The sequence below is a fragment of the Pseudomonas sp. p21 genome (assembly GCF_001642705.1).
GTDB lineage: Bacteria > Pseudomonadota > Gammaproteobacteria > Pseudomonadales > Pseudomonadaceae > Aquipseudomonas.
On sequence record NZ_LWBV01000004.1, the window covers coordinates 340,887 to 453,895 of the forward strand.

Annotated in this window: 107 protein-coding genes and 3 pseudogenes (2 of these 110 cut by a window edge); 56 read left to right on the top strand and 54 right to left on the bottom strand. The window is 63.8% G+C overall.

The features are described 5' to 3' along the window. Positions 1–289 carry the 5' portion of an amino acid ABC transporter substrate-binding protein gene (locus tag A4C63_RS15000; RefSeq protein ID WP_013974141.1) on the bottom strand. Its footprint begins 740 nt before the window's first position, so 289 of the gene's 1,029 nt are visible here — the first part of the coding sequence; the start codon lies at positions 287–289; its stop codon lies beyond the left edge, outside the window. A gap of 332 nt (positions 290–621) precedes the next feature. Between A4C63_RS15000 and A4C63_RS15005 the strand changes: the two genes are divergently transcribed. Next, complete coding sequence (locus tag A4C63_RS15005; RefSeq protein WP_063913331.1) at positions 622–1,278, top strand: alpha/beta hydrolase; 657 nt, start codon at positions 622–624, stop codon at positions 1,276–1,278. A gap of 101 nt (positions 1,279–1,379) precedes the next feature. Further along, complete coding sequence (gene rhlB / locus A4C63_RS15010) at positions 1,380–2,843, top strand: ATP-dependent RNA helicase RhlB (RefSeq protein WP_063913332.1); 1,464 nt, start codon at positions 1,380–1,382, stop codon at positions 2,841–2,843. A gap of 130 nt (positions 2,844–2,973) precedes the next feature. Here rhlB and moaE read toward each other — a convergent pair whose 3' ends face one another. The 5 genes from moaE to A4C63_RS15035 form a co-directional block, all read right to left on the bottom strand. Continuing rightward, the gene (gene moaE, locus A4C63_RS15015) at positions 2,974–3,420 is read right to left on the bottom strand and encodes a molybdopterin synthase catalytic subunit MoaE (protein ID WP_063913333.1); all 447 of its coding nucleotides are present in this window, start codon (positions 3,418–3,420) and stop codon (positions 2,974–2,976) included. Between the two features lie 2 nt (positions 3,421–3,422). Then, positions 3,423–3,668 carry a molybdopterin converting factor subunit 1 gene (gene moaD, locus A4C63_RS15020; RefSeq protein WP_063913334.1) on the bottom strand — a complete coding sequence of 82 codons (246 nt, stop codon included), beginning with the start codon at positions 3,666–3,668 and terminating at the stop codon, positions 3,423–3,425. Beyond that, positions 3,668–4,138, bottom strand: a complete 471-nt coding sequence (gene moaC, locus A4C63_RS15025; RefSeq protein WP_003251775.1) for a cyclic pyranopterin monophosphate synthase MoaC — start codon at positions 4,136–4,138, stop codon at positions 3,668–3,670. Before moaC ends, moaD begins: the two co-directional genes overlap by 1 nt. Before the next feature lie 140 nt (positions 4,139–4,278). Further along, entirely contained in the window at positions 4,279–5,673 is a 1,395-nt protein-coding gene (locus A4C63_RS15030) for a PhoH family protein (protein WP_013974146.1), read from the bottom strand. 362 nt (positions 5,674–6,035) lie between these two features. Next, a complete protein-coding gene (locus tag A4C63_RS15035; protein ID WP_063913335.1) occupies positions 6,036–7,163 on the bottom strand; it encodes a polysaccharide deacetylase family protein in 1,128 nt (375 codons plus the stop codon). A gap of 136 nt (positions 7,164–7,299) precedes the next feature. Between A4C63_RS15035 and yaaA the strand changes: the two genes are divergently transcribed. The 15 genes from yaaA to A4C63_RS15110 all read left to right on the top strand — a co-directional run bounded on the left by yaaA (position 7,300) and on the right by A4C63_RS15110 (position 26,923). Continuing rightward, positions 7,300–8,079: a peroxide stress protein YaaA gene (yaaA, locus tag A4C63_RS15040; RefSeq protein WP_061552453.1), complete on the top strand. Its 780-nt coding sequence runs from the start codon at positions 7,300–7,302 to the stop codon at positions 8,077–8,079. 1,220 nt (positions 8,080–9,299) lie between these two features. Continuing rightward, entirely contained in the window at positions 9,300–10,616 is a 1,317-nt protein-coding gene (locus A4C63_RS15045) for a nucleotide sugar dehydrogenase (protein WP_063913336.1), read from the top strand. A 72-nt stretch (positions 10,617–10,688) separates the two neighbouring features. Further along, positions 10,689–12,170, top strand: coding sequence for a glycosyltransferase family 2 protein (locus A4C63_RS15050; protein ID WP_063913448.1), 1,482 nt, complete (start codon positions 10,689–10,691; stop codon positions 12,168–12,170). Between the two features lie 36 nt (positions 12,171–12,206). Then, positions 12,207–13,373 (top strand): alginate biosynthesis protein Alg44, encoded by a 1,167-nt coding sequence (locus A4C63_RS15055; protein ID WP_063913337.1) that lies wholly within the window; start codon positions 12,207–12,209, stop codon positions 13,371–13,373. Positions 13,374–13,385: 12 nt separating this feature from the next. Beyond that, entirely contained in the window at positions 13,386–14,813 is a 1,428-nt protein-coding gene (gene algK, locus A4C63_RS15060) for an alginate biosynthesis TPR repeat lipoprotein AlgK (RefSeq protein WP_063913338.1), read from the top strand. Further along, positions 14,810–16,288: an alginate export family protein gene (locus A4C63_RS15065; protein WP_063913339.1), complete on the top strand. Its 1,479-nt coding sequence runs from the start codon at positions 14,810–14,812 to the stop codon at positions 16,286–16,288. The genes algK and A4C63_RS15065 overlap by 4 nt, the downstream gene beginning before the upstream one ends. A gap of 22 nt (positions 16,289–16,310) precedes the next feature. Further along, positions 16,311–17,870 carry a mannuronan 5-epimerase AlgG gene (gene algG, locus A4C63_RS15070; protein ID WP_063913340.1) on the top strand — a complete coding sequence of 520 codons (1,560 nt, stop codon included), beginning with the start codon at positions 16,311–16,313 and terminating at the stop codon, positions 17,868–17,870. Between the two features lie 13 nt (positions 17,871–17,883). After that, positions 17,884–19,326: an alginate O-acetyltransferase gene (locus tag A4C63_RS15075; RefSeq protein ID WP_063913341.1), complete on the top strand. Its 1,443-nt coding sequence runs from the start codon at positions 17,884–17,886 to the stop codon at positions 19,324–19,326. Positions 19,327–19,333: 7 nt separating this feature from the next. Further along, positions 19,334–20,437, top strand: coding sequence for a mannuronate-specific alginate lyase (locus tag A4C63_RS15080; RefSeq protein ID WP_063913342.1), 1,104 nt, complete (start codon positions 19,334–19,336; stop codon positions 20,435–20,437). A 182-nt stretch (positions 20,438–20,619) separates the two neighbouring features. Further along, a complete protein-coding gene (locus tag A4C63_RS15085) occupies positions 20,620–22,077 on the top strand; it encodes an MBOAT family protein (RefSeq protein WP_063913343.1) in 1,458 nt (485 codons plus the stop codon). 10 nt (positions 22,078–22,087) lie between these two features. Next, positions 22,088–23,245: an alginate O-acetyltransferase gene (locus A4C63_RS15090; RefSeq protein WP_063913344.1), complete on the top strand. Its 1,158-nt coding sequence runs from the start codon at positions 22,088–22,090 to the stop codon at positions 23,243–23,245. Between the two features lie 14 nt (positions 23,246–23,259). After that, on the top strand, positions 23,260–23,907 hold the full coding sequence (locus A4C63_RS15095) for an alginate O-acetyltransferase AlgF (protein ID WP_063913345.1): 648 nt from the start codon (positions 23,260–23,262) through the stop codon (positions 23,905–23,907). Between the two features lie 35 nt (positions 23,908–23,942). Next, positions 23,943–25,397 carry a mannose-1-phosphate guanylyltransferase/mannose-6-phosphate isomerase gene (locus tag A4C63_RS15100; RefSeq protein ID WP_063913346.1) on the top strand — a complete coding sequence of 485 codons (1,455 nt, stop codon included), beginning with the start codon at positions 23,943–23,945 and terminating at the stop codon, positions 25,395–25,397. Positions 25,398–25,495: 98 nt separating this feature from the next. Further along, positions 25,496–25,960, top strand: coding sequence for a hypothetical protein (locus tag A4C63_RS15105; protein ID WP_015271749.1), 465 nt, complete (start codon positions 25,496–25,498; stop codon positions 25,958–25,960). Positions 25,961–26,110: 150 nt separating this feature from the next. Next, on the top strand, positions 26,111–26,923 hold the full coding sequence (locus tag A4C63_RS15110; protein ID WP_063913347.1) for an SDR family oxidoreductase: 813 nt from the start codon (positions 26,111–26,113) through the stop codon (positions 26,921–26,923). 129 nt (positions 26,924–27,052) lie between these two features. Here the strand turns inward: A4C63_RS15110 and A4C63_RS15115 are convergent, their stop codons facing one another. The 5 genes from A4C63_RS15115 to A4C63_RS15135 all read right to left on the bottom strand — a co-directional run bounded on the left by A4C63_RS15115 (position 27,053) and on the right by A4C63_RS15135 (position 33,201). Next, the gene (locus tag A4C63_RS15115; protein ID WP_063913348.1) at positions 27,053–27,847 is read right to left on the bottom strand and encodes an SDR family NAD(P)-dependent oxidoreductase; all 795 of its coding nucleotides are present in this window, start codon (positions 27,845–27,847) and stop codon (positions 27,053–27,055) included. A gap of 139 nt (positions 27,848–27,986) precedes the next feature. Then, a complete protein-coding gene (locus A4C63_RS15120) occupies positions 27,987–29,438 on the bottom strand; it encodes an efflux transporter outer membrane subunit (RefSeq protein WP_063913349.1) in 1,452 nt (483 codons plus the stop codon). Next, positions 29,435–30,496, bottom strand: a complete 1,062-nt coding sequence (locus tag A4C63_RS15125; protein WP_063913350.1) for an HlyD family secretion protein — start codon at positions 30,494–30,496, stop codon at positions 29,435–29,437. Before A4C63_RS15125 ends, A4C63_RS15120 begins: the two co-directional genes overlap by 4 nt. 28 nt (positions 30,497–30,524) lie before the next feature. Further along, a complete protein-coding gene (locus A4C63_RS15130; RefSeq protein WP_063913351.1) occupies positions 30,525–32,066 on the bottom strand; it encodes an MFS transporter in 1,542 nt (513 codons plus the stop codon). A gap of 226 nt (positions 32,067–32,292) precedes the next feature. Further along, positions 32,293–33,201, bottom strand: a complete 909-nt coding sequence (locus tag A4C63_RS15135; protein ID WP_063913352.1) for a LysR family transcriptional regulator — start codon at positions 33,199–33,201, stop codon at positions 32,293–32,295. 272 nt (positions 33,202–33,473) lie between these two features. Between A4C63_RS15135 and A4C63_RS15140 the strand changes: the two genes are divergently transcribed. After that, positions 33,474–33,923, top strand: a complete 450-nt coding sequence (locus tag A4C63_RS15140; protein ID WP_063913353.1) for a universal stress protein — start codon at positions 33,474–33,476, stop codon at positions 33,921–33,923. Positions 33,924–34,009: 86 nt separating this feature from the next. Here the strand turns inward: A4C63_RS15140 and A4C63_RS15145 are convergent, their stop codons facing one another. Genes A4C63_RS15145 through A4C63_RS15160 form a run of 4 tightly spaced genes read right to left on the bottom strand, consistent with a single transcriptional unit; the run spans position 34,010 to position 38,789 of the window. Beyond that, complete coding sequence (locus tag A4C63_RS15145) at positions 34,010–34,870, bottom strand: HlyD family secretion protein (RefSeq protein ID WP_063913354.1); 861 nt, start codon at positions 34,868–34,870, stop codon at positions 34,010–34,012. A 10-nt stretch (positions 34,871–34,880) separates the two neighbouring features. Continuing rightward, positions 34,881–35,081, bottom strand: a complete 201-nt coding sequence (locus A4C63_RS15150; protein ID WP_008097766.1) for a DUF1656 domain-containing protein — start codon at positions 35,079–35,081, stop codon at positions 34,881–34,883. Positions 35,082–35,085: 4 nt separating this feature from the next. Then, positions 35,086–37,263, bottom strand: coding sequence for an FUSC family protein (locus tag A4C63_RS15155; RefSeq protein ID WP_063913355.1), 2,178 nt, complete (start codon positions 37,261–37,263; stop codon positions 35,086–35,088). Then, a complete protein-coding gene (locus A4C63_RS15160) occupies positions 37,260–38,789 on the bottom strand; it encodes an efflux transporter outer membrane subunit (RefSeq protein WP_063913356.1) in 1,530 nt (509 codons plus the stop codon). The genes A4C63_RS15155 and A4C63_RS15160 overlap by 4 nt, the downstream gene beginning before the upstream one ends. Before the next feature lie 191 nt (positions 38,790–38,980). Between A4C63_RS15160 and A4C63_RS15165 the strand changes: the two genes are divergently transcribed. The 3 genes from A4C63_RS15165 to A4C63_RS26345 all read left to right on the top strand — a co-directional run bounded on the left by A4C63_RS15165 (position 38,981) and on the right by A4C63_RS26345 (position 41,923). Next, positions 38,981–39,928 (top strand): LysR family transcriptional regulator, encoded by a 948-nt coding sequence (locus A4C63_RS15165; protein WP_015271759.1) that lies wholly within the window; start codon positions 38,981–38,983, stop codon positions 39,926–39,928. A gap of 177 nt (positions 39,929–40,105) precedes the next feature. Beyond that, positions 40,106–41,080: a D-glycerate dehydrogenase gene (locus A4C63_RS15170; protein ID WP_063913357.1), complete on the top strand. Its 975-nt coding sequence runs from the start codon at positions 40,106–40,108 to the stop codon at positions 41,078–41,080. Positions 41,081–41,362: 282 nt separating this feature from the next. Beyond that, a complete protein-coding gene (locus A4C63_RS26345) occupies positions 41,363–41,923 on the top strand; it encodes a hypothetical protein (RefSeq protein WP_156510880.1) in 561 nt (186 codons plus the stop codon). 95 nt (positions 41,924–42,018) lie between these two features. On the opposite strand, the gene A4C63_RS15175 is transcribed toward A4C63_RS26345, so the two are convergent. Beyond that, positions 42,019–42,921 (bottom strand): DMT family transporter, encoded by a 903-nt coding sequence (locus tag A4C63_RS15175; protein ID WP_063913358.1) that lies wholly within the window; start codon positions 42,919–42,921, stop codon positions 42,019–42,021. Positions 42,922–43,121: 200 nt separating this feature from the next. Here A4C63_RS15175 and A4C63_RS15180 point away from each other — a divergent pair, with 200 nt between their 5' ends. Beyond that, the gene (locus tag A4C63_RS15180) at positions 43,122–43,997 is read left to right on the top strand and encodes a helix-turn-helix domain-containing protein (protein WP_063913359.1); all 876 of its coding nucleotides are present in this window, start codon (positions 43,122–43,124) and stop codon (positions 43,995–43,997) included. A gap of 127 nt (positions 43,998–44,124) precedes the next feature. Here A4C63_RS15180 and A4C63_RS15185 read toward each other — a convergent pair whose 3' ends face one another. From A4C63_RS15185 to A4C63_RS15210, 6 genes are all read right to left on the bottom strand, one after another. Next, complete coding sequence (locus A4C63_RS15185) at positions 44,125–46,527, bottom strand: TonB-dependent receptor (protein WP_063913360.1); 2,403 nt, start codon at positions 46,525–46,527, stop codon at positions 44,125–44,127. Between the two features lie 220 nt (positions 46,528–46,747). Next, a complete protein-coding gene (locus A4C63_RS15190) occupies positions 46,748–47,725 on the bottom strand; it encodes a FecR family protein (protein ID WP_063913361.1) in 978 nt (325 codons plus the stop codon). After that, positions 47,722–48,279 carry an RNA polymerase sigma factor gene (locus A4C63_RS15195; protein WP_172827532.1) on the bottom strand — a complete coding sequence of 186 codons (558 nt, stop codon included), beginning with the start codon at positions 48,277–48,279 and terminating at the stop codon, positions 47,722–47,724. The genes A4C63_RS15190 and A4C63_RS15195 overlap by 4 nt, the downstream gene beginning before the upstream one ends. A 22-nt stretch (positions 48,280–48,301) precedes the next feature. After that, a complete protein-coding gene (locus A4C63_RS15200) occupies positions 48,302–48,628 on the bottom strand; it encodes a DUF3325 domain-containing protein (RefSeq protein ID WP_063913363.1) in 327 nt (108 codons plus the stop codon). After that, positions 48,628–50,205, bottom strand: a complete 1,578-nt coding sequence (locus A4C63_RS15205; RefSeq protein ID WP_063913364.1) for a PepSY domain-containing protein — start codon at positions 50,203–50,205, stop codon at positions 48,628–48,630. The genes A4C63_RS15200 and A4C63_RS15205 overlap by 1 nt, the downstream gene beginning before the upstream one ends. Then, complete coding sequence (locus A4C63_RS15210) at positions 50,202–50,507, bottom strand: DUF3649 domain-containing protein (protein ID WP_063913365.1); 306 nt, start codon at positions 50,505–50,507, stop codon at positions 50,202–50,204. Before A4C63_RS15210 ends, A4C63_RS15205 begins: the two co-directional genes overlap by 4 nt. A 232-nt stretch (positions 50,508–50,739) precedes the next feature. Here A4C63_RS15210 and A4C63_RS15215 point away from each other — a divergent pair, with 232 nt between their 5' ends. Both A4C63_RS15215 and A4C63_RS15220 read left to right on the top strand, forming a co-directional pair. Then, positions 50,740–51,087: an HPF/RaiA family ribosome-associated protein gene (locus A4C63_RS15215; protein WP_063913366.1), complete on the top strand. Its 348-nt coding sequence runs from the start codon at positions 50,740–50,742 to the stop codon at positions 51,085–51,087. A gap of 121 nt (positions 51,088–51,208) precedes the next feature. Further along, positions 51,209–51,499: a DUF3509 domain-containing protein gene (locus tag A4C63_RS15220; RefSeq protein WP_063913367.1), complete on the top strand. Its 291-nt coding sequence runs from the start codon at positions 51,209–51,211 to the stop codon at positions 51,497–51,499. Positions 51,500–51,502: 3 nt separating this feature from the next. Here the strand turns inward: A4C63_RS15220 and A4C63_RS15225 are convergent, their stop codons facing one another. Continuing rightward, entirely contained in the window at positions 51,503–51,973 is a 471-nt protein-coding gene (locus tag A4C63_RS15225) for a phosphate-starvation-inducible protein PsiE (protein ID WP_063913368.1), read from the bottom strand. Positions 51,974–52,420: 447 nt separating this feature from the next. On the opposite strand from A4C63_RS15225, the pseudogene A4C63_RS26805 reads away from it, so the two are divergent. From A4C63_RS26805 to A4C63_RS15235, 3 genes and pseudogenes are all read left to right on the top strand, one after another. After that, positions 52,421–52,664: pseudogene (locus A4C63_RS26805) on the top strand (hypothetical protein). Between the two features lie 156 nt (positions 52,665–52,820). Next, positions 52,821–53,084, top strand: a complete 264-nt coding sequence (locus A4C63_RS15230; RefSeq protein WP_063913369.1) for a DUF3077 domain-containing protein — start codon at positions 52,821–52,823, stop codon at positions 53,082–53,084. A 102-nt stretch (positions 53,085–53,186) separates the two neighbouring features. Beyond that, positions 53,187–53,450 carry a YebG family protein gene (locus tag A4C63_RS15235; protein WP_063913370.1) on the top strand — a complete coding sequence of 88 codons (264 nt, stop codon included), beginning with the start codon at positions 53,187–53,189 and terminating at the stop codon, positions 53,448–53,450. Between the two features lie 227 nt (positions 53,451–53,677). Here the strand turns inward: A4C63_RS15235 and A4C63_RS15240 are convergent, their stop codons facing one another. Next, positions 53,678–54,697: a Glu/Leu/Phe/Val dehydrogenase dimerization domain-containing protein gene (locus tag A4C63_RS15240; RefSeq protein WP_063913371.1), complete on the bottom strand. Its 1,020-nt coding sequence runs from the start codon at positions 54,695–54,697 to the stop codon at positions 53,678–53,680. 124 nt (positions 54,698–54,821) lie between these two features. Between A4C63_RS15240 and A4C63_RS15245 the strand changes: the two genes are divergently transcribed. Then, the gene (locus A4C63_RS15245; protein ID WP_063913372.1) at positions 54,822–55,628 is read left to right on the top strand and encodes a SirB1 family protein; all 807 of its coding nucleotides are present in this window, start codon (positions 54,822–54,824) and stop codon (positions 55,626–55,628) included. On the opposite strand, the gene maiA is transcribed toward A4C63_RS15245, so the two are convergent. From maiA to hmgA, 3 genes are read right to left on the bottom strand one after another with little or no spacing between them, the layout of a single operon-like run. Further along, the gene (gene maiA, locus A4C63_RS15250) at positions 55,622–56,254 is read right to left on the bottom strand and encodes a maleylacetoacetate isomerase (RefSeq protein ID WP_063913373.1); all 633 of its coding nucleotides are present in this window, start codon (positions 56,252–56,254) and stop codon (positions 55,622–55,624) included. The genes A4C63_RS15245 and maiA overlap by 7 nt on opposite strands. Before the next feature lie 12 nt (positions 56,255–56,266). Then, the gene (fahA, locus tag A4C63_RS15255; protein ID WP_063913374.1) at positions 56,267–57,559 is read right to left on the bottom strand and encodes a fumarylacetoacetase; all 1,293 of its coding nucleotides are present in this window, start codon (positions 57,557–57,559) and stop codon (positions 56,267–56,269) included. Between the two features lie 3 nt (positions 57,560–57,562). Beyond that, positions 57,563–58,864 (bottom strand): homogentisate 1,2-dioxygenase, encoded by a 1,302-nt coding sequence (gene hmgA / locus A4C63_RS15260; RefSeq protein WP_063913375.1) that lies wholly within the window; start codon positions 58,862–58,864, stop codon positions 57,563–57,565. Positions 58,865–59,038: 174 nt separating this feature from the next. Here hmgA and A4C63_RS15265 point away from each other — a divergent pair, with 174 nt between their 5' ends. Next, the gene (locus A4C63_RS15265) at positions 59,039–59,821 is read left to right on the top strand and encodes an IclR family transcriptional regulator (protein ID WP_063913376.1); all 783 of its coding nucleotides are present in this window, start codon (positions 59,039–59,041) and stop codon (positions 59,819–59,821) included. Positions 59,822–60,173: 352 nt separating this feature from the next. On the opposite strand, the gene A4C63_RS15270 is transcribed toward A4C63_RS15265, so the two are convergent. The 4 genes from A4C63_RS15270 to A4C63_RS15285 all read right to left on the bottom strand — a co-directional run bounded on the left by A4C63_RS15270 (position 60,174) and on the right by A4C63_RS15285 (position 63,373). Beyond that, complete coding sequence (locus tag A4C63_RS15270; protein WP_063913377.1) at positions 60,174–61,088, bottom strand: SDR family oxidoreductase; 915 nt, start codon at positions 61,086–61,088, stop codon at positions 60,174–60,176. Between the two features lie 140 nt (positions 61,089–61,228). Beyond that, complete coding sequence (locus A4C63_RS15275; RefSeq protein WP_063913378.1) at positions 61,229–62,134, bottom strand: alpha/beta fold hydrolase; 906 nt, start codon at positions 62,132–62,134, stop codon at positions 61,229–61,231. 176 nt (positions 62,135–62,310) lie between these two features. Continuing rightward, the gene (locus A4C63_RS15280) at positions 62,311–62,997 is read right to left on the bottom strand and encodes an LrgB family protein (protein WP_063913379.1); all 687 of its coding nucleotides are present in this window, start codon (positions 62,995–62,997) and stop codon (positions 62,311–62,313) included. Next, positions 62,987–63,373: a CidA/LrgA family protein gene (locus A4C63_RS15285; RefSeq protein ID WP_063913380.1), complete on the bottom strand. Its 387-nt coding sequence runs from the start codon at positions 63,371–63,373 to the stop codon at positions 62,987–62,989. Before A4C63_RS15285 ends, A4C63_RS15280 begins: the two co-directional genes overlap by 11 nt. A 96-nt stretch (positions 63,374–63,469) precedes the next feature. Between A4C63_RS15285 and A4C63_RS15290 the strand changes: the two genes are divergently transcribed. Beyond that, positions 63,470–64,366: a LysR family transcriptional regulator gene (locus tag A4C63_RS15290; protein WP_063913381.1), complete on the top strand. Its 897-nt coding sequence runs from the start codon at positions 63,470–63,472 to the stop codon at positions 64,364–64,366. Between the two features lie 127 nt (positions 64,367–64,493). Here the strand turns inward: A4C63_RS15290 and A4C63_RS15295 are convergent, their stop codons facing one another. After that, on the bottom strand, positions 64,494–64,949 hold the full coding sequence (locus A4C63_RS15295; RefSeq protein ID WP_025340620.1) for a flavodoxin: 456 nt from the start codon (positions 64,947–64,949) through the stop codon (positions 64,494–64,496). Between the two features lie 127 nt (positions 64,950–65,076). Between A4C63_RS15295 and A4C63_RS15300 the strand changes: the two genes are divergently transcribed. Next, the gene (locus tag A4C63_RS15300; RefSeq protein ID WP_063913382.1) at positions 65,077–65,505 is read left to right on the top strand and encodes a PAS domain S-box protein; all 429 of its coding nucleotides are present in this window, start codon (positions 65,077–65,079) and stop codon (positions 65,503–65,505) included. Between the two features lie 59 nt (positions 65,506–65,564). After that, positions 65,565–66,182 carry a hypothetical protein gene (locus tag A4C63_RS15305; RefSeq protein ID WP_063913383.1) on the top strand — a complete coding sequence of 206 codons (618 nt, stop codon included), beginning with the start codon at positions 65,565–65,567 and terminating at the stop codon, positions 66,180–66,182. Here A4C63_RS15305 and A4C63_RS15310 read toward each other — a convergent pair. Then, a complete protein-coding gene (locus tag A4C63_RS15310; protein WP_063913384.1) occupies positions 66,167–67,102 on the bottom strand; it encodes a MerR family transcriptional regulator in 936 nt (311 codons plus the stop codon). The two genes, A4C63_RS15305 and A4C63_RS15310, sit on opposite strands and share 16 nt — an antisense overlap. Positions 67,103–67,321: 219 nt before the next feature. Here A4C63_RS15310 and A4C63_RS15315 point away from each other — a divergent pair, with 219 nt between their 5' ends. From A4C63_RS15315 to A4C63_RS15330, 4 genes are read left to right on the top strand one after another with little or no spacing between them, the layout of a single operon-like run. Continuing rightward, complete coding sequence (locus A4C63_RS15315) at positions 67,322–67,882, top strand: hypothetical protein (RefSeq protein WP_063913385.1); 561 nt, start codon at positions 67,322–67,324, stop codon at positions 67,880–67,882. 33 nt (positions 67,883–67,915) lie between these two features. Next, positions 67,916–68,653, top strand: coding sequence for a dihydromonapterin reductase (gene folM, locus A4C63_RS15320; protein ID WP_063913386.1), 738 nt, complete (start codon positions 67,916–67,918; stop codon positions 68,651–68,653). Between the two features lie 9 nt (positions 68,654–68,662). Further along, positions 68,663–68,959, top strand: coding sequence for a DUF1244 domain-containing protein (locus tag A4C63_RS15325; RefSeq protein ID WP_003260708.1), 297 nt, complete (start codon positions 68,663–68,665; stop codon positions 68,957–68,959). Beyond that, positions 68,952–69,293, top strand: coding sequence for a HopJ type III effector protein (locus A4C63_RS15330; RefSeq protein ID WP_063913387.1), 342 nt, complete (start codon positions 68,952–68,954; stop codon positions 69,291–69,293). The genes A4C63_RS15325 and A4C63_RS15330 overlap by 8 nt, the downstream gene beginning before the upstream one ends. 44 nt (positions 69,294–69,337) lie before the next feature. On the opposite strand, the gene A4C63_RS15335 is transcribed toward A4C63_RS15330, so the two are convergent. The 3 genes from A4C63_RS15335 to A4C63_RS15345 all read right to left on the bottom strand — a co-directional run bounded on the left by A4C63_RS15335 (position 69,338) and on the right by A4C63_RS15345 (position 72,737). Further along, complete coding sequence (locus A4C63_RS15335) at positions 69,338–70,246, bottom strand: alpha/beta fold hydrolase (RefSeq protein WP_063913388.1); 909 nt, start codon at positions 70,244–70,246, stop codon at positions 69,338–69,340. A gap of 167 nt (positions 70,247–70,413) precedes the next feature. Then, on the bottom strand, positions 70,414–71,625 hold the full coding sequence (fabV, locus tag A4C63_RS15340; protein WP_063913389.1) for an enoyl-ACP reductase FabV: 1,212 nt from the start codon (positions 71,623–71,625) through the stop codon (positions 70,414–70,416). A 251-nt stretch (positions 71,626–71,876) separates the two neighbouring features. After that, the gene (locus A4C63_RS15345; RefSeq protein ID WP_063913390.1) at positions 71,877–72,737 is read right to left on the bottom strand and encodes a LysR substrate-binding domain-containing protein; all 861 of its coding nucleotides are present in this window, start codon (positions 72,735–72,737) and stop codon (positions 71,877–71,879) included. 135 nt (positions 72,738–72,872) lie between these two features. On the opposite strand from A4C63_RS15345, the gene A4C63_RS15350 reads away from it, so the two are divergent. The 4 genes and pseudogenes from A4C63_RS15350 (at position 72,873) to A4C63_RS15365 (ending at position 76,994) form a co-directional block, all read left to right on the top strand. Further along, on the top strand, positions 72,873–73,913 hold the full coding sequence (locus A4C63_RS15350; RefSeq protein ID WP_063913391.1) for an agmatine/peptidylarginine deiminase: 1,041 nt from the start codon (positions 72,873–72,875) through the stop codon (positions 73,911–73,913). Then, positions 73,910–74,806, top strand: coding sequence for an N-carbamoylputrescine amidase (gene aguB, locus A4C63_RS15355; protein WP_063913392.1), 897 nt, complete (start codon positions 73,910–73,912; stop codon positions 74,804–74,806). Before A4C63_RS15350 ends, aguB begins: the two co-directional genes overlap by 4 nt. A gap of 2 nt (positions 74,807–74,808) precedes the next feature. Further along, positions 74,809–75,894, top strand: a complete 1,086-nt coding sequence (locus A4C63_RS15360; RefSeq protein WP_063913393.1) for an extracellular solute-binding protein — start codon at positions 74,809–74,811, stop codon at positions 75,892–75,894. 3 nt (positions 75,895–75,897) lie between these two features. Further along, positions 75,898–76,994: pseudogene (locus tag A4C63_RS15365) on the top strand (agmatine/peptidylarginine deiminase). Positions 76,995–77,111: 117 nt separating this feature from the next. Here A4C63_RS15365 and A4C63_RS15370 read toward each other — a convergent pair. Beyond that, complete coding sequence (locus tag A4C63_RS15370; RefSeq protein WP_063913394.1) at positions 77,112–77,648, bottom strand: cytochrome b/b6 domain-containing protein; 537 nt, start codon at positions 77,646–77,648, stop codon at positions 77,112–77,114. Beyond that, positions 77,645–77,911, bottom strand: a complete 267-nt coding sequence (locus A4C63_RS15375) for a PepSY domain-containing protein (protein ID WP_063913395.1) — start codon at positions 77,909–77,911, stop codon at positions 77,645–77,647. The genes A4C63_RS15370 and A4C63_RS15375 overlap by 4 nt, the downstream gene beginning before the upstream one ends. A 175-nt stretch (positions 77,912–78,086) precedes the next feature. Here A4C63_RS15375 and A4C63_RS15380 point away from each other — a divergent pair, with 175 nt between their 5' ends. After that, on the top strand, positions 78,087–79,265 hold the full coding sequence (locus tag A4C63_RS15380; RefSeq protein WP_063913396.1) for an acetyl-CoA C-acetyltransferase: 1,179 nt from the start codon (positions 78,087–78,089) through the stop codon (positions 79,263–79,265). Positions 79,266–79,411: 146 nt separating this feature from the next. Here the strand turns inward: A4C63_RS15380 and A4C63_RS15385 are convergent, their stop codons facing one another. Next, on the bottom strand, positions 79,412–80,131 hold the full coding sequence (locus A4C63_RS15385) for an SDR family oxidoreductase (RefSeq protein ID WP_063913397.1): 720 nt from the start codon (positions 80,129–80,131) through the stop codon (positions 79,412–79,414). Between the two features lie 75 nt (positions 80,132–80,206). Beyond that, a complete protein-coding gene (gene metE / locus A4C63_RS15390; RefSeq protein ID WP_063913398.1) occupies positions 80,207–82,498 on the bottom strand; it encodes a 5-methyltetrahydropteroyltriglutamate--homocysteine S-methyltransferase in 2,292 nt (763 codons plus the stop codon). Between the two features lie 315 nt (positions 82,499–82,813). Between metE and A4C63_RS15395 the strand changes: the two genes are divergently transcribed. Next, positions 82,814–84,301, top strand: coding sequence for a methylenetetrahydrofolate reductase C-terminal domain-containing protein (locus A4C63_RS15395; RefSeq protein ID WP_063913399.1), 1,488 nt, complete (start codon positions 82,814–82,816; stop codon positions 84,299–84,301). Here the strand turns inward: A4C63_RS15395 and yjiA are convergent. From yjiA to A4C63_RS15410, 3 genes are all read right to left on the bottom strand, one after another. Next, positions 84,261–85,238: a GTPase gene (gene yjiA, locus A4C63_RS15400; protein ID WP_063913449.1), complete on the bottom strand. Its 978-nt coding sequence runs from the start codon at positions 85,236–85,238 to the stop codon at positions 84,261–84,263. The genes A4C63_RS15395 and yjiA overlap by 41 nt on opposite strands. Before the next feature lie 201 nt (positions 85,239–85,439). Continuing rightward, positions 85,440–85,637, bottom strand: coding sequence for a YbdD/YjiX family protein (locus A4C63_RS15405; RefSeq protein WP_013974210.1), 198 nt, complete (start codon positions 85,635–85,637; stop codon positions 85,440–85,442). 13 nt (positions 85,638–85,650) lie between these two features. Continuing rightward, positions 85,651–87,717: a carbon starvation CstA family protein gene (locus A4C63_RS15410; RefSeq protein WP_063913400.1), complete on the bottom strand. Its 2,067-nt coding sequence runs from the start codon at positions 87,715–87,717 to the stop codon at positions 85,651–85,653. 178 nt (positions 87,718–87,895) lie between these two features. Here A4C63_RS15410 and A4C63_RS15415 point away from each other — a divergent pair, with 178 nt between their 5' ends. Continuing rightward, positions 87,896–88,258 carry a PilZ domain-containing protein gene (locus tag A4C63_RS15415; RefSeq protein WP_063913401.1) on the top strand — a complete coding sequence of 121 codons (363 nt, stop codon included), beginning with the start codon at positions 87,896–87,898 and terminating at the stop codon, positions 88,256–88,258. Positions 88,259–88,521: 263 nt separating this feature from the next. Beyond that, positions 88,522–90,039 (top strand): nucleobase:cation symporter-2 family protein, encoded by a 1,518-nt coding sequence (locus A4C63_RS15420; protein WP_063913402.1) that lies wholly within the window; start codon positions 88,522–88,524, stop codon positions 90,037–90,039. A 176-nt stretch (positions 90,040–90,215) separates the two neighbouring features. Here A4C63_RS15420 and radA read toward each other — a convergent pair whose 3' ends face one another. Beyond that, complete coding sequence (gene radA, locus A4C63_RS15425) at positions 90,216–91,586, bottom strand: DNA repair protein RadA (RefSeq protein ID WP_003251626.1); 1,371 nt, start codon at positions 91,584–91,586, stop codon at positions 90,216–90,218. A gap of 176 nt (positions 91,587–91,762) precedes the next feature. On the opposite strand from radA, the gene mscL reads away from it, so the two are divergent. Then, entirely contained in the window at positions 91,763–92,182 is a 420-nt protein-coding gene (gene mscL, locus A4C63_RS15430; protein ID WP_063913403.1) for a large-conductance mechanosensitive channel protein MscL, read from the top strand. Positions 92,183–92,314: 132 nt separating this feature from the next. Here the strand turns inward: mscL and A4C63_RS15435 are convergent, their stop codons facing one another. After that, a complete protein-coding gene (locus A4C63_RS15435) occupies positions 92,315–93,091 on the bottom strand; it encodes a ferredoxin--NADP reductase (RefSeq protein ID WP_063913404.1) in 777 nt (258 codons plus the stop codon). 213 nt (positions 93,092–93,304) lie between these two features. Between A4C63_RS15435 and A4C63_RS15440 the strand changes: the two genes are divergently transcribed. Beyond that, complete coding sequence (locus A4C63_RS15440) at positions 93,305–94,012, top strand: autoinducer binding domain-containing protein (RefSeq protein WP_063913405.1); 708 nt, start codon at positions 93,305–93,307, stop codon at positions 94,010–94,012. Positions 94,013–94,108: 96 nt separating this feature from the next. Then, positions 94,109–95,233 (top strand): methyltransferase, encoded by a 1,125-nt coding sequence (locus A4C63_RS15445; protein ID WP_063913406.1) that lies wholly within the window; start codon positions 94,109–94,111, stop codon positions 95,231–95,233. Between the two features lie 117 nt (positions 95,234–95,350). Here the strand turns inward: A4C63_RS15445 and A4C63_RS15450 are convergent, their stop codons facing one another. The 3 genes from A4C63_RS15450 to A4C63_RS15460 are packed head-to-tail and all read right to left on the bottom strand — an operon-like array spanning position 95,351 to position 97,963. Next, positions 95,351–95,506: a DUF2474 domain-containing protein gene (locus A4C63_RS15450; RefSeq protein ID WP_063913407.1), complete on the bottom strand. Its 156-nt coding sequence runs from the start codon at positions 95,504–95,506 to the stop codon at positions 95,351–95,353. A 9-nt stretch (positions 95,507–95,515) separates the two neighbouring features. After that, complete coding sequence (gene cydB / locus A4C63_RS15455; RefSeq protein WP_063913408.1) at positions 95,516–96,523, bottom strand: cytochrome d ubiquinol oxidase subunit II; 1,008 nt, start codon at positions 96,521–96,523, stop codon at positions 95,516–95,518. A gap of 3 nt (positions 96,524–96,526) precedes the next feature. Then, on the bottom strand, positions 96,527–97,963 hold the full coding sequence (locus A4C63_RS15460; RefSeq protein ID WP_063913409.1) for a cytochrome ubiquinol oxidase subunit I: 1,437 nt from the start codon (positions 97,961–97,963) through the stop codon (positions 96,527–96,529). Between the two features lie 344 nt (positions 97,964–98,307). Between A4C63_RS15460 and A4C63_RS15465 the strand changes: the two genes are divergently transcribed. The 3 genes from A4C63_RS15465 (at position 98,308) to trmA (ending at position 102,187) form a co-directional block, all read left to right on the top strand. Then, positions 98,308–99,528 (top strand): MFS transporter, encoded by a 1,221-nt coding sequence (locus tag A4C63_RS15465; RefSeq protein ID WP_063913410.1) that lies wholly within the window; start codon positions 98,308–98,310, stop codon positions 99,526–99,528. Between the two features lie 281 nt (positions 99,529–99,809). Further along, positions 99,810–101,105 (top strand): NCS2 family permease, encoded by a 1,296-nt coding sequence (locus A4C63_RS15470; RefSeq protein WP_063913411.1) that lies wholly within the window; start codon positions 99,810–99,812, stop codon positions 101,103–101,105. Beyond that, positions 101,102–102,187, top strand: coding sequence for a tRNA (uridine(54)-C5)-methyltransferase TrmA (gene trmA / locus A4C63_RS15475; protein WP_063913412.1), 1,086 nt, complete (start codon positions 101,102–101,104; stop codon positions 102,185–102,187). Before A4C63_RS15470 ends, trmA begins: the two co-directional genes overlap by 4 nt. A 133-nt stretch (positions 102,188–102,320) precedes the next feature. Here the strand turns inward: trmA and pcaG are convergent, their stop codons facing one another. Next, complete coding sequence (gene pcaG, locus A4C63_RS15480) at positions 102,321–102,926, bottom strand: protocatechuate 3,4-dioxygenase subunit alpha (RefSeq protein ID WP_046616363.1); 606 nt, start codon at positions 102,924–102,926, stop codon at positions 102,321–102,323. A 10-nt stretch (positions 102,927–102,936) separates the two neighbouring features. Next, positions 102,937–103,656, bottom strand: coding sequence for a protocatechuate 3,4-dioxygenase subunit beta (pcaH, locus tag A4C63_RS15485; protein ID WP_003251597.1), 720 nt, complete (start codon positions 103,654–103,656; stop codon positions 102,937–102,939). A gap of 227 nt (positions 103,657–103,883) precedes the next feature. Between pcaH and A4C63_RS15490 the strand changes: the two genes are divergently transcribed. From A4C63_RS15490 to A4C63_RS27050, 3 genes and pseudogenes are all read left to right on the top strand, one after another. Then, positions 103,884–104,771 carry a neutral zinc metallopeptidase gene (locus A4C63_RS15490; protein WP_063913413.1) on the top strand — a complete coding sequence of 296 codons (888 nt, stop codon included), beginning with the start codon at positions 103,884–103,886 and terminating at the stop codon, positions 104,769–104,771. A gap of 308 nt (positions 104,772–105,079) precedes the next feature. Continuing rightward, a pseudogene (locus tag A4C63_RS27045) lies at positions 105,080–106,009 on the top strand (methyl-accepting chemotaxis protein); the annotation flags it as partial. Continuing rightward, a complete protein-coding gene (locus tag A4C63_RS27050; RefSeq protein ID WP_370464321.1) occupies positions 106,001–106,864 on the top strand; it encodes a methyl-accepting chemotaxis protein in 864 nt (287 codons plus the stop codon). The pseudogene A4C63_RS27045 and the gene A4C63_RS27050, both read left to right, overlap by 9 nt. 136 nt (positions 106,865–107,000) lie before the next feature. On the opposite strand, the gene ggt is transcribed toward A4C63_RS27050, so the two are convergent. The 3 genes from ggt to A4C63_RS15510 form a co-directional block, all read right to left on the bottom strand. Next, a complete protein-coding gene (ggt, locus tag A4C63_RS15500) occupies positions 107,001–108,668 on the bottom strand; it encodes a gamma-glutamyltransferase (RefSeq protein WP_063913415.1) in 1,668 nt (555 codons plus the stop codon). Between the two features lie 117 nt (positions 108,669–108,785). Beyond that, a complete protein-coding gene (locus tag A4C63_RS15505; RefSeq protein WP_063913416.1) occupies positions 108,786–109,682 on the bottom strand; it encodes a LysR substrate-binding domain-containing protein in 897 nt (298 codons plus the stop codon). A 182-nt stretch (positions 109,683–109,864) separates the two neighbouring features. Then, positions 109,865–110,455 carry an NAD(P)H-dependent oxidoreductase gene (locus A4C63_RS15510; protein WP_063913417.1) on the bottom strand — a complete coding sequence of 197 codons (591 nt, stop codon included), beginning with the start codon at positions 110,453–110,455 and terminating at the stop codon, positions 109,865–109,867. A 154-nt stretch (positions 110,456–110,609) separates the two neighbouring features. Here A4C63_RS15510 and A4C63_RS15515 point away from each other — a divergent pair, with 154 nt between their 5' ends. Further along, positions 110,610–110,924 (top strand): putative quinol monooxygenase, encoded by a 315-nt coding sequence (locus A4C63_RS15515; protein WP_063913418.1) that lies wholly within the window; start codon positions 110,610–110,612, stop codon positions 110,922–110,924. Here the strand turns inward: A4C63_RS15515 and A4C63_RS15520 are convergent. Then, positions 110,914–111,678 (bottom strand): sulfite exporter TauE/SafE family protein, encoded by a 765-nt coding sequence (locus A4C63_RS15520; protein ID WP_063913419.1) that lies wholly within the window; start codon positions 111,676–111,678, stop codon positions 110,914–110,916. The genes A4C63_RS15515 and A4C63_RS15520 overlap by 11 nt on opposite strands. A gap of 77 nt (positions 111,679–111,755) precedes the next feature. On the opposite strand from A4C63_RS15520, the gene A4C63_RS15525 reads away from it, so the two are divergent. Beyond that, positions 111,756–112,637, top strand: a complete 882-nt coding sequence (locus tag A4C63_RS15525) for a LysR family transcriptional regulator (protein WP_063913420.1) — start codon at positions 111,756–111,758, stop codon at positions 112,635–112,637. Between the two features lie 161 nt (positions 112,638–112,798). Further along, positions 112,799–113,009 carry the 5' end (the start) of a CDP-alcohol phosphatidyltransferase family protein gene (locus A4C63_RS15530; protein ID WP_063913421.1) on the top strand. The gene runs 395 nt beyond the window's last position, so only the first 211 of its 606 coding nucleotides appear in the window; the start codon lies at positions 112,799–112,801; its stop codon lies beyond the right edge, outside the window.

Consider the following 113,009-nt stretch of genomic DNA (forward strand, 5'->3'; position numbering starts at 1 on the left):
CCGACTGCAGGGCGGTGAAGCGTTCCTTGGCGTTGAGCTGGCTGAACTTGACCTTGGTGGCGTCGCCGAACACGGCGGCGGCCACGGCGCGGCACACGTCGGCGTCGATACCAACGATCTTGCCCTGCGCATCAGGTACCGAGAAGCCTGGAAGACCGTCGCTCACGCCACACTGGACGAAGCCCTTCTTCTTTACCGCATCGAGGGTGGCGCCGGCCTGGGCGTTGCTCACGGCGCCCAGCGCGGCGGCAGCGGTCAGGACTGCCAGGGTGGTTTTCAACATCTTCATTCACAACCTCCAAATCGCTCTTGTTGTATCGAGCCGGAATTGCACCGCACCCTTTTGAGGCGTGTCCGACCCGTATTGGCTTGTTATTGGGTCAAATGGCGCAATGGACTGTTCTGTGACAGCCTTCGCGTGCAAAGGGTGTTACCGTCACGGCCTGCCCTTTGCATCACAGGTTGAATTGCAAAGCGCGTACCAAAATTTCTGGCTGTAGCGTTTAAGCGCTCGTCAAGTAGGGAAAGTTGTATCGTTGCGACATTCTTTTTCAGACAATCATTTCCAGCGCCTTCTTTTCACGCACGCCATAACAAGACCCGCACACTTTCGGAGCAGTCATGACCAACCCGCTGATTCTCGAACCGCAGAAAACCGCAGACGCCTGTGTGATCTGGTTGCACGGTCTGGGTGCCGACCGTTACGACTTCCTACCAGTGGCCGAATTCATGCAGGAACGCCTGCTCAGCACCCGCTTCGTCATGCCCCAGGCACCCACCCGCCCGGTAACCATCAACGGCGGCTATGCCATGCCCAGCTGGTATGACATCAAGGCCATGACCCCGGCCCGCGCCATCGACGAAGCGCAGCTGGAAGAATCGGCCGAGCAGCTCATTGCCCTGATCAAGGCCGAGCAGGCCAAGGGCATCAGCCTGTCGCGGATCTTCCTGGCCGGTTTCTCCCAAGGCGGTGCGGTAGTACTGCACACCGCCTATATAAAGTGGCAAGAAGCGCTGGGTGGCGTGATCGCCCTGTCCACCTACGCACCCACCTTCAACGACCAGCATCAGTTGAGCGCCTGTCAGCAACGCACCCCGGCCCTGTGCCTGCATGGCGTGCACGACCCGGTGGTGATCCCTTCCATGGGCCGCACCGCCTTCGAGTACCTGAATACCTGGGGCGTCGCCGCCCGCTGGCACGAATACCCGATGGAACATGAAGTGGTGGTGGAAGAGTTGAACGACATCCACGACTGGTTGGGCCAGCAATTGCAATAAGCCAAGGCAGCCTGTAGTTGTGAGGCTATTCCGCTACGCCGCGCCTGAATCTTGCATTACACTGCCCGGCGTACATTCCTTAACCAGTTGATGAGACGATCGTGCTCAAGGCACTCAAGAAAATATTCGGCAAGGGAGACGCCGCGCCACAGGCCGTCGCTCCTGCTGCCAGCGTGACGCCGCCTGCGCCCGCGCCTGCCAGCGAGGCCCGGCCCGCAACAAAGCCGGCCACCCCGCGCGCCAACCCCACTCCCGAGGCTGAACAGCCTGCCGCCGTTACGCCAGCCACCGACAAGCCGGCCAAGGACAAACCGCGTCGCGAGCGCAAGCCCAAGCCGCAGGCCAGCCTGTGGAAACCGGAAGACTTCGTGGTCGAGCCGCAAGAAGGCAAGACCCGCTTCCACGACTTCAAGCTGTCCAACGAGCTGATGCACGCCATCCACGACCTGGGCTTCCCATACTGCACGCCGATCCAGGCACAAGTGCTGGGTTACACCCTGCGTGGCCAGGACGCCATCGGCCGGGCCCAGACCGGTACCGGCAAGACTGCGGCGTTCCTGATCTCGATCATCTCCCAGCTGCAGCAGACGCCGCCGCCGAAGGAACGCTACATGGGCGAGCCACGCGCGCTGATCATCGCGCCCACCCGCGAGCTGGTGGTGCAGATCGCCAAGGATGCCATCGCCCTGACCAAGTACACCGGCCTGAACGTGATGAGCTTCGTCGGCGGCATGGACTTCGACAAGCAGCTCAAGGCCCTGGAAGCGCGCCATTGCGACATCCTGGTGGCCACTCCGGGCCGCCTGCTGGACTTCAACCAGCGCGGCGAAGTGCACCTGGACATGGTCGAGGTGATGGTGCTGGACGAAGCCGACCGCATGCTCGACATGGGTTTCATCCCCCAGGTGCGCCAGATCATTCGCCAGACGCCGCCGAAAAGCGAGCGCCAGACCCTGCTGTTCTCCGCCACCTTCACCGACGACGTGATGAACCTGGCCAAGCAGTGGACCACCAACCCGGCCATCGTCGAGATCGAGCCGGAAAACGTGGCCAGCGAAACGGTGGAGCAGCACGTGTATGCGGTGGCCGGCAGCGACAAGTACAAGCTGCTGTACAACCTGGTGACCCAGAACAAGTGGGAACGGGTGATGGTATTCGCCAACCGCAAGGACGAAGTGCGGCGCATCGAGGAAAAACTGGTGCGCGACGGCATCAATGCCGCGCAGTTGTCGGGCGACGTGCCGCAGCACAAGCGTATCCGTACCCTGGAAAACTTCCGCGAAGGGCGAATCACCGTGCTGGTGGCCACCGACGTGGCGGGGCGTGGGATTCACATCGATGGCATCAGCCACGTGATCAACTTCACCCTGCCGGAAGACCCGGACGACTACGTGCACCGCATTGGCCGGACCGGCCGTGCGGGTACCAGTGGCGTGTCGATCAGCTTTGCCGGCGAGGATGACTCTTACCAGTTGCCGGCGATCGAAACGCTGCTGGGGCGCAAGATCAAGTGTGAAATGCCGCCGGATGAGCTGCTGAAGCCGGTGCCGCGCAAGCACCATTGACCTGTGCCGGCCTCTTCGCGGGTAAACCCGCTCCCACAGAGGTACTCCACAGCTTTCGAAACCTGTGCAGTACCTGTGGGAGCGGGTTTACCCGCGAACCGGGGCTACGCCCCGGCCATCAAACAAGGATCTACCAGCGCCCAGCGGCATCCTGGTCACTCTGCTTCCCTTCCACCCACCTTGCCCCTTCCTGGGTATTTTCCTTCTTCCAGAACGGCGCCCGGGTCTTCAGGTAGTCCATGATGAAGTTGCAGGCATCGAACGCCGCCTGCCGATGGGCACTGGCCACGCCGACGAACACAATCGGTTCGCCCGGTTCCAGCGCACCGATGCGGTGCAGCACCTCCACCTTGAGCAACGGCCAGCGCTGCTCGGCCTCGACCACGATCTTGGCCAGGGCCTTTTCGGTCATGCCCGGATAGTGCTCGAGGAACATCCCCGCCACCTCGCGGCCATCGTTGAAGTCCCGCACATAGCCGACAAAACCGACCACCGCACCCACACCGACATTGGCCGCATGCATGGCATTGGTCTCGCCCCCCGGGTCGAACGCGCCTTCCTGTACTCGCACAGCCATGTTCAGCCTCCGGTCACCGGCGGGAAGAACGCCACTTCATCGCCCTCTTCCAGCGGTTCATCGAGCTTGCACAGCTCTTCGTTGCGCGCACACATCAGGTTCTGCTCGGCCAGCACTTCGTACTGCCCCCCCTTGGCCACCAAGGCCTGGCGAACATCATCGAGCACCTTGAACACGCCCTCCACCCGCTCGGCATCCACGCCCAACAGTTCGCGGTAACGGGCGAAGTACATCACCTTGACCTTCATTACGCCTCCACCTTGTAGTGGCCGCTCTTGCCGCCAAGTTTTTCCAGCAGGCGCACCTGCTCGATGACCATACCTTTATCCACAGCCTTGCACATGTCATAGATCGTCAGCGCGGCCACGCTGGCAGCGGTCAGCGCCTCCATCTCCACGCCGGTCTGCCCGGCCAGCTTGCAGCGGGCGACGATGCGCACGGCGTCCTGCCCCTCGGCACTGAGCTCGACCTTGACACTGGTCAGCATCAGCGGGTGGCACAGCGGGATCAGGTCGCTGGTCTTCTTGGCCGCCTGGATCCCGGCGATGCGCGCCACGGCGAACACGTCGCCCTTGGGGTGTTCACCGTCGACAATCATCTGCAAGGTCTGCGGCAACATGCGCACCCGCGCCTCGGCGGTGGCCTCGCGCTCGGTCACGGCCTTTTCAGTGACGTCGACCATGTTGGCCCGCCCCTGGGAATCAAGATGTGTCAGCACTGCTCTGCTCCTGTGAAGGGAACTCGCAGTGTAAACCTGTGAGTCAGGTTTGAGCAGAGGGATGCGTCAACTGATCAGGCCTCTTCGCGGGCACGTCGGACCGCCAAGAGGCCGGGCGGCGAACCGCCCGGCGCAGAGGGTTACAGATGCGACTCGGCGTACTCGGCCAGCACCGAGCGTGGCACGCCCTGCAGGGTGATGTGCACGCCATGGGGGAAGTCCTTGAAGCGCTCGGTCAGGTAGGTCAGGCCCGAGCTGGTCGCGGACAGGTAGGGGGTGTCGATCTGCGCCAGGTTGCCCAGGCAGACCACCTTGGACCCGGAGCCGGCACGGGTGATGATGGTTTTCATCTGGTGCGGCGTCAGGTTCTGGCACTCGTCGATCAGGATCAGGCTCTGCTGGAAGCTACGGCCACGAATGTAGTTCAGCGACTTGAACTGCAACGGCACGCGTTCGAGGATGTACTCGACGCTGCCATGGGTACTTTCGTCATCCATGTGCAAGGCTTCGAGGTTGTCAGTGATGGCGCCCAGCCAGGGCTCCATCTTCTCGGCCTCGGTGCCCGGCAGGAAGCCGATTTCCTGGTCCAGCCCCTGCACACTGCGGGTGGCGATGATGCGCCGGTAGCGCTTGCTGACCATGGTCTGCTCGATGGCCGCGGCCAGGGCCAGGATGGTCTTGCCGGAACCGGCGGCGCCGGTCAGGTTGACCAGGTGGATATCCGGGTCGAGCAGGGCGAACAGCGCCAGGCTCTGATGGATGTCCCGCGGCTTCAGGCCCCAGGCTTCCTGGTGCAGTAGCGGTTCCTGGTGCAGGTCGAGCAACAGCAACTCATCGTTGCGGATACCCTTGATCCAGCCGACGAAGCCCTGTTCATCGATGATGAACTCGTTGACATGCACCGCCGGCAGGTTGTCGATCAATTGCACGCGGTGCCAGGTACGGCCACGCTCCTGGCGGGTATCGACCTTGCTCACCCGATCCCAGAACGAGCCGGTGACCGAATGGTAGCCCTTGGACAGCAAGGACACGTCATCGACCAGCTGGTCGGTGCTGTAGTCCTCGGCCGCGATGCCACAGGCACGTGCCTTCAGGCGCATGTTGATGTCTTTGGTGACCAGCACAACGTCCAGGTCGGTGCGCCGGGCCCGTACTTCGAGCAACTGGTTGATGATGATGTTGTCGTTGAGGTTTTCCGGCAGCAGCTTGTTCGGCTCGTTGCGCGGGGTCATCAGGATGGACAGGAAGCCCTTGGGCCCGCTCTTGCCACGCTGGATCGGTACGCCCTGCTCGACATCGCTGGGCGAGGCGTCACCAAGGGTCTGGTCGATCAGGCGAATGGCCTGGCGGCATTCGGCGGCGATGGTCTGTTTGCCGGTCTTGAGCTTGTCGAGTTCCTCCAGCACCGTCATCGGGATGGCGACATGGTGCTCCTCGAAGTTCAGTAACGCGTTAGGGTCGTGAATCAGGACGTTGGTATCGAGCACATACAGGATAGGCTTGCTGGAGGAAGGGTTGCGTCCTTGGTCATCCATACTCGGTCACCTTATGTCGAAGCCACACGGCGTGGTCTGTTACGCCGCAGAGTGACTGCCGCTGTCCCCGTATCCGCGTTGTTACGGGCGGGAAGCGAACCTGGCTAGGTGGGCCTGGATGACGCCACCTGTGCTGCAGGAATCGGCTGTCTGGTTTCTTCATACCGCAAAAATGATGACTAAAAAAAGTCTTTTTACGTGTAGGTGAAGTTTATTTTTCCAAATGACGAACAGGGGTTGGCGAGGGGGCGCGTGAGGACTACAGTAAAAATTCAGGCTGGCCTTGCCGGGGCCATCGCCAGCAGCCCATGCACGGTACCTGTGGGAGCAGGCTTGCCGGCGATGGGCCGCAAAGCGGCCCCCTACTCACGCCAGGCATACGCCTGACAGTCCTCCCAACCAATCCCGCTCTGCGCGGTATTGCGCAACAACCACTCCACCGCCGGCTGCGCCTTGGGCAGGCTGTCATGGAACTGGATCACCCCTTTGCGCCACAGCAGCATCAAGGTCAGCACCCGCTGCGCCGAGTCCTCGGCGCTCAGTGCGCCATCATCCTGGGCATCGATGTCCCACAATGACACCCGCAACTGCTGGCTGGCCATGAATGCCTCGCCATCGGCCCGGCGCTGCCCATAAGGCGGCCGGAACAATGGCACATACTGCTCCGGCAGGTCGGCCTGCACCCGTGCCTGGCTACGCCGCAACGAGTCCTGCCAACCGTTCCACAGCGCATGGGAGCGGTACTCCCACCCCTGGATCCCCACGCACTGCCCGCCATAGAGCTGACGCAAGGCATTCGCCACCCCGGCGTCGCGGCGTTGCTGCAGGCGGTTGCCGAGCACGAAGAACGTGCCTTCAAGCTTTTGCCGGCGCAGGTAATCAGCCAGCAGGTCGGTGCTGCCGCCCTCCGGCCCGGGCCCGCCGACGAAGGTCAGCAGGAACATGCGGTCGTTCAGTCCATCCCCGTTGCGCTCGCGCGAGGACAGCCGCTCCAGCTCGCTACTGGTCTGTGGCAGCAACGCAGCCTTGCGCAGTTGCTCGTCCAGGTAGCGCACATGGAACTGGTGACTCGGCTCGACCCAGCCGGTGTAGAACGTGCCGACATCGGCAGCGAACGTCGCCGCTTGCGTACGCAACTCCGCCATCGACGTTACCGGGTAACAGAACGACGCATCCTGCTCGCAACTGCGCTGCGCCTGTTGATAACCTTCCCACAACCGCTGCCACATGCGCGCCCGCACCAGGCGCACCTTCTGCAGGTTGATTTGCCGCAGCCCCAAGCGTGACGCCAGCGCTGCGTCGTCCAACTGCTCGCTTTCGTGCAGCACCTGGGCGAACGATAGGATTTCGGCCCGCGAGGCCACATCGAACAGCGCCGGGCTGTCCAGCTTTTCGGGCCACAGGCTGCGGTCCAGGCTAACCTGGGGTGACGGGGCGGCTTGCACGGCCAGGCTCAGCAGAGCGGCCAGCAAGGCAGAGGCAATGCGCACGGTAAAGGCTCCGCAACGGCAAAACGCGCACTATAGCGTCTGTACCGGCCATGGTCTGTGACTATCGTCGCCATAGTTTGGACTTGCACCGTCCAGCCCGTAGAATTCCCGGCCAACGATGCCAGGAGCCGACCCGATGCTGACGGTGATTTCCCCCGCCAAGACCCTCGATTACGACACCCCGCCGGTGACCGAGCGTTTCACCCTGCCCCAGTACCTGGACGACTCCCAGGAACTGATCCAGCAACTGCGCGACCTGTCGCCGGCGCAGATCAGCGAACTGATGCACCTGTCCGACAAGCTCGCCGGCCTGAATGCCGCGCGCTTCGGCAGCTGGACTCCGGACTTCACCCCGGCCAATGCCAAGCAGGCGCTGCTGGCGTTCAAGGGTGACGTGTACACCGGCCTCGACGCCGAGAGCCTGGGCGAGGACGACTTCAGCTATGCCCAGCAGCATTTGCGCATGCTTTCGGGCCTGTACGGCCTGCTGCGCCCGCTCGACCTGATGCAACCCTACCGCCTGGAAATGGGCACCAAGCTGGCCAACGCCCGCGGCAAGGACCTGTACGCCTTCTGGGGCACGCGCATCAGCGAATGGCTGAACCAGGCCCTGGCCGAACAGGGCGATGACGTGCTGCTGAACCTGGCCAGCAACGAGTACTTCAGCGCGGTGAAACGCAGTGCGCTCAAGGCCCGGGTGATCAACGTCGACTTCAAGGACCTGAAGAACGGCCAGTACAAGATCATCAGCTTCTACGCCAAGAAAGCCCGCGGCATGATGAGCCGCTTCGTCATCCAGCAGCGCATCAGTGACCCGGAGCAGCTCAAGCAGTTCGATGTGCAGGGGTACTACTACAGTGCCGAGCAGTCGAAGCCGGACCACCTGGTGTTCCTGCGCGATCATCCTTCCGAGTAAGCCTTCGGTGAAGGAGGGGCTGCCCGGCAAGACGAAGGGCTCCCCCTCCTTCATTTTTCACTGCAAGCCCAGCAATTTCGGGGCCATCGCCCTGAGCAGCGAGCATTCCGAGTACAGATTTTTTCCTTTGGACACGCTTGGCGAAGTTCAGAGAATCAGGGTAAGTGATTGCTTGAATTATGCAGGCGAAGTCATAAGCCGAAAATTCTGAACTTCATGTTCTGAACCCCTTATTGATTCACTCGGCCCCCGCCTGATTTTTAAACGCTGCGCGGGCCCTGTAGGAGCGGCTTTAGCCGCGAACACCGGCAAAGCCGGTGCCATCCACCACGTTGCCTGCTTCGCGGGCATGCCCGCTCCCACATGGACCGCATTACACCTGCAGGAGCAGCTGTCCTGCTCAGCTTCAAAAGCTAGCGCGGTACCTGTGGGAGCGGGCGTGCCCGCGAAGAGGCCAGCAGCCGTGACACATCCCCTCTGCCCTGCAACAGGGCACGCTGCAAATCGCCACAGCACCATAAATTTGACGCCACAAAACCGTCACTCACTGATTTATAGCCAAACGCCATAAGACCGTCCGTAGCTTTTTTGACGAATTTTTCAAAATATTTTTCGATGCTGGCATAAAAATATCTCGCAACAGTTTCGCCCTTTATATATAGGGGCAAAACCCCCGTGTGCTATCAGATTGAAATTGTCCGCCACTGAAAAAATATTTAGAAATCTTTCATCCGCGCCGAACCCACCTCGGAACTTCTGCTACGACAAATCGCTCATAGTGCCGTAACGATTTTCCTGCCCCCGGGCTGTGAGAGATGACTTACAAGTGACAACGGCAGGTATCCACTACCAGCCCCAACAACTTCGACAGGTATGACAGGCACCCCCTGAAAACCCTGTCCACGCAGGAGAGACGCGTCCCTTACAATTCGTCCTAGTGGTTGATTTCAAAGGATTTTTCCACTTGAAAAAACAAGCACAGCAACGCGCCATGTAGCGCATTGCAATAAAGACGGCTGCATTCCAGGGCACGTTTTTTAATTAATGGCTTTTTACTGCCACATTTGAGTGCATAACTTTTTGCGCTCCGGATTTATTTTGCCTGCGCTCGGCGAAGTGTGCATTTCGCCATGGGTCCGTGCGCCCGAAAACTGTTGTTAATCAACCCAGCCCGGCTCTTCCCGGAGAGGCCGGCGTGATAAACACATGAGGTGATAGCGATGCGTATCAGCATCTTTGGTTTGGGTTATGTGGGTGCAGTCTGTGCAGGCTGCCTGACGGCGCGAGGCCATGAAGTGATCGGTGTGGACGTGTCCAGCACCAAGATCGACCTGATCAATCAGGGCAAGTCCCCCATCGTCGAACCTGGCCTGGAAGCACTGCTGCAACAGGGCATCGCCAACGGCCGCCTGCGCGGTACTACCGATTTCGCCGAAGCCATCCGTGCCAGCGACGTATCGATGATCTGCGTGGGTACCCCAAGCAAGAAGAACGGCGACCTGGGCCTTGAGTACATCGAGTCGGTGTGCCGCGAAATCGGCTACGTGCTGCGCGATAGCGAGCGCCGTCACACCATCGTGGTACGCAGCACCGTGCTGCCAGGCACCGTGAAGAACGTGGTGATCCCGATCCTCGAAGACTGCTCGGGCAAGAAAGCCGGCGTCGACTTCGGTGTCGCGGTCAACCCGGAATTCCTGCGTGAAAGCACCGCGATCAAGGACTACGACCAGCCACCGATGACCGTCATCGGCGAACTGGACAGCGCCAGCGGCGACATCCTGCAGGCCCTGTACGAAGAGCTCGACGCACCGATCATCCGCAAGCCGATCGAAGTGGCCGAGATGATCAAGTACACCTGCAACGTATGGCACGCCACCAAGGTCACCTTCGCCAACGAGATCGGCAACATCGCCAAAGCGGTCGGCGTGGATGGCCGTGAGGTGATGGACGTGGTCTGCCAGGACAAAGTACTGAACCTGTCCCAGTACTACATGCGCCCTGGCTTCGCCTTCGGCGGCTCGTGCCTGCCCAAGGACGTGCGCGCCCTCACCTATCGTGCCGCCAGCCTCGATGTACGCGCACCGCTGCTCGACTCGCTGATGCGCAGCAACGAATCGCAGGTGCAGAACGCCTTCGAGCTGATCGAAGCCCACGACAAGCGCAAGGTCGCCCTGCTCGGCCTGAGCTTCAAGGCCGGCACCGACGACCTGCGTGAAAGCCCGCTGGTGGAACTGGCCGAGCGCCTGATCGGCAAGGGCTACCAGCTGGACATCTACGACGAGAACGTCCAGTACGCCCGCGTCCACGGCGCCAACAAGGACTACATCGAATCGAAGATCCCGCACGTGTCGTCGCTGCTCAACGCCGACTTCCAGAAGGTGATCGACAACGCCGACATCATCGTCCTGGGCAACCGTGACGAGCAGTTCCGTGCACTGGCCCAGCAAGCGCCGGCCGGCAAGCACGTGATCGACCTGGTCGGCTTCATGAGCAAACCGACCTGCGCCACCAGCCGCACCGAAGGCATCTGCTGGTAAGTGCTGGCCGGGCAGCGGGGGCCTCCCCCCCCCGCTGCCCACCCTTTCCCGAATTCTCGACGGATGCTGAACATGCAAAGGCTCCAGACAGTGCTGTTGCAGTGCGCCGGTTGGCTGCTCTACATGAGTCTGCTCATGCTGATCGCCCTGGCCCTGCCAGCCGATATCTTCGACTCGCAGTCGAAGCACTTCATCTTCCTGGTCGGCGCAGTCGGCATCTGGCGCTATTCCATGGGCGCCACCCATTTCATCCGCGGCATGATCTTCCTCTACGGCGTGTATCCGTACCTGCGCCGCAAGGTGCAGAAGATGGGCAAGGACGCCGACCCGTCCCACGTGTACCTGATGGTGACCAGCTTCCGCATCGAAGCACTCACCACCGCCCAGGTGTACAGCTCGGTGATCCGCGAGGCGATCAACTGTGGCTTCCCCACCACCGTGGTCTGCTCGCTGGTGGAAATGTCGGACGAACTGCTGGTGAAAAGCCTGTGGGCCAAATACAACCCGCCAGCCCACGTGAAGCTGGACATCGTGCGCATCGCCGGTACCGGCAAGCGTGACGGCCTGGCCTACGGCTTCCGTGCCATCTCGCGCATGCTGCCGGACGACAACGCCGTGGTGGCGGTGATCGACGGCGACACCGTGCTGGGCGATGGCGTGGTACGCAAGACCGTGCCGTGGTTCAAGCTGTTCCCCAACGTCGGCGGCCTGACCACCAACGAGTTCTGCGAAGTGCGTGGCGGCTACATCATGAGCGAGTGGCACAAGCTGCGCTTCGCCCAGCGCCACATCAACATGTGCTCGATGGCCCTGTCCAAGCGCGTGCTGACCATGACCGGGCGCATGTCGATGTTCCGCGCCAGCGTGGTGACCAACCCCGAGTTCATCGCCGACGTCGAAAGCGACTCGCTGATGCACTGGCGCCTGGGCCGCTTCAAGTTCCTTACCGGTGACGACAAGTCCAGCTGGTTCAGCCTGATGCGCCTGGGCTACGACACTTTCTACGTACCGGACGCCGCCATCAACACGGTCGAGCACCCGCCGGAGAAGAGCTTCTTCAAGGCCAGCCGCAAGCTGATGTACCGCTGGTACGGCAACAACCTGCGGCAGAACTCCCGCGCGCTGGGCCTGGGCCTGCGCCGCCTGGGGCTGTTCACCAGCATCGTGCTGTTCGACCAGCGCGTGTCGATGTGGACCAGCCTGCTGGGCCTGACCGTGGCGGTGATCGCCAGCCTCAAGTTCGGCCTGGGCTTCCTGCTGGTGTACCTGCTGTGGATCGGCATCACCCGCCTGATCCTCACCATCATGCTGCTGTGCTCCGGCCACAACGTAGGCCCGGCCTACCCGCTGATTCTCTATTACAACCAGATCATCGGCGCGCTGATGAAGATCTACGTGTTCTTCCGCCTCGACAAGCAGTCCTGGACGCGTCAGCCCACTGCCCTCAAGCGTGACCTCGCCAGCTTTCAACAATGGTTCAACACCTGGTCCTCGCGGACCATGACCTTCTCGGCTGCCAGCATCTTCGTTGCTGTGCTGTTCATGGTCGTGTGAGCCCAACCCGGATCGGAACTAACAGGAACAAACCACATGAATACCGCCGTGAACGTCAACGTCGTGCATGAGTCCGAAGCCCAGCGCCAGCATGCCCGGGTACGCATCCCCGCCAAGCTGCGGTTCCTCGACCCTCAGCGCCAGGCCCACGATGTGAAGGTCGACGACCTCTCCGCCGGTGGCCTGAGCTTCCACACCAAGCAACAACTGACGGTTGGCGACGTACTACGCGGACGGCTGCAGTTCACGGTCGACAACCTCGGCCTGTCGATGGACATCGAGTTCCAGGTGCGCTCCTACCACCCGGACAGTGGCCGCACCGGCGCGCAGTTCCAGAACCTCGAGCCACGCGACATCGCCACCTTGCGCCACATCATCACCTCGCACCTGTCGGGTGAGCTGATCACCGCTGGCGACGTACTCAGCACCTTGCAGCGCGACAACTTCACCAAGGCACGCAAGCAGAAGGATGGCGGCAGTGGCCTGAGCGCCTTCGGCCGCCTCAAGGCGGTCACCGTCACCCTCGGCGTGTTCGTGGTCGGTGTCGCCGCCTTCGGCTTCATCGCCAAGTCGCTGTACGGCATGTACTTCGTCAGCCACGCCGAAGCCGGCGTAGTCGCAGTGCCCACCACCACCATCACCATGCCGCGCGACGGCACCGTGAACAGCCTGGTCGACAGCGGTGGGCAGATCGCCAAGGGCGCGCCACTGGCCAGCTTCACCACCAGCATGCTGGACATGCTCAAGGGCAACCTGGAAGACGCACAGCTGGAGCCGGCGAAGATCGAGGAACTGTTCGGCAAGCAGCTCTCCGGCACCCTCACCAGCCCGTGTGATTGCGTGGTCGCCCGCCAGCTGGTGGACAACGGCCAGTACGCCGCCAAGGGCCAGCCGATCTTCCAGCTGATCCCGCGCACCACCAACCCGATGATCGAGGCGCGCTTCACCTACCGCCAGTTCGACGAAGTCAAGCCAGGTACCCGGGTCAACTTCCAGGTAGCCGGCGAAGACGAAGTGCGCACCGGCCAGATCGTCAGCAGCGCCAGCCTCAACAGCGAAGACCTGGCCGCCGACATCCGCGTGCAGATCAAGCCCGACAGCGCCCTGCCCGCCGAACTCGCCGGCCGCCCGGCTTCGGTCAACAGCGACCGTGGCCCGTCGCTGAACTGGCTGATCGACAAAGCCATGGCCCGTGGGCTGTAAGAGGATCACAACATGATTCCCTACAAGAAAAGCGCCAGCCTGGGCCTGTGTGCCCTGGCTGCAGCCATCACCCTGGCTGGCTGTGCCGGCCTGCCCGACCAGCGCCTGGCCAACGAAGCCATGAAGCGCGGTGACACGGCACTGGCCGAGCGCAACTACAAGGCCCTGGCCGACCTGGGCTACAGCGAAGCGCAAGTGGGCCTGGCCGACATCAAGGTCGCCACCCGCGACCCCGCGAAAATCAAGGAAGCCGAGGCCACCTACCGCGCCGCGGCCGCCATTTCGCCGCGTGCCCAGGCGCGCCTGGGCCGCCTGCTGGTGGCCAAGCCCGACAGCACCCAGGCCGAGCGCGAAGAAGCCGAGACCCTGCTCAAGCAAGCCGCCAGGCAGGGCGAAAGCAACACCCTGATCCCGCTGGCGATGCTCTACCTGGGCTACCCGCAAAGCTTCCCCAAGGTCAACGCGCAGCAGCAGATCGACCAGTGGCGCGCCGCCGGCAACCCGGAAGCGGGCCTGGCCCAGGTGCTGCTGTACCGCACCCAGGGCACCTACGACCAGCACCTGGGCGACGTGGAAAAAATCTGCAAGGCCGCGCTGAACAGCACCGACATCTGCTACGTCGAGCTGGCCACCGTGTACCAGAAGCGTGGTCAGGCCGACCAGCAGGCCGCCCTGCTCGGCCAGCTCAAGGCTGCCTATGCCCGTGGCGCAGTACCGGCCACCCGGGTCGACAGCGTTGCCCGGGTACTGGCTGACCGCAGCCTCGGCCAGACCGACGAGAAAACCGCCAAGGACCTGCTCGAACAGGTAGCCCCGGCCAACCCGGCATCCTGGGTCAGCCTGGCGCAGCTGGTGTACGACTTCCCCGAGCTGGGCGATACCGACCAGCTGATGGCCTACATCGACAAGGGCCGCGAAGCCGAACAGCCACGCGCCGAACTGTTGCTGGGCCGCCTGTACTACGAAGGCAAGACCGTACCTGCGGATGCGGCCAAAGCCGAGCAACACCTGCAGGCTGCCGCCGACGCCGGCGAAGTCAGCGCCCATTACTACCTGGGCCAGCTGTACCGCCGCGGCTACCTGGGCAACGTCGAGCCACAAAAGGCCGTCGACCACCTGCTGGCCGCCGCCCGCGGTGGGCAGAACAGCGCCGACTATGCCCTGGCCCAGCTGTTCAGCGAAGGCCACGGCATTCGCCCGCAACCGGGTAACGCCTGGGTCTTCGCCCAACTGGCCCAGGTCAACCCGACGCCGCAGTCCGCTGAACTGCTGCAGCAGCTCGACCAGCAACTTACGCCTGACCAGCGCAGCCAGGCCCAGCAACTGCTGGCCCAAGAAAAGCAGGCGCGCGGCAGCATGAGCCAGGGCGCCAACAGCACCTTGGCCATCGAAGCCCTGCAAGACGACGAAAAAGAAGTTACCGGTGAGGACTCGCTATGACGCTCAATCCCCTCGTGAAAGCTGGCATCGGCCTGAGCTTCGCCCTGCTGTGGTCCTGCCCGACCCTGGCGGCAATGACCGCTGAAAAGAACTTCGGCCTGGATGTGAAAATCACCGGCCAGTCGGAAGACGACCGTGACCTGGGCACCCGCTCCGGCGGCGACGTCAACGGCCTCGGTCTCGATCTGCGCCCCTGGGTATATGGCGAGCGTGGCAACTGGAGCGCCTATGCCATGGGCCAGGCCGTCACCGCCACCGACACCATCGAAACCGACACCCTGCGCCAGAACGACGACGGCACCAGCACCGACACCGCCGCCGACGGCCGCGAGCAGGACAAGAGCTACCTGGCCATGCGCGAATTCTGGGTCGGCTACAGCGGCCTCACCGCCTACCCTGGCGAGCAACTGCGTTTCGGTCGCCAGCGCCTGCGCAGCGACGATGGCATGTGGCGTGACACCAACATCGAGGCGCTGAACTGGACCTTCGACACCACCCTGCTCAAGGCCGACCTGGGTGTGGCCCAGCGCTTCAGCGAATACCGCACCGACCTCACCGAGCTGGCCCCGGAAGACAAGGACCGCACACACCTCTACGGCAACGTCGCCACGCAGTGGACCCCAGGCCACTGGGTCGGCGTACGCGCCCACCACACCCACGACGGCGGCAGCCTGAAGAACCCGGGCGAAACCGTCGATGCGCTGGACAAGACCCGCACCGGCGACCTCACCTGGCTGGGCCTGGAAGCCAACAGCGACGCCTACAACTGGCGCAACGATCACACCGTCAACTACTGGGGCAGCGTCACCTGGCTGACCGGTGACCGCGACACCCTCAGCAGCCAGGTCGTCGGCGACCAGACCGTGGCCACCGGCAAGCAGAGCGGTGACGTCAACGCCTGGGCCACCGACTTCGGCGTCCGCCTGCGCCTCGACCCGCAATGGCAGGTTGGTGCGGCCTACGCCCGTGGCAGCGGCGGTGGTGGCGACGACGGTTCGAGCAACTACGAGCAGACCGGCCTGGAGAGCAACCGCTCCAACTACACCGGTACCCGTTCGCGCGTACACCGCTTTGGTGAAGCCTTCCGTGGCGAGCTGGGCAACCTGCAGGCGGCCACCCTGTTCGCCTCCTGGCAGCTGCGCGACGACTACGACGCCAGCTTCATCTACCACAAGTTCTGGCGTGTCGATGGCAACCAGAACATCGGTTCCAGCGGCATCAACGCGGTGGTCAACGACAACGGTGTGAACCGCCCACTGGTCGATGGCGAAAAAGACCTTGGCCAGGAAATGGACGTGGTCGTGACCAAGTACTTCAAGCAAGGCCTGCTGCCAGCTTCGATGAGCCAGGCCATCGACGAGCCATCTGCCCTGGTGCGTCTGCGTGCCGGTGTGTTCAAGCCGGGCGATGCCTACGGCAAGGAAGCGGACTCGTACATGCACCGCGCCTTCGTCGACGTGATCTGGCGCTTCTGAGGCCGGTAGAGGACTTACCGTTATGAACCTTCACCCGCACTTACGCCACAGCCTGTTGGCCAGCGCCTTGCTGCTGGCCAGTGGCCTGGTCGCTGCCGCAGAACCCCAGGTGATCGCCAAGGAACTGCAGCAAGCCAAGACCTACACGGTCTCCAGCGCACCGATCGAGCCGCTGCACATGGACCCGCCGAAGCTGCCTGACCTGACCGGCTACACCTTTGATGCGGTGCAGAAAAAAATCGACCGCCGCCACAAGGGCAAGGTCAGCCTGCGCCGCATGTTCCAGGAGGATACCCTCAAGGAATTCGTCGGTGGCGACAACAAGGCGGCCGAGTGGGTCCAGCGCCAGCATGGCATTCCGCAGGCGATCTTCGTCGATGACGGCCATGTCGACCTGGTCGAACTGAGCAAGAAGGTACCCAGGCAGTACCTCAGCGAAGTCGAGCCGGGCGTTTACCTGGCGCGCCTGCCGATCGTGGTCGGGCCGAAGGGCATCCTCGAGATCGACGGTAAGGTCAAGCAACTGCGCCTGTCCCAGGAAGGCGGTTCGTTCCTGGTCAACGACGGCAAGCTGTTCGTCACCGACACCCAGGTGACCGGCTGGCGGGAAAAGGACAACGGCCCGGCGACCTTCCGCTCACCCAAGGAATTCCGCCCGTTCCTGCTGTCGTGGGGCGGCACCGAGACCTACATCGTCAATACGAAAATGGCCAGCTTCGGCTATGCCAAGTCCAAGTCGTATGGCGTGAGCATCTCGCAGTACACGCCGAACATGGCCAAGCGCATGGGCCGCCCTGAACCCACCGGCTGGATCATCGGCTCGGAGTTCAGCGACATGTGGTACGGCTTCTACTGCTACGAGACCCAGGACTTCGTGGTCAAGGACAGCACCTACCGCGACAACATCGTCTACGGCATCGACCCGCACGACCGCTCGCACCGGCTGATCATCGCCGGCAACACGGTGTACGGCACCAAGAAGAAGCACGGCATCATCGTGTCGCGTGAGGTCAACGACAGCTGGATCATCAACAACAAGAGCTTCGACAACAAGCTCTCGGGCGTGGTGATCGACCGTAACAGCGTCAACAACCTGATCGCCTACAACGAGATCTACCGCAACCACACCGACGGTATCACCCTGTACGAAAGCGGCGACAACCTGATCTGGGGCAACAAGCTGATCAACAACCGCCGCCACGGCATCCGCGTGCGTAACAGCGTGAACATTCGCCTGTACGAAAACGTCGCCATGGCCAACGGCCTGGTGGGTGTGTACGGCCACATCAAGGACCTGTCCGATACCGACCGCGACATCGCCCTCGACCCGTTCGACACCAAGGTGTCGCTGATTCTGGTCGGTGGCGAACTGTCGGCCAACGGCTCCGGCCCACTGTCGATCGACTCGCCACTGTCGGTCGAACTGTACAAGGTGTCCATGCTCGCCCCGCGCAAGGCCAGCGGCATCAGCCTCAACGGCGTCCTCGGCGAACGCCAGGACGAAATCCTCGACCTGCTGGTACGCCAGCAAAAGGCTGTGCTGATCGACCCGGTCGAACGCCAGACCGAAATGATCGATTAAGGAAGCCCAGACCATGACGCCACATCTGATGAAACTGCTGGGCCTGTCCGCCGCCCTCCTGGCGATCAGCCAGGGCGTGCGCGCCGAAGACGTCAAGGCCCCCACCTTCAGCGCCGAGCCCTGCTGCCAGCTGTGCCCTGAAGCACATGACGCCAGCCGCTACACAACCCGCTACCAGCAGAACTTCACCACGCTGGTGCAGGCCCAGGGCGACTGGCTGTTCCGTACCCGCGAAGACCTGCGCACCGAGTTCAACACCACCCCTGCCGGCTACAAGCGTCTGCAGCAGGTGCACGACGCGTTCAAGAAGCGCGGCGTGGAACTGGTGGTGGTGTACCAGCCGACCCGTGGCCTGGTGAACCGCAACATGCTCAACCCGGCGGAAAAAGCCGCCTTCGACTACCAGAAGGCCCTGGGCAACTACCAGGCCATGCTCAAGCGCTTCGCCAGCATGGGCTACAACGTGCCCGACCTGTCGCCACTGACCAACGAACAGCTGGCCGCTGCCGACCAGGGCAAGGACTTCTACTTCCGTGGCGACCAGCACTGGACGCCATATGGCGCCGAGCGTGCAGCGAAGATCGTGGCCGACACCGTGCACAAGATGCCGGCCTTCGAAGGCATCCCGCGCAAGGAGTTCGAAACGAAGAAGTCCGGGCGCATGGGCAAGACCGGCACCTTGCATAACGTCGCCGGCCAGCTCTGTGGCACCAGTTACGCAGTTCAGTACATGGACCAGTTCGCCACCGAGCCGAAAGGCTCCGACGGTGGCGGTGACGACCTGTTCGGTGACGCCGGCAACGCGCAGATCACGTTGGTGGGTACCAGTCACAGCGGCAAGAACTACAACTTTGCGGGCTTCCTGCAACAGTACATTGGTGCCGATGTATTGAACGTGGCCTTCCCTGGCGGTGGCCTGGAAGGCTCGATGATCCAGTACCTGGGCAGCGAGGAATTCCAGAAGAACCCGCCGAAGATCCTGATCTGGGAATTCTCCCCGCTGTATCGCCTGGACCAGGAAACCATCTGGCGGCAAATCCTTGGCCTGCTCGACGACGGTTGTGATGACCGCCCGGCCCTGATGAGCGCCAGCGCCACCCTCAAGCCCGGCAAGAACGAGCTGATGGTCAACGGCAAGGGTGGCGTGCTCAAGGACCTGGTCAACCGCAACATACAAATGGACGTGAAGTTCGAAGACCCGTCGGTGAAGGTGCTGCAGGCCACCCTCTGGTACCTCAACGGCCGCCACGAGGACATCAAGCTGGAAAAACCGGAAACCTCCGACACCGACGGCCGCTTCGTCTTCCAGATGCGCGAAGACGAGGACTGGGCCAGCCAGAGCCTGTTGGCGTTCGAGGTGCAGGGGCCGGAAAGCGGTACCCAGAAGGTCGAAGCCAAGCTCTGCAAACGCAACAACTTCGCCGTGCCCGCGCAGACCGCGCAGGCCGGCCAGTGAGGCGACCATGATCCCGTTCAAGCGAATTTCCCGCCCCGCCCTGCTTGCCCTGGCGTTGTGCGGCGGTGCCGCGCACGCCGCGCTGGTACCACCCCAGGGTTACTACGAGGGGATCGAAAAGCTCAAGACCGGCGACGGCAACTTCCGCTGCGAGGCTGCCCCCAAGCCGTACACCAGCGCCCTGCAGTTCCGCAGCAAGTACGAAGGCTCGGACAAGGCGCGGGCCACGCTCAATGCCGCCTCGGAAAAGGCCTTTCGCAAGTCCACCGAAGACATCACCACCCTTGAGAAAGGTGTGAGCAAGATGATCGGCCAGTACATGCGTGACGGCCGCCCGGCACAGCTCGACTGCACCCTGGCCTGGCTGGGCAGCTGGGCCCGCGCCGATGCGCTGATGTCCACCGACTACAACCACACCGGCAAGTCGATGCGCAAATGGGCGCTGGGCAGCATGAGCGGTTCGTGGCTGCGCCTGAAGTTCTCCAGTTCGCAGCCGCTGGCCGCGCACCAGTCCGAGGCCGAGCTGATCGAGAAATGGTTTGCCCGGCTGGCCGAACAGACCGTGCGCGACTGGAGCGACCTGCCGCTGGAGAAGATCAACAACCACAGCTACTGGGCAGCCTGGGCGGTAATGGCCAGCGCCGTGGCTACCGACCGTCGCGACCTGTTCGACTGGGCCGTGAAGGAATACCGGGTTGGCGCCAACCAGGTCGACCAGCAGGGCTTCCTGCCCAACGAACTGAAACGCAAGCAACGCGCCCTGGCCTACCACAACTACGCCCTGCCGCCGCTGGCGATGATCGCCAGCTTCGCCCAGGTCAATGGCGTGGATGTGCGTGGCGAGAACAACAACGCCCTGCAGCGCCTGGCGCAGCGGGTACTGAACGGGTCGAAGGACCCCAGCGCGTTCAAGTCCCGCAATGGCGAGAAACAGGACATGAAAGACCTGAAGATCGACAGCAAGTACGCGTGGATGGAGCCCTACTGCAGCCTGTATGCGTGCAGTGGCGACACCCTGCAACGCAAGCGCGGCATGCAGCCGTTCAACAGCTTCCGGCTGGGTGGCGACCTGACCCGGGTCTACGACCCGAGCGCAGAATCGAAAAAGTAACGCAAAACCCCTGTGGGAGCGGGTTTACCCGCGAAAAGGCCAGACCTGCCATGTGCGGTGCCTGTGCCGGCCTCTTCGCGGGTAAACCCGCTCCCACAGGAATCTAGGTAGCCCGCCACGAACATGTGGGGGGTTTGGGGGGCGCTTTGCCCCGGATGCTGTGAACAAAAAGGAGAACCGGGATGGTCTTCTCGTCCAACGTGTTCCTGTTCCTGTTCTTGCCGATCTTCCTCGGCCTGTACTACTTGAGCGGGCAACGTTATCGCAACCTGCTGCTGCTGGTCGCCAGCTACATCTTCTACGCCTGGTGGCGGGTGGACTTCCTGGCCCTGTTCGCCGGGGTCACCCTGTGGAACTACTGGATCGGCCTGAAAGTCGGCGCCGCCGGTGTACGCACCAAGCCCGCGCAGCGCTGGCTGCTGCTCGGCGTCGGTGTCGACCTGGCGATCCTCGGCTACTTCAAGTACGCCAACTTCGGCGTCGACAGCCTCAACGCGATCATCTCCTCGTTCGGCCTGGAGCCGTTCATCCTTACCCATGTGCTGCTGCCGATCGGTATCTCGTTCTACATCTTCGAGTCGATCAGCTACATCATCGACGTGTACCGCGGCGATACCCCGGCTACCCGCAACCTGATCGACTTCGCGGCGTTCGTGGCGATCTTCCCGCACCTGATCGCCGGCCCCGTGCTGCGCTTCAAGGACCTGGTCGACCAGTTCAACAACCGCACCCACACCCTGGACAAGTTCTCCGAAGGCTGCACCCGCTTCATGCAGGGCTTCATCAAGAAAGTGTTCATCGCCGACACCCTGGCGGTAGTGGCCGACCACTGTTTCGCCCTGCAGAACCCGACCACCGGCGATGCCTGGCTCGGCGCCCTGGCCTACACCGCGCAGCTGTACTTCGACTTCAGCGGCTACAGCGACATGGCCATCGGCCTGGGCCTGATGATGGGCTTCCGCTTCATGGAAAACTTCAAGCAGCCGTACATCAGCCAGTCGATCACCGAGTTCTGGCGGCGCTGGCACATCAGCCTGTCGACCTGGCTGCGCGACTACCTGTACATCACCCTGGGCGGTAACCGCAAAGGCACCTTCAACACCTACCGCAACCTGTTCCTGACCATGCTGCTGGGCGGCCTGTGGCACGGCGCCAACTTCACCTACATCATCTGGGGCGCCTGGCACGGCATGTGGCTGGCCATCGAGCGCGCGCTGGGCATCGACACCAACCCGCAGCGTTTCAACCCGGTGAAGTGGGCGTTCACCTTCCTGCTGGTGGTGGTCGGCTGGGTGATCTTCCGCGCCGAGAACCTGGAGGTGGCCGGTCGCATGTACGGCGCCATGTTCAGCTTCGGCGACTGGCAGCTGTCGGAACTCAACCGTGCCCAGCTCACCGGCCTGCAGGTAGCCACCCTGGTGGTTGCCTACATCACCCTGGCGTTCTTCGGCCTGCGCGACTTCTACCGCAACGCCAGGCCAACGCCCAAGGCCACCCCGGTGGAGGTCAACAACGACGGTTCGATCGGCCTGGACTGGACCCGGGTGATGACCCGCGCCCTGGTGCTGCTGCTGTTCGTGGCCTCGATCCTCAAGCTTTCGGCGCAGAGCTACTCGCCGTTCCTTTACTTCCAGTTCTGAGGTTGATGACATGACCCGGACATTACGCATTACCTATTCGCTGTCGTTCCTCGGCCTGCTGGTGGGCATGGGCGTGTGGTCCACCGGTGGCCTGCAAAGCTTCCAGCGTACCGAGCAGATGACCCTGCTCAACGGCAAGCTGGCCAAGGCCGCCGAGACCCACTACGACGAGCAGTTCCCGATCAAGCGCCTGGGCACCAACCTGTGGGCGGCGATGGACTTCAAGCTGTTCAACGAAGGCCGCCCCGGCGTGGTTCTGGGCCGCGACCAGTGGCTGTTCAGTGACGAAGAGTTCAAGCCCACCGCCGGTGCCGAGCAGCTGATGCAGGAAAACCTGGCGTTGATCCGTGGCGTGCGCGACACCCTGCAGCAGCACGGCAGCCAGCTGGTGCTGGCGATCGTGCCGGCCAAGGCGCGGGTGTATGCCGAGTACCTGGGCAATGAGCTGCCGACCAGCCTGCATGACGACCTGTACAACCAGTTCCATGCCCAGGTGCGCCAGGCCAACGTGTTCGCCCCGGACCTGATGGCACCTATGGAGCAGGCCAAGGCCCGCGGCCAGGTGTTCCTGCGTACCGACACCCACTGGACGCCGATGGGCGCCGAAGTGGCGGCACAGGCACTGGCCGAAGCGGTAAGCCGCCAGAGCCTGCTCAATGGCGACCCACAGACGTTCATCACCGAAGCCGGCAGTACCGCGTCGTACAAGGGCGACCTGACCAACTTCCTGCCACTGGACCCACTGTTCAGCAACCTGCTGCCGGCCCCGGACAACCTGCAAAAGCGCACCACTCGCCCGGTCGAGGCCGAAGGTGAAACCGGTGACGCACTGTTTGCCGACACGCAGATCCCGGTTGCACTGGTGGGCACCAGCTACAGCGCCAACCCGCACTGGAACTTCCTCGGCGCGCTACAGCAGGCCCTGCGCAGCGACGTGGCCAACTACGCCGAAGACGGCCACGGCCCGCTACTGCCGATGCTCAAGTACCTGCAAAGCGATGCCTTTAAAAACGCCGCACCGCAAGTGGTGGTGTGGGAATTCCCCGAACGTTATCTGCCAATGAAGAACGACCTCAGCAGCTTCGATCCGCAGTGGATCGCCCAGCTGAAAAACACCCGTAAATCCGAAGAAAACCTGGCTTTGTCGTCCACCCGGACGAACCACTAATCAGAGGAACACACATGACTACCAAGACTTCCATTGCCAAAGCCCTCACCCTCGCTGCCGGCCTGTCCCTGGCTTCAATGCAGGCCTTCGCCGGCGCCGACGCCGCGCTGTATGGCCCGAGCGCACCGAAAGGCTCGACCTTCGTGCGCCTGTACAACGCTTCCAGCGCACCGGCTGCAGCCTCGGTCGGCAACACCCAGATCAAGCAGGTTGGCGCTCAGGCCAGCAGCGACTTCAGCTTCCTGCCAGGGGGTGACTACACCGCCCAGGTCGGCGGCAAGAGCGTGCCGGTCAAGCTGGCCTCGGACAAGTACTACACCCTGGTCAACAGCGCCAGCGGCAACCCGCAGCTGATCGAAGAGCCGCCGTTCAAGAACAAGCAGAAAGCCCTGGTTCGCGTGCAGAACCTGAGCGACCAGCAACTGACCCTGAAGACCGCCGACGGCAAGACCGAAGTGGTCAAGCCGGTGGCCGCCAACGGCCGTGGCGAACGCGAAATCAACCCGGTCAAGGTCAACCTGGCGCTGTACCAAGGAGACAAGAAAGTGGGTGACGTCAAACCCGTCGCCCTGGAGCGCGGCGAAGCCGCAGTGCTGTACGTAACGGGTTCCGGCAACGCCTTGTCGCCGGTGTGGGTAACTCGCCCCGTGGCTAGCAACTGATTCCCCTGCCTCTCAACGACTATTGGAGAAACATGATGATCCCGGTAATTCTTTCTGGTGGTAGCGGTTCCCGTCTGTGGCCTCTGTCGCGCAAGCAGTTCCCCAAACAGTTCCTGGCCCTGACCAGTGAACACACGCTGTTCCAGCAAACCCTCGAGCGCCTGGTGTTCGAAGGCATGGACACGCCGATCGTGGTCTGCAACAAGGACCACAAGTTCATCGTCCAGGAGCAACTGGCCGCGCTGAAGCTGGAAACCCAAGGCATCCTGATGGAACCGTTCGGCCGCAACACCGCGCCGGCCGTGGCCATGGCGGCCATGAAACTGGTCAACGAAGGCCGCGATGACCTGATGCTGGTGCTGCCCGCCGACCACGTGATCGAGGACCAGAAGGCCCTGCAACGCGCCCTGGCCCTGGCCACCGTGGCCGCCGAGCGTGGCGAGATGGTGCTGTTCGGCGTGCCGGCGACCAAGCCGGAAACCGGCTACGGCTACATCCGTTCCAGCCAGGACGCCCTGCTGCCTGAAGGCGTGGCGCGCGTAGCGCAGTTCGTCGAGAAGCCCGACGAAAAACGCGCCGCCGAGTTCGTCCAGGCCGGCGGCTACTACTGGAACAGCGGCATGTTCCTGTTCCGTGCCAGCCGCTTCCTCGAAGAGCTGAAGAAGCACGACGGCGACATCTACGACACCTGCGTACTGGCCCTGGAGCGCAGCCAGGAAGACGGTGATGTGCTGAGCATCGACGAGGCCACCTTCGCCTGCTGCCCGGACAACTCCATCGACTACGCGGTGATGGAAAAGACCCAGCGCGCTTGCGTGGTGCCGATGTCGGCAGGCTGGAGCGATGTAGGCTGCTGGTCGTCGCTGTGGGAGGTGCACGAGAAGGACGACAACGGCAACGTCACCAAGGGCGACGTGGTGGTGCAGGACAGCCGCAACTGCATGATCCACGGCAACGGCAAGCTGGTGTCGGTGATCGGCCTGGAGAACATCGTGGTGGTCGAGACCAAGGACGCCATGATGATTGCCCACAAGGACAAGGTCCAGGGCGTCAAGCAGATGGTCAAGACCCTCGACGAGCAGGGCCGCAGCGAAACCCAGAACCACCTGGAAGTGTATCGCCCGTGGGGCTCGTACGACTCGGTGGACATGGGCGGCCGCTTCCAGGTCAAGCACATCACCGTCAAGCCGGGCGCCAGCCTGTCGCTGCAGATGCACCACCACCGCGCCGAGCACTGGATCGTGGTGTCCGGCACCGCCGAGGTGACCTGTGACGAGAACGTGTTCCTGCTGACCGAGAACCAGTCGACCTACATCCCGATCGCCTCGGTGCACCGCCTGCGCAACCCGGGCAAGATTCCGCTGGAGATCATCGAGGTGCAGTCCGGCAGCTACCTGGGCGAGGATGACATCGAACGCTTCGAAGATGTGTATGGGCGTACCTCCACACCGGTCGAGCGTGGTATTTCGGTGAAGACCATCGCGCAGTAAGCAAGACCCTGGGGCCGCTTTGCGGCCCCGCTTTTTGAGCCACTCCCCATTTCGGGCTACGATGGTCAGACCCCGCGCAATCAAGGTCTGCCCGCCCCATGATCATCGGTGCCTTCCTCATCCTCACCTGGCTGGTGCTGCTGCTGCGCTACCCGGCCAAGGCCCTGCCGATCTCGCTGGCTGCCGTATGCGGCCTGGGCCTGGTGGCCCTGTTCGTCGTCTGGCAGGACACCCGCGAAACCTCGCAACTGGCCCGCCTGGACCTGCGCCTGACCTACGCCCCCGAACACTGCCCCGCCGACCGCGCTCTGCAGGTGCGCATGAAGAACGGCAACGACGTGCCGCTCACCGAACTGCGCTGGCGGGTGGCGGCCTATGCACCGGGCGATACCGTGAACCTGGCCGAGAATACCTACAACGCCCCGCGCTACCGTGGGCCGGGTGAACTGCAGCCAGGGGCCGAGTGGAAAGACTGCCTGCCGTTGCCGCCCCTGCGCTCCGGGTACCGGCCGCAGACCCTGGAATTTCGGGCAGAGCACCTGCAAGGTACGTTTGCCAATTGATTTATTGCCTGTGCCGGCCCTTTCGCGGGCTTGCCCGCTCCCACAAGCACTGCACAGTATTCAAGAGCTGTGGAGTACCTGTGGGAGCGGGCGAGCCCGCGAAGAGGCCAGCACAGTCAACATAACTTTCCCTGACAACAGGCCCCAACCATGCCCACCGTCCTGATCACCGGTTGTTCCAGCGGCATCGGCCGCGCCCTGGCCGACGCCTTCCGCGACGCCGGCCACCAAGTCTGGGCCACCGCCCGCAAACCAGAGGATGTCGCACAGCTGAGTGCCGCTGGCTACACCGCCCGGCAACTTGATGTAAACGACAGCGAGGCGCTGGCCCGCCTGGCCGAGGAACTGGAAAACCTCGATATCCTGATCAACAACGCCGGCTACGGCGCCATGGGCCCGCTGCTCGATGGCGGTGTGGATGCCCTGCGCCAGCAGTTCGAAACCAACGTCTTCGCCGTGGTTGGCGTTACCCGCGCATTGTTCCCACAGCTGCGCCGCTCACGGGGCCTGGTAGTGAACATCGGCAGCGTATCAGGCGTGCTGGTCACCCCGTTCGCCGGCGCCTACTGCGCCTCGAAAGCAGCCGTGCACGCCCTGAGCGATGCCTTGCGCCTGGAACTGGCACCGTTTGGGGTGCAGGTGATGGAAGTGCAACCAGGAGCGATTGCCTCGCAGTTCGCCAGCAATGCCCAGCGCCAGGCAGAGCAGGTGCTGGCGGCGGATTCGGCATGGTGGCCGTTGCGCGAGCAGGTGCAGGCTCGTGCACGGGCCTCGCAGGACAAACCTACTTCAGCGGCGGTGTTTGCCCAGGGCGTGCTGGCGGCGGTCGGGAAGTCGCCGGTGCCGGCGGTGGTGCGGTTGGGCAATGGCAGCATGGCGTTGCCGTTGATGGCCCGGTTACTGCCGCGGCGGTTGCTGGATTGGGCATTGCGCAGGCGCTTCGGATTGTTGCGCCCACTTTGAGCGATTGATTGCCTGTGCTGGCCTCTTCGCGGGCTTGCCCGCTCCCACAGGTATTGCGCCATCGTCGGAATCACTCTACCCCTGTGGGAGCGGGCGAGCCCGCGAAGAGGCCGGTACAGGCAAAACAGATCAGGCAATGGAACGCAGCACCCCGCCATCCACCCGCAAGGCAGCCCCGGTAGTAGCACTGGCCTGCATCGACGCCAGATACACCACCATGTTCGCCACCTCCTCCACCGTCGCCAGTCGCTTGATCAGCGAGGTCGGCCGGTGCTCAGCCAGGAAGTTGGCTTCCAGTTCTGCAGTCGACACCCCCTGCTCCTCGGCCAGCTTGGCAAAGAAGTCGCCCACCCCCTCCGAACGTGTAGGCCCCGGCAGCACCGAATTCACCGTCACCCCGGTACCAGCCAGCGTCTCGGCCAACCCACGCGACACCGCCAGCAACGCAGTCTTGGTCATGCCGTAATGAATCATCTCGGTCGGGATCTGTAGCGCCGACTCACTGGACAGGAACACCACCCGCCCCCATTTGCGCTCGGCCATGCCCTGGGCATAGTGGCGCGACAAGCGAACGGCACTGAGCACATTGACGTCGAAGAAACGCTGCCAGTCCTCATCCCCGATCTCGAAGAACGGCTTGGGCTCGAAGATACCCAGGTTGTTGACCAGGATGTCGGTGTGCGGCACCTGGTTGAACAGCTGCTGCGCACCGGCCTGGGTGGCCAGGTCGGCAGCGATGCCGATGATACGCGCCTGCGGCAGGCGTTCGCGCACAACGTTGAGGGCTTCGTCGACCCGGGCCTGGGTGCGACCGTTGAGGACCACTTCGGCCCCCGCCTCGGCCAGGCCGATGGCGATGGCCAGGCCAATGCCGGCGGTGGAGCCACTGACGATGGCGCGCTTGCCGTTCAGGGAAATGTGCATCTGAGCCTCCTCATCTGTCTGGGAAATCGCAGGGGCTGCTTTGCGGCCCTTCGCGGGCACGCCCGCTCCTACAGGTTCAACCTCCGGTCCCTGTGGGAGCGGGCATGCCCGCGAAGGGCCGCAGGGCGGCCCCCTGCCGCTATGCCTTCTTCACAGGCTGTTCATCGAATGCCTGCCAGCCACCACCCAGGGCCTTGTAAAGCCCCACCAGCGCCTGCGACACCGCCGCCGAACTGTCGATCCACTGCTCCTCGCTGGCCAGCAATGCACCCTGCACCGTCAGCACATTGAGAAAGTCCACTGCCCCTTCCACATACTGGCGCTGGGCAGTTTCCAGGGCGATGCGGTTCTGCCGCACTGCCTCGGCCAAGTGATCGCGGCGCAGCTGGCTGGCGTTGTACAGGCGTAGCACATCGTCGATTTCATGCCAGGCGCCCAACACCACCTTGCGGTAGTTCAGCGCCGCTTCCTGCTGTTGCGCCTCGCGCAGTTCCAGGGTGCCCGTGAGCCGGCCACCCTCGAAGATCGGCAGCGACAGCTGCGGCCCGAAGGCGAAACGGCGCGAATCCCAGGCGCCGAAATCGGACAGCTGCATGGCCTGGAACCCGACACTGCCCGACAGCCGGATACTGGGGTAGAAGTCGGCCTTGGCCACGCCAATGCTGGCGGTGGCGGCATGCAGGCGGGCTTCGGCCTGGCGAATGTCCGGGCGGCGCTCGGCCAGTTCGGACGGCAAGCCAATGGCGAACGTCTGCTGCGGCGCAGGCAGTTCGCCGCCCTGCAGCAACTCGGCCTGCAGGCTGCGCGGCGGTTCGGCGGCGAGCAGGCTGAGGGCGTTGATCAGGTCATCGCGCCGTGCTTCCAGGCTTGGCAGGCGCGACTCGATCGAGGCGACCTGGGCACTGGCCTGGGCCACATCCAGGCGCGTGGCGACACCTTCGGCCTGGCGGTTTTCAGACAACTTCAGGCTGTGCTGGGCAACTTTGAGGTTGTCGCGAGTCACATCGATGGTGTGCTGCACGGCGCGCAGCTGGATGTAGTTGCCGGCGGTTTCCGCAAGCAATGCCAGCAGCACACCGCGGCGGTCGTTCTCAGCCACTTCGACCGTGGCATCGGCAGCCTCGACCTGGCGCCGCACGCGGCCCCACAGGTCCACCTCCCAACCAGCCACCAGGTCGCCCTGCCAGAGGTTGAAGGCTTGCTTGCCCGCCTTGCCGGACGGGTCACTCAGGCCTTCGGCACTGTTGCGCGCGCGGCTGTAGCCGGCATTCACATCCACCGACGGTACTTCGTCGGCAGCCACGGTGCTGCGCAGGGCGCGGCTTTGCAGCAAGCGGGCGCTGGCCATCTGCAGGTCGAGGTTGCGCTCGGCAACGCGCTGGATCAAGGCACTCAGGCGGGCGTCGTGGAAGCTTTCCCACCAGCGCAGTTCCAGCGGTGCGGCCTGCGGCTGGCTGGCCGCCACCTCACCTTGCAGCGGCGCCCACTGCTGCGGTGCCTGGCTGTCAGGGCGCTGGAAGTCCGGGCCCAGCGTGCAGCCAGCCATCAACACGGCCAGCAGCAACGGGCTCAAGCGTAATGCCGGTTTCATCGTGCGCTTACCTCTTTGCCGTCGAGCTTGTCGCCACGGGTGTCGATGGTCGCTTCCACCGACATGCCCACGCGCAGGCGGGCAAGCAGCGGCTGGCCATCGTCGAAAACGATCTTCACCGGGATGCGCTGCACCACCTTGGTGAAGTTGCCGGTGGCGTTATCCGGCTTTACGGCGGCGAAGGTCACGCCGGTGGCCGGGGCGATGCTTTCCACATGGCCTTGCAGCTTCTCACCGGCAAAGGTGTCGACGCTGATGCTCACCGCCTGGCCGGGCTGCACGTGGGTCAGCTGGGTTTCCTGGAAGTTGCCGACCACGTAGGCATGCTGCAACGGCACCACCGACAGCAGGCGAGCGCCCGGGTTGACGTAGGCACCGACACGCAAGGCGCGCTCGCCGACCATGCCGTCCACTGGCGCGGTGATGCGGGTGTAGGACAAGTCGAGCTGAGCCTTTTCCAGCCCCGCTTCGGCCCGCTTCAGCTGGCCGTCGGCGCTGGCCACCTGGGCGGAAAGGATATCCACCTGCTTGCGCGCCGCGACCAGTGCCGCCTGGGCATTGGCCAGGCGCGCACGGGCCTGGTCGACCCCGCTGCGCGCCTGCTGGGCGTTCTGCACGGTGCCGGCACCCTGCTCGGCCAGGCGGCTGTAGCGGTTGACCTCATGGTCGGCGAACGCAGCTTCGGCCTGGGCCGCCTTCACCGCCGCCTCAGCCTGGGCAATCAGCGACGCCTGGCGCTCGAGGGTGGCGCGGGCATCGGCGCTTTGCGCCTGGGTCACCAGCAACTGCGCCTGTGCGGCATCCAGCGCGGCCTGGTAGTCACGGGCATCGATGGTCGCCAGCAACTGACCGGCCTTGACCTGCTGGTTGTCTTCCACCAGCACCTCCTTGATGAAGCCGGCGACCTTGGGCGCGACCACGGTGTAGTCGGCGATCACATAGGCGTCATTGGTGCTCTGGCGGTGGTCGCTGCCGAACATCCAGGGGCCGACGATGCCGGCCAGGACGGCCACGGCCAGCACCGAGCCGATGAACAGGGTTTTGCGGTTGTTGGTCATTTCAGTGGTTCTCGAATTCATCCAGGGTTCAGGCCACCGCACGCGGCGGATAGACCCGGGTAGGCACGAAAGGAATCAGGCAGATCAGGGCTACGGCAATGCAGGCCATGACCAGGTAGAGGTCGGCCGAGGTCAGCACCAGCGCCTGGTCGTGGATGCGCCTGGCCAGGCCGGCTGCGTTATCGTCGACCAGCGGGGCGTTGCCCAGGCTGTCCACCAGGTGGTTGGAATGGAAGTGCCGGCGCAGGGTGCCCAAGGCGTCCAGCAGGCCACCGGCAATCACTGCGGCCATGCCCTTGACGGTGTTGAACCAGCTGGAGGCGAACGGGCCTTCCTGCGGGGTCATGCCGTTGGTGGACAGCATCAGCAATGGCAGCACCGCCATCGGCTGGCCGAACACCTGCAGCAGGTAGAACGGGTAGAAATCGCCACGGATCCACTGGCTGGTCAACAGGCTGCTGCCCACGCAGGACACCGCCAGCATCGCCAGGCCGATACCCAGCACCCAGCGGCAGTCCACCGCACGGATGTTGCACAGCGCCGCCGTCAGCGGCAGGGCGATGAGCTGTGGCATGGCGACCAGCATCATCAGCGGGCTGGTCTGCGCCGGGCGGTAGCCCTGGATCTGCGCCAGGTAGGCCGACGGGATGCTGCCCACGCCCGAGAGCACGATCAGCACGCCAGCCAGGGTCACCAGGGCGAAACTCAGGTTGCGCCGCGACAGCATGCGCAACTGGAAGAACGGCAGCGGCTCGGACCATTCGTTGTACATGAACAGCACCAGCAACAGCAGGCCACCGCCGAGCAGCCAGCAGATCAGCGGCGAATCGAACCAGCCCCAGCGGTCGCCCAGCGACAGGCCCAGCACGGTGCAACTGATGGCCGGCAGGCCGAGCAGCACGCCGCGCCAGTCGAACTGCTTGAAGCGCTCCAGGCGCAGCGGGTCCTGCGGCAGGCCCCAACCGACGCAGGCAGCGGCCAGCGCCGAGGGCAGGATGATCTGCCAGAACGCCCATTGCCAGCCGACGTATTCGGTCCACAGCCCTGCCAGCGGCGTGCCGAGGTTGGGGCCGAAGGTAGCGGTGAGGGCATAGCAGGCCAGGCCATAGACCTTGATGCCCGGCGGCAGGAAGCGCAGCGCCACGCTCATCAGCATCGGTGGCAACGCGCCAGAGGCGAAGCCCTGGAGCACACGCAGCAGCATCAGGCTGTGCAGATTGGGGGCGAACGGTTGCAGCAGGCCGAGCACGGCGAACAGGCCGATGGCGCTCATGGTGAAGCGCCGCAGCGAGAACGTGGTGGCCAGCCATGGCGCGAAGGCCATGGCCGAGACCGAGGCGGCGCTGTAAACCGCCAGCAGCCAGGCGCCTTCGTCGGCACCGATGCCCATGGCCCCGCGGATATCGGCCAGGGAGATCTTGGTCACCGACTCGTTGAGGCCCGCGCACAGCACGGCCAGCAACACACCGAACAGCCCGACCACTACCTGCAGGCCAAACGCAGTCTGCGCAGGCGCGGCCGGCGCGGGGGCGGCGGCAAGCGCGGCAGACGGGGCGGACAGGGAACTCATGGGCAGACATCTCCAGCAACAAATTTGCGACTGGAGCAAGTCTAAGAAGGTCGAATGCTGACGAAAACTGACTTATCGGTAGGTTTATGTTGCGTTAGACGCAATTCACTTCAAAACCGAGTCGCCTGCTTCGCGGGCGCGCCCGCTCCCACAGGTACAGCACACCTCTCAAGACTTGTGATGTTCCTGTGGGAGCGGGCATGCCCGCGAAGAAGCCAACCCGGAATCAAGGGTCGACGCTGCAGCAAGCCTTCAGGGTCTGCCGCAACCACCGATGCGCCGGGTCATTGTGAAACCGCGGGTGCCAGGCCTGCAGCACGGTCACCCGCTCCAGCGGCACCGGGATCTGGAACGAGCGCAGCGGCAGCCCAAGCTTGTGCACGCTGTTGAGGATGTTCGCCGGCATCGGCAGGATCAGGTCGGAATCCGGTAGCGAGAACAGCGCCGAGTGAAAGCTCGGGGTAATCAGCGCCACCCGCCGCTGCACCTTGAAGTTGGCCAGCTCCACATCGATCGGCCCGTTGGCCCGACCACGGCGGGACACGCTGATCTGTGGATAACTGGCAAAGCTGGTCGGCGTGATCGGCTGCTCGAAGATTGGGTGGTCACGCCGCGCCAGGCCCACGTAGTAGGTCTGGAACAGGCTCTGCACCTTGATCTCCGGGCCCAGGTCCACGGTCGAGCTGATGATCAGGTCGGTACGGCCGTCGCGCAGCACGCTGTCGTCATCGCCGCCGGGGCTTTCCGGCACGAAGCGCAGCACCGTGCGCGGCGCCTGCTCGTGCATGCGCCGCAGCAACTGGGCGCCGTAAAGGGCGATGAACAGGTCATTGGTGCGAATGTTGAAGGCCCGGTCGAGCTTGGGCAGGTCGACCTCGTCGGCACTGCGGAACACCTCGCCAGCCTGCTCCACCAGTGCCGCCACCTGCTCGCGCAGGGCCAACGCCCGCGGCGTCGGCACCAGGCCACGGCCGGCGCGGACAAGAATCGGGTCACCCAATGCATCGCGGATACGCCCCAAGGTCCGGCTCATCGCCGCCGGGCTCAGGTTCATGCGCTGCGCCGCGCCAACCACGCTGCCCTCGTCGAGCAGGGCATCGAGGGCGACGAGCAGGTTCATGTCCGGGAGTTGCATGGCCGTTTTCCGTTACAGCTGTGAGCAATGGCGATGGTAGCAGGTTGGTGGAATGCACCAGACGCAATGCGCTCGTGCGTGGTAGGGCATTTATTCACTGGCAGTGTTCGGCCTTAAATGAAGCATTGGCAGGTCTGGCCTTTTCGCGGGCACGCCCGCTCCCACAGGAACCTCACAATGTCTGAGTGATGTGCGGTACCTGTGGGAGCGGGCATGCCCGCGAAAGGGCCGCCCCCGCAGATACATCAACCAGCTTTTGCCAAGGACCCCACATGCCCAGCCCCGTCCTGATCGCCATCGATGCCTCCCCTGCATCCACCGCCCTGCTCACCCTCGCCCGCCGCTACTGCCGCCCCGACGAGCACGAACTGCACGTGCTGCTGGCCATCGACTCTACCTTCGCCGTCCACGACCAACCCGCGCCCTACACCGCCGAGGAACTGGAAGAATACCCCGCCGCCTGCGAAGAGCAGCACCAGGCCGACCAGGCCGTGGCCAAGGCGGTGCGCGAGCTGCAGCAAGCCGGCTTCGCCAGCCAGGGCTGCATGGTAGCCGGGCAGCCGGTCGAGGCGATCGTGGCCAAGGCGCAGGAACTGAATTGTGAACTGATCATCATGGGCCACCGCCACCTGTCGCGGCTGGGGCGGTTGCTGGACCCGTCGATCAGCGCCAAGGTGATTGATCGGGTGAAGGTGCCAGTGTTGGTAGGAGCTGCGAGCTAACTGCTCTGCGAGAAGTGTTCATTGCTCCTGGCCTCTTCGCGGGCTAGCCCGCGAAGAGGCCAGGAGCCGCACTACCTCACCCCGGCTCATCCCTCGCTCGGCTTCACCACCACCGTACAAGTCGTCCCCGCCGCCAGCAAAAACCCGTCCGGCACTTCATCGATATGAATGCGCACCGGCACCCGCTGCGCCAGCCGTACCCAGTTGAAGGTCGGGTTCACATCGGCGATCAACTCGCGGCTCTGCGGGTTGTCGCGGTCGTAGATGCCGCGGGCGATGCTCTCCACATGGCCCTTGATGCGCTCGCCGCTCATCATCTGCAGCTCGGCCTGGTCACCCACCTTCACATGCGGCAGCTTGGTCTCCTCGAAAAACCCGTACACCCAGAACGAGTTTTCGTCGACCACCGCCATCACCGCTTCACCGGTGCGCGCATAGTCACCCTTGTGGATATTCAGGTTGGTCACGTAGCCGTCCACGGTGGCCACGATCTGCGTGCGCTTGAGGTTCAGCTCGGCCGCGGCCAGTTCGGCGAGGGCCTGCTGGTAGTCCGCCTGGGCGGAGTTGGCGATGTTGCTGGCGTCGTCGCGGTTCTCCTTGGAGATCACCAGGTTGTCCATGTCGGCACGGCGCTTGGCGTTGACCTTGCGCATCTCCCAGGTGGCCTTGCGCGATGCAACCTGCGCCTTGGCCTGGTCGACTGCCAGCTGGTAGTGCTCGGGGTCGATCTGGATCAGCAAGTCGCCCTTCTTCACCCGCTGGTTGTCCTTGACCGGCACGTCCACCACATAGCCGGGCACGTCGGCGGCGACGTTGATGATATCGGCGCGCACGCGGCCGTCGCGGGTCCATGGCGTGGTCATGTAATGCAGCCACAACTGGCGACCGATCACCACGGCAGCGGCCAGCACCAGCAGGGTGGCGATCAGGCTGAAGAACTTTTTCATCGAAGGATTCTCACCAGTAGAGCGACAGCGCCAAGGCGCCGAACAGGCAGACGAACAGGCTCAGGCGCAGCAGCGCCGGGTGCCAGAAGAAACGGTAGCCATCATGGCTGGCGATGAACCGGTCCAGGCCCCAGGCCAGGCCCAGGGCGAACAGGAACATCAAGGTCATGGTGGGCATGTACACGCCATGGAAGGCGATTTCACGGGGCATGGTTTCACGGAGCATCGTGCAGTCCTTTCGCCGGTGCCAACGGCGACTGTGGGTCGAGCAGGGAAGAACGGATGAAATGCAGGTAGCTTTGCGCGCGGCGCAGCACCGAGGTGTCGAAGTGGCGAGCGAAGGGCTCGTCGGTGGCCTGCACACGGGCAATGGCGTGGTCCACTGCCACCAGCGCGCGTTCGTGGTTGCTGGCGCTGGGCTGCAGGAACAGTCGGGCCAGGGCACGGCCCATCACGCGGATCGCTTGGCGCCAGGGCTGCGACTCGGCGTAGGCCGGGTGTACCGGCGCACGGGCCTGCTCCTTGCGCAGCTCGATGACCGCGTGGCCGATTTCCAGCACGGTGAACATCCAGCCCATCAACTGGCTTTGAACCTGTGGCTTGCCGGCTGCCAAGCCATAAGCCTGGTGCAGCAGGTCACGGGTGCGGCTTTCGAAGGCTGAACCCAGGCCGCGCAGGCGTCCGCTGATGGCAAACAGCACCTGCTCGCGCAGCTCCTGCTCCAGGCGGCTCCACAACCAACGGCTGTTGGGCGGCAGGATGATCGCCCCGGCCGCGGCACAGACGAACATGCCGATGACCATGCCGATGTAGTCGTTGATGAAGGTGTACGGGTCATACACGGTGAGGTTGTTCGGCACCGAACCGATGGCGAAGAACACCAGCAGGCCGATGCCGTAGCCGGCATAGGCCGGCCGTGACGAGAGGAACGCGCCCAGCACGAACACCGGCGCCAGGACCATGCACAGCAGTGGGAAACCGTCGATCCAGGGGAACACGAAGAAGGTTTCGAAGAAGCCGACGAAGGCACCGATCGCTGTGCCGCAAGCCATCTGGAACGACATGCGCTTGGGGTTCGGCGAGGCGGCCGAGAGGCCCACGGTGACGGTGGCGATCAGGGTCATCATGGCGCCGCTGGGCCAGTCGCTGAACAGCCAGTAGCTGCCCAGCAGCAACAGCACCGCCGAGGCGCGCACACCGGCGGCCAACGACACCAGCCAGCTGGTCTGCGCCACGTAGGGCTCATCCCACTGCTCGCGTTCGTGCCGGTGCGCGGCCAGCGAGGCGTGGGTTTCGGCGTAGCTGTACATCTCGTCGACGAAGCGGTAAAGCAGCTCGAAGGCGGTATGGAAGTCGAGCAGGTCGGACTCGCTCGGCTCGGTCGCCAGGTACTCGGCGCGCAGGCCGCGCACCTGGGCCTGCAGGCCTTCCTTGTAGGCGGCCAGCTCCAGGGTCAGGCGCAGCGCATCGGCGTCGGTCAGCGCCCGACCCACGTAAGGTTGCAACAGTTCCACCAGGGTGTTCAGGCCCGGTTCGATGGCGCCGACGATCTGCAGCGGGCCACGGGCGCGCAGGCGCTCCAGCAAACGGTGCAGGGCATTGAAGCGCGTGGTGATGGCCATGAATTCGCTGTTCATGCGCACCAGGCGACCAGAGCGCCGGCGCATATGCGGGTCCTCGAAGGCGGTGACGTTGCGCAGGCTCTCGAGGCCCACTGCTTCAGCGACGAAGCGCACGTTGCTGCTCTCGAAGCGGTCCCGCTGGCTATCGCCACGCAGGGCCTCGACCACCACCCCGGCGAACACGCCAAAGCGCTGGTACAGGGCGTTGCGCATGGCGGCACTGGCCGACTGTGGCAGGATCGCGGCGCTGACGAAGGTCGACACCAGAATGCCCAGGGCGATTTCCAGCACCCGCCATACCGCCGCCATGAACGCCTGGTCGGGGTGCTGCAGCACCGGCAGGCCGATCATCGCTGCGGTGTAGCCGGCCAGCACGAAGCCATAGGCGCGGAAGGTGCGGTAGCGCATGGCACCGGCCGAGCACAGGCCTACCCACAGGGCCAGGCTGGGCAGGAACAGCTCGGTGTTCTGCGGGAAAATGGCGATCAGCGCCACCATCATCGCCGAGCCGGCCAGGGTGCCGAGCACCCGGTAGAAGCTCTTGGCGAACACATGCCCGCTTTGCGGCTGCATGACGATGAACACGGTGATCATCGCCGTGCGCGGTTGCGGCAGCTCCAGGCGCATGGCCAGCCACAGGGTGATGAATGCAGCGGCCAGCACCTTGAAGATGTACACCCAGGTCACCCCGTCGGTGCGCGCCCAGGCAAAGAAGCCCCGGCGCCATTCCAGGCTCTGCAGCCAGCGCAAGGGCAAACTGGAAGTGCTCATTCGGCGTTTTCCGGCTTCTTGTCAAAAATGGCCAGGGTGGCCGGGGTTTTCGGTGCTGCCTGGCGCTCCTCTTCCGGCACGTCCTGACCGGCCTGCAAGCCGCCGCCCAGGGCGGTGACCAGCTCGGCATGGGCAATCAGGCGGGCGGCCTGCACCTGCTGTTGCACCTGCTGCTGGCGGAACAGCAAGGTCTGGGCGTTGAGCACGTTGAGGTAGTCGGTAAGGCCACGCTGGAAAGCGACCATGGCGATGTCGTAGGTTTTCTGCGCGGCCGCGACCGACTCGGCGGCGAAGTGCGACTGCTCCCTCATCGACTCGCGGCGGATCAGCTGGTCGGAGATATTCTTCAGCGCACCGACCACGGTCTGGTTGTAGCGCGCCACGGCCACGTCATAGCCCGCCGAGGCCACGCCCAGCTGCGAGCGCAGGCGGCCACCGTCGAAGATCGGCAGGCTGATGGCCGGGCCGACGTTGTAGTTGAACTTGCGCCCGGTGAGGAATTCCAGCGGGCCACCGCCGGTGGCCATGAAGCCAAGGCTGCCGACCAGGTCGACGTTGGGGAAGAAGCCGGCGTGGGCAACATCGATGCCACGCGCCTGAGCGGCTACCTGCCAACGGCTGGCAACCACGTCAGGGCGCTGGCCGACCAGTTCGGCCGGCAGGTTCGACGGCAGTTTCAGCGGCGCGGCCAGGGCCAGGCTCGGGCGCTGCAACTGCGCCCCCTCCCCCGGGCCCTTGCCGGCCAGGGCGGCCAGCTGGTTGCGGGCCAGGGCAATTTCTTCGTCGAGGCTGTCGAGCTGGCGGTGGGTTTCCGGCAACGGCGCTTCAGCCTGGCTGACTTCGAAGTGGGTGCCGATGCCGGCATCCAGACGGCGCTTGGCCAGGGCCAGGATCTGCTCCTGCTGTTCCAGCTCGGCCTTGACGATATCGCGCTGGGCGAAGTGCAGGCTCAGCTGAATGTAGGCGCGCACCACGTTGTTCTGCAGCTCCAGCTGCGCCTGGCGGGCTTCGGCCACGCTCATGTGCGCCTGGTCCACGGCCTGCTCGCTGGCATTGCGTTCGCGGCCCCACAGGTCGAGCGCGTAGCTGAAGCCAATCGCGGCGTTGTTGTCCCAGGTGTTGGCGCCGGACAGCGCGCCCGGGCCGTAGAACTGGTCTTCAGGCCAGTTGTGGCGCTTGAGCGTGGCCTGGCCATTGGCCTGGAGCTTTTCCGCCGACTCGACCACACCGGCCATGGCCCTGGCTTCGCGTACCCGCGCCGCAGCCATGGCCAGGCTCGGGCTGCCGGCCACGGCCAGGGCAACCCAGCGGTCCAGCTGTGGGTCGCCATAGGCGCGCCACCACTGCTGGTCGGGCCAATGGGCGTCGGTCGCGGCTTCACGTATGGCCGCGTCGGTGGTCAGGGTGTTGGCTTGCAGCGTCTTGCTTTGCGGGGCAATGCCCCAGGTTCCGATACAGCCGCTCAAGGTGAGGGCAAGGGCACAGGCACTGAACGCATTGAGCGTTCTGATGATGCGACGCGGCACAGCTGCGATTTCCCGAGGAAGAGGTGAAGAGGCCGGGCAATTCTAGGGGGCGTCAGCACTGGCGATAAGCGTGGATTCCTGCGAATCTTTGTTACCAAAACGGCGATAATCCGCCTTTGGTCGAAGGCAACTTTTCATCTCTTTTACGTTACTTCGTGACACAATTTTGTCCTCTACATCGAGAGTGACCCATGGACACCCTGCAAAACATGCGTGCTTTCAGTTGCGTAGCCCAACTCGGCAGCTTTACCGCTGCCGCCGGGCAACTGGATACGACCACCGCGAACGTGTCGCGGGCGGTCTCCAACCTGGAAGCCCATCTGCAAACAAGGCTGCTCAACCGTACCACCCGCCGCATTGCGCTGACCGAAGCCGGCAAGCGCTACCTGATGCGTTGCGAACAGATTCTTACCTATGTCGAAGAAGCCGAGGCCGAGGCCAGCGACGCCCATGCCCGCCCGGCCGGGATGTTGAAGGTGCACTCGATGACCGGGGTCGGTCAGCACTTCGTGGTCGACGCCATCGCCCGCTATCGCGAATCGCACCCGGACGTGACCTTCGACCTGACCATGGCCAACCGCGTGCCCGACCTGCTCGACGAGGGCTATGACGTGTCCATCGTGCTGGCCACCGAACTGCCCGACTCGGGGTTCGTGTCGCAGCGCCTGGGCATCACCTACAGCATTGTCTGCGCCTCGCCCGCCTACATCGCCCGCCACGGCGTGGCACACAAGCCTGCCGACCTGCTCAAGCACGCCTGCCTGCGCATGGTCAGCCCGGTGATCCCGCTGGAAAAGTGGCTGTTCGACGGGCCGGAAGGCCAGGAAATGGTCAACATCACCAGCTCGCCGTTCATGGTCAATACTGCCGATGCCATGAAGACTGCTATCCGCAGCGGCATGGGCGTGGGCGTGCTGCCGATCTATTCGGCCATCGACGGCCTGCGCGACGGCAGCCTGGTGCGGGTACTGCCCGAGTACCGGCTGCAGGAGCTCAACCTGTACGCCATCTACCCGTCGCGGCAGTACCTGGATGCCAAGATCAAGACCTGGGTCGAGTACCTGCGCAACTCGCTACCGGAGATTCTCGCGGCGCATGAGGCGGACCTGAAAACCCATCAGGTGATGATCGCCAACTAAAAAGCTGCTGCATTGCGGGGGCGGACAATGGTAGGTTGCTAACCAATGTCAGGCCATTCGCGGGCACGCCCGCTCCCACAGGTAATGCACAGGCCTTCAATCTGTGCGGTACCTGTGGGAGCGGGCGTGCCCGCGAAGAAGCCCCCACCGTCCCACGCCTTGCAGAGAAGTAGCCCGATGAAAAAGACCGTCCTGGCCTTCAGCCGTATCACCCCGGCCATGGCCGAACGCCTGCAGCAAGACTTCTACGTGATCATCCCGAACCCCAAGCTCGGCGATATCAACGCCCAGTTCAACGAAGCCCTGCCCGAGGCCCATGGCCTGATCGGCGTTGGCCGCAAGCTCGGCCGGGCGCAGCTTGAAGGCGCGGCCAGGCTGGAGGTGGTATCCAGCGTGTCGGTCGGCTACGACAACTACGATCTGGACTACTTCAACGAACGCGGCATCGCCCTGACCAATACCCCCGACGTGCTGACCGAAAGCACCGCCGACCTGGGCTTTTCGCTGATCATGGGCTGCGCCCGCCGCACCGCCGAGCTGGATGCCTGGACCAAGGCCGGCAACTGGCAGGCCACCGTGGGCCCGGCCCACTTCGGCAGCGATGTACATGGCAAGACCCTGGGCATCGTCGGCATGGGCAACATCGGTGCCGCCATTGCCCGTCGCGGCTGGTTCGGTTTCAACATGCCGGTCATCTATTCCGGCAATAGCCGCAAGACCGCGCTGGAGCAAGAGTTGGGGGCTCAGTTCCGCAGCCTGGAGCAACTGCTGGCTGAAGCCGATTTCGTCTGCATCGTGGTGCCGTTGTCCGATGCCACCCGCAAGCTGATCGGTGCGCGTGAGTTGCAACTGATGAAGCCGAGCGCGTTCCTGATCAACATCGCCCGCGGGCCGGTGGTAGATGAAGCTGCGCTGATCGATGCACTGCAGAACGGTACCATTCGTGGTGCGGGCCTGGACGTGTACGAGAAAGAGCCGCTGAGCGATTCGCCGCTGTTCAAGCTGCCCAATGCACTGACCTTGCCGCACGTTGGCTCGGCCACTGCCGAAACCCGGGAGGCCATGGCCAACCGGGCAATCGACAATCTGCGCGCAGCGCTGCTGGGTGAGCGGCCGCGGGACCTGGTGAACCCGCAGGTGTGGACACGATAAAGCAGTTACTTACCCAACTACGCTCGAGCCGGTAGAAAGAGTGTCACCACCTGCCCTCTGCCGGCCATATTACCCAATCGCAAAAAAACACGTGCAGTTGTATGTTTCCCTTGAGCCGATATAAGGGAGCAGCATGACAAATAAGTTTTGACATTCAGCATTTGACTTATTACTGCATCCATCAACAGCAGATTCAGCTCACTACGCAACTAGCAAATTTGCCAGTTCCCAAAGGAACCATTGCCACTGATACTAGCCACTCCAAAAACTGGAGGCACTGCAATGAGCAATAAAAATGAATCATCTGGCCTGAAAGATATTTATTTCCCCTATCCACGCCAGGAAGTCCCTCTAAATACATCCCTCCAAAATCCAGTTTGGACGCTTCAAGATCACCCACACGGACAGCTGGAAGGTAGTGGAAGCTCCGTCATATATATAGCCCCTGACTTCAGTAGCAATTCTCAGTCGAGAAATTCAAGCTCCGATATCTCAAGCCTTTTAGCAATCGACATTGTGACCGCTCTAGGAGGACGGCACTACCAGGCGGCAACAATGCTTACGTTTTCATTGGCGCCGCAACCCAACGCCAAACTTGAACTTAAGCCTGTAAATGGTCATGCGCCTCTAAAATTCTCTATAACAAACAAAGAGGGCAAATGGATCGATGTCCCTTTGGAAAACACCTCCTGGTATATTCTTGCTGGCAACGGCCACGTGGACAAGACAACTGGCAACTACTACGCTTCAGCTGACAACCCGTCACCGAACACTGTAGTTTTGGCAATCGATGAGCGCTACCAGTTTATGTGGATATTCGCACTAATCACGATTCCTGGTTAACGAAAATATTGTGCGGTCTTTTGTGGACAGGTCCGCTCTCGCAGGGTCTGCTTTGATCCTGTGAGAGCGGCCTTACTCGGCAAGGCTAAGTACCGCTATTTAGCAGCTACAGCTAGCCCAGCCAACTTGGCCTTGGGCTTGCGAAACACCAGCACATTCCCCGCCATCACCGCCACCAGCCCCAACAAGGCCGGCGCCGTCCACTGATACCCCTCGGCCACCGCCGACACATTCAACGCCACCAATGGGAACAGCACCGTGCAGTACGCTGCCCGCTCCGGCCCCATGCGCCCGACCAGGGTCAGGTAGGCGGTAAAGGCGATCACCGAGCCCGGCACCACCAGGTACAGCAGCGAGCCGATGTAGCGCACATTCCACTCCATGCTGAACGGCACGCCGCTGACCACGCAGAACACCGCCAGCATCGCTGCCCCGTAGACCATGCCCCAGGCATTGGTTGTCATGGGCTTGAGCCCGGCCTTCTGCTGCATGCTCGACAACATATTGCCGGCCGAGAAGCATAGCGTGCCGAGCAGGGCCAGGCCGAGGCCGTACAGGGTTTCGCGGCTGGCCGCCTGGTGCGACAGCTCCGGCCAGAACAGCAGGCCCAGGCCGAGCAAGCCCAAGGCGCCGCCGCCGAGCACATTGCTGGCGATCTTCTGGCCAAAGAAGATCCGTGCGTTCAGCGCGTTCCACAGGGTGGCGGTGGAGAACACCACGGCGATCAGGCCGCTGGCGATCCACTGGCTGGCACTGAGGAAGCAGATGAAGTTGACGCAGAACAGGCACAGGCCCTGGGCCAGGCAGATCTGGTGGCCACGCCGGTTCATCGGCTGCAGGCGCCGGGTGAGCAGCAGGAAGGCGAACAGGATCAGCCCGGCCAGGGCAAAGCGGTAAACGATCGAGACCGGAATGGCGACAACGCCTAGCTGGAGTTTCAGGGCGATCCAGGTGGTGCCCCAGATCAGGACGGTGAGCAGGTAGAGTGACAGGTTCATGGCGGCGGTTCCTTGGGCCTTTCAAGATCGGTGCCCGGCGCTTCGCGGCTTTAGCCGCGAATCGAGGGCGCAGCCCTCGCCGAGGCCTCCAGTTTCTTCCGGGTGCCCCTGAACGGCTTGCACAAACTTGCGCATTTGTCCTGCAGGTAGCTGTAAGCCTGCCCAAGGCGCAGTAGGATGGCTGGCAAGAGGAACCGCCCATGACCCCACTCACCCAGCTGCAAGTGTTCAACGCCATGCACGCCTCGCCCCACGCCCGGCTGGAGCTGAGCGCGCACCTGGGCGACGGGCTGGCAGCGGCGTTGTGGAGCAACCGCGATGATGCCCGCGACTACCAGGCACCGAGCCATCACACCCTGTCGTGCTACATCGCCGACGGCACTGGCACCTTCCGCCGCCAGCGCCCGGGCGACAAAGGGGCGCCCGACAAGCTGTGCGTGATGCCGGCCGGGCACGAGTCGAACTGGGTGGTCAATGGCGCGATTCGCCTGGCACACCTGTATGTCAGCGAGGCGCAATTCGCCCTGGGCTGCGTGCGCCTGCTCGACCGTGAACCGCGTGAGCTGCAACTGCAGGAAGCGACCTTTCTCGATGACCCGCAACAAGCCACGCGCTTTCGCCAGCTGATAACCCTGGACTGGGATGAACCTGGCGAACGCCTGCTGGCCAGCAGCCTTGCACACGAGATCGTCGACCATGCGCTGCTCAGCCAGGTCGGGCTGCGCCAGGGCCTGCGCCTGAAAGGCGGGCTGGCACCGAACCTGCGCCGGCAGCTGGTCGACTACATCGAAGCGCACCTCGACCAGCCCATCACCCTGGGTGAACTGGCCTTGCGCTGCAACCTGTCCGAATACCACTTTGCCCGTATGTTCCGCGCTAGTTTCGGGCTGCCGCCGCACCAGTATCTGCTGGCTCGGCGGCTGCATCGGGCCTGCCAGCTGTTGCGGCTGGGGGTGATGCCGTTGGGGGAGATTGCCCTGTTGTGCGGGTTTGCCAGTGCCAGCCATTTCAGCAACCGGTTCCGCCAGGCGGTCGGTGCTACACCAGGCGAATACCGTTTGGCCTTCAATTCGTGAAACTGGGGCCGCTTTGCGGCCCTTCGCGGGCATGCCCGCTCCCACAGGTACAGCATCAGCTTCAGGCTTGTAGTAAACCTGTGGGAGCGGGCGTGCCCGCGAAGGGCTGCAAAGCAGCCCCAAATACCTAGAACTCGAAGGTACTGGACAAGCTCACCTGCCGCGCATCGCCAATGGCCACAAAGTACTGGTTCACCGCCGAGCTGTAGTAAACCTTGTCGAACAGGTTCTTCACGTTCAGCTGCAACAGCACCTTGTGCTCGTCGAGCCTGGTCTCGTAGCTGGCAAAGGCATCGGCCACGGTATAGGACGGCAGCTCGAAGGTGTTGGTCGAGTTACCAGCCCGGTCGCCCACGTACCGCGCCCCCGCGCCAATGCGCAGGCGATCGCCACCGAACAAGCTGCCATAGTCATACACCGCCGACAGCGAACCACTGTGCCGGGCCACGTTTTGCAGGCGGTTGCCCTTGAGGTCCGGGTCCTTGGTCACTTGCGCATCGGTGAAGGCGTAGCTGCCGATCAGGCTCCAGCGCTCACTCAACTGGCCGGTCAGGTCGAGTTCGACACCACGCGAGCTGACCTCCCCGGCATTGCTGTACACCGTTTCGCGCGTACTGGTATCAAAGTTGGAAACGAGCACGTTGCGCTTGGTGATATCGAACAACGCCAGAGTGCCCGTGACACGGCCAGGCATGTCGAGTTTGGCGCCCAGCTCCCACGACTTGCCTTCCTCCGGGGCAAAGCTGCCGTCGAGGGTCTGGGTAAGGCCACCGCCAATGCTCAAGGGTGCAATCGTCGAGTTGGGCTTGAACGATTCGCTGTAGCTGGCATAGAGCGACAGCTGCTCATCGACCTTGTAGACCACACCGGCATGCGGTACCCAGCTCTGGCCGCTGGTGTCGGTGTTGACCAGGAACGGCCGGCCGCGCCCGGCCAACTGGTCGTATTGCTGGAAGCGTGCGCCAGCCACCAGGATCCAGTGATCGTCCAGGTGCAGGGCATCCTGGAAGAACAGCGAATCAGTACGCAGCTTGTCGGTCTGGTCGCTCTCTTTGGCACCGACTTGGGTGCCCTCCACTTCCTGGCCGTAGACCGGGCTCACATAGCTGAAGGTGGATCGGGCCGTCTGCCGGATCAGGTCGCCGCGGAAGATCTTGCGGTCCTCGTGATCGACACCGAACAGCAGGTCGTTCTGCATCCCGGCCAGTTCCACATTACCGGCCAGGCTCAGCGTGGCGAACTGGTCACGGCTCATGGCGTTGTGGGTGCCGTCGATGCTGCGTGCCAGCGTGCCGCTTTCTTCATTTACCCCGGTCACCCGCACCTGGCTGGCATCATAGGTTTCGCGGTTAAAGCTGTAGCCGAAGTGCAGCTTCCAGTCATCGGCCAGTTGGTGGTCGACTTCCAGACGGTACAGGTCGGAACGCCCCTCCATGTCGTTGAACGGCTCGTCAAGGCGCCGCGTGGCCGGGATGTCCAGCGGGTGGCCGTTGTTGCCGAACGCCGTACCACGGTCGAAGGGGGAGAGAAATTCGCGGTGCTCGTAGGCCAGTACCACCTGGGTATCTTCACCCAGCCAGGCCAGCGACGGCGCCACCAGCGATTCGCGGTGCACGCCGTAGTTGCGCCAGTAGTCCTCATCCTCGTGATCGACGATCAGGCGATAGGCGAAGTTGCTGTCGCCCAGCGCGCCGGTGCTGTCGAGCCCGCCGCCGCTGCCGTTCTTGCCGCTACCGTAGGTCGACCCGCGCACGGTCAGGGCGTTGTACTGCTCGAGTTGCGGGCGCTTGCTGACCACGTTGATCACCCCGCCCGGGTCCTGGATGCCGTACAGCAGCGAGGCCGGGCCCTTGAGCACTTCGACCCGCTCGGTGCTGGCGTTGAGGTTGCGGCCCTGCACGACAGGCATGCCATCGCGCATGATCGAGCCGTCGCGGTTGTCGCCGAAGCCGCGCTTCATCACCGTGTCAGAGGTACCGCCGAAGTTGTTGCCCTGGGTGATGCCGCTGACGTTGGCCAGGGCGTCGTCGAGGTTGCGCGGGGCCTGGTCACGGATGACCTGGGCCGGTACCACATTGATTGCCTGGGGGATGTCCTGGCTCGGGCCCTGCCCGCGCATGATCGAGGCGGTAGCCGGGGGCTGGTAGCTGTAGTCGTCCAGTTGCGAGGTCACGGTGGTGGCCTGCAGGTTGAGGGCGCCGGAGGTGTCCACCGCCTCGAGGGTGAGGGTGCGTGCATCGACGCGGCGCCAGGCCAGCCCGGTAGTGCCCAGCAGCTGTTGCAGGGCCTGCTCGGCGCTGAACCTGCCGTTCAGCGCCGGCGCCTGCACGCCGGGCAGTTCCAGGGTGTAGACCACGCTCTGGCCGGTGGTGCGGCTGAAGGCGTTGAGTGCCTGGGCCAGGAGTTGCGCCGGCTGGGCAAAGGCGTACGCCTGCTGTTGCTCGGCGGCGCAGGCCAGGGGGGCGACCGCGAGTGCCGGGAGCACGGAAAGGCCTAGCCAGAGGGGGACACAACGCGGGGTGAACTTCATGGACGCTGACCTGTGAGAGGGATATGACTGCGAATGAATCGCACTTCCACTCATTACACGGATGCCACGTCCTGTTACCTCACCCGTTGCCTGAAAAATATTTTCTGCCTGTGCCGGCCTCTTCGCGGGCTTGCCCGCTCCCACAGGGACTGCACAAGTTTCGAATCCGGTGCAGTACCTGTGGGAGCGGGCAAGCCCGCGAAGAGGCCCGCACAGGCGACTACCGGATCAGGGTCAACCGCCCCAGCACAGTCTGCCGCGAAAAGCCCATTACCTTGCCCAGCGAATCCAGCGCCAGCAACGGCTCGGCCACCGGGAAACTACCACTGACCTTGCGCTGCCCCAGCTCACCATCGAGCAACAGGATGCGCCCCGGGTAATAGCGCCCCAGGTCCTCGACCACCTGTGCCAGCGGCACCTGGTAGTAATTCAGCCAGCCCTGTCGCCAGGCCAGGCGGTTGTCGCTGTCCACTGCCTGGGTATCGCCCACCCGACCGGCAGCGTAGGCCACCTGTTGGTTGGCCGTCAGTTCACGCGATATGGCGCCCGGTGCCGGGCTCACCGCCACCCGCCCGCTGCGTACCGTGACGTGGGCACCATCGCCCTGCTCGCGCACTTCGAACTGGGTGCCGAGCACCCGCACCTCGCCACCGCCAGCTTCGACCAGGAATGGCGCGCCGGTATGCGTAACCAGGAAGAACGCTGCACCATGCAGCAACCGCACGCGGCGCTCGCCGTGGGCGAAATCCACCGCAATCGCACTACCCGCATCCAGCGTCACTTGTGACTGGTCAGCCAACGTTACCTGGCGAACTTGCCCGGTGCTGCTGTAGTCGGCTCGCAGGTCCTGCAACCAGTATCCCGGGTGCCAACCACCGGCGACACCAAAGGCCAGTAGCAGGCAGGCCGCCACTGCAATCGCCCCGACCCGCCACCGGCGCGTGGCCGGTGGCCTGGCCATGGCATCCAGGTAGCGCTGCAGGCCTTCATGCTCTTCATCAGCCAGGCGCGCCGCCGGGATGGCACTTCTCTGCCACAGCGCCTGGGCCTGTTCGTAGGCTGCGCGATGCCCGGGGTCGGCCAACAACCAACGCTTGAACGCCGCCCCCTCGGCCTGCGCGGGCTGCTCGTTGATTCGGCTGAGCCATTGCAGCGCGGCCCGGGACTGCGCCTCGGTGATCTGCGGTAAACGGCTCATCGACGGGCACTCCCTGGCCGGCGTGGGGTGGACGCGGGCTCGGCAACACTCGCCTTGCACGCTTCGAGGGCGCGCATCATATGCTTTTCCACAGCACTCTGGGACAGTTGCATGGCCTTGGCGATCTCGCCGTACTTGCAGCCGTGGATGCGGTTGAGCAGGAAGATCTGCCGGGTGCGTTCAGGCAAGGCACGCAAGGCCGCTTCGATGCGCTGCAAATCGTGGTCGACCTCCACGGCCTGCTCCGGCGCCTGGGCCATGGCCGCTGCATCCACCGGCAACACAGCTTCGGCCGCACGTTCGCGGCTGCCTTCGCTGCGCAGGTGGTCGATGGCCAGGTTGCCGGCGCAACGCAGCAGGTAGGTGTCCAGCGCCTCGACCTTGACCTCAGGGCGGCGCCAGAAGCGCAGGAACAGCTCCTGGACCAGGTCCGATGCCGTGGCCCGGCAGCCGACCCGGCGGCTCACCAGTGCCTCCATGCGTGCCCGCTGGGCCAGGAACACCTGGACGAAGCGCGCACGCCCGCCGCCGCTTTCGGCATCCGCCTCGGTCATGTCGCCCGGCTCGCTCACCAGGTCACTCGGCGAACACGGCCAGCAACGGCCCCAGCACCACGCTGGCGGCGGCCAGGCCCAGCAGCAGGCGGGGTTGGTATGGCAGGCCGAACACCCACAGGGTCACCCCTGCCATCAGCACTGCAGTCCACTCCACCAGGCCATGGGCCCAGCCGCGCAGGTGCACGCTGAGCACCAGCGACAGCACCAGCAGCAGCCAGCCGGCGCTGCGCAACAGGCGCAACTGCCCCGGGCGCGGCTTGCGCCCGAGCAGGTCGGCGAAGTGTTTCTCCATGGCCAGGCACAAGGCGACGAAGCCTGCGAAGGCGATCAGTGCATTACCCAGCATCAGCTTACCTCCGCCGTTTCGGTGCTCGGTTTTTTTGCTGCACGAGGGGCGCGCTTGGCCACTGGCTTGGGGCTGCGCAACATCTTGCCGGCCAGCCAGGCCAGGAACAGGCCAGTGCCCAGTGCGGTCAGGTCGAAGCCGGCCATGGCCCAGTCACCCGCCTGCAGCGAATGGTTCAAGCCCTGGCCGGTGGTCAGGCCATTGAGCAGCGGCAGCAAGGCGAAGGCCAGCGCGCCCAGTACCAGTTGCTCGCCCCAGGCCCGGCGCCCGCTACGCAGCACGGCATGCACCAGCGAAAGGCCCCAGGTGATGAAAAAGGCATTGACCTCCCAGTCGGCCCGGCCTTCGACGCCCATGGGGATCAGGCGGTTGGCCCAGAAGAAGCCCGCCACAGCCAGCAGCAGGCCGCTCATGCTGGCGATATTGAGCACTTCGACCAGGCGCAGTTCGCCCGGCAGGCGTTCGCTCTTGGCATGCTTGAGCTGGCGCTTGCCCAGCCACATCACCAACCCGGTACCGATCACCGCAGTACCGGCCACGCCAAAGAAGAAGTACAGCCAGCGCAGCCAGGGCCCGGCGAAGTTGCCCATGTGCAGGCCGGCAAAGCTGAAGGCGGTCATCATCGCGCCGCTCTCCGGCTTGCCCTGGCTCAGCAGCGCACCACTGGCGCCATCGAAGGTCCAGTTGGCGCTGCGCCGATAGGCCACATGGTCGGCCGCGGACTGGGTGAAGGTGACGCGGGCATTGCTGTCGCCGGCATTGTCCACCTGGATACGGCCGATACGCGCGCCCGGTTGCAGGTCCTGCACCTTGGCATACAGGCTCGGCAACGGTACCAGCGGCGCGGCCACCTGGGCCGCCTTGGGCGCATCGTTACGGCCGAACAGGTCGTTGAAGTACTTGCCGGTGTCATTGCCATAGCTGGCCATGATGCCGGCCGGCATCACCAGGTACATGAACAGCACCAGGCTGCTGTAGCTGATCATCAGATGGAACGGCAGCACCAGCACGCCGAAGGCGTTGTGCCCGTCCAGCCAGGAGCGCTGGCCCTTTCCGGGGCGGAAGGTGAAGAACTCCTTGAAGATCTTCTTGTGGGTGATGATGCCGGTGACCAGGCCCAGCAGCATGATGAAGGCACAGAACGTCGACAGCCAGCGGCCGAAGGGGTGAGGCATCTGCAACTGGAAGTGGAAGCGGTAGAAGAACTCGCCACCGCGACTGTCGCGTGCCTCGACCGGCTCGCCGGTCTGGGTATCGAGGGTCTTGCTGGCGAAGCCGCGCGGCCCGCCATTGGGGTCGCGATAGCCCACGCTCAAGGCGGCCTCGCGTGTGTTGGGCATGCGGATCAGCCAGGTGCCCGAGTGCCCGGCGTTGTCCTGCAGGTAACGCTGGGCCACCTCCAGGCTATGGATTGGGTCCAGCGCATGGCTGCGCACTTCTGGCTGCGACCAGTGGGTAATTTCTTCCTTGAAATACGACAGCGTGCCGGTGAGGAAAATGGCGAACAACAGCCAGCCGAAGATCAGTCCGGTCCAGGTGTGCAGCCAGGCCATGGCCTGGCGGAAGCCTTCTTTCATGGGGTTTTCATCCAGTAGGCCAACCCGCTGATCCCCCCCAGCAGCACGCTTGGCGCCAGCACGCCCAGCCAGGCGCGCCAAGCGCTGCGGCAGGCGAAGCACCAGATGAACGCCAGCAAGTAGAAGACGAATGACAGCAGCAGGCCGGTGAGCGTGGCATCGACCTGTGGCAGTGGCGCTACCAGGGCAATACAGACGCTGGCCATGGACGCCAGCAGGTAGCCGCCCAGCAGCGCGGCCAGGCTGCGTGAGGTCACGGCCATGCGATAGCTGAGCGAGAGGCCGGCGGTTTTGCGCGTCATGGCGAAGGTCCGGGCGTTTACGGGGTTGCAATAATAATGATTTCAATTCTCATAAGCAAAGGCCGAGCGATGCGCCGCCTGTCGCCTTGAATGCAACAAGAAATTTATTTTCAAAAAGGGCTTGAATTCGTCGCGCCATTGCCTGACCTTAGAGTCAAGAGACGCAGAAATACCAAGGGTCTCAAAGGCCTAGGCGCGTCTCCATGCGAGCAAGCTGAATAAGGATTGAATCATGCAAATCCAGGTCAACAGCAGCAACCATTTCGAAGGCAATGCCCGGCTCGACCAGTGGGTCCGCAGCACACTGCAGAACTCGCTGGAACGTTACGAGGACGACCTCACCCGCATCGAGGTTCACCTGCGCGACGAGAACGGCGCCAAGCCCGGACCGCATGACAAACGCTGCCAGATGGAGGCTCGCCCCAAAGGCCATCAACCGATTTCGGTGACCCACACCGCCACTTCGCTGGACCAGGCGGTCGATGGTGCCGCCGCCAAGCTCAACCACGCGCTGGAACACTTCTACGGCAAACTGCGCAGCAAGCGCGGCGCCCTGGAACTGAGTGACCCGGACGCCTGATCGGCAATGCAAAACGCCCGGCCTGATGCCGGGCGTTTTCGTTTGTATCGAGCGATGGCGCTGAACCAACCGGTGATTTTCCCGGTCAACTCCTGCATTCATTCAGCGCAGAAGCACGACCATGAGCAACCCATTCGAACGAATCAGTGCTGCATTCGCCCCCGAGTACCGGGTCAACCTGAGCATTGCAAACCTCGACGGCAGCATCATGCTGACCCTGTCCGACGATGCTGGGGTGGTCGCCAAGCGCCTCATCACCCAGGCCCAGCGCAATGACCCGGTGCGCCTGCAGCGGGTAATCGACAGCATCCGCCTGGGCCTGGCCATCGAACTCTGCCAGAACCCCCTGCAGGTGTTGGCCGCGCTGACCCGCGACGCCCGCCACGAGCCGCGCCATTTCATCGCCAACTGAGGGTTACTTGCCCTCTTCCACTTCCTTGCCGCTGGCATCCAGCGCCTTGGTCGAGGGGTAGCGGTAAGAAGCGTAGCGCACCACCAGGATCGCGAACGCCAGCAACAGGATGCCACCGCACACGTACAACAGCCCTACGTCGGGCGCCTTGTGGTGCGAGACGTCGCCGATCAGCAGGCGGGTCAGCGCAGTGATGGCCACGTACAGCAGGAAGCGGATCGGCATGTGGTTGGTCTTGAAGTAGATACCGACCATCGCCCCCAGTTCCAGATAGATGAACAGCAGCAGGATGTCATCGACACTGACCCCGCCCTTGCCGAGCATGTCCATGAACGTCATCACCGCCGCATAGGCAGTGATCGCGCCGATGCCGAACAGTGCCAGGTAATGGAATGCCTCGACGCACAGGTTGCCCAGCGAGTCGGCCGAGCCGTGCAGGCCCTTGCGCAGCTTTTCTGCCCATTTGATGTTCACGATGTTCCATTCCCCGATACGTCTTGAAGGATGATGCGTCACCGCTGTGACGCTTGTGCCATGCAGTTAAAGGGCCAGGCCCCTGCCTTGGAAGGCGACCGATTGCCGCAAGGCACCTTGAGGCGTGGCAAGTTGCCAGAAACACGGCCCTGTGCTGGGAAAAATCAGATTTAACCCCTTCCTTGTAGGGCATTTCCCAAAGATACTCCCTGCCATTGTGGTGTTCGGGGATGAGCACTAGTCTCGGATCGTCGCTGCCAAACAGCGACCGGCTTTGACAGGCCGCCCTGAACTAACCACATGGCTTTGCCTTTATGGCAGCTGTCATGGGGCACCTCGTGTGCGCCGGCTTTTGGTTCTGTTCACCGGTCTGTCAACCCATGCACAGCTGCCGCCTTCCTGTTTGACAGCAGGAGGTGGTGGCCCAAACTTGAACAGGCCTTCATCATGCTGAAAGTAGTCCCCGATCCACCCCACACCCCCCCATTCCCTTGAAGACACCCTGATCCAGGCTACGGACTATGCGTTGTGCGCAGCCACCGTGGTGCATCAGGCCTTGTTGCTTCAGCCCAAGTCGCCAGCATCGATTTTGATGATGACCTCAATGCATGAGCTGGAGACGTTGCGGGCTTTGCTTGAGTCGGCACTAGTTCGGGTGCAGATGCCCGCTGAGCCTCGGACTTTGCACTGAGGTTTGAGTGTTGCGTTGGCTGGGCTGGCCTCTTCGCGGGTAAACCCGCTCCCACAGGATCTCCACAGGCCTTGAGGTAGATGCAGTACCTGTGGGAGCGGGTTCACCCGCGAAAGGGCCCGTCCAGGCAGTCGAGAATTTTCAGGGGATTCAAAAATGACCACAGAAGACACCCAATTCACCGTCGGCAAAACCACCTTCTTCCAAGGTGAAAACGGCACCCACCCACTCTTCCGCATCGAGCCAGGCATCCCTTGCCGGGACGCCCGCGAGCAGTCCTCAGAGCTGATGGGCTATGTACGCGAACTGACCATCACCGGCCTGATGGACGAGAAACCGATGATGATCTGGGCTGCGCACTACTTGAGCGCGATGGCCAAGGCGCTGATGGATGATGCTGAGTTGGGCATGAAGCAGTAAGCCCTTTGCGCCACGCTACAATTTCTGCTTGCGAACCAATCAACATTGCCATTACTGTATATGGATACAGTATCAACCCAGCAAAAGGCATAGAGGTGATGAATGGCCGTCGAAGTGGTGTACCGCAGCAGCCGCGACCCGGAGCGCTTGTTCATGGATAAGGCCGAAGCAGACCGTCACGACAAGATGCTCGAACTGGCCGAGCGCCTCGCCGAAGTACTGCACAAGGCAGTGCCCTCGCTGACCGAGCAGCAGGTCGAGGAAGCCGGTATCTACATGGCCAGGAACCGCGATGTATTCGCCCGGGCGTTCAAGAGCCAGCCGGATGCGTTGGCCGAGTTGCTCGAAGCGCCAGCGGCCGAGTAATTGCCTGCACTGGCCGCTCCAGCAGGTACGGCACAAGCGCTGGGCTGGAGGTATTCCTGTGGGAGCGGCTTTAGCCGCGAAGAATCCAACGCGGTGCATGGCACCGGCTGCGCCGGTGTTCGCGGCTAAAGCCGCTCCCACAGAGTCCCTGCTAATTCAATGAGTTATGTGCAACTCCATGAGAGCGGGCGTGCCCGCGAAGAGGCCAGCAAAGCCGGTATCAACCTTCAGCCGTAGAGCAACCGCTCCGCCAGCATCTGCGCCACCCGTGCCGGCGAGCGCTTCTCTGCCTGCGCATGGCCAAACACTTCGGTCAGCCGCGAAGGTATCCGCGCCAGGTGCGCAGTGATGGTGCCCAGGTCTTCGCCACGATGCTTGAGCGCCACATAGATCAACCCACCGGCATTGATCACGTAGTCGGGTGCATACAGTATCCCGCGCGACTCCAGCTGGTCGGCTACCTGCAAGGTGGTCAGCTGGTTGTTCGCCGCCCCCGCCACTGCCGCGCAACGCAACTGCATCACGCTCTGTCCGTTCAACACCGGCCCCACGCCGCAAGGGGCAAAGATGTCGCAAGGGGTGCTGATCAACGCATCGTTGGTCACCGGATGGGCATTGAACTGCTCCACCGCCAGCCGCACCCGCCCAGGGTCCAGATCACTCACCAGCAGGTCCGCCCCCGCCGCATGCAGTTGCTCCGCCAGCGCATAACCGACATTGCCCAGCCCTTGCACCGCCACCCGCAGCCCTTGCAGGTCATCACTGCCAAGGCGGAACGAAGTGGTCGCACGAATGCCGGCAAAAACCCCCATCGCCGCATGCGGTGAGGGGTCACCCGAGGCCGTGGTACTGGTCACATGCGGAGTACTCTGGGCAATGCAGTCCATGTCCAGGGTCGAGGTGCCGCTGTCCACGGCGATGATGAAGCGCCCTTGCAAAGTGTCGATGAAGCGGCCAAGGGCCTCGAACAGCGCGGCACGGTTTTCCACATGCGGGTTGCGCATGATCACCGCCTTGCCGCCCCCCAGTGGCAAGCCCGCCAGCGCCGCCTTGTAGCTCATGCCCTGGGCCAGGCGAATGGCGTCGGTCATGGCGCTTTCATCATCGGCGTAAGGCAGGTAGCGGCAGCCGCCCATGGCCGGGCCCAGCTGCTCGCTGTGAATTACCACCACGGCCTTCAGGCCGGTGGGCGGGTGAGTGAACAAGTGCAACGACTGGGTACGGGTGCTTTGCATCAGCGCGAACATCGACAGGCTCCCCTACGAGGTGCTCCTTCCAGTATAGGCACGGCCCTTGGGCTGGCGCCGCCGCCGGACCACTGGACGAAACCGCGCGCCGCGGCTAATACTCAAACGTGTGTGGAGAAGCCCCATGAAGCCTCGTCAAGCCTGCCTGGCCTGCCTGGAACGCGAGCCCGTCGCCCTGCTGGAAGCCGCATTGTGGATTGCCGCCGAGCACGACCCCAGCGTCGAGCCCGCGGCCAGCATTGCCAAGCTGCATGACCTGCAGCGCGAGATCAGCGCCAACCTGCCGATGCTGCCGCTGTGCGAACTGGCCCAGCCACTGCTGCGCCAACTCACTGCCCTGGGCTTCCAGCAGGATGAATACCACCCGCTGCGCCCGCATGCCGCGATGATGGACAAGGTGCTGCAGCGCCGCCGTGGCCAACCGCTGACCCTGGCCATCCTCGCCCTGGAACTGGCCTGGCGCCTGTCCATCCCCCTTGAGGGCGTCGGCTTCCCCGGCCATTTCCTGCTGCGCGTACCAGGTGCCGATCACCTGCTCGACCCCTGTGGTGGCCGGCGCCTGTACCCTAACGATTGCCGTGAGCTGCTGGCGCGCCAGTTCGGCCCGCAGGTAGCGCTGACTGCCGAGCACATGCGCAGCGCCAGCCCGCAGCAGATGCTGCAACGCCTTTCGCGCAACCTGCGCCAGTTGCACATGAGCAACGACGACCACCTGGCGGCGCTGATCGATGCCGAGCGAGTCATGCAACTGGGGCCGGTACAGGTCAGCGACTACGTGACCCGCGCCTCGCTCTACCAGCATCTGGATTGCCCGCAGGCCGAGCGCTTCGACCTGGAGCATGCGTTACTGCTGACGGAAGACCCGGTCCAGCGCCTGAAGCTGTCCGAACGTATCGGCAAGCTTCCGGCGGCGAACCGTTCCATTCACTGAGCCGGGCTGTCCGGCTGCTGTGCCGGGTGGGCCTGGGCGAACGCCGGGTGACCGGCCGCCAGGGCGGCAACCCGCAGGATGCGCGGGAAGCTGACGAGGTCGATGTTGAAGCGTTCGGCCGCGTACAACTGCGGGATCAGGTAGACATCCGCCAGGCCCGGCTCATCACCGAAGCAGAAGCCGTGATCGCCAATCAGTTGCTCCACTGCCGCCAGCCCCTGGCTGATCCAGTGGCCGATCCACTGGTTGACCTGGCTCTCGTCCTGGCCGGCCTGACGCAGCCGGTTGAGCACGCTGACGTTGTGCAAGGGGTGGATGTCGCAGCCGATGATCGCCGCCACGCCCCGCACCTTGGCGCGCGCCTCGGCCGTGGCAGGCAGCAGCGCGGGCTGTGGATAAACCTCTTCCAGGTACTCGATGATCGCCGGCGACTGCACCAGCAGCTCACCGCCGTCAGTGCGCAAGGCAGGCACGCGGCCCTGCGGGTTGACGGCGACATAGCCTGCACCACGCTGCTCACCCTGCAGCAGGTTGACTGGCAGGGACTGGTAGGCCAGCCCCTTCAGTGCCAGGGCAATGCGCACCCGGTAGGACGAGGTGGAACGGTAATAGGTGTACAGCTCCATGCCCCTGCCTCCTCAGTTGGCCGCGATGACCGTGCCACGGCATTCGCCGAAGCCGATGCTGGCCACACCATCACGCGCACAGCGGGCACGCAGGATGATCTCGTCGCCGTCTTCGAGGAACTTGCGCACCTCGCCGCTGGCCAGCTCCACCGGGTGCTTGCCGCCTTCGGTGATCTCCAGCAGGCTGCCGAACGAACCTGGCGTGGCGCCCGACAGCGTGCCCGAACCGAACAGGTCGCCCGGTTGCAGCTGGCAGCCGTTGACGCTGTGGTGCGCGACCAACTGCGCCACCGTCCAGTACATGCTGCGGGTGTTGCTCAGGGTCAGGCGGTGCGGGGCAAGGCCCTGCTCGCGCATGCGCTCGGTCAGCAGCAGCACCTCGAGCTCGATATCGAATGCACCGGCAGCCTGGTCGCGGTTGTCCAGCAGGTACGACAGTGGCTGCGGGTCGCCTTCCGGGCGTGCCGGCTGGGCACAGCGGAACGGCTCCAGCGCTTCGGCGGTGACCACCCAGGGCGAGACGGTGGTGATGAAACTCTTGGACAGGAACGGGCCCAGCGGCTGGTATTCCCAGGCCTGGATATCGCGCGCCGACCAGTCGTTGAGCAGGCACAGGCCGGCCACGTGCTCGGCGGCATCGCCTACCGGGATCGCCTGGCCCATGTCATTGCCCTGACCAATCCAGATGCCCAGTTCCAGTTCATAGTCCAGGCGCGCGCAGGGACCGAAGCTTGGCTCGGTGTGCCCGGCTGGCAGGGTCTGGCCCTTGGGCCGGCGTACATCGGTGCCGGACGGGCGAATGGTCGAGGCGCGGCCGTGATAACCGATCGGCACGTACTTGTAATTGGGCAGCAGCGGGTTGTCGGGGCGGAACAGCTTGCCCACGTTCTTGGCGTGCTCGATGCCCACGTAGAAGTCGGTGTAGTCACCGATCTGCGCCGGTACATGCAGCTGGCAAGCGCTGGCCGGATACAGTGCAGCCTGCAGCGCCGCCTGGTGTTCGCTGTGCTCGCCCAGCAGCACCAGCAGGCGCTCGCGCAGGGCAACACGGGCACCGCGGCCGAGGGCGAAGAATGCGTTCAACGCTCCACCACGGGTGGCCTCGACGGCGGCCTTGGCGGCACCGTCGAACAGGCCGGCGGCCAGCACCGCCTCCAGGTCGAGGATCGCGTCGCCGATGGCCACGCCACAGCGCCTGGCTTCACCCGGCCGGCTGAAGATGCCCAACGGCAGGTTCTGCAGCGGGAAGTCGCTGTGCCCGTTGGCGTGCTCGACCCAGCTACGGGCAATGGCGGTCTGGTTCATGGGTTATCTCCGGTTCGGGTTGAAGGTGCTCGGCAAGGTGGCCCAGCAACTATCGTAGTCGGCCTGCAACTGCGGGCATTCAAGGGCTTGCAGGCTCGGGCGCAGCACTTGGCTGGTCTCGAACATGAAGGCCATGGTGTTGTCGATCTTGTGCGGCGCCAGGTCGGCGGCAATAGCCTTTTCGCAGGTTTCGGCGTCGGGGCCATGGGCGCTCATCACCCCGTGCAGCGAGGCACCGCCCGGCACGAAGCCCTCGGCCTTGGCGTCGTAGGCACCGTTGATCAGGCCCATGAACTCGTTCATCAGGTTGCGGTGGAACCATGGTGGACGGAAGGTGTTTTCGGCCACCATCCAGCGTGGCGGGAAGATCACGAAGTCCATGTTGGCCAGGCCATGCACGCTGGTCGGCGAGGTCAGCACGGTGAAGATCGACGGGTCCGGGTGGTCGAAGCTGACCGTGCCGATGGTGTTGAAGCGGCGCAGGTCGTACTTGTACGGCACGTTGCTGCCGTGCCAGGCGACCACGTCCAGTGGCGAGTGCTGCAGTTCGCAGGCCCAGTGTTCGCCAAGGAACTTCTGCACCAGTTGCACCGGGCCATCGGCCTCTTCGTAGTGCGCCACCGGGGTGAGGAAGTCGCGCGGGTTGGCCAGACCGTTGCTGCCGATCGGGCCCAGGTCCGGGATGCGCAGCGGCGCGCCGTGGTTTTCGGCAATGTAGCCACGAGCCTGGCCGTCGAGCAGTTCGACGCGGAACTTCATGCCACGCGGGATCACCGCAATTTCCAGCGGCTCGACCTCCATCACCCCCAGCTCGGTGGCGATACGCAGGCGGCCCTGTTCCGGCACCAGCAGCAGTTCACCGTCGGCGTTGAAGAACACCCGCTCCATTGAGCGGTTGGCGCGGTAGATGTAGATGCTTACGCCGGCCGGTTTTTGCGCGGCAGCGTTGGCCACCATGGGCAGCCAGCCTTCGATGAAGTCGGTCGGCTCGGCCGGGATCGGCTGGGGGTTCCAGCGCAGGCGGTTGGGGGTGATGGCCCCCAGCGGGCCGGTCAGCGGCTGGCGCGCCAGGCGCTCGAAACGCGGGTGCAAGGCAGACGGGCGAATACGGTACAGCCAGGTACGGCGCAGCTCGCTGCGGGTCATGGTGAACGCCGTGCCCGAGAGCAACTCGGCATACAGCCCATAGGGCGCCTTCTGCGGCGAATTCTGCCCGACCGGCAAGGCCCCCGGCAGCGCTTCGCTGGCAAACTCGTTGCCGAAGCCGCTGAGGTAGTGAAGGTCGGGTGACGTATCGCGATTCATCGATGCCTCCGGGCTCTGGCCGAGCCGTTGCTGGCAGCTGGCTGCTGGCCCGGGGCGGGGTGGCAGCGCGTCTGCATTGTTTTTATCGTAATCAGATTACGAATAACGTAATTTGCTACGGACAATGCGTCAAGCTATAAAGGCGCGACTCGAAGAATCCGGAAGAAGATGTCCATGGCCAAAGCCAGCTCCCCCGCCGACAACGGCAAGCAGAAAGTCCGCTCGGCGGAGGTCGGCACCGACATCCTCAAGGCCCTTGCCGAGCTCTCTCCGTCCACCTCCCTGTCGCGCCTGGCAGAACATGTGCAGATGCCGGCGAGCAAGGTGCACCGTTACCTGCAGGCATTGATCGCCAGCGGTTTTGCCGAGCAGGACGCGGCCACCAACCATTACGGCCTGGGGCGCGAGGCACTGCGGGTAGGGCTGGCGGCGCTGGGCAGCATCGATGTGCTGAAGATTGCCGCGCTGCCATTGTCGCAACTGCGCGATGAACTGAACGAGAGCTGCTTCGTTGCCGTATGGGGCAACCAGGGCGCGACAGTGGTCAGCATCGAGCCGGCAGTGCGTGCGGTCACCGTGGTAACGCAGATCGGCTCGGTACTGCCGCTGCTCACGTCGTCCACCGGGCTGGTGTTCGCCGCCTACCTGCCCGAGCGCGAGACCGTGGAGTTGCGTGACCGGGAACTGGCCGCCCTGCAGCACAGCGCCGCCGACTACCAGGCGGTACTGGCGGGCATTCGTGAACGTGGCCTGCACCATGTACACGGGCTGTTGATGCCGGGCGTGGATGCGCTGTCGGCACCGGTGTTCAATGCCATGGGGCAGATCGCTGCGGTGATGACCGTGGTCGGGCCTACGTCGATCTTCCATGCCGACGAGCATGGCCCGGCGGCGCAACGGCTGCTGGCGGCAGCGCGGGAAACCAGCTGGCGCATGGGCTACTCGCCCGCCGGCTGAGCGCTTGCGGCACTATTGCCCGATACGTAAAGGTGAATGTCATAAGCGGCTATTTTTCCTACAGGATCAGGCGCTTATTCTTAACTCACTGGCCGGCATGAAGGGCTCTCCCCCCCGCCTTTCAGGCCTGCGAGGTTCACCGACGTAGATTTTGAAGCTCCTTGATCTGACGTCTCGATTGGCCGCTGCGGCTTGCAGCGGCCTTTTTTATCTGCCCTGAAAAATTCTTCGCGCGTGCTGGCCTCTTCGCGGGTAAACCCGCTCCCACAGAGATATCACTACCCCAGAGGCTTGTGGTGTACCTGTGGGAGCGGGTTTACCCGCGAAGAGGCCAGCAGAGGTAGTACAAAGCTCAGCCCAGCGGATACTTCTGCAAGTTCGCCATCATCTGCTGCAACGCCTGCAAGCTGTCCTGAGGGTGCACCGCCCCGTCGAAGTCGCCAATCCGTGCCCAGTTCTCCGCCACCTGCTCCGGGGTAAAGCCTTCACGCGGATCGAAGCCTACCCCCAAGCTGCGCTCCCACCGCACCTTGCCCACCCAGCCGCCGCCCACTTCGAACAGCTCACCGCTGCCCTGGCACTGTTCGCTGCCCAGGTACACCACCAGTGGGCTGACCAGCTCAGGCTTGAGCCGCTCGAACACCTGGGGCGGGATCAGCCCTTCGGTCATGCGGGTGCCACCCGTGGGAGCGATGGCATTGACCAGGATGCCATGCTTGCGCCCTTCGATTGCCAAAGTACGCGTCAACCCATACAGGCCCAGCTTGGCCATACCGTAGTTGGCCTGGCCGAAGTTGCCGTAGATGCCAGACGTGGAAGCGGTGAAGATCACCCGCCCCCAGTTCTGCTCGCGCAGGTGCGGCCAGGCGGCGCGGGTGACCTTGTAAGCCCCCTCGACATGCACCTGGTAGACCTGCTCCCAGTCACTGTCTTCCATCTTGTGGAAGGTCTTGTCACGCAGGATGCCGGCATTGTTCACCAGCACATCGACCCGGCCGAAGCTGTCCAGGGCCTGCTCGACAATACGCGCGCCGTGGCTGACCGAATCATGGTTGGCAATGGCATGGCCACCGGCTGCACGAATCTCCTCTACCACCCGGTCGGCGGCGGAGGCGCTGGCACCTTCACCATGGGTGGAGCCGCCGAGGTCGTTGACCACTACCCGGGCGCCACGCGCAGCGAACAGCAGCGCATGGGCGCGGCCCAGGCCGCCGCCGGCTCCGGTGACGATCACCACGCGATCTTGCAGACGGACAGGCTCGCTCATGCTCATGGCTCCAGGCTGGTTCAGGTCAGCCGAGTGTCCGCCGCCAGCGGCGGGTGAACAATCAAGCTCACGCAGGCTGAATGCCTGGCAATAACGCAGCGCGATGGTTATGGGGCCGGCTTGCCGGAGATGAGGCCCTGTCAGTACCACGCCACTTTCTGCTGGTAATAGCTCAGCGGTTGTTCACGAAAGGCCAGGTAATGGCGCAGCACCTGCACCGGCGCTTCGGTATGCGGGTAATGGCCGATGCCCTGCAACTGCACGGTGTCCGGCTCCGGCACCAGTTGCCGGTAGCGCTCCACCATGTGCGCGCCAGACAGCGGGTCGACCATGCCATTGATGAAGCGCAGCGGCACGCCTTCATGCTGCATCGCGCCAACCCAGCGGTCGCGGTGCAACCTGCGCTCCGGCACGTATCCCACCAGCTTGTGCAGGATGCGCGTGCCACGGTTGGCGGCGATCAGGCTCCAGAAGTCATCCAGCACGCTTTCACTGGGGTGGGTGCAAGGGCCGTAGACCTGGATCACGTTGCGCACCAGGTCGTCGCGGCCGAACGAGCGCCCTACCAGCCAGCCCAGGCGGCTGAGCAGCAGCTTCTGGATCAGCAGCATGCGGCAGCTTTCGGGGAACAGCCCGCTGTTGAGGAACGCGCAGCTGGCAATACTGGCGCGCTGTTCATGATGCCGCGCCAGCAGTTCCTGGGCCACACTGCCGCCGTAATCGTGGGCCAGCAGATGCACCGGCTGGTCGACCCTCAGCTCGGCGAGCAAGGCCTGCTGCAGGTCGGCCTGCTCCATCAGGCTGTAGACGTGATCGACCGGTTTGGCCGAATCGCCAAAGCCAAGCATGTCGCAGGCGATAACCCGGAAGCGCTGGGCCAGAGGCCCCCACAGGTAGTGCCAATCCCAACTGGCGGTGGGGAAACCGTGCAACAGAAGCAGGGGCTCTCCTTGCCCTGCGGTCCAGTAGCGGATGCTCTGGCCCCGGAAATCGAAACTCTGTCCCCGGGTACGCCAGACGCACAATGGAATTTCGGCCATAGGCATCAGAACGGTCCCGGTGAAGTGGTGTTGGCGGAATAGAGCAAGGCTGCGGTCATTGCATGTCACCTCGGCACTTACATGTGCTCTCTATGTCGAGGCTGAGTCTAGCCAGCAGCCCATGGGCTGGAACTTGCGTTGCCAGCCAGCTTGATGACTTGGCGAGTCAGTGGCACGAACGGTCAGAGCAGCATGGCCAGCAGCGGTGCCGCGAACAGGTTGAGCAGCCCGGTCAGGACCATGACCAGGCCGGCCACCGAACCTTCCTCGCGGCCCACCTCCTGTGCCCGGCTGACCCCGGCGCCATGGGCACCGACACCAAACAGCGCGCCCCGTGCCAGCGGCGTGCGCAACGGCAACCAGCGCAGCAGCACGCCGCCGAACATGGCGCCCAGCACACCGGTGAACATCACGAACACCGCCGTCAGCTCCGGTACGCCACCCAGGTCATGGGCCAATGGCATGGCAAAAGGCGTGGTGATCGAACGCGGCACCAGCGACAGGCTGGTCGCACTGTCCAGCGCCAACATATGAGCCAACCCCCAGGAACTGGCGATCGAAGCGCTGCTGCCAGCGACCATGCCCACCATCAGTGCCGGCCAGTGGCGCGCCAGCATGGCCCGTTGCTGCCAGATCGGCACCGCGAAGGCCACGGTCACCGGGCCAAGCACACTCATCAGCCAGTGGGTGTTGCGGGCGTACTCGGCATAGGCGGTGTGCAGCGGCACGGCTACCGCCAGCAACAGTATCGGCACCAGGATCAGCGGCGACAGCAGGTAGCGCCCGCTGCGCCGGTACAACCAGCGGCTGCCCAGGTAGGCCAGCAAGGTCAGGGCCAGCCAGAACAGCGGCATGGGTTCAAGGCTCATGGCGCAACCTCCAGCGGCACACCAGTTCCACGGTCAACGCGGTCACCACCATTACCATCAGGGTGCTCACGGCGATCACCAGCAAGATGCGCCAGCCCTCGGCACGGATCAGGGCGCCGTAATCGAGCAGGCTCATCAGCGCCGGGATGAAGAACAACAGCATCTCAGCCATCAGCCAGCCGGCGCCCAGTTGCAGCATGGCCGGCTTGAGCACACCCGAGGCGAACAGCAACAGCAGCAATGCCAGGCCCATCACGCCACCGGGAATAGGCCAGCCCAGCCAGCTGGCAAGCTGGCCGCCGAGCAGGAACAGGGCACAGAGGATCGCCAGCTCGACGAGCAGGCGCAGGGCTTTTTTCAGTAACGCGGGTTTCATGGGGGGTTCCTCGACAGGCCCTCATTTTAAGATTCGGCTGCCTAGGCCAGAAGCGAATTGTTAGACTGAACACCATTCCAGAATGGAATTGCGATCATGGAATTCAAACAGCTGCGCAGCTTTATCGAAGTGGTCCACCGCGGCGGTTTCACCCAGGCGGCGCAGACCCTGCACATCAGCCAGTCGGCGGTGAGCAAACAGGTGGCCCAGCTTGAGCAAGATGTGGGCCAGCCGCTGCTGGAGCGCCAGGCCTCGCAGCTACACCTGACCGCTGCCGGGCGCATTGTGCTGGAGCGTGGCGAAGCCTTGCTGCGCCAACGTCAGGCACTGCTCAGCGAACTGGACGACCTCAGCCAGATGGGCCGCGGCGAACTGCGCCTGGGCTTGCCGATGCTGGGCAGCGACGCACTGTTTGCCGGGTTGTTCGCCGAGTATCGGCGGCGTCACCCGAACATCGCGATCCAGTTGCTCGAAGGCGGCAGCCGCAACATCGAACAGGCGGTCAGGAGTGGCGAACTGGAACTGGGTGGCAGCCTGACGCCCAGTGACGAGGCGTTCGACTACCAGCCGTTCTGCAACGAACCGCTGGACGCCCTGCTGCCGGTCGGCCACGCGCTGGCGGGCGAGGACAGGGTGGACCTGCAGCAGCTGGCCGATACCCCGTTCCTGCTTTACCAGCGCAGCTTCGTGCTCAATGACCGATTGCTGAAGGCGTGCCAGCAGCAGGGTTTCACCCCGAAAGAAGGCGGGCGCAGTGGCCAGGCGGACTTCCTCGCGGCGCTGGCGGCGGCGGGCCAGGGCGTGGTGTTGCTGCCCCGTGTGGTGGCGAAAGCGCTGGAACGCCCCGGGGTGGTGCGTTTACCGCTGCGCTCGCCAGAGGATTTGCGTTGGGATATCGCGTTCATCTGGCGGCGTGGGGCGTACCTGTCACGGGCGGCGCAGGCGTGGTTGGCGTTGGTGAACGAGTGGCCGGTGCTCGACAGCAAGGAATGAGTTGCCCTTGCTGGCCTCTTCGCGGGCTTGCCCGCTCCCACAGGTATACCGCTGATCCCGAGGATGGTGAGGATCCTGTGGGAGCGGGCGAGCCCGCGAAGGGGCCGGCCCAGGCGGGGGAAAAACCTCAGGCCTTCAATGCTTGAACAAGCTCAGCCAACCAAGGCTCTGCATCCGCCTCCGGGGTAACCGTCTCGCTGGCATCCAGGCGCAGCATCGGTTGCACTTCCCGCACGCCCAGTTCGGCGAACAGCTCGCGCATCTGCTCGCCACCACCACAATAGGTATCGCCATAGCTGGAGTCGCCCAGCGCAATCACCGCCCCCGGCAGGCCACGCCAGGCCGCGGGCAGGGTATCGCGAATGCTGCTGTACAACGGCATGAGGTTGTCCGGCAGTTCGCCCATACCCGTGGTCGAGGTCACGGCCAGCAAGGCATCGGGGGCAAAACCTTCAAGGTCCTGCAAGGTGGCGCGCGCCGCATGCCAGGCCTCCAGGCCCGCAGCCTTGAGCAGCGATTCAGCGTGACGGGCGACTTCTTCGGCGGTGCCGTAGACCGATCCGGAAATAATGGCGACTTTCATCGGGTAGAGGATTCCGAAACTGAGTGAAAACGTAGGATACTAGCATCCGGCGCTGGCAAAAGGCCGCCTCTACCAAAGTCACCATCCTCAGCCTGCTTCGCACCCTTGTTTACTCAATGGCCCGAACATGATCAACGCGCAACTGCTGCAATCCATGGTCGATGCGTCCAATGACGGCATCGTGGTCGCCGAACAGGAAGGCGACGACACCATCCTCATCTACGTGAACGCCGCCTTCGAACGCCTGACCGGCTACAGCCGTGACGAAATCCTCTACCAGGATTGCCGCTTCCTCCAGGCCGACGACCGTGACCAGCTTGGCCGCGCCCGCATCCGCAAGGCCCTGGCCGAAGGCCGCCCGTGCCGCGAAGTGCTGCGCAACTACCGCAAGGATGGCAGCGCCTTCTGGAACGAGCTGTCGATCACCCCGGTAAGGCACGACGCTGAACAGCGCACCTACTTCATCGGTATCCAGAAAGACGTCACTCGCCAGGTCGAACTGGAGCGGGAACTGGCCGAACTGCGCGTTCGTCCGAAACCCGACGAACGCACCTGAACCAAGTACGTCACGCACTGTCAATTCCGTTGAAGAAATCGCCACCACCGAGTTCGATCATGCAAGCAGAAGCGCTCCTGACCCAGGACGAACTGGACTTCATACAGAACATGCAGCATTCGCCGCAGTTGAACCTGGCCGACCCCATGTCGAGCCTGCTGGTCAATGGCGACCGCCGCATCCAGAGCTTGCTCACCCGCCTGGTGGCCAACGAGCAGGTAACCTTGCAGGCCCAGTTCAACAACCAGCAGATCAGCTTCCCGCTGCAACTGGTGGAAGACGAGTTCCACGCCCTGCACCTGCAACTGGGCTCACCGGAAATCTACGAAGATGGCCCCATGCTGCGCCCCTGGCGCCTGTCGATGGACCAGCCGAGCGCGCTGCTCGATGCCCATGGGCAGGAAAGCGGCCTGTGGGTCCGCGATATCTCGTTCAAGGGTACATTGCTGGAAGTCCGTGGCCTGCCAGCGGCACCAGCCAGCTTCGAACTGCGCTTCGCCCCTGGCGGCATCCCTCCCATCGAACTGCATGGCGTGCTGGGCCGGCGCATCGGCCAGGATCTGGCCGCCTACGACCTTAGCCAAAGCCCCACCGAAGAGATCGAACGCCTGCGCGACTATATCCTCCAGGCCCATCGCCGCGCCCACCCCGAGCTTCACACTCAGGTATCGAGTTGACCGGCCAGAAACTGCCGCAAACGCTGGCGCATCACGCTGCCCTGCGCGCCCAGGCAGGCGATCGGGCTGCCAGCCAGGCTGTCCTGTGCCAGTTCCGCCGCTTCACCCGCCAGTAACAACGGGCACTCCAGCCCGGCCACCAGACGCGTCAGGCGCCGGGTGAGTTCCATCGTGGGCGACTGGTGGGAAAACAGCACCAGGGCATCCGGCTTCAAGCGCTCGCAGACCAGTGCCAGTTCCGCCAGCGGCTGCCCGCTCGCCAGTGGCGTCACGCCAACTTCATCGCTGCCCAGAGTCAGGCTGGTGACCAGCAATTCCAGCTCGTGGCACTGCCCCGGCAACGGCGCCAGCAGCACCCTGCGGCTGCGCGGTGCACGGGCAAGTTGCAAGCGGGCTAACACCCGGCCACGCAGGAACTGATCGAGGAACAACCACTCGCTGACCTGCCCGTAGCCACCCTGCCCGACCGCCAGGTCATGCCATACCGGCATGAACACTTCGCTGAATACCTGGTCCAGGGTGCAGGCGGCAAACACCTCGTCGAACAGGCGGTCCAGGCCGACCACGTCAAAACGTTGCAGCGCCTGGCGAATCTGCTGCTGCCAGCGCACCCAGTTGTCCGTCGCGCCACCTGCCTGCCCGGCCAGGGCATGATCGCGCGCGAGGATGCTGGCGACCTTGCTCACCGCCACACCACGCTCCAGCCAGCCAAGGATGCGGCGGATGTCATCGATGTCGGCCTGGGAATACAGGCGGTGGCCACTGTCGGTGCGGGTTGGCTGGATCAGGCCATGGCGGCGCTCCCAGGCACGCAAGGTCACGGCGTTGACGCCGGTCAGGCGGGAAACTTCACGGATCGGAAACAGGTCCTGCTGCGCGAGGCCCGCATCGATTACCGGACTACGTCCCTGTTTGTTCATCTGCACGGGGTACCCTGTGTGCGCAAGTTGAACACCTAGTTTACTACGACAATATCAGACGCTGGGCCGCGACCGTTTGCCAGCTGACAGTTACCGAACATCGCACATGGGCGATAATCCGCGCCCGATTCTTGCATGTATGCCTGCGTTGCCCAACACCCCGGGCCACGCAGCCAAAGGGGCCGGTTACCCGCCAGCCCCGTTGCCAGGAGATACACGATGTCTACCCCACCCGTCACCCTGATGGTGTCGCGCCGCGCCGCCCATGGCCGCTACCAGGACCTGCTGGCCTGGCTGCATGAAGGCGAACAGCTGGCCACCGACTTCCCCGGCTACCTTGGCTCGGGCATCCTCGCACCACCCCGCGATAGCGACGAGTTCCAGATCATCTTCCGCTTCAGCGACGAACCGACCCTGCATGCCTGGGAGCATTCCGCCTCGCGCCGAGCCTGGTTGCAACGCGGCAACGGCCTGTTCGAACGCCCCAAAGAGGCGCGCGTGAGCGGCATCGACGACTGGTTTTGCACCAATATGGTGCAAAAACCGCCGCGTTGGAAGCAGGCCGTGGCCATCTGGCTGGCCTTCTTCCCGGTTTCACTGGTGTTCAACCTGGTGTTCGGCCACTGGCTGGCAGCACTGGACCTGGTGCCTCGGGTACTGCTCAGCACCCTGGGCCTGACACCGGTGATGGTCTACCTGTTCATCCCCCTGTCCACCCGCCTGCTGGCCGGCTGGCTGCATGCCTCCCCGGCCACTGCTGGCGCCCTGCGCAGCCGCTGAGGCCAGGCCGTACACGCGGTAGACAGTTCGGGTATGCTGGGCGGCAACCAAAGGACAGACAAGTTGACCGCCCCGAACATGAACAGCCCCATTCTCGTTACCGGAGCCAGCCAGCGCGTCGGGCTGGCCCTGGCCCTTGAACTGGCACAGGCCGGCCATACGGTGGTCAGTGCCAGCCGCAGCGTCCAGCCACAGGCGGCCCACCCGAACATCGTGCAGTTCCAGGCCGACCTGTGCCAGGCGGCCGACCGCCAGGCCCTGATCGACTACCTGCACAACCATTACGACGGCCTGCGCGCCATCATCCACAACGCCTCGCTGTGGCTCGACGATGGCCTCGACAACCTCGAGACCATGTTCCGCCTGCACGTCGAAGCGCCCTACCACCTCAACCTGGCCCTGGGCGACCTGCTGGCCAAGGTGGAAAAGGCCGACATCATCCACATTTGCGACGAAACCTCTTCGCGCGGCAGCAAAAGCCACATCGGCTATGCCGCGACCAAGGCCGCGTTGCAGAACATGGTGCTGTCGTTCGCCGAAAAATATGCGCCCAAGGTGCATGTGAACGGTATCCTGCCCGGGCTGCTTATCCTCAAGGAAGGGGGTGACGAAGCCTACCGCCAGCAAACCCTGAAAAAGGCCCTGCTGGAGTTCGAACCCGGCGCCGGTCCGCTGATCGAGACGGTCAAGTACCTGCTCGCCAGCCAGTACAGCACCGGCAGCCAGGTGGTCATCAACGGTGGCCGCCACCTGAAGAACCGCATGACCTGAGAGAAGCCCATGACCCCACAGCAACAGCTCGAACTCGAGGCCGCCGCGTTCCGGCGCCTGGTCGAACACCTGCAAAAGCGCACCGATGTGCAGAATATCGACCTGATGAACCTGTCCGGCTTCTGCCGCAACTGCCTGTCCAAGTGGTACAAGGCCGCGGCTGACGAGCGCCAGCTCGACCTGAGCCTGGATGACGCCCGCGAAGCGGTGTACGGCATGCCCTACGCCGAGTGGAAAGCCCAATACCAGAAAGAAGCCAGCGCCGACCAACAAGCGGCGTTCGAAAAAGGAAAACCTCGTGACTGACCTGAACACCCTGCGCGCCAGCCTGGCCAGCGGCCAACACGCGTTTGCCGACACCCTGGCGTTCATAGCCGACAACTACAGCTACCAGCCACAGGCCTTCGACAATGGCGGCGTGGCGAATGCGGCCGGGCAGAACGAAGGTTCGTGCAAGACCCTGGGCCTGGCGCTGCTGGAAGGGCTGAGCGACCAGGAAGCGCTGCTGGCCTTTGGCGAGCACTACCGTGACGTGGTGGCCACGCCCGAGGGCAGCGACCATGGCAATATCCGCGCGCTGATCAAGCATGGGCTGGCGGGCGTCAAGTTTGCCGAGCTGCCGCTTGCGCGCAAGGCTTGAGATAGCCGGGGCCGCTTTGCGGCCCCAGATTTTCCACCCCACCATCAATCCATGATGGTTCCCGGCACCCCACCCGCCAACCCACCCTGCTGCAACCACTGCAAGGCCACCGGCCACAGGCTTTCGCGAAACCGGTCATGGAAAAACGCGAAATGGCCAATTTCCTCGACCGAGATATCCACAGGCGCAATGCGCAGGTGCTGGCGTTCGCCGCCCTGCAGATAACCCAGCAAACGCTCGGTCGCCGCCACGGTACCAAAGGGGTCATCGGTCAGGCTGATGGCCAGCGTTGCCGCCCGCACCTGGGCGAACGGTAGTGCCTCCAGCGCACGCCCGCTGGGTCGGTGCTCATAGCGTGGGGTACGGGTGGTCCAGTCGTGCACCACGCCGGATGGCGTGTCCTCCAGCCAACCCAGGCGCTTGCCGGGAAAATAACCGAACACCCGGGTGAGCAGCGGCATGACCACATGCCACTTGCCGAACAGTTGCCAGCGCTGGTCGGCCGCGTAATCGCGCCAGTAGGCGAATTGCGCGCCGACCATCACCACCCGGCGTACCTTGCTCGCCGACGGTGCCAGCCCCACTGCGCAGCCGCCAAAACTGTGCCCCACCACGTCCACCGGCTGGCCGGGGAAATGTTCTGCGGCGTGCACCAGCATGGCTTCGAAATCCAGCCGGCCCCAGTCGCTCCAGGAAGCCTGGAAGCCGCGCAGCGAGGCCGGCCGGGATTCGCCGATGCCACGGTAGTCGTAGGTCAGCACATCGCAACCCTGGGCGAACAGGTAGTCGGCGAAACGCGAGTAGTAGCGGCAGCGTACCGAGGTGGCAGCGTTGATGATCACCAGCGGGCGCTGGGGGTCAGGTCGGGCGTGGCGCCAGCGGAAGCCGCCGAGGCTGTAACCGTCGGCTGCGGTGTGGCGAAAGGCAGTGGCGGGCTGGGTGAGGCTGCTCATGGCACATTCCCTGTTGTCATGCGCCAAAGCTAGCAAAGATTTTATAGCCTGTACCGGCCTCTTCGCGGGTAAACCCGCTCCCACAGGCATCTCACCAAGCCTGAAGGGAGTGGGGAACCTGTGGGAGCGGGTTTACCCGCGAAGAGGCCGGTACAGGCTAAAGCCGATTACAGCTCGATGCAGTCGAACTTCACATCGGTAGCCACGTCTTCGTCATAGTTGACGTCAGCGCGCTCGAAGCCGAACAGGTTCAGGAACTGCTTCTTGTAACCGGCATAGTCGGTCAGCTCGAACAGGTTCTCGGTGGTCACCTGTGGCCACAGGGCCTTGCAGGCATTCTGCACGTCGTCACGCAGTTCCCAGTCGTCCAGGCGCAGGCGGCCCTTCTCGTCGACCTCGGCCGGCGCGCCGTCGGCACGGTACATGCGGTCACGGTACATGCGGTCCAGCTGGTCCTGGGTGCCTTCGTGAACACCCTTCTCCTGCATGATCTTGAACACCATCGACAGGTACAGCGGCATCACCGGGATGGCCGAGCTGGCCTGGGTAACCACCGACTTCAGCACCGCCACGTTGGCGCCGCCCTTGATTTCGCCGGCCAGTTTCTTGTCCAGGCGCAGAGCGGTTTCGTCCAGGTCCTGCTTGGCCTGGCCCAGCGCACCGTGCCAGTAGATCGGCCAGGTGATGTCGCTGCCGATGTAGCTGAAGGCCACGGTGCGGGCGCCTTCGGCCAGCACGTTGGCGCCAGCCAGGGCGTCGATCCACAGCTGCCAGTCCTGGCCACCCATGACGGTGACGGTGTCGGCGATTTCCTGCTCGGTAGCCGGCTCGATGCTGGCCTCGATGATGGTGTCCTTGTTGGTGTCGATGGCAGTCGACTTGTACGGCTGGCCGATCGGTTTCAGGGCCGAACGCACCAGCTCACCGGTCTGCGGCAGCTTGCGCACCGGCGAGGCCAGCGAGTAGATGACCAGGTCGACCTTGCCGCCCATTTCGTTCTTGATCAGCTCGATGACCTTGGCACGGGCTTCGTCGGAGAAGGCGTCACCATTGATCGACTTGCTGTACAGGCCTTCGGCCTTGGCGAACTTGTCGAAGGCGGCAGCGTTGTACCAGCCAGCGGTGCCGGCTTTGGTCTCGGTGCCTGGCTTTTCGAAGAACACGCCCAGGGTGTCGGCCTTGAAGCCGAACGCCGCGGTGATGCGGGCTGCCAGGCCGTAGCCACTGGAAGCACCGATGACCAGGACCTTCTTCGGGCCATCCTCGCGCACGCCCAGCTTGCGGGTGGCTTCGATCTGGTCACGGACGTTGAGCTCGCAGCCCTTCGGGTGAGTCGTGGTGCAGATGAAACCGCGGACCTTAGGATGAATGATGGCCAATGTCTGTACCTCGTCAGGTTTATGCCGGGGGAAGCGCCGCCATGGGCGATTCCGGTTGATCAGAGGGTGAGACTACCCCCGCAGGTTATCCGACACATATTACGGGGTGATCTTGGGGATGCAAAACCGAGGTTTTCCTGTGCCGTCCTCTTCCCGGGTGAACCCGCTCCCACAGGAACCGCGCAAATCCTAAGGGCTGCACAATACCTGTGGGAGCGGGTTCACCCGCGAAGAGGCCGGCACTGGCAACATCAATCTGACAAGAGAGCCTCTTTCAGCCACTCCAGGAATTGCCGGGCCAACGGATCATCCTGGCTATCCCGATGCACCAGGCAAGCCCACGCCGGCCCACGCACGCGCTGCGCCGACAACGCCTGCAAACGCCCCTCCTCCACCGCCCGCCGCGCCAGCAACTGGCTGACCAGGGCCACCCCCAACCCCTCGCTCGCCGCATCCAGCAGCAGCCCGGGGTCGGAAAAGTTCAGCCCCTTGCCCTGCTGCCCCACGTCCTCGCCCCCCTCCAGCTGCCAGTGGCTCCAGTCCATCTCGCGCTCGCCATGCAAGGTGGTGCGCCGCGACATCGGCGTTTGCAGCAATGCCGGGTGGCAGGCCGGGTACAGCTGGTCCTGGTGCAGCACGCTGAAGCTGCACTCGGCCTGGGCACTGAGGTCATCGCGGATGGCCAGGTCAATGGTCTCGGTCGCCATGTCCGGCACTTCGAAACTGGTGAACAACCACAAGTCGACATCCGGGCAGCGCTGATGAAAGTCGGCCAGCCGCGGCAGCAGCCAGTGCCTGGCAAAGGCCGGGCTGGTGTTGACCACCAGCTGGTTGGGCTTGCGGTACTGGTCGAGCCGGCGAATGCCAACGGCCAGGTGCTGCAGCAGCGATTGCGTGGTGCTGAGCAGGTCGTGCCCGGCGTCGGTCAAGCTCACGCTTCGGCCACTGCGGTGGAACAGCGGCTGCTCCAGGTAGGTTTCCAGGCTGCGAATCTGCTGGCTGATGGCCGACTGGGTCAGGTTCAGCGCTTCGGCGGCCTTGTGAAAGCTGCCCAGCCGCGCAGCGGCCTCGAAGCCGCGCAAGGCATTCAGGGGTGGCCAGTGTTTGAGCATGTTTGATAAGCCCTGCTGATCAGATGTGCGCTAAATCTATCGTTTGTCGTCGGCCAGGCCTAGCCATAGCATGGACCTCAACACCCGCGACGGCGGGCTTCGTTGATAAAAATCCTTAATAGATCGGAGTTCACTATGCACCTGTCCCTCGACAGCGGCTGGCGCATGCCCGCCGAATGGGCCCGCCACGCTGCAACCTGGATGGTCTGGCCGCACAACCAGGCCCTGTGGGAAAGCGGCTGGCACGTGCACCTGGCCGACGTACAGCAGGACTACGCCCGGGTCGCGGCGGCCATCGCCCGCTTCGAGCCCGTGAAGATGGTGGTCGACCCTTCGGCCTTGCAAAGCGCCCGCGCCCTCTGCGGCGCCAATATCGAGCTGGTCGAAATGACCGTGGACGACAGCTGGTGCCGGGACAGCGGCCCGAGCTTCATCTGCCACCCACAGCATGGCCTGGCCGGTTTGAGCTGGCGCTTCAACGCCTGGGGTGGCAAGTCTCGACACGGCCAGGACCGCAGCCTTGGCCGGCGCATCCTCGACCACCTGGGCCTGGACGGTTTCAGCACATCGCTGTGCAACGAAGGCGGGGCGATTCATGTGGACGGCGAAGGCACTCTGATCACCACCGAGTCGGTGCTGCTCAACCCCAACCGCAACCCTGGTGTGAGCAAGGCCGAGTTCGAGGCCTGCTTCGCCCGCTACCTGGGCATCCGCAAGACCATCTGGCTACCAGGCGACCCACAGTACATCACCGGCGACATGACCGACGGCCACATCGACGGCGTATGCGCCTTCGCCCGCCCTGGCGTGCTGCTGGTCGACGCCATCCATGACCAGCACTCGGTGTACGCCGAAGTGGTGCGGGAAAACCGCCGCGCCCTGGAACTGGCCACCGACGCCCAAGGCCGGCACTTCGAACTGCTCGATCTGTATGAAGCCAGCGCCGCCGTCGACCAGGACGCCGAGGTATTCTGCGCCTCGTACACCAACTTCTACATTGCCAACGGCGCGATCATCATGCCGGCCTATGGCATCGCCGCCGACCAGGAAGCCGCCGCGCAACTGGCCCACGCCTTCCCGGGGCGGGAGATCGTACCGGTGCAAATCGACCACATTGCCCATGGCGGTGGCGGCATTCATTGCATCACCCAGCAACAGCCCGAGGTGCAGCCATGAGCCTGCTGCGCGTCGCCACCACCCAGATGCCGTGCAGCTGGGACCTGCCCGGCAACCTCGACCGCGCCGAACAACTGGTACGCCAGGCCGCCGCCGAAGGCGCCCAGGTGATCCTGCTGCAGGAACTGTTCGCCACCCCGTACTTCTGCATCGAACAAGACCACCAGCACCAGGCCCTCGCCCAGCCCTACCCCGCCAGCCCGATCCTGCAGCGCTTCGCCGCACTGGCCGGCGAGCTGGGCGTGGTGCTGCCGCTGAGCTGGTATGAGCGCGCAGGCAATGCTTTCTTCAACTCGTTGACCGTGGCCGATGCCGACGGCCGCCTGCTTGGCGTATACCGCAAGACCCACATCCCCAACGCCATCGGCTACCAGGAGAAGGAATACTTCAGCCCCGGCGACACCGGCTTCAAGGTCTGGGACACCGCCTTTGGCCGCCTGGGCATCGGTATCTGCTGGGACCAGTGGTTCCCCGAGACCGCCCGCTGCCTGGCACTGATGGGCGCCGAAGTGCTGCTGTTCCCCACCGCCATCGGCTCCGAGCCCGGCTGTGCCGACCTGGACTCGCGCGACCACTGGCAGGTAGCCATGCGCGGCCATGCCGCCGCCAACCTGCTGCCGGTGGTAGCGGCCAACCGCGTGGGCGAGGAGGTCGCCGCCAGCGATGCCGGGTTGGCCATGCGCTTCTACGGCTCGTCGTTCATCTGCGACCACAAGGGCGCCATGCTTGCCGAAGCCGACCGCGACAGCAGCGGCATCTGGCTGCACGACCTGGATCTGGCCGGCATGCGGGAAGACCGCCTGAGCTGGGGCATCTACCGCGATCGCCGCCCGGAAATGTACGCCACGCTGTTGACCCTGGACGGCCGCCTCCCACACACCCTGAGGGCCTGAGCATGAAACGCCACACTCTAGCTGCATTGGCGCTGGCCGTCTGCGCCTGCCAGGCCCAGGCCGAGCAGCCCGTGCTGCACCTGTACAACTGGGCCGACTATTTTGCCGAGGACACCCTCAAGCAGTTCACAGCCGAAACCGGCATCCAGGTAATCTACGATGTGATGGACGGCAGCGAAGTGCTCGAGGCCAAGCTGATGTCCGGGCGCAGTGGCTACGACCTGGTCTTCCCCGGCGATACCGTCGCCGAGCGCCTGATGCGCGCCGGCAGCCTGCAGCCACTGGACCACAGCCGCCTGGAGGCCCTTGACGACATCGAGCCCGGGCTGCGCCAGCTGCACGCCCGGTACCCCAGGGCCAGCCAGGCGACCGTGCCCTACACCTGGGGCACCATCGGTCTGACGGTGAATACCGACAAAGTCCGCCAGCGCATGCCCGATGCGCCGCTGGACAACCTCGACCTGCTGTTCAAGCCGGAGCTGGCCGCCAGGTTCGCCGACTGCGGCATTTCGGTCATCGACTCGCCCGACGAAGTGCTGACAGTGGTCCTCAACTACCTGGGCCGCGAGCCACGCAGTGCCAAGCGCGAAGATCTGGCCGCAGCCAGTGAACTGCTCAAGGCGATTCGCCCGTACGTACGCAAATTCCAGTCGCAACCAGTGACCGAACTGGTCAACGAGAACCTGTGCCTGTCACTGGGCTACAGCGGTGATGTGATCCAGGCGCAGCGTACCGCCGAGGCCGCGGGCAAGCATCTCGATTTCCAGTACCGCGTGCCGCGCCAGGGCACCACAGTGTGGATGGATACCATGGCCATCCCGGCCGATGCCAAGCACCCGGAATACGCCTATCGTTTCATCAATTTCGTCATGCGCCCGGCGAACATGGCGGCCATCAGCAACTTCACCGGCTACCCCACCGCCAGCGCCAAGGCACGCCAGGCGGTGGACCCGCGCATGCGCGACAACCCCGATATCTACCTCGACCAAGCCACTTATGTCCGGCTGATCCCGGGCCGCGATATCCCGCAGGCCGACATGCGCGCACGCATGCGCGTGTGGACTCGTTTCAAGACTGCACAGGACTGAGCCATGCCAAGCCGTAGAACCTTCCTGCAACTGTCGCTGGTCGCCGGCCTCGGCCTGCCGCTGGGCCTGGCCCGTGCCGAAGAACCCGAGCGCTGGTTCATGCCGGACGAAGGTGAGCCGCAGCAGCGCGCGTTCATCGCCTTTGGTGCCCAGGATGCGATCTGGGAGGATTTCACCGCCGATGTACGGGCCGCCCTCGGTCGCATCGCCCAGGCCATCGCGCGCTATCAGCCGGTGACAGTGTTCTGCCGAGCCAGCGAGCGCAAGCTGGCCGAGCAGCACTGTGGCAGCCACCGCACACGTTTCGTCGAGTGCGAGCTGGACGACATCTGGATGCGCGACATCGGCGCCAACTTCGTCGTCGATGATGACGGAGCCCTGGCAGCGGTAGACTTCAACTTCAATGGCTGGGGCAACAAGCAGCGTCACAGCAACGATGCCCAACTGGCCAGACGCGTCACCACGCTGGCCGGCGCCCGCTACCAGCGCAGCGCCCTGGTGGGTGAAGGCGGCGCCATCGAAGTGGACGGCCACGGCACCGGCATCATGACCGAGAGCAGCTGGGTCAATGCCAACCGCAACAAAGGCTGGAGCAAGGCGCAGGTCGAGGCAGAGCTCAAGGAGCGCCTGGGGCTGAGCAAGATCATCTGGCTACCGGGCATCGCCAGCCAGGACATCACCGACGGGCATGTGGATTTCTATGCCCGCTTCGTGAGGCCAGGGGTGGTGATTGCCAACCTGGATAACGACCCGGACTCGTATGACTACGCCGTGACGCGCCAGCACCTGGAGATCCTCAAACGGGCCACCGATGCCGAGGGCCGCAAGTTGCAGGTGCATGTCGTGTCACCGCCGCTGCACGGGCGGCGTAACAGGTTCAGCAAAGGCAATGACGACTTTGCCGCGGGGTACATCAATTACTTCGTGCTCAATGGCGCGATCATTGCGCCACAGTTTGGCGATGGGGCGGCGGACGAGAAAGCGCGGGGGCTGCTGACGGCGTTGTATCCGGGGCGGGATATCGTGCAGCTGGATATCGATGCCATTGCTGCCGGGGGGGGGGGATTCACTGTGTGACCCATCAGTGCCCGGCGGTGTAGCAGATGCTGCCTGCGCTGGCCTCTCGCGGGCTTGCCCGCTCCCACAGGCACTCCACAAGACTCAAGATTTGTGCAGTTCCTGTGGGAGCGGGCAAGCCCGCGAAGAGGCCGGCACTATCAATCGCGGGGCTGCCGACGGCGCCCGGTGATCATCGACCACGGCAGGTTTTCCCGCATGCGCACGCTCTCGTAGATAGCGCCCAGCACATGCACGCAAACCAGCACCAGCACCGCGTTGGCCAACCAGCTGTGCAGGTCCAACGGCCAGTCGACACCAAACAGCGCGTCCACCTCCTGCGACGCCCACCCGGTCAGGCCCAGGCCGGCGATGCCGGTCATCATCAGCACCATCACCAGGGCGCCAATCGGCGAATGCCCCATGTGATGGTCAAGCTCCCCATGCAGCAGCGCCCGGGCATGCCCGACCAGGCTTGCCGGGGTTGGCCAGAAGTCGGCCCAGCGCGCGCTGCGTGGCCCGACAAAACCCCAGATCACACGCACCACCACAACGGCCAGTGCGTAATAGCCCAACCATTGGTGCCAGTCCTCACCCGCTTCGTTGAAGAAGTAGTTGGCGAAGAACACCACGGCGATCGACAAGTGGCACAGCCGCAGTAGGGGATCCCACAGCTGCACCGTGCCGTCGCTGTTCACTCGTGGTACTCGCTCTTGACTGCCTTGCCAGTCACTGGGTCATGGTAGATCTCGACCTTCTTGCCATCCTTGTCGAAACCATAGATCTCGTAGCAGTTGCCCTTGGTGACTTTGAACTTGTTGATCTTGTAGCCCTGCTCCTTGAGCTGCGCCTGGAATTTTTCCTGATCCTGCCAGGTGCTTTTGTCGGCGGTGGTGCATTCGGTGGCGGCGAATACTGTGCTGCTGCCAATCAAAAGGGTCAGCGCGATCAATGTACGCATGGGCGTGAACTCCATCCAGATGAGTGTAGTAGCGCATCCCTTAGCATAGTTCTGCGGACCGCTTTACGCTCATTCATTTGCTTTACGTATCAATCACAAAGAAAAACAAACTTAACAAATGAGCCAAAGCCACCGATGCTTGAAGCATTACGCCCATCGCACGGAGAACAACAACATGAACGACGTGGTCATCGTCGCTGCAACCCGTACCGCCATCGGCAGCTTCCAGGGCGCCTTGGCCACTGTGCCTGCAGTAGATCTCGGTGCCGCCGTGATCAAGCGCCTGCTGGAGCAGACCGGTCTGGCCCCGGCGCAGGTCGACGAAGTCATCCTCGGCCAGGTGCTTACCGCCGGCGCCGGGCAGAACCCGGCACGCCAGGCTGCGATCAAGGCCGGCCTGCCCTTCAGCGTACCGGCACTGACCCTGAACAAGGTCTGCGGCTCGGGCCTCAAGGCGCTGCACCTGGCCGCTCAGGCCATCCGCTGCGGTGACGCCGAGGTGGTAATCGCCGGCGGCCAGGAGAACATGAGCCTTGCCCCCTACGTAATGCCCTCGGCCCGCACCGGCCAGCGCATGGGCCATGGCCAGCTGATCGACAGCATGATCACCGACGGCCTGTGGGATGCCTTCAACGACTATCACATGGGTATCACCGCCGAAAACCTGGTGGACCAGTACGGCCTCAGCCGGGAGCAGCAGGACGCCTTCGCCGCCGAGTCTCAGCGCAAGGCGGTGGCCGCGATAGAGGCCGGCCGCTTCGATGATGAAATCACCCCGATCGTGCTGCCGCAGAAAAAGGGAGAACCCAAAGTCTTCGCGCGGGACGAGCAGCCGCGTCCGGATACCACTGCCGAATCCCTGGGCAAACTGCGCCCGGCGTTCAAGAAGGACGGCAGCGTCACCGCCGGCAACGCCTCAAGCCTGAATGACGGCGCCGCCGCCGTACTGCTGATGAGCGCCGCCAAGGCCAAGGCCCTGGGCCTGCCGGTGCTGGCCAGGATCGCGGCTTACGCCAGTGCCGGTGTAGACCCGGCGATCATGGGCATTGGCCCGGTTTCGGCCACCCAGCGCTGCCTGGACAAGGCCGGCTGGCAACTGGCCGAACTGGACCTGATCGAAGCCAACGAAGCCTTTGCCGCCCAGGCGCTGGCCGTGGGCAAGGCGCTGGAATGGAATGCCGCACGGGTCAACGTGAATGGCGGTGCGATTGCCCTCGGCCACCCGATTGGTGCGTCCGGGTGCCGGGTGCTGGTGACCCTGCTGCACGAGATGATCAAGCGCGATGCCAGGAAAGGCCTGGCGACCCTGTGCATTGGTGGCGGCCAAGGGGTAGCCTTGGCAATCGAGCGGTGATCTCGGATTGATATGAGCAGGCCCGGCCTCTTCGCGGACTTGCCCGCTCCCACAGGTGCAGCTCAAATTTCGAGGTTTGTGCAGTACTTGTGGGAGCGGGCAAGCCCGCGAAGAGGCCGGGCCTGCTTACTGAGCAACCTCAGGCTTCAGAACCGCTCATCGGCAATAGCCGGTAGGGTCAGTTCGCGCACATAGCTCGCCGCCGACAACTCCAGCAGCGTGCGCACCATCAGCACCACATCATGCAGCGGTATCAGCCCCCCTTCCCCACGCGCTGCAGCCTCGGCCAATGGCACATCCAGGCCATCCTCGGTATTCAGGTAGCCCAGGTTCAGGCACGTCACCCCAAGCCCCTGCCCGCGATAACCTTCACGCAATGCCTCGGCGATGCCGCGCAGGGCGAATTTGGAGGCGGCGAAAGTCACTTCAGGGCGACCACTCTGGGGCAGGCCCGAGGTGGAACCGGTAAGGATGATCCGTGGTTTTCCGCTTTTGAGCAGCAACGGCAGCAAACGCTTGATCAGCAGGATGGTCGCGGTGATGTTGCAATCGACCATACGCTGCAATTCCACATCACGATCATCGAGGAAGCTGTAGTGCGCCTCGAAGGCCTCCGCTTCCCACAGGCCGAGGTTATAAATGAGCGTATCCACGCCACCATCGGCCAGCACGCGGACAATTGCCTCGACGGCGGCGACCGGCTGGCCGAGATCGGCCTCGATCCACTGGGCCTGGACATCCTTGCCAACGTTCACTGCCGCAGGCTTGTTGCGCGACACGCCGATCAAGGTGTCGCCCGGTTTACCCAAGCCTTCCATGAACGCCTTGCCCAGGCCCTTGCTGGCGCCGACTACCAGAACTCGCATCGCATCACTCCCTGTCGATTTGATTGAAGTAGGCATTCTAGGGGGTTTTGCTTTGCCTGTACTGGCAGTAAATGATCAGGTGGAAGCGCGCAACTCGCGAGCAGCGGCAACCATATTGATCAGCGCTGCCTCGGTCTCCGGCCAGGCACGGGTCTTCAGCCCGCAATCCGGGTTCACCCACAGGCGCTCGGCCGGGATACGCCGGGCGGCCTTGCGCAGTAGCTTGACCATCTCCTCACGGGTCGGCACCCGTGGCGAGTGAATGTCATATACCCCCGGGCCGATCTCGTTGGGGTAGGCAAAGCGCTCGAACGCCGCCAGCAACTCCATGTCCGACCGCGAGGTTTCAATCGTGATCACGTCGGCATCCATCGCCGCGATCGACTCGATCACGTCGTTGAACTCGCTGTAGCACATGTGGGTGTGGATCTGGGTTTCGTCACGCACCCCCGAGGCACACAGGCGGAAGGCCTCGGTGGCCCACTCCAGGTAATGGGCCCAGGCACCGTGGCGTAGCGGCAGGCCTTCACGGAAAGCCGCTTCGTCGATCTGCACAATCCTGATACCCGCCGCTTCCAGATCGACTACTTCGTCGCGGATTGCCAGCGCCAGCTGGCGCGCCTGCACTTCGCGGCTCACGTCTTCACGCGGGAACGACCACATCAGCATGGTCACCGGGCCGGTCAGCATGCCCTTCATCACCTTGCTGGTCAGGCCCTGGGCGTACTTGATCCATTCCACGGTCATGGCCTTCGGCCGACTCAGGTCACCAACGATGACCGCAGGCTTGACACAGCGCGAACCATAGCTCTGCACCCAGCCGAAGCGGGTGAATGCATAGCCATCGATCTGCTCGGCGAAGTACTCGACCATGTCGTTGCGCTCGGCCTCACCGTGCACCAGCACATCCAGGCCCAGGTCCTCCTGGGTTTTCACCGCATGGCGGATCTCGCTGTGCATGGCCTCGACGTAATCGGCCTCGGTCAGCTTGCCCTGCCTGTAGGCCTGGCGTGCCAGGCGAATCGCCGAGGTCTGCGGGAACGAGCCGATGGTGGTGGTCGGGAACGCCGGCAGGTCGAGCCCCGCACGCTGCTTGACGATACGTTGGGCAAACGCCGACTGACGCTGGCTGTCAGCGGGCTTGATGGCCGCCAGGCGGGCTTGCACGGCAGGCTTGTGAATACGCGGCGAAGCAGCGCGGCTGGCCTGCACGGCCTGGCTCTGCGTCAGTGCTGTGGTCACGTCGTCGGCTTGCGGAACATTGATGGCCTTGGCCAACAGCGCCACTTCCTGGCACTTCTGCACGGCAAAGGCCAGCCAGCTGCGCAGTTCGGCATCGAGCTGGTCCTCACGGGCCAGGTCCACCGGGCTGTGCAGCAGCGAGCAGGACGGCGCCACCCACAGCCGCTCACCCAGGCGTTCATGGGCATGGCGCAGTACCGCCAGCGCCTTTTCCAGGTCGCAGCGCCAGACGTTACGGCCGTTGACCAGGCCCAGCGACAGCACCTTGTAGGCCGGCAAGCGGTCGAGGATGGTCGGGTACTGCTCGGGCGCCCGCACCAGGTCGATGTGCAAGCCATCGACCGGCAGGTTGGCGGCCAGGCCCAGGTTGTCTTCCAGGCCGCCGAAGTAGGTGGCGATCAGCTTTTTCAGTGGCGCCCGCTGAAGGATGTTGTAGACGCGCTCGTAGGCGCTCTTCCAGTCCTGAGGCAGGTCCAGGGCCAGGATCGGCTCATCGATCTGCACCCATTCCACACCTTGGGCAGCCAGGCGGTTGAGGATCTGGTCATACACTGGCAGCAGGCGGTCGAGCAGCTCCAGCTTGTCGAATTCGCCACCCTTGGCCTTGCCCAGCCACAGGTAGGTCAGTGGGCCGATTACTACCGGCTTGACCGCGTGGCCCAGGGCCTGGGCTTCTGCCACTTCCTCGAACAGCTGCTCCCAGCTCAGGGCAAACTGCTGGTCGACGGTGAATTCGGGGACCAGATAGTGGTAGTTGGTGTCGAACCACTTGGTCATTTCCTGGGCGTGTGCGCCACCGCAGCAACTGTCACCCACGGCGCCACGGGCCATGGCGAACAGGGTCTGCAGGGTTGGCCTGGCGCCGTCATGGCTGCGAAAGCGCTGCGGGATCACGCCGAAGGTCAGCGAGTGGGTCAGCACCTGGTCGTACCAGGCGAAGTCGCCGACCGGCAGCAGTTCGATGCCGGCGTCTTTCTGCACCTGCCAGTGGCGGGCACGCAGGTCGCGGCCGACGGCGCGCAGGCCGGCTTCGTCGAGTTCACCCTTCCAGTAGGCTTCCTGGGCCTTTTTCAGCTCGCGGTCGCGGCCGATACGTGGAAAGCCCAGGTTGTGTGCCAGTGCCATGTCTTGTCCCTCAGCATGCATAAATGAATGAGGGGATTGTCCGGGCGCATGCACCTTGAGACAAACTCATTAAATTTGAGATGAACTCAAGATTTTCTCATGTTCATGTTTTTGTGCTGCCTGTGCCGGCCCTTTCGCGGCTAAAGCCGCTCCCACAGGTACCGCGCCACCCTGTGGGAGCGGCTTTAGCCGCGAAAGGGCCGGCACAGGCAAACCCGAATGTCTCATTCAGAGCACCACCCTGCGCATTCGGACATGACCCCACCCGCCTTCTGCCGCACAATGCCACCCTGACCACACCAGGTACCCGGCCCCATGAGCCTGCTGAAAACCGCGCTGCGCGAAAACACCTTCGTCTGCGTCATGGAGTTCGTCCCCAAACCCTCCGCAGAACGCTTCGCCGCCATGGGGGCGATCCTGGCCCGTGCGAACCTGTGCGGCTGGCCAATGACCGTGGCCATTGGCGACCGCGTCGGCAGCCCGCTGGACATGTCACCACTGGACGCCCTCGCCTCGTTCAGCAACCCGGTACCCGCCCTGCCGCATTTCTCCGGCAAGGACCGCGAACGCCACCACCTGCTCGCCCAACTGCAACGCATGGACGCCGCCGGCCTGGACCAGTTGTTGCTGCTCACCGGCGACCGCCTGCCCGGCCACCAGCCTGGCCAGCGCCCAGTGCGCTACCTGGAGTCGGTCGCAGCCCTGCAGATCGCCCGCCAGGCCTGCCCGCACTGGCTGCTTGGCGCTGCGCTGAACCCGTTCAAGTACTGCGAGGAAGAAGGCGGCGCCCAATACTTCAAGGCCGAGAAAAAGCTGGCGGCAGGCGCCGACTTCCTCACCCTGCAACTGGGTTTCGATGCCGGCAAACACCTGGAAGCCATGCACTGGATGAACCGCCAGGCCACACCCAGGCCGATGCTGGCCTGCCTGATGAGCCTCACCCACGGGCGTGCGACGATGCTCGAGCACGTGGCCGGAGTGACCGTCACGCCGTCCATGCGCGACATGCTCGAAGCGGAAGCGGCGCAGTCCAAAGCCTTTGCCCAGGCGCGCAGCGTCGATCGCCTGGCCTTGCAGATCATCGGCGTGAAGCTGATGGGCTATGCCGGCGTGCATCTGTCGGGGGTTCACGAACTCAAGCAACTGCTGGCCCTGGAAGCACGCATCGAACACTGGCAGGCGCAAATCCACACGCTGGAACAATGGGCGCCGGCCTGGCATGCCAGCTGGCAGATGCCCGGCCTGCCGGCAGTCAGCTTCCACCCGCCGCAGGCTAGCTGGCGCCAGGGCGAGTCACGGGTCGATGCCTCGTTCAAAGAGAAGGCGCGCTATCACCTGATGCACGGCATGCATTCGCTGCTGTTCAGCCGCCGTAATGGCCTGAGCAAGGCATTTGGCTGGGCCGTGCGCCAGCCTTTGTGGGCCACACGCCTTGGCGCGCGGGTGCTGCACAAGGTGGAACACGCGGTGAAGCACCCGCTGGTAGGCTGCGACACCTGCGGCCGTTGCCGCCTGGAAGACACCCTGTACATCTGCCCGGAAACCTGCCCCAAGGGCCTGGCCAATGGCCCCTGCGGCGGCACGGCGCTGAACCGCTGCGAGTTCGGCGACCGCGAGTGCATCCACAGCGTCAAGTACCGCACCGCCAAGGCGGTGCGGCAAACGGCGCTGCTGACCGAGCGCCTGATCCCGTGCATCGAGCTGGAGACACGCCACCGCAGCTCATGGCCGCAGTGGTTCCAGGCCCAGGCACCGCGTCAGATCAGCCCGCAGCCAACGCCTCGAACCCAGCCCGAATCGTAGCTTCGGGCAGTTCGTCGGCGATGAACACCATCACGCTCTCGCGGGTTTCACCCTCGGCCCACTCGGCGTCCCAGTCGAAGCCGTAGAGCTTGAGTACGCCCTGGAACACCAGCTTGCGCGCTTCACCGGCAATGTTCAGCACGCCCTTGTAGCGCAGCAGCTGCTTGCCGTGGGTTTCCAGCAGTTCGTTCATGAAGTCGCTGAGGCGGTCGATGTCCAGCGCGGTTTCCGTGCGCAGCACCATGGTGGAGATCCGGTCCGGGGTAGCGGGCTTGAGCAGCGGGCGTAGCACCGGCTGCAGGTTCGCGCCCAGATCGGGGTTGAGGTTGAAACCACGCACATCCAGCAGCTCGGCCAGGTCGATGCGACCATGCTCGACCACGCGGATCGCGGCCCGGCCATTGATGCGGGCCAAGCGCTCGCGCAGGGCCTCGACCGCAGCGGGCTCGACCAGGTCGGTCTTGCTCAGCAGCAGGCGATCGGCAAAGCCGACCTGTGCCTGGGCGATGGTCTGGGTCAGGTGCAGCTCGGCGTGGGCGGCATCGACCAGGGTGAGGATGCCATCGAGGATATAGCGCTCACGCAGCTCCTCGTCGATGAAGAAGGTTTGTGCCACCGGTGCCGGGTCGGCCAGGCCGGTGCATTCGATTACCAGGCGGTCGAAGGCGATCTCGCCGGCATCCAGGCGTTCGAGCAGCAGGTACAAGGCGCGGGTCAGGTCGCCGTGGATGCTGCAGCACACGCAGCCATTGGCCAGGGTCATTACCTGCACCGGCTCGTCGCCCAGCAGCTGGCTGTCGATGCCGGCCTCGCTGAATTCGTTTTCGATCACGGCGATCTTCAGGCCGTGCTCGGCCTTGAGCATGTGCTTGAGCAAGGTGGTCTTGCCGGCACCGAGGAAGCCAGTGAGCACGGTTACGGGAATAGGCGTCTGCACGCAGAACATCTCCTGTGCAGTGAGAGTTTTGAAGGTGTACCACGGCCCTTGTGGGAGCGGCCTTGTGTCGCGATAGGGCCGCAAAGCGGCCCCGGCAACATCTGCGACGAAGCTGAAAATGTGGGGCCGCGTTGCGGCCCTATCGCGACACAAGGCCGCTCCCACAAAGACCGCGCTAGCCGATCAGGCTAGCGCGGGCCGTTAGCAGCACTTGGGCCCGGACTTGCCGCCGTAACGCGCTTCCTGGCGTTCGCGGAAGAACTCCTCGTACGTCATGACCGGCTTGTCCGGGTGCTTGGTCTGCATGTGCTCGACGTAGTTGTCGTAGTCGGGCATGCCGACCATCAGGCGGGCTGCCTGCCCCAGGTATTTACCCAGTCGACCCAGGTCGTTGAACATCGCAGCAGTCCTCTCAAGCGTCAGGCAGGGCCTGGAACGGGGTTTCCTTGTCGGTACGTTCCTTGCGGCCGAGGGCGGCGAAGCCGACCTTGACAGCGAAGAACAGCACGCTGAACACCACCAACAGGAACAGCACGGTCAGGCCGGCGTTGGTGTAGGCATTGAAGATCACATGCTGCATCTGCCCGATGTCCTTGGCCGGGGCCAGTACCTGGCCGGCGTCCAGCGCGGTGCTGTACTTCTTGGCCAGGGCCAGGAAGCCGACCGCCGGGTTCGGGTCGAACAGCTTGATCAGGCCTGCGGTAGTGGTGCAGATCAGCAGCCACACGGCCGGCAGCAGGGTGACCCAGACGTAGCGCTGGCGCTTCATCTTGATCAGCACCACAGTGCCGAGCATCAGGGCGATACCGGCCAGCATCTGGTTGGAGATGCCGAACAACGGCCACAGGGTGTTGATGCCACCCAGCGGGTCGATCACGCCCTGGTACAGCAGGTAGCCCCACAGGGCCACGCAGCCGGCAGTACCGATCAGGTTGGCGGTCCACGATTCGGTGCGTTTGAGCGCCGGCACGAAGCTGCCCAGCAGGTCCTGCAGCATGAAGCGCCCGGCACGGGTGCCAGCGTCTACCGCAGTGAGGATGAACAAGGCCTCGAACAGGATCGCGAAGTGGTACCAGAAGGCCATGGTGTTTTCACCCGGCAGCACCTGGTGCAGGATCTGTGCGATACCCACCGCCAGGGTTGGCGCACCACCGGCACGGGCCAGCACGGTGTGCTCGCCAATGTCGCGGGCGGTGGCCTCGAGCTGCTCAGGGGTGATCAGGAAGCCCCAACTGCTGACCGTTTGCGCCACCGACGCCACATCTGCACCGACCACCGCGGCCGGGCTGTTCATGGCGAAGTACACGCCCGGCTCGATTACCGAAGCGGCGACCATGGCCATGATGGCGACGAACGATTCCATCAGCATGCCGCCGTAGCCGATGTAGCGGGCGTTGGTTTCGTTGTCCAGCAGCTTCGGCGTGGTCCCCGAGGAGATCAGCGCGTGGAAGCCGGACACCGCACCACAGGCGATGGTGATGAACAGGAACGGGAACAGGGTGCCCTTCCACACCGGACCGGTGCCGTCGGTGAACTGGGTCAGCGCCGGCATTTTCAGCTCGGGTGCGATGATCAGGATACCGATGGCCAGGCCAACGATGGTGCCGATCTTGAGGAAGGTCGACAGGTAGTCACGTGGCGCCAGTACCAACCATACCGGCAGCACTGCGGCGACGAAGCCATAACCCACCAGCATCCAGGTGATCTGCACGCCGGTGAAGGTGAACGCTGGGCCCCAGGTCGGATCTGCAGCAATCTGGCCCCCCAGCCAGATCGAGGCCAGCAGCAGCACCACGCCGATGACCGAGATCTCACCGATATGGCCCGGGCGGATGTAGCGCATGTAGATGCCCATGAACATCGCGATCGGGATGGTCGCCATCACCGTGAACATGCCCCACGGGCTTTCGGCCAGGGCCTTGACCACGATCAACGCCAGCACCGCAAGGATGATGATCATGATCAGGAAGCAGCCGAACAGGGCGATGGTACCTGGGATACGGCCCATCTCCTCGCGCACCATGTCGCCCAGCGAACGGCCGTTGCGGCGGGTGGACAGGAACAGGACCATGAAGTCCTGCACCGCACCGGCCAGCACCACGCCGGCGATCAGCCACAGCGTGCCGGGCAGGTAGCCCATCTGCGCGGCGAGTACCGGGCCGACCAAGGGACCTGCGCCAGCGATGGCGGCGAAGTGGTGACCGAAGAGGATGTGTTTGTTGGTCGGGACGTAGTCCAGGCCGTCGTTGTTGAGCACCGCCGGGGTGGCTCGGCGCGGGTCGAGTTGCATCACCTTGGTGGCGATGAACAGGCTGTAGTAACGATAGGCGACCAGGTAGAGGGCCACCGCCGCGACCACGATCCACAAGGCATTGATCGCCTCGCCGCGACGCAGGGCAACCACACCCAGCGCACAGGCTCCTATGACTGCCAGCGCCAGCCACGGAATGTGGCGTAGCAGGCTATTATTGTTGTTCATGGTTTGCTTCCAGCTGGTGGATTGGAAAAGACCGCCCATCGAGTCTAGGGCGAGTCATCGCGCATTGCCACACTTGCTTTGGCCTAGAGCCTCTGCGGCCAGATTGCGGTACCTGATGCACATACCATTCTAACTATAGTCAGGATGTCCCCTGAGGACCTATTCGAGGATCTATCCCATGAGCGATCACGACGAACGCCGCCGCTTTCAGCGCATCGATTTCGACGCCCCGACCGAACTGAGCCAGGGCCTGCATCGCTGGCCTGCCAAGCTGCTGGACCTTTCACTCAAGGGTTTGCTGATCGAACGTCCGGCCAACTGGGATGCCGACCTGACCCAGGATTTCGACGCCATCATTCAACTGGGCCCCGATACACGCGTGCAGATGCAAGTTGAACTGCGCCACGAAGAACCGGACCGCCTGGGCTTCATCTGCCTGTACATCGACCTCGAGTCGATGAGCCATTTGCACCGTCTTGTGGAATTGAACGTGGCCGACAGCACCGAAATGATGCGTGAGCTGCGCGAACTGATCGAATAATGAAATCTCTTAGCTAGCTAATGGCTTTCCCACCTTGTGTTTCCTGTCTACCCAGACAGCTTTAAGCCTGGGTAGCAGCGTTTTGTACACACCCCTCTAGCACAGCCTCTGACGAGTTGGTACGCCTTCTGCATTGGGTTCTCGCACATCTTGCGGGCGCCCTTGTGCGCGCTCCGATCAAAATATTGTATACAATTCTTGTGGCAATCATTTGTAGGAAGTGTCTACAGTAGCACCACAACAATAAACAGAGAGCCTGCTCCATGACTACGTCCCCTAGCACGTCTCCCGCCAAGCGCCCGGAGGATGAAAACCTCGGCCTTGGAGCCAACCTGGCCTATGGTCTGCAGCATGTGCTGACCATGTACGGGGGGATCGTCGCGGTACCCCTGATCCTGGGGCAGGCCGCGGGCCTGAACGGTGCCGAAATCGGCATGCTGATCGCCGCTTCGCTGTTTGCCGGTGGCCTGGCCACCCTGCTGCAAACCCTCGGCCTGCCGTTCTTCGGCTGCCAGCTGCCGCTGGTGCAGGGCGTGTCGTTCGCCGGTGTGGCAACCATGGGTGCGATCCTCAGCAGCGAGGGCGGCGGTGGCCTGCCGGGCGTGCTCGGCGCAGTCATGGCAGCGTCGCTGATCGGTTTCCTGATCACCCCGGTGTTCTCGCGCATCACCAAGTTCTTCCCGCCGCTGGTGACCGGCATTGTCATCACCACCATCGGCCTGACCCTGATGCCCGTGGCCGCCCGCTGGGTAATGGGTGGCAACAGCGCATCGCCAGAGTTCGGCAGCGTCGCCAACATCGGCCTGGCAGCCCTGACCTTCGCCATCGTGCTGCTGTTGAGCAAGCTGGGCAGCGCGGCCATCTCGCGCCTGTCGATCCTGCTGGCCATGGTGGTCGGCACCCTGATCGCCTGGGCGCTGGGCATGGCCGACTTCAGCAAGGTCACCGAGGGCCCGATGTTCGCCTTCCCCACGCCGTTCCATTTCGGCATGCCGGAATTCCACATCGCCGCAATCCTGTCGATGTGCATCGTGATCATGGTGACCCTGGTGGAAACTTCGGCCGACATCCTCGCCGTGGGTGAGATCATCGACACCAAGGTCGACTCCAAGCGCCTGGGCAACGGCCTGCGCGCCGACATGGCGTCGAGCGTCCTGGCGCCGATCTTCGGCTCGTTCACCCAGAGCGCATTCGCCCAGAACGTCGGCCTGGTAGCCGTGACCGGGGTCAAGAGCCGCTACGTGGTGGCCACCGGTGGCGTGATCCTGGTGGTGCTCGGCCTGCTGCCGATCATGGGCCGGGTGATTGCCGCAGTCCCTACTCCGGTACTGGGTGGCGCGGGCATCGTGCTGTTCGGCACCGTGGCAGCCAGCGGTATCCGCACCCTGTCCAAGGTCAGCTACAAGAACAACGTCAACCTGATCATCGTCGCTGCCTCGCTGGGCTTCGGCATGATCCCGATTGCCGCACCGAACTTCTACCACCACTTCCCCAACTGGTTCGAGACCATCTTCCACTCGGGCATCAGCTCGGCGGCGATCATGGCCATCCTGCTGAACCTGATCTTCAACCACTTCACCGCCGGCAACTCGGACCAGCAGTCGGTGTTTGCCGCCGCGTACGAGCGCACCATCCAGTACTCGGACATCTCGTGCCTGCGCGATGGTGACTACTTCAAGGATGGCAAGCTGTTCGATGCCGAGGGCAATGAAGTGCCGATGCTGGAACTGGACGAGCATGGCAATGAAACGGTCAGGCGCAGTGCGGTTGCCGAGCATTGACCACTGACTGAGCGGTGAGGTGGGGGGCCGACGCGCATCGTCGGCCCCTTTTTCGTTTTGCCTGTACCGGCCCTTTCGCGGGTAAACCCGCTCCCACAGGGTTTGCACAACCCTGAAGCTGATGCGGTACCTGTGGGAGCGGGTTTACCCGCGAAAGGGCCGGTACAAGCTACAAATTACTCAAATAGCGCATCCAGGGCCTGCTCCAGCCGGGTCACGGCAATCACCTGCAACCCCGCCGGCGCCTCTTTCGGCGCATTGCCCTTGGGCACGATGGCCCGCTTGAAGCCGTGCTTGGCGGCTTCCTTCAAGCGCTCCTGGCCACTGGGCACCGGCCGTACCTCGCCCGACAGGCCAATCTCGCCAAACACCAGCAGCCCATGGGCCAGGGGCCGGTTGCGCAGGCTGGACATCACCGCCGCCAGCAGCGCCAGGTCCGAAGCCGTTTCCAGTACCTTCACCCCGCCGACCACGTTGAGGAACACGTCCTGGTCATGGGTAGGAATACCGCCATGGCGGTGTAGCACTGCCAGCAACATGGCAAGGCGGTTCTGGTCCAGGCCCAGGGTCACCCGGCGCGGGTTGGCCAGGTGGCTATCGTCGACCAGCGCCTGCACTTCAACCAGCATCGGCCGGGTACCCTCCCAGGTTGCCATCACCACGCTGCCCGGCACTTCTTCCTGGGTACGGTTGAGGAAGATCGCCGACGGGTTGGACACCTCTTTCAGGCCACGGTCGGTCATGCCGAACACGCCCAGCTCGTTGACCGCGCCAAAGCGGTTCTTCACCGCCCGCAGCAGGCGCAGGCGGCCATCGGACTCGCCTTCGAAATACAACACGGTGTCGACCATGTGCTCGAGTACCCGCGGGCCGGCCAGCGAGCCTTCCTTGGTCACGTGGCCGACCAGGAAGATCGCCGTGCCGCTCTGTTTGGCGTAGCGCACCAGCAACGCCGTGCTCTCGCGCACCTGGGCCACGCCGCCGGGCGCCGATTGCAGTTGCTCGGTGAAAATGGTCTGGATCGAGTCGATCACCATGACCCGCGGTTTCTCGACGCGGGCCGTGGCGATGATGGTTTCGATGCAGGTTTCGGTCATCACCTTGAGCTGGTCCTGGGGCAGGCCCAGGCGCCGCGAGCGCATGGCCACCTGCTGCTGCGACTCCTCGCCGGTGACATACAGCGCCGGCATGCCCACGGCAATGTTGCACAAGGTTTGCAGCAGGATGGTCGACTTGCCGATGCCGGGGTCGCCACCGATCAACACCACCGAGCCATCCACCAGGCCACCGCCCAGCACGCGGTCCAGTTCGGTGCTGCTGGTGGTGAAGCGCGGGATTTCCTCGACGCTGACTTCGGCCAGGGTCTTGATCTGCGCCTGCTGACCGGTCCAGCCGGCACGGCCGCTACTGGGCGCAGCGGCACCGCCGCTTTCGATCATGGTCTCGACCAAGGTGTTCCAGGCCCCGCATTCGCCACACTGGCCGGCCCATTTGGGGAAGGTCGCACCGCACTCGGTGCAGCCATACAAGCGCTTGGCCTTGGCCATGGCTGGGGTCTCCTGGAAAAAACCGCCATGATAGCCGAGCTGGACGTGCCTCGAACGCCTCGGGATGCGACAAAACTATTCGTTCTAACCGCAGTCAGTAGCCCAGAGCACAACGCATGAAGCGTTTAAGTGGCTTACACTGCGTAAACCTTACCTTTTGTTACAAGGAACCAAACATGGGCATGATCAGTGAGTTCAAAGCCTTCGCGGTCAAAGGCAATGTCGTCGACATGGCGGTCGGTATCATCATCGGCGCGGCCTTCGGCAAGATCGTCTCGTCTTTCGTCGGTGACGTGGTCATGCCGCCACTGGGCCTGTTGATCGGTGGCATGGACTTCAGCGACCTGGCAGTTACCCTGAAGGCTGCCGAAGGTGACGTTCCGGCGGTGGTGCTGGCCTATGGCAAGTTCATCCAGACCGTGATCGACTTCGTGATCGTGGCCTTTGCCATCTTCATGGGGGTGAAGGCGATCAACCAGCTCAAGCGTGAAGAGGCCGTGGCGCCGACTGCACCGCCTGTGCCGACCGCCGAAGAGACCTTGCTGACCGAGATTCGCGATTTGCTCAAGGCGCAGAACCAGAACCGCTTGCCCTGAGGTTATATAGGGAACGCTGTGGGAGCGGGCATGCCCGCGAAGAACCCAACGCGGTGGATGGCACCGGCTCCGCCGGTGTTCGCGGGCACGCCGGACCGCCGCACCGCCGCTCCCACAACGGCCCCAACGGCCTTACCAGTAGTTCTCTACCGCTACCTGCCCCGGCCGCTTGCTCAGGCTCAGTTGCAGGTCACGCGCCTTAAGTACCTTACGCGTATCGTCAATCATCTCCGGGTTGCCACACAGCATCACCCGCGAATGTTCCGGCGACAGCTCCAGCCCCGCCGCCTTCTCCAGTTCGCCATTCTCGATCAGCGTGGTAATACGCTGGTTCAACGCCCCCGGGTGCTGTTCACGGGTCACCACCGGAATGAACTGCAACTTGCCGGCGAATTCGGCCAGGTAATCGCGCTGCTCCAACCCGGCGATTTCATCCACATAGGCCAGCTCTTTCGCTTCGCGCACCGAATACACCAGCTTGATGTTGTCGAAACGCTCCCAAGCCTCGAAGTCCTGCAGGATCGACATGAACGGCGCAATGCCAGTACCGGTCGCCAGCAACCACAGGTCGCGGCCACCGACGAAGCGGTCGAGGGTAAGGAAGCCGAAGGCCTGGCGGTCGATCAGCAGGGTATCGCCTTCTCCCAGCCTGCTCAGCTCGCTGGTGAACTCCCCACCTGGCACCACGATGGAGAAGAAGTCGAGGTGCTCGTCATGGGGCGCGCTGACCATGGAGTAGGCGCGCCACACCACGCTGCCATCGGCCTTGGTCACGCCCAGCCGGGCAAACTGGCCGGAACGGAAGCGGAACCCGGCATCGCGCGTAACCCGCAGGCTGAAGAGGTTCGGCGTCAGTGGCTGAACATCGAGCAGGGTCTGGCGGGTGAACTTTTCGGCGCTAGCGGTCATATCGGGCTCCAGGTTTGGCGTGCGCACAGTGTCGCGCAAAGTGGCGCGGATAAAAACCACTGCTTTGTAGGGCCTCATCTACGGCGATCCTGCCGAAGTCGCAGAAAATCCTGAGCGCTATAACAAAAAAATCTCAGCGCTTTGGTAGGTCTTTTCCTACAATCTTCCGGGTACTTAAACGGACAGATTTTTGAGGCTCAAGGAGTGTTTCAGATGTTTCACTGGAAACCCGAGCATCTTCAGGCGTTCGTCAGCGAACGCCACCCACAGAGGTTGTTCGACGTCGCCGTGCACCTGGCGCAGGACCTGGGCATGGAGTACCTGGGGCTGAACATCCGCATCCAGATCGCTACGCAAACACCCCACCTGTTCCTGTACAGCAATTACCCGCATGAGTGGATCGAACGTTACCAGCGCGATGAATTGTACAAGCAGGACCCGGTCGCCAATATGAGCCACCGCTCGACCATGCCGGTGCTGTGGACCGATGACCTGTATCGCGAGGCCCCGCAGTTTCGTGAAGCGGCCTGCCAGAGCGGCCTGCGCCATGGCTGGACGCAGTCATTGCATGACCTGCAGCACAACGAAAGCCAGATCAGCGTGGCCAGGCCTGCCGGGGCCATCGATGAGGCCGAACTCTACGGCAAGGCCGGCAGCGTGCAGTGGCTGTGCCACACCCTGCATGCAGTGCTTGGCGAACACCACCTCAAAGCACTGTGCCCGCCGGAGCCAAAAATGAGCGAGCGGGAACTGGAGGTGCTGAAATGGACGGCTGCCGGCAAGACCGCCTCCGATATCGGCTGTATCCTGTCGCTGTCGCAGAGCACGGTGAACTTCCATATCCGCAGTGTCATCACCAAGACCAACGCCTCCAACAAGACCGGCGCCATCGCCATTGCTGCCCTGCGTGGCTGGATCTGACCTTCAAACCTGCGACCTTGGGCAAAGCCCTGTAGAATCGCCCGGCAAAGCCCGGGGCGAACCGCAACGGGCAGTTTCGTACCCGAGCCAGACGCCATGCCCCTGTTGACCACCCCCTACGCCGAACTCGACCTGATCCGCCAGCCGGAACAGGCCAACGACCCGCTGCAGGCTTTCGATGCCGCCGACGAGTACCTGCTTGCGCAGCTGCACGAACAGGCCCCTGAGGCCAACTGCCGGGTGCTGGTGCTCAATGACAGCTTTGGCGCCCTGGCCGCCAGCCTGGCGGGCAAGCTGCAGGTGGTCAGCAGCGGCGATTCGCACCTGGCGCACCTGGCCCTGGAAAAGAACCTGGCACGCAATGGCCTGCCGTTCGACAGCGTGCCGTTCGTGCCGGCCAGCGAACACTGGCAAGGCCCGTTCGACCGGGTGCTGGTGCGCGTGCCCAAGACCCTGGCCTTGCTCGAAGAGCAGCTGATTCGCCTGCAAGGCCACCTGGCGCCCGGTGCGCAGGTGACTGCCGGGGCGATGATCAAGCACTTGCCACGAGCGGCAGGTGACCTAATGGAGAAGTACATCGGCCCGGTGCAGGCTTCGCTGGCGCAGAAAAAGGCCCGGTTGCTGACAGCGACGGTGGCCGAACGGCCTGTCGCCCGCTCGCCCTACCCTAGCCGCTACCGCCTTGACGCGCCGGCGCTGGAGCTGCTCAACCACGCCAACGTGTTTTGCCGTGAGGGCCTGGACATCGGCACCCGGGCGTTCCTGCCGCACCTGCCCCGGGAACTGGGCCGCGCGCGGGTGGCAGACCTGGGCTGCGGCAACGGCGTACTGGCGATAGCCAGCGCCCTGGCCAACCCGGATGCCCAGTACACCCTGGTCGACGAGTCGTACATGGCGGTGCAATCGGCACAAGAGAACTGGCAGGCCGCGCTGGGCGAGCGCCCGGCGGTGTTCGAGGCAACCGATGGGTTGGCGGGGGTAGAGAAGCAGTCGCTGGACGTGGTGCTGTGCAACCCGCCGTTCCACCAGCAGCAGGTGGTGGGTGACTTCCTCGCCTGGCGCATGTTCCAGCAGGCGCGGGAAGCGCTGGTGGTGGGTGGTGCGCTGTATATCGTGGGTAACCGGCACCTGGGCTATCACAGCAAGCTGGCGCGGTTGTTCCGTGGGGTTGAGCAGGTCGCGGCAACGCCCAAGTTCGTTATCCTGAAAGCCCGCAAGTAAGCCTGTACCGGCCCTGTCGCCGGCAAGCCAGTTCCCACAGGTACTGCACTGCATTCAAGGGCAGTGACTTACCTGTGGGAGCTGGCTTGCCGGCGACAGGGCCAGAACAGGCTTACCTCAATGGGTGGCCAACCCCGCGGCCCCCATGAACAGGCGCATCACCCAGGCCGCCACACCCAGGGCCGCCACGCTCATCGCCCAGATCAGCAGCAGCCAACCCAGCCGCTGCCACAGGGGTTTCTTCTCGTCCAAACCATGCTTGCCGGTCATCATGCGGCCCTCCTAGTGATAGCCGTCTTCATGGGTAACCTTGCCGCGGAACACGTAATAGCTCCAGAAGGTATACATGAGGATGAACGGCAGGATGAACAGTGTGCCCACCAACATGAAGCCCTGGCTCTGCGGTGGCGCCGCGGCATCCCAGATCGAGATCGACGGCGGGATGATATTCGGCCACAGGCTGATGCCCAGGCCGCTGTAACCAAGGAAGATCAGCACCAACGTCAGCAGGAACGGTGTGTAGTGCGCATTGCGCGCCACCGCCTTGAGCAACCCGTAGAAGGTTACCAGCACCAGCAGCGGCACCGGCATGAACCAGACCAGGTTAGGCATGCTGAACCAGCGCTCGGCAATCTGCGGGTAGGCGATCGGTGTCCACAGGCTGACGATGCCGATCACCACCAGCAGCACCAGCGCCAGCGGCCGGGCGATGTCGTGCATCTTCTGCTGCAACGCCCCTTCGGTCTTCATGATCAGCCAGGTGCAGCCCAACAGGGTGTAGGCAACGATCAGCCCCAGGCCGCAGAACAGGCTGAACGGGGTAAGCCAGTCGAGTGTGCCGCCGGCGAAATGCCGGTCGACCACCTTGAAGCCTTCGAGGAAGGCGCCCAGCGCCACGCCCTGGAAGAAGGTGGCGATCAACGAGCCCCAGATGAACGCCTTGTCCCAGATATGGCGCTTGTCGGCCTTGGCCTTGAAGCGGAACTCGAAGGCCACGCCGCGGAAGATCAGGCCGATCAGCATCAGGATCAATGGCAGGTACAGTGCCTCCAGCACTACCGAGTAAGCCATCGGGAACGCCCCGAACAGCCCGGCACCGCCCAGCACCAGCCAGGTTTCGTTGCCGTCCCACACGGGGGCGACGGTGTTCATCATCACATCGCGGTCATGCTCGCCCTTGACGAACGGGAAGAGCATGCCGATCCCCAGGTCGAAACCATCCATCACCACGTACATCATGACGCCGAAGATGATGATCACGGCCCAGATCAGCGGAAGGTCGATACCCATGGCTCAGTTCCCCTTGCTCAGGCTGGCGGAGTTGGCCTCTCGGCCATCATCGGCAGCGGACAGCGGCCGCGCCGGCGTGCGTTTGGTGCCAGGGCCACCGGGGCTGTGCTCGTCACCCTCACCGGTCTGCGGGCCTTTGCGCACCAGGCGCATCATGTAGCCAAGGCCGGTGCCGAACAGGGCGAAGTACACCACCACGAAAGCCACCAGGGTGAAACCGAGCTGGGCGTAACTGTGGTTCGACACACCGTCTGCCGTGCGCATCAGGCCATACACTACCCAGGGTTGGCGGCCGATTTCGGTGGTGAACCAGCCGGCCAGCAGCGCGATCAACCCGGAAGGCCCCATCCACAGGGCCAGGTACAGGAACGGCCGCGAGGTGTAGAGCGTGCCGCGCTTGCGCAGCCAGAGGCTCCACAGGCCGACGAAGATCATCAGGAAACCCAGCCCGACCATGATCCGGAACGACCAGAAGACGATGGTCGAGTTGGGCCGGTCTTCGGGCGGGAACTCCTTCATCGCCGGCACCTGCTTGTCCAGGCTGTGGGTCAGGATCAGGCTGCCAAGCGCCGGGATCTCGAGCTTGAAGCGGGTGGTTTCGGCCTGCATGTCGGGGATGCCGAACAGGATCAGCGGGGTCGGCTCGCCGGGCACATTCTCCCAGTGGCCTTCGATCGCGGCAATTTTCACCGGCTGGTGTTTGAGCGTATTGAGGCCATGGAAGTCACCGATCACCGCCTGGATCGGGGCGACGATCAGCGCCATCCACATGGCCATCGACAGCATCTTGCGCACCGCCGGGTTGTCACGCCCGCGAAGCAGGTGCCAGGCCGCCGAGGCACCGACGAAGAAGGCAGTGGAGACGAACGCGGCAGTGGCCATGTGCATCAGGCGGTAGGGGAACGAAGGGTTGAACACCACTGCCAGCCAGTCCACCGGCACCACCCGGCCATCGATGATCTCGTGGCCTTGTGGGGTCTGCATCCAACTGTTGGAGGCGAGGATCCAGAAGGTCGAGACCAGGGTGCCAAGCGCCACCATCACCGTGGAGAAGAAGTGCAGGCCACGGCCGACGCGGTTCCAGCCAAACAGCATGACCCCCAGGAAGCCAGCCTCGAGGAAGAACGCGGTCAGCACCTCGTAAGTGAGCAGCGGGCCGGTAATGGCGCCGGCGAAGTCGGAGAAGCGGCTCCAGTTGGTACCGAACTGGTAGGCCATGACCAGCCCGGAAACCACGCCCATGCCGAAGTTGACGGCGAAGATTTTCGACCAGAAGTGATAAAGGTCACGGTAGACCTGGTTGTTGGTCCGCAGCCAGAGGCCTTCGAGGACTGCCAGGTAGCTCGCCAGGCCAATGGTGATGGCCGGGAACAGGATATGGAACGACACGGTAAAGGCAAACTGCATTCGGGCGAGCTCTAAGGCTTCTATTCCGAACATGGTGCTTCCTCTTCAGATAATCCGGCGTCCGGGCCGCTGGCCCCGTCGCCCACTGCCCCCACGGTAGTCGAGTGCGGCGCGTTGGAATTGTTCTGTTCGATCGCAGGGATTTCGGCCCGAGGGCCCGATCGTTACATCTGGAACGATTGATCCAGATCAACGATTGCTAGGAAGCATAGTCCTGAATGGCCTGACGGGCCGTGTGGTTGATTGCCGCGTGACCAGTTGCCCCACCCCCTTTCATGACGCGTGAAAAAGTGCCGATCCCGGCAAACAGTAACCGGTTGTTACAAACAGATGATACGCTGCGCCCCCCTCTACTGCGCCGAGGCCCCTGGTTTCCGATGTCCGATTCCGCACCGCAGTTGTTGCGTCACCACCGCCCTTTCCTGGCCTTCTGGCTGGCCCGCGTGTTCACCGCCAGCGGCTTCCAGATGCTCACCGTGGCCATTGGCTGGCACCTCTACCAGTTGACCGGCAATGTGCTGGACCTGGGCCTGGTCGGCCTGGTCGAGTTCGTCCCACGGGTGCTGTTCATGCTGCACACCGGGCATGTCGCCGACCGCTATGACCGGCGCAAGGTCGCTGCGCTGTGCCAGAGCCTGCAGGGGTTGATAGCCCTGGCACTGGCGCTGGGCAGCGCCACCGACAACGTCACCCGCGAGCTGATCTTCGCTCTCGCCTTCCTGCTCGGTGCCACGCGTTCGTTCGAAATGCCGGCGACCCAGGCGCTGCTGCCCAACGTGGTACCGGCCGGGCTGTTCCCGCGCGCGGTGGCGGCTTCGGCCTCGGCCACCCAGACGGCAACCATCGTGGCGCCGGCGGTGGGCGGTTTCCTGTATGCCTTCGGCAGCATCTGGGTATACGGCCCCACCGTGGCCCTGTACGCCATCGCCTGTGTGCTGACCCTGAGCCTGCAGGCACGCGGCCAGGTGGCCCAGCGCGGGCGCGCCAGCATCGAATCGCTGCTGGCCGGTATCCGCTTCATCCGCAGCCGGCCCGACATTCTGGGCGCCATCTCGCTGGACCTGTTCGCCGTACTGCTGGGCGGGGCCACCGCGCTGTTGCCGGTGTTCGCCAAGGACATCCTGCTGACCGGCCCGCTGGGCCTGGGCCTGCTGCGCTCGGCGCCAGCGGTGGGAGCGTTGCTGATGTCGCTGTGGCTGGCGCGCTTCCCGTTCGAGCGCAACGTGGGGCGGACCATGTTCACGGCAGTGGGCGTGTTCGGCGTGGCGACCATCGCCTTCGGCCTGTCGACCTCGTTCTGGTTCTCGCTGGCAGTACTGGTGGTGCTGGGCGCGGCGGACATGATCAGCATGGTCATCCGCGGCGCCTTCGTGCAGCTGGAGACGCCGGACGAAATGCGCGGGCGGGTGAGCGCGGTGAACGGCTTGTTCATTGGTGCCTCGAACCAGCTCGGCGAGTTCGAATCGGGGGTTACGGCGCACTGGTTTGGGACGGTGCCGGCGGTGGTGCTGGGTGGGGTGGGTACTTTGGTGGTGACTGGGGTGTGGATAAGACTGTTCCCCACACTGGCCAAGCGAGATCGGTTGCATAACGGTTGATCGCTCGCCTGTGCCGGCCTCTTCGCGGGCTTGCCCGCTCCCACAAGGACCGCGCCGCCCTAAGGCCCTGCAGTGTCCCTGTGGGAGCGGGCAAGCCCGCGAAAGGGCCGGTACAGGCTATAGAGAACCCATTCCCCAACGGCGATAGGCCCCCGCCAAGCATGCTGGTATGATGCGCGGCTTTTTTCCGCCCCACACAAAACCACGGCAACCGGTACGGTCTGTGCTTTGCTGATGGGGTCGATACATTCATGGCGCCGGGGGCGCCTTGGGGAGCGGGCATGCTGGAAAGGCTGTTTCAACTAAAAGCACACAACACCAATGTGCGCACCGAGATTCTCGCGGGCGTCACCACCTTCCTGGCCATGGCCTACATCCTGTTCGTCAACCCGAGCATCCTCGGCGAGACCGGCATGGACAAGGGCGCGATCTTCGTCGCCACCTGCCTGGCCGCGGCCATCGGCTCGGTGACCATGGGCCTGATCGCCAACTACCCGATCGCCCTGGCACCGGGCATGGGCCTGAACGCGTTCTTCACCTATACCGTGGTCCTGCACATGGGCCACACCTGGCAGGTGGCACTGGGTGCGGTGTTCCTGTCGGCGGTGATGTTCTTCCTGCTGTCGATCTTCCGCATCCGCGAATGGATCGTGAACAGTATCCCGCTGCCGCTGCGTTCGGCCATTGCCGCGGGTATCGGCCTGTTCCTGGCGCTGATCGCCCTGCATAACGCAGGCATCGTCGTCGATAACCCGGCCACCCTGGTGGGCCTGGGCGACCTCAAGCAGCCAGCACCGATCCTCGCCACCCTGGGCTTCTTCCTGATCGTCGGCCTGGAGTCGCTGAAAGTGCGCGGCGCCGTGCTGATCGGCATTCTCGCCGTAACCATCATCTCGATCCTGATGGGCGTGACGCCATTCGGCGGCGTGGTCTCGATGCCGCCATCGCTGGCCCCGACCTTCCTGCAGCTGGATATCGCCGGCGCGCTGGACGTGGGCCTGGTCAGCGTGATCTTCGCCTTCCTGTTCGTCGACCTGTTCGACAACTCCGGTACCCTGATCGGCGTGGCCAAGCGCGCCGGGCTGATGGGCAAGGACGGGCACATGCCGAAGATGGGCCGTGCCCTGATCGCCGACAGCACCGCAGCCATGGCCGGCTCCCTGCTGGGCACCTCGACCACCACCAGCTACATCGAATCTGCCGCGGGCGTTAGCGCCGGTGGCCGCACCGGCCTGACCGCCATCGTGGTCGCGGTGCTGTTCCTGCTAGCGCTGTTCTTCGCCCCGCTGGCCGGTAGCGTGCCAGCCTTCGCCACTGCCCCGGCGCTGCTGTTCGTCGCGGTGCTGATGGCCTCGGGCCTGGCGGAAATAAACTGGGACGACGTCACCGAAGCCGCGCCGGTGGTAGTGACCGCCCTGGCCATGCCGCTGACCTACTCGATCGCCAACGGCATCGCCTTCGGCTTCATTTCCTGGACCGCCGTCAAGCTGATCTCCGGCCGCCACCGCGACCTGAACCCGGCCCTGGTGATCCTTTCCATCCTGTTCGTCATCAAGCTGGGCTGGTTCAACGCATGAGTGCTGCTTTCGATCCCTCCTCCTACGCCACCCAGCTGGACGCCAAGGTGGCCCGGCTGCGCGAGCTACTGGCGCCGTTCGGCGCGCCGGAGCCGGCTGTTTTCGACTCGCCGCGCGAGCATTACCGCCTGCGCGCCGAATTCCGCCTGTGGCGCGAGGATGGCCAGCGCCACTACGCCATGTTCGCCCCGGGCGAGAAGCACAAGGCGATCCTGATCGACGACTTCCCCATCGCCAGCCAGCGCATCAATACACTGATGCCACGCCTGAAGGCGGCCTGGCAGGCCAGCGAGGAACTGGGCAACCGCCTGTTCCAGGTGGAGTTCCTCACCACCCTGGCTGGCGATGCCATGGTCACCCTGTGCTACCACCGCCCGCTGGACGAGGCCTGGGAAGTGGCCGCACGGCAGTTGGCCGAGGAGCTGGGCGTGAGCATCATTGGCCGCTCCAAGGGCAAGCGCCTGGTGATCGGCCGTGACTACGCGGTGGAAAGACTCGACGTCGCTGGCCGTGTGTTCAGCTACCGCCAGCCAGAAGGCGCGTTCACCCAGCCCAACGGTGCGGTGAACCAGAAGATGCTGAGCTGGGCCTTCGAGGCCATCGGCGAGCGTGACGACGACCTGCTGGAGCTGTACTGCGGCAACGGCAACTTCACCCTGCCGCTGGCCACTCGCGTGCGTCAGGTGCTGGCTACCGAGATCAGCAAGACCTCGGTCAATGCCGCATTGAGCAACCTCGACGAGAACGCTGTGGATAACGTGCGACTGGTGCGCTTGTCGGCAGAAGAGCTGACCCAGGCGCTGAATGAGGTGCGGCCGTTCCGCCGACTGGAAGGCATCGACCTGAAGAGCTACGCGTTCGGTACGGTGTTCGTCGACCCACCGCGGGCGGGGATGGATCCGGATACCTGCGAGCTGACCCGGCGTTTCGAGCGGATCCTGTACATCTCGTGCAACCCGGAGACGCTGGCGGCGAACATTGCCCAGTTGCACGACACCCACCGCATCGAGCGCTGTGCGCTGTTTGACCAGTTCCCGTATACCCACCATATGGAAAGTGGGGTTCTGCTGGTTCGGCGTTGACCGGTAGATTGCCGGGGCCGCTTTGCGGCCCTTTCGCGACACAAGGCCGCTCCCACAAAGACCTGCGTACGCCGATCAATGTGGCAGCGGCCTTGTGTCGCGATGGGCTGCAGAGCTGCCCCAGTGGCTTGAATCAGAAGTCGAAGAAGACTGTCTCCCCTTCCCCCTGAATACGGATATCGAAGCGATACGCCGTCTTCCCGTCCACCTCACAACGCTTGGCCACCAGGGTCTCGCGCCGCTGCGGCTGCTCGATCAGATTGAGCACCGGGCACTTGGCATTGGCCTCGGCCTCATCATCGAAATACAGGCGCGTGTGCAGGTGGATGTTGATCCCCCGGGCAAACAGGCTGATGTTGATGTGCGGTGCCATTGGCACACCGGCGGCGTTTTTCACCACGCCTGGCTTCACCGTATGCGCCGTCCACTCACCCGCGTCAAAGGTGGTAGCCGTGCGGCCAAAGCTGTTGAAGGCGTTTTCCAGGTTGTAGGCATCCTGGTACTCACCGTTGGCGTCGGCTTGCCAGAGCTCCAGGAACGAGTCCCGCACCAGGTGGCCATTGCCGTCATACACATGGCCGATCAGCAGAATATGCTCGCCGGGCGCATCCGGCTTGGCCAGGCGGTTCCAGATTTCCTGGTCGCGGGTCGGGTTGCCGGCCGCTTCCAGGGCCAGGCCGATGTGCACGTAGGGGCCGGCGGTCTGCGAAGGGGTTTCCGGCAGCAGTTCGATTGGCATGGCGGGGTCCTCAGCAGTTTTCGAAGTGGGTCTTGCGCTGACCGCGCAGCACGATGTCGAAGCGGTATGCCAGGCAGTCCATCGGGTTGGCGTTGCTCATGTCGAGCTTGGCGATCAACTGCTGCACGGCTTGCGGGTTGGCGATCGACTTGACGATCGGGCACATCGGGATCAGCGGGTCACCCTCGAAGTACAGCTGGGTGATCAGCTTGGTGGCGATCGACGGGCCGCTGATGGCGAAGTGGATGTGCGCCGGGCGCCAGTCGTTCGGGCCGTTGCGCCATGGGTACGGGCCCGGCTTGATGGTGCGGAAGCTGTAATAGCCGTCACGGTCGGTCAGGCAGCGGCCGACGCCGCCGAAGTTCGGGTCCAGCGGTGCCAGGTAGCGGTCATTCTTGTGACGGTAGCGGCCGCCGGCGTTGGCCTGCCACATTTCCACCAGGGTGTTCGGCACAGGCTTGCCGTACTGGTCGACCACACGGCCGGCGACGATGATGCGCTCGCCGATCGGCAAGCCGCCGTTGTTGAAGTTCAGCAGCAGGTCATGGTCATGGGCGCCAAAGCCCAGGTGGGAAAAGTCCGGGCCGGTGGTTTCGCTGATCGATTGCGGGATACTGACCAGCGCCTGGCGCGGCGAGCGGGCAATGGACGTCTTGTAGTCAGGCGTAAGGGCTTTCGGGTGCCAGTTGCGATCACGGATCACAAAGCGGCTGTTGTCCTGGGCGGGCATGCCGGTTTCCTCTCTTGGAATTATGGAAATGCGAGGGGGGCTTCTTCGAAACCCTGTCGCGGGCAAGCCCGCTCCCACATGCAGTTTCAGGCAGGTAGCGCGCAATGAATATTGAAATCAGCCATTTCAAACATAACCATTTGGTTATGGATAAACACCTTGGCCTGACACTCACCGCTGTCGTGGACTAATCTTTGCCTTCTTGTTTCACGCTCCGGAGAGCATTCATGGAATGGCGAAAAGGCCGACGCAGCGACAATGTGGTCGATGCCCGAGGTGAAGGTGGTGGCGGCGGCATGCGTTTCGGCGGCGGCAAGGGGCTGGGGCTTGGCGCAGTGCTGCTGATTGTCGGCATCGGTTGGCTCACCGGCCAGGACCCGTTGCAGATTCTCGGCCAGCTCGCCGGCCAGATGGAGCAGCAGCAACAGCAGGCGCCCAGCCGCGCGGGCGGCAAGGCCCCGCCGGCCAACGACCAGCAGGCCGAATTCGTCGCCTCGATCCTGGGCGATACCGAAGACACCTGGAAAGCCCTGTTCGCCGAGGGTGGCAAGCAGTACCGCGAGCCCAAGCTGGTGCTGTTCAGCGGCCAGGTCAATTCGGCCTGTGGCTTTGCCTCAGCGGCGGTGGGGCCGTTCTACTGCCCGGCGGACCAGCGGGTTTACCTGGACATGTCATTCTTCCGCGAAATGGAAACCCGCTTCGCCGCCGCCGGCGACTTTGCCCAGGCCTACGTGATCGCCCACGAAATCGGCCATCACGTGCAGACCCTGCTGGGCGTGTCGGCCAAAGTCGATGCCGCGCGCCGCAGTGGTCAGCGCATGGAAGGCGACAATGGCCTGCTGGTGCGCCAGGAGCTGCAGGCTGATTGTCTGGCCGGGGTATGGGCCTACCAGGCGCAGAAGCGCCTGAACTGGCTGGAGCCAGGTGACGTCGAAGAGGCGCTGAACGCGGCCAATGCCATTGGCGATGACCGCCTGCAGCAGCAGGGCCGCGGCCGCGTGGTGCCTGACTCCTTCACCCATGGCACCTCGGCGCAGCGGGTGCGCTGGTTCAAGGCCGGGTTTGCCGAGGGTGAGGTGAACCGCTGCGATACCTTCAGTGCGCGCAACCTCTGAAGCTTCATGGGGCCGCTTTGCGGCCCCAATCAAGTCAGTTACAAATCTGCTGAAAAAGCGTTTCAGCTTCCCCCATCACTGCCGATAACCCCTGCACGAGTCAGCAGGCATCCAGAACAACAACGCCTGGCGATCGAAGATAAATCGAGCGAAACAACTTCTGGAGAGCGTGCATGAACAACTGGTTCGCCAACGTCAGCGTCAACCTCAAACTCGGCCTGGGCTTCGGCCTGGTACTGATCCTCACTGGCGTGCTGGCCCTGACCGGCTGGACCAGCCTGGGTAGCCTGATCGACCGCAGCAACTGGATGGGCGATATCGGCCAGCTCAACAAGGACCTGACCGACCTGCGTATTGCGCGCCTGCAGTACATGATCGCCAACGGCGACGATGCCGCCGCCGCCAACACCCAGGCCAAGCTGGACGCCTTCAGCAAGCAGCAGGCCTACCTGGCCAGCACCTTCAAGAGCCCGGAAAACATCAAGCTGCTGGGTGAGCTGGGCGAAACCATCAGCGCCTACAAAGTGTCGCTGAACAAGATGCGCCAAGGCTACGACGCCACACGCACCGCACGTGCGGCCATGGAAAGCTCGGCCAGCAAGGCCGACCAGGCCATGGACGCCCTCAGCCAGGAAGTCACAGCCCGCGCCGAAGCCGACAGTGTGCGCCTGGCCCAGTACCAGCTGATCAGCAAGGCTCGTCAGCAACTGCTGCAGGTACGCATCGACGTCCGCGGCTACATCGCCGACAACAGCGCCACCAACGAACAGGCCGCCCTGCGCCAGCTGGATGCCGCCCTGGCCGGCATCGACAGCCTCAAGCGCCAGCTGCCCGGCGAAGACACGCGTCTGCAACAATTCGAAGGCTCGGTACTGGCTTACCGTGATGCTGTACGCCAGTTCCGCGACGCAGTCGCCAACATCACCACTGCACGCGCCGAAATGACCGTGCAGGGTGCCGACATCGTCAAGCGCAGCGACGCGCTGTACCAGATCCAGCTGGAACGCCGCGACATCGAGAGCAGCCAGGCCCGTAGCCTGCAGGCTATCGCCACCCTGCTGGCGCTGCTGGTCGGCGTGCTGGCGGCAGTGCTGATCACCCGGCAGATCACCCGCCCGCTGCGCGACACCCTGGCGGCAGTGGAAAAGATCGCCAGCGGCGACCTTACCCAGCACCTGCGCGTCACCCGCCGCGACGAGCTGGGCGTGCTGCAACAAGGCATCGCCCGCATGGGCACCACGTTGCGCGAGCTGATCAGCGGCATCCGCGACGGCGTCACCCAGATCGCCAGCGCTGCCGAGGAACTGTCGGCAGTGACGGAGCAGACCAGCGCCGGCGCCAACAGCCAGAAGGTAGAGACCGACCAGGTGGCAACCGCCATGCACGAAATGGCCGCTACCGTTCAGGAAGTGGCACGTAATGCCGAACAGGCCTCGCATGCCGCCACCGGTGCCGATGACGAAGCCCGTGCCGGCGACCGCGTGGTGGGCGAAGCAATTGGCCAGATCGAGCGCCTGGCCGAGGACATGCACCGCTCCACCGAGGCCATGAACCTGCTGCAGCAGGAAAGCCAGAAGATCGGCAGCGTGATGGACGTGATCAAGTCAGTGGCCGAACAGACCAACCTGCTGGCGCTGAACGCGGCGATCGAGGCAGCGCGTGCCGGCGAGGCAGGCCGTGGCTTTGCCGTGGTCGCCGACGAAGTGCGCGGCCTGGCCCAGCGCACGCAGAAATCCACCGAAGAGATCGAAGAGCTGATCGCCAGCCTGCAGCATGGGACCCAGCAAGTGGCTACGGCCATGCACGGCAGCCGTACCCTGACCGACAGCAGCGTCGAGCTGGCGCGCAAGGCCGGGGCTTCGCTGACGAGCATCACCAGCACGGTATCGAGCATCCAGTCGATGAACCAGCAGATTGCCGCAGCGGCGGAGCAACAGAGTGCGGTGGCGGAGGAGATCAGCCGCAGCATCCTGAACGTGCGCGACGTGTCGGAGCAGACGGCGGCGGCCAGTGACGAGACGGCGGCATCCAGCGTGGAGCTGGCGCGGTTGGGTGGGCAGTTGCAGACGTTGGTCAGCCAGTTCCGCGTCTGATCCTGGAATTCGGGGCCGCTTTGCGGCCCATCGCGACACAAGGCCGCTCCCACATTGATCGGCGTACGCAGGTCTTTGTGGGAGCGGCCTTGTGTCGCGAAAGGAGGGCAAAGCCCTCCCAGCGATGGAACAGGTATTACTTGACGATCATCCCTACCCCACGCCCACGCGGATCGGAAGCGGTCTCCAGTTTCGTCCCATCCACCCGGATCGCCTGGATATCCCCCATCTCCCAGCCCTGGTCCTCCAGCACATAGCCCATCTTCTTCAGTTCATCAGCCACAGGCCCGGTCAGGGGTGCGTAGCTGTCGAAATAGATGGTGTCCTTGGGCAGCAACTGATGGTGCACACGTTGTGCCGCCACTGCCTTGTCCAGCGGCATGCCGTAGTCGTACAGGTTGTTCATCACCTGGAAAATCGAAGTGAAGATCCGCGAGCCACCCGGGGTACCGATGACCAGTTCGACCTTGCCATCGCGGGTCATCAGGCTGGGGCTCATGGACGACAGCATGCGCTTGCCCGGCGCAATGGCATTGGCATCGCCGCCAACCACGCCAAAGGCATTCGCCGCCCCCGGCTTGGCGCTGAAATCGTCCATCTCATCGTTGAGCAGGAAGCCTGCGCCTTTCACCACCACGCCACTGCCGTAGTCGAGGTTGAGGGTGTAAGTGTTGCTGACCGCGTTGCCTTGCTTGTCGACGATCGAGAAGTGCGTGGTCTGGTGCGGCTCCAGGCCCGGCTTGACCTTGTCAGTGTCGGAAATCGCTTTCGGGTTGACCTGCGCGGCGCGCTTGGCCAGGTAGTCCTTGGCCACCAGCTGGTCCACCGGCACTTTGGTGAAGGCCGGGTCGCCGAGGTAGTCGGCGCGGTCGGCGAATACGCGCTTCTCGATCTCGGCCAACAGGTGAATGTACTGCGCCGAGTTGTGCGCCACCCCCTTGAAGTCCGCCGCGCGGTTTTCCTTGATGCCCAGCAGCTGGGCCAGGGCAACACCACCGGAGCTTGGCGGTGGCGCGGTGTAGACCACGTTGCCACGCCAGCTCACGGCCATCGGCTCACGCCATACGGCCTTGTAGTCCTGGAGGTCTTGCTTGGTGATCAGGCCCTTGTCGGCCTGCATCTGCGCCACCAGCAGGTCGGCGGTCTTGCCCTGGTAGAACTCGCTCACGCCCTGGTCGGCGATGCGCTCCAGGGTCTGGGCCATTTCCGGTTGCTTGAACAACTCACCGACCTTCATGTTGCCGAAGTAGTCGTTGAAATTGGTCGCGGTCTTGAACATGCCTTGGGCATCGTTGCGGTATTGGTACTGCTTTGCCGCCACCTTGAAGCCGTTTTTCGCATAACCGATGGCCGGGGTCAGCAGTTCGCTCCAGGGCAGCTTGCCGAACTTCTGGTGCGCCTCCCACAACCCCATCACCGTGCCAGGTACGCCAGCAGCGCGTGCCCCGACCAAGCTGAGGTTCTCGATGACCTCACCCTTGTCGTCCAGGTACATGTTGCGCGTGGCAGCCTTGGGCGCGACTTCGCGGTAGTCGAGGAAGTAGGGTTTGCCGTCGACGAACAGGGTCATGAACCCGCCACCGCCGATGTTGCCGGCCTCCGGATAAGTCACCGCCAGGGTGAACGCCGTGGCCACTGCCGCATCCACCGCGTTGCCGCCTTTCTTGAGGATGTCGGCGGCCACCTGTGCACCATATTGATCAGGCGCAGCCACGGCGCCGCCCTCCAGGGAGGCGGCATAAACCGAGGAACCGCTCAGGATCGCGGCTGTGAGGGCAAGGTACTGGAACGGAACAATACGCATGACACTTCCTTGGTGTTGTTTTTGTTGAGCAGTCAGTAAGGCCGAAGCGCTTCGACTGTGCAATCAACCGCAGGAAGTTTCGCCGCCTGTGGACAGGATCTGTCGCGTTCAGGCAACTCAGCTGGCGTACATCGCCAACTTGCGCTGGATGAAATCGAGGAAACACTGGATACGCAGCGCCAGCTGGGTGTTGCGGTAATACACCGCATGAATCGGCTGGCGGTAGCCGTTGTTGGCTTCGCTCAGCAACACCTGCAGGCGCCCGGTGCGGATGTCCTCGTGGGTCATGAAGTGCGACAGGCTGACAATGCCCTCACCGGCCAGCGCCAGTTGGCGCAAGGTTTCGCCGCTGGAGGCGATCAGCGACGGGCGGATGCTCCAGCGGTCACCCTGGGCATGGCGCAGAGGCCAATGGTTGAGCGATTCGGGCTGGCTGAAGCCGAGCAGGCAGTGGTTGGCCAGGTCCTCGACCCGCTGCGGCGTGCCGTGCTGCTCGAGGTAAGCCGGGCTGGCCAGCACTTGTACCGGGCTGCACCCCAAACTGCGCGCGTGCAGACTGGAGTCGGCCAGTTCGCCGATGCGAATCGCCACATCGGTGCTCTGCTCCAGCAAGTCGATGATCAGGTCGTCGGTATTGAGCTCCAGTTCGATGCCAGGGTATTGGCGGCGGAACTCGCCGATCCACGGCAGGATGGCATGCAGCATGAACGGCGCGGCAGCGTTGATGCGCAGGCGCCCGGTGGGGGTCTGGCGGTTCATCGACAGGCGCTCTTCCATCTCGTCCATCTGCTCCAGGATCAGCCGCGCGCGCTCGAGGAAGAAGCGGCCCTCCTCGGTCAGGTCCATGCGCCGGGTAGTACGGTTGACCAGCGTGGTGCCCAGCTTGCCCTCCAGGCGCGACAGGGTGCGGCTGACGGCAGACGGGGTCTGGCCTATCTGCTCGGCAGCGGCGGAAATCGAGCCGCTGTCGATGACGGCGACGAATACCTGGAGTTCTTCGGATCGGGTTTTCACATCTGCGCCTGTGGTTGGTCTCTGCAGGGATTAGATAGCCGCTTGTCGTGGCCAAGTCCAGCAGCGACTGTGCCGGCTTCTTCGCGGGTAAACCCGCTCCCACAGATACTGCACGCTTCTCAAGGACTGTGGGGTACCTGTGGGAGCGGGTTCACCCGCGAAGAGGCCGGCACAGGTAAACCTTACCGTGCCGTGCCAAATACCTTGTCCAGGTGCGCCTCATAGGCCGCCAAGGCAGCCGGCACATCCGGCCGTTTCATCACATCCACCGCCAAAAAGGTCGGCAGCCCAGTCATGCCGAGGAACTGGTTGGCCTTGTGGAACGGGAAATACACCGCATCCACACCCTTGCCCTCAAAGAAATCGCTCGGGTCGTCGAATGCCTGCTGCGGCGCATTCCAGGTCAGCGAAAGCATGTACTGCTTGCCGTGCACCAGGCCACCGCTGCCGTACTTCTGCGAGTGGTCCGCACGGGTACGGCCGTCGTTGGCATACAGGCTGCCGTGGCCTGCAGTGAACACGTCATCGACGTACTTCTTCACGGTCCATGGCGCGCCCATCCACCAGCCTGGCATCTGGTAGATCACCACATCGGCCCAAAGGAACTTCTCCACTTCTTCCCGGGCGTCATAGCCACCGTCGATGAAGGTCTGGCGCACATCGAAACCGGCCCGGTCCAGATGAGCGATGGCCGCTTCGTGCAAGGTCGCGTTGAGGCGACCATCGGAGTGAGCGAACTGTTTACCACCGTTGAGCAAAAGGATCTTTTTCATGCGCGCCTCGCGGAAATTTCAGGCCGGCAGGTTAGGGGCTCGCGGGCGCGGGATACAGTCATGCAGGGGCAAAATACAATTGACCTGAAGTCACGAATAAACAACACATTATTGCATTAGAATCGCATCACCTCCCATCACCGAGTAGCGACCCATGAGTGAGCAGTACGCCTTCATCCTCAAAGCCAAGACCCGCCCGGAAATGGCTGAAGCGTTCGAAACCCTGTTCCGCGCCTACGTCGAGCCAAGCCGCCAGGAGCCGGGCTGCATCGAGTACCACATGCTGCGCGACAAGCAGGACCCGAGCCTGTTCGTGTTCTTCGAGGTGTGGGCCGACAAGGCCGCGCTGGATGTGCATTCGGCCCTGCCGCACATGACCGCGTTCTTCGAAAAGCGCATGGACTACCTGGAGCGCGATTTCGACATCCAGATGATCGACATGCTCAGCGCATCAAGCGCTAGCCGCTGATCAGCAGATGGCCGCCGAGTGCGGCCAGGCCGATGAAGAAGCACCGTTTGAACAGCAACGCGCTGATACGCTGACGCAGCCACTGGCCGGCCAGCATGCCGAGCAAGGCTGGCGCCAGCATCAGCAGCGAAGCACCCAGTGCCTGGCCACCCAGGGCATCCTGCCCGACCAGGCCAATGGCCAAGGCCAGCGTCGAAACCGTGAACGACAGGCCCAAGGCCTGGATCATCTGCTCCCGGCTCAAGCCCAGGCTCTGCAGGTAGGGCACCGCCGGCATCACGAATACCCCGGTCGCTGCCGTGACCACGCCCGTAACCAGCCCGCAAACCGGCCCCAGCCAACGCTCCTGCCCTGGCGCCAGGCGCAAGCCCGGGCCGACCAGCCCGTACAGCGCATACACCAGCAAGGCCGCGCCCAGTGCATGCACGGCCCACGGGCCGCTGTTGATACCCAGCCAGGCGCTGCCCAGCAAGGTACCGACGAAGATCATCGCCAGCATTGGCCCCAGGCGCACCAGCAACTCCCGCAGGTGCCCGCCGCTGGCCAGCTGCCACAGATTGGTAAGGGTCGAGGGCACGATCAGCAACGCCGCAGCCTGCGCCGGTTGCATAGCCAGGCCCAGAAGGCCCATGGCGATGGTCGGCAGGCCGAGGCCGATCACCCCTTTCACCGCGCCGGCCAGCAGGAAGGTCATTACCACCAGCAGCGACAGCGCTGGGCCAATGTTCTGGTAGAAAGCGAGCAAGGTATTCATGGGCCGATGATGGCGTGCGCCGGCCAGGCTGAAAATCTGCCATATACTCAGCCAGACTCTTGCCAGGACAGAGCCACATGCATTTCGACCTGATCGACCTCAGGCTGTTCCAGCACACCCTGGAGTGCGGCAACATCACCGCCGGCGCCCGTCGCAGCCATCTGTCGCTGGCGGCAGCCAGTGCGCGCATCCGTGCCATGGAGGCATCGCTGGGCATCCCTTTGCTGGAACGCAACCGCCGTGGCGTGCAACCAACCCCGGCCGGCCAGGCGCTGCTGCTGCATGCCCGGTTGATAACGCAGCAAGTCGAGCGCCTGCAGTTCGACCTGGGCCAGTACGCGCAAGGGCAGCAGGGCCAGGTGCGCCTGCTGTGCAACACGGCGGCGCTCACGGAGTACCTGCCGGAACTGCTGGCCGGCTACCTGGCTGAAAACCCCGGGGTGAGCGTGGATGTGCAGGAGTTGCCGAGCTTGCGCATCGTGCAGTCGATTACCCAGGGCATGGCAGACCTGGGCATCGTGTCCACCGCTGCCCCCTGCGAGCACCTGCAGACCCGGGCGTTTCGCGATGACCCGCTGGTACTGGTAACGCCGCTGCGCCACCCGTTGGCCAGCAAGGTCGCACCCAGCTTCATCGATAGCCTGGCCCATGGCTATGTCGGCCTGGGGGCCAGTAGTGCATTGGCGTTGTACCTGGAAGAGCAGGCGCTGCGCGAAGGGCGGCGCATGCGGGTTCGGGTGCGGGCCGAGGGGTTCGATGGGGTGATCCGCATGGTCGCGGGCGGGGCCGGGGTGGGGGTGGTGCCGCTGGCTGCGGTGAAGCGTTGGCAGGGGGTGCTGCCGTTGCACTGGGTGGCGCTGACGGAACCATGGGCCAATCGCCGGTTGCTGGTGTGTGCACGGGATTTTGCGGCATTGCCGGGGTATGCCGCAGGCCTGGTAACCACCCTCACCCGCTGACGGGGTGGATGGCACGGGCTTCGCCCGTGTTCGCGGGCGGGCCCGCTCCCACAGGTATGCGCTGTCTCTCAGATTGACACAGTACCTGTGGGAGCGGGTTTACCCGCGAAGAATGCTCACACACAATGGTGCCCTAACGACCCACCGAAAAGGACTTTCCAGTGGCATCGATCTACCAGCTCAAACCGCGCTTCCAGGCCCTGCTCCGCCCAGCAGTCCAGCGCCTCTACGACCGCGGTGTTACCGCCAACCAGGTCACCGTCGCCGCTGCCCTGCTGTCAATCCTGCTGGGCCTGCTGCTGGCCGCCCTGCCCCATCTCTCCTGGCTGTTCATTCTGGTGCCGATCTGGATGCTGCTGCGCATGGCGCTGA

Bases quoted from the DNA above. Each gene is read 5' to 3' on its own strand.
- A4C63_RS15030 (WP_013974146.1), bottom strand. From the start codon at position 5,673: ATGGATGACCAAGGACGCAACCCTTCCTCCAGCAAGCCTATCCTGTAT.
- A4C63_RS15270 (WP_063913377.1), bottom strand. From the start codon at position 61,088: ATGAGCGAGCCTGTCCGTCTGCAAGATCGCGTGGTGATCGTCACCGGA.
- A4C63_RS15050 (WP_063913448.1), top strand. From the start codon at position 10,689: ATGCAAAGGCTCCAGACAGTGCTGTTGCAGTGCGCCGGTTGGCTGCTC.
- A4C63_RS15265 (WP_063913376.1), top strand. From the start codon at position 59,039: ATGGCCAAAGCCAGCTCCCCCGCCGACAACGGCAAGCAGAAAGTCCGC.
- A4C63_RS15125 (WP_063913350.1), bottom strand. From the start codon at position 30,496: ATGACCAACAACCGCAAAACCCTGTTCATCGGCTCGGTGCTGGCCGTG.
- A4C63_RS27050 (WP_370464321.1), top strand. From the start codon at position 106,001: ATGGGCACCACGTTGCGCGAGCTGATCAGCGGCATCCGCGACGGCGTC.
- A4C63_RS15315 (WP_063913385.1), top strand. From the start codon at position 67,322: ATGTCTACCCCACCCGTCACCCTGATGGTGTCGCGCCGCGCCGCCCAT.
- metE (WP_063913398.1), bottom strand. From the start codon at position 82,498: ATGGCACTGGCACACAACCTGGGCTTTCCACGTATCGGCCGCGACCGC.
- A4C63_RS15115 (WP_063913348.1), bottom strand. From the start codon at position 27,847: ATGCACATTTCCCTGAACGGCAAGCGCGCCATCGTCAGTGGCTCCACC.
- A4C63_RS15245 (WP_063913372.1), top strand. From the start codon at position 54,822: ATGAAGCCTCGTCAAGCCTGCCTGGCCTGCCTGGAACGCGAGCCCGTC.
- A4C63_RS15200 (WP_063913363.1), bottom strand. From the start codon at position 48,628: ATGCTGGGTAATGCACTGATCGCCTTCGCAGGCTTCGTCGCCTTGTGC.
- A4C63_RS15065 (WP_063913339.1), top strand. From the start codon at position 14,810: ATGACGCTCAATCCCCTCGTGAAAGCTGGCATCGGCCTGAGCTTCGCC.
- A4C63_RS15130 (WP_063913351.1), bottom strand. From the start codon at position 32,066: ATGAGTTCCCTGTCCGCCCCGTCTGCCGCGCTTGCCGCCGCCCCCGCG.
- A4C63_RS15275 (WP_063913378.1), bottom strand. From the start codon at position 62,134: ATGCCTATGGCCGAAATTCCATTGTGCGTCTGGCGTACCCGGGGACAG.
- trmA (WP_063913412.1), top strand. From the start codon at position 101,102: ATGAGTGCTGCTTTCGATCCCTCCTCCTACGCCACCCAGCTGGACGCC.
- A4C63_RS15410 (WP_063913400.1), bottom strand. From the start codon at position 87,717: ATGAACAACAATAATAGCCTGCTACGCCACATTCCGTGGCTGGCGCTG.
- A4C63_RS15335 (WP_063913388.1), bottom strand. From the start codon at position 70,246: ATGAGCAGCCTCACCCAGCCCGCCACTGCCTTTCGCCACACCGCAGCC.
- A4C63_RS15150 (WP_008097766.1), bottom strand. From the start codon at position 35,081: ATGCCCCGTGAAATCGCCTTCCATGGCGTGTACATGCCCACCATGACC.
- A4C63_RS15185 (WP_063913360.1), bottom strand. From the start codon at position 46,527: ATGAAGTTCACCCCGCGTTGTGTCCCCCTCTGGCTAGGCCTTTCCGTG.
- A4C63_RS15515 (WP_063913418.1), top strand. From the start codon at position 110,610: ATGAGTGAGCAGTACGCCTTCATCCTCAAAGCCAAGACCCGCCCGGAA.
- A4C63_RS15525 (WP_063913420.1), top strand. From the start codon at position 111,756: ATGCATTTCGACCTGATCGACCTCAGGCTGTTCCAGCACACCCTGGAG.
- A4C63_RS15170 (WP_063913357.1), top strand. From the start codon at position 40,106: ATGAAAAAGACCGTCCTGGCCTTCAGCCGTATCACCCCGGCCATGGCC.
- A4C63_RS15055 (WP_063913337.1), top strand. From the start codon at position 12,207: ATGAATACCGCCGTGAACGTCAACGTCGTGCATGAGTCCGAAGCCCAG.
- A4C63_RS15395 (WP_063913399.1), top strand. From the start codon at position 82,814: ATGAGCCTGCTGAAAACCGCGCTGCGCGAAAACACCTTCGTCTGCGTC.
- maiA (WP_063913373.1), bottom strand. From the start codon at position 56,254: ATGGAGCTGTACACCTATTACCGTTCCACCTCGTCCTACCGGGTGCGC.
- mscL (WP_063913403.1), top strand. From the start codon at position 91,763: ATGGGCATGATCAGTGAGTTCAAAGCCTTCGCGGTCAAAGGCAATGTC.
- A4C63_RS15120 (WP_063913349.1), bottom strand. From the start codon at position 29,438: ATGAAACCGGCATTACGCTTGAGCCCGTTGCTGCTGGCCGTGTTGATG.
- pcaH (WP_003251597.1), bottom strand. From the start codon at position 103,656: ATGCCCGCCCAGGACAACAGCCGCTTTGTGATCCGTGATCGCAACTGG.
- A4C63_RS15095 (WP_063913345.1), top strand. From the start codon at position 23,260: ATGACTACCAAGACTTCCATTGCCAAAGCCCTCACCCTCGCTGCCGGC.
- A4C63_RS15305 (WP_063913383.1), top strand. From the start codon at position 65,565: ATGCAAGCAGAAGCGCTCCTGACCCAGGACGAACTGGACTTCATACAG.
- A4C63_RS15215 (WP_063913366.1), top strand. From the start codon at position 50,740: ATGCAAATCCAGGTCAACAGCAGCAACCATTTCGAAGGCAATGCCCGG.
- A4C63_RS15415 (WP_063913401.1), top strand. From the start codon at position 87,896: ATGAGCGATCACGACGAACGCCGCCGCTTTCAGCGCATCGATTTCGAC.
- A4C63_RS15240 (WP_063913371.1), bottom strand. From the start codon at position 54,697: ATGTTCGCGCTGATGCAAAGCACCCGTACCCAGTCGTTGCACTTGTTC.
- A4C63_RS15520 (WP_063913419.1), bottom strand. From the start codon at position 111,678: ATGAATACCTTGCTCGCTTTCTACCAGAACATTGGCCCAGCGCTGTCG.
- A4C63_RS26345 (WP_156510880.1), top strand. From the start codon at position 41,363: ATGAGCAATAAAAATGAATCATCTGGCCTGAAAGATATTTATTTCCCC.
- A4C63_RS15350 (WP_063913391.1), top strand. From the start codon at position 72,873: ATGCACCTGTCCCTCGACAGCGGCTGGCGCATGCCCGCCGAATGGGCC.
- cydB (WP_063913408.1), bottom strand. From the start codon at position 96,523: ATGGGTATCGACCTTCCGCTGATCTGGGCCGTGATCATCATCTTCGGC.
- radA (WP_003251626.1), bottom strand. From the start codon at position 91,586: ATGGCCAAGGCCAAGCGCTTGTATGGCTGCACCGAGTGCGGTGCGACC.
- A4C63_RS15090 (WP_063913344.1), top strand. From the start codon at position 22,088: ATGACCCGGACATTACGCATTACCTATTCGCTGTCGTTCCTCGGCCTG.
- fahA (WP_063913374.1), bottom strand. From the start codon at position 57,559: ATGAACCAGACCGCCATTGCCCGTAGCTGGGTCGAGCACGCCAACGGG.
- A4C63_RS15180 (WP_063913359.1), top strand. From the start codon at position 43,122: ATGACCCCACTCACCCAGCTGCAAGTGTTCAACGCCATGCACGCCTCG.
- A4C63_RS15175 (WP_063913358.1), bottom strand. From the start codon at position 42,921: ATGAACCTGTCACTCTACCTGCTCACCGTCCTGATCTGGGGCACCACC.
- A4C63_RS15135 (WP_063913352.1), bottom strand. From the start codon at position 33,201: ATGCAACTCCCGGACATGAACCTGCTCGTCGCCCTCGATGCCCTGCTC.
- A4C63_RS15140 (WP_063913353.1), top strand. From the start codon at position 33,474: ATGCCCAGCCCCGTCCTGATCGCCATCGATGCCTCCCCTGCATCCACC.
- A4C63_RS15205 (WP_063913364.1), bottom strand. From the start codon at position 50,205: ATGAAAGAAGGCTTCCGCCAGGCCATGGCCTGGCTGCACACCTGGACC.
- moaD (WP_063913334.1), bottom strand. From the start codon at position 3,668: ATGAAGGTCAAGGTGATGTACTTCGCCCGTTACCGCGAACTGTTGGGC.
- aguB (WP_063913392.1), top strand. From the start codon at position 73,910: ATGAGCCTGCTGCGCGTCGCCACCACCCAGATGCCGTGCAGCTGGGAC.
- A4C63_RS15385 (WP_063913397.1), bottom strand. From the start codon at position 80,131: ATGCGAGTTCTGGTAGTCGGCGCCAGCAAGGGCCTGGGCAAGGCGTTC.
- A4C63_RS15105 (WP_015271749.1), top strand. From the start codon at position 25,496: ATGATCATCGGTGCCTTCCTCATCCTCACCTGGCTGGTGCTGCTGCTG.
- A4C63_RS15220 (WP_063913367.1), top strand. From the start codon at position 51,209: ATGAGCAACCCATTCGAACGAATCAGTGCTGCATTCGCCCCCGAGTAC.
- pcaG (WP_046616363.1), bottom strand. From the start codon at position 102,926: ATGCCAATCGAACTGCTGCCGGAAACCCCTTCGCAGACCGCCGGCCCC.
- A4C63_RS15420 (WP_063913402.1), top strand. From the start codon at position 88,522: ATGACTACGTCCCCTAGCACGTCTCCCGCCAAGCGCCCGGAGGATGAA.
- A4C63_RS15300 (WP_063913382.1), top strand. From the start codon at position 65,077: ATGATCAACGCGCAACTGCTGCAATCCATGGTCGATGCGTCCAATGAC.
- A4C63_RS15470 (WP_063913411.1), top strand. From the start codon at position 99,810: ATGCTGGAAAGGCTGTTTCAACTAAAAGCACACAACACCAATGTGCGC.
- A4C63_RS15195 (WP_172827532.1), bottom strand. From the start codon at position 48,279: ATGACCGAGGCGGATGCCGAAAGCGGCGGCGGGCGTGCGCGCTTCGTC.
- A4C63_RS15360 (WP_063913393.1), top strand. From the start codon at position 74,809: ATGAAACGCCACACTCTAGCTGCATTGGCGCTGGCCGTCTGCGCCTGC.
- A4C63_RS15405 (WP_013974210.1), bottom strand. From the start codon at position 85,637: ATGTTCAACGACCTGGGTCGACTGGGTAAATACCTGGGGCAGGCAGCC.
- A4C63_RS15155 (WP_063913355.1), bottom strand. From the start codon at position 37,263: ATGAGCACTTCCAGTTTGCCCTTGCGCTGGCTGCAGAGCCTGGAATGG.
- A4C63_RS15450 (WP_063913407.1), bottom strand. From the start codon at position 95,506: ATGATGACCGGCAAGCATGGTTTGGACGAGAAGAAACCCCTGTGGCAG.
- A4C63_RS15210 (WP_063913365.1), bottom strand. From the start codon at position 50,507: ATGACGCGCAAAACCGCCGGCCTCTCGCTCAGCTATCGCATGGCCGTG.
- A4C63_RS15190 (WP_063913361.1), bottom strand. From the start codon at position 47,725: ATGAGCCGTTTACCGCAGATCACCGAGGCGCAGTCCCGGGCCGCGCTG.
- ggt (WP_063913415.1), bottom strand. From the start codon at position 108,668: ATGCGTATTGTTCCGTTCCAGTACCTTGCCCTCACAGCCGCGATCCTG.
- A4C63_RS15460 (WP_063913409.1), bottom strand. From the start codon at position 97,963: ATGTTCGGAATAGAAGCCTTAGAGCTCGCCCGAATGCAGTTTGCCTTT.
- A4C63_RS15325 (WP_003260708.1), top strand. From the start codon at position 68,663: ATGACCCCACAGCAACAGCTCGAACTCGAGGCCGCCGCGTTCCGGCGC.
- A4C63_RS15445 (WP_063913406.1), top strand. From the start codon at position 94,109: ATGCCCCTGTTGACCACCCCCTACGCCGAACTCGACCTGATCCGCCAG.
- A4C63_RS15490 (WP_063913413.1), top strand. From the start codon at position 103,884: ATGGAATGGCGAAAAGGCCGACGCAGCGACAATGTGGTCGATGCCCGA.
- A4C63_RS15085 (WP_063913343.1), top strand. From the start codon at position 20,620: ATGGTCTTCTCGTCCAACGTGTTCCTGTTCCTGTTCTTGCCGATCTTC.
- A4C63_RS15165 (WP_015271759.1), top strand. From the start codon at position 38,981: ATGGACACCCTGCAAAACATGCGTGCTTTCAGTTGCGTAGCCCAACTC.
- A4C63_RS15005 (WP_063913331.1), top strand. From the start codon at position 622: ATGACCAACCCGCTGATTCTCGAACCGCAGAAAACCGCAGACGCCTGT.
- A4C63_RS15100 (WP_063913346.1), top strand. From the start codon at position 23,943: ATGATCCCGGTAATTCTTTCTGGTGGTAGCGGTTCCCGTCTGTGGCCT.
- A4C63_RS15310 (WP_063913384.1), bottom strand. From the start codon at position 67,102: ATGAACAAACAGGGACGTAGTCCGGTAATCGATGCGGGCCTCGCGCAG.
- folM (WP_063913386.1), top strand. From the start codon at position 67,916: ATGCTGGGCGGCAACCAAAGGACAGACAAGTTGACCGCCCCGAACATG.
- A4C63_RS15045 (WP_063913336.1), top strand. From the start codon at position 9,300: ATGCGTATCAGCATCTTTGGTTTGGGTTATGTGGGTGCAGTCTGTGCA.
- A4C63_RS15080 (WP_063913342.1), top strand. From the start codon at position 19,334: ATGATCCCGTTCAAGCGAATTTCCCGCCCCGCCCTGCTTGCCCTGGCG.
- A4C63_RS15290 (WP_063913381.1), top strand. From the start codon at position 63,470: ATGGAATTCAAACAGCTGCGCAGCTTTATCGAAGTGGTCCACCGCGGC.
- A4C63_RS15440 (WP_063913405.1), top strand. From the start codon at position 93,305: ATGTTTCACTGGAAACCCGAGCATCTTCAGGCGTTCGTCAGCGAACGC.
- A4C63_RS15230 (WP_063913369.1), top strand. From the start codon at position 52,821: ATGACCACAGAAGACACCCAATTCACCGTCGGCAAAACCACCTTCTTC.
- moaE (WP_063913333.1), bottom strand. From the start codon at position 3,420: ATGGCTGTGCGAGTACAGGAAGGCGCGTTCGACCCGGGGGGCGAGACC.
- algG (WP_063913340.1), top strand. From the start codon at position 16,311: ATGAACCTTCACCCGCACTTACGCCACAGCCTGTTGGCCAGCGCCTTG.
- A4C63_RS15075 (WP_063913341.1), top strand. From the start codon at position 17,884: ATGACGCCACATCTGATGAAACTGCTGGGCCTGTCCGCCGCCCTCCTG.
- A4C63_RS15145 (WP_063913354.1), bottom strand. From the start codon at position 34,870: ATGAAAAAGTTCTTCAGCCTGATCGCCACCCTGCTGGTGCTGGCCGCT.
- hmgA (WP_063913375.1), bottom strand. From the start codon at position 58,864: ATGAATCGCGATACGTCACCCGACCTTCACTACCTCAGCGGCTTCGGC.
- A4C63_RS15295 (WP_025340620.1), bottom strand. From the start codon at position 64,949: ATGAAAGTCGCCATTATTTCCGGATCGGTCTACGGCACCGCCGAAGAA.
- algK (WP_063913338.1), top strand. From the start codon at position 13,386: ATGATTCCCTACAAGAAAAGCGCCAGCCTGGGCCTGTGTGCCCTGGCT.
- A4C63_RS15280 (WP_063913379.1), bottom strand. From the start codon at position 62,997: ATGAGCCTTGAACCCATGCCGCTGTTCTGGCTGGCCCTGACCTTGCTG.
- A4C63_RS15235 (WP_063913370.1), top strand. From the start codon at position 53,187: ATGGCCGTCGAAGTGGTGTACCGCAGCAGCCGCGACCCGGAGCGCTTG.
- A4C63_RS15380 (WP_063913396.1), top strand. From the start codon at position 78,087: ATGAACGACGTGGTCATCGTCGCTGCAACCCGTACCGCCATCGGCAGC.
- A4C63_RS15110 (WP_063913347.1), top strand. From the start codon at position 26,111: ATGCCCACCGTCCTGATCACCGGTTGTTCCAGCGGCATCGGCCGCGCC.
- A4C63_RS15465 (WP_063913410.1), top strand. From the start codon at position 98,308: ATGTCCGATTCCGCACCGCAGTTGTTGCGTCACCACCGCCCTTTCCTG.
- A4C63_RS15510 (WP_063913417.1), bottom strand. From the start codon at position 110,455: ATGAAAAAGATCCTTTTGCTCAACGGTGGTAAACAGTTCGCTCACTCC.
- A4C63_RS15375 (WP_063913395.1), bottom strand. From the start codon at position 77,911: ATGCGTACATTGATCGCGCTGACCCTTTTGATTGGCAGCAGCACAGTA.
- yaaA (WP_061552453.1), top strand. From the start codon at position 7,300: ATGCTGACGGTGATTTCCCCCGCCAAGACCCTCGATTACGACACCCCG.
- A4C63_RS15285 (WP_063913380.1), bottom strand. From the start codon at position 63,373: ATGAAACCCGCGTTACTGAAAAAAGCCCTGCGCCTGCTCGTCGAGCTG.
- A4C63_RS15345 (WP_063913390.1), bottom strand. From the start codon at position 72,737: ATGCTCAAACACTGGCCACCCCTGAATGCCTTGCGCGGCTTCGAGGCC.
- A4C63_RS15435 (WP_063913404.1), bottom strand. From the start codon at position 93,091: ATGACCGCTAGCGCCGAAAAGTTCACCCGCCAGACCCTGCTCGATGTT.